The organism is Allobranchiibius huperziae, from assembly GCF_013410455.1.
Lineage (GTDB): Bacteria > Actinomycetota > Actinomycetes > Actinomycetales > Dermatophilaceae > Allobranchiibius > Allobranchiibius huperziae.
Map to the genome: position 1 here is coordinate 1,359,924 of NZ_JACCFW010000001.1, position 115,343 is coordinate 1,475,266.

At 69.6% G+C, this 115,343-nt stretch carries 104 protein-coding genes, 2 tRNA genes, 3 rRNA genes and 1 other RNA gene (2 of these 110 cut by a window edge); 78 read left to right on the forward strand and 32 right to left on the reverse strand.

Translation table 11 applies throughout. The annotated features are described in order from the left end of the window. Positions 1–869, forward strand: the 3' portion of a protein-coding gene (gene nagA / locus HNR15_RS06510) for an N-acetylglucosamine-6-phosphate deacetylase (RefSeq protein WP_179480130.1). It extends 301 nt beyond the left edge of the window; 869 of the gene's 1,170 nt are visible here — the last part of the coding sequence; the start codon falls outside the window, past its left edge; the stop codon is at positions 867–869. Here the strand turns inward: nagA and HNR15_RS06515 are convergent. Next, positions 866–1,624, reverse strand: a complete 759-nt coding sequence (locus tag HNR15_RS06515; protein WP_179480132.1) for a sigma-70 family RNA polymerase sigma factor — start codon at positions 1,622–1,624, stop codon at positions 866–868. The two genes, nagA and HNR15_RS06515, sit on opposite strands and share 4 nt — an antisense overlap. Positions 1,625–1,665: 41 nt before the next feature. After that, positions 1,666–1,995, reverse strand: a complete 330-nt coding sequence (locus HNR15_RS06520) for a hypothetical protein (RefSeq protein WP_179480134.1) — start codon at positions 1,993–1,995, stop codon at positions 1,666–1,668. Positions 1,996–2,394: 399 nt separating this feature from the next. On the opposite strand from HNR15_RS06520, the gene HNR15_RS06525 reads away from it, so the two are divergent. From HNR15_RS06525 to HNR15_RS06540, 4 genes are all read left to right on the forward strand, one after another. Continuing rightward, the gene (locus HNR15_RS06525; protein WP_484477005.1) at positions 2,395–3,117 is read left to right on the forward strand and encodes a GAF and ANTAR domain-containing protein; all 723 of its coding nucleotides are present in this window, start codon (positions 2,395–2,397) and stop codon (positions 3,115–3,117) included. Further along, on the forward strand, positions 3,114–3,884 hold the full coding sequence (locus tag HNR15_RS06530; RefSeq protein WP_218883581.1) for a GAF and ANTAR domain-containing protein: 771 nt from the start codon (positions 3,114–3,116) through the stop codon (positions 3,882–3,884). The genes HNR15_RS06525 and HNR15_RS06530 overlap by 4 nt, the downstream gene beginning before the upstream one ends. A gap of 79 nt (positions 3,885–3,963) precedes the next feature. After that, the gene (locus HNR15_RS06535; RefSeq protein ID WP_179480138.1) at positions 3,964–4,683 is read left to right on the forward strand and encodes a phosphatase PAP2 family protein; all 720 of its coding nucleotides are present in this window, start codon (positions 3,964–3,966) and stop codon (positions 4,681–4,683) included. Positions 4,684–4,685: 2 nt separating this feature from the next. Continuing rightward, positions 4,686–5,369, forward strand: a complete 684-nt coding sequence (locus tag HNR15_RS06540; protein ID WP_179480140.1) for a response regulator transcription factor — start codon at positions 4,686–4,688, stop codon at positions 5,367–5,369. On the opposite strand, the gene HNR15_RS18785 is transcribed toward HNR15_RS06540, so the two are convergent. Further along, positions 5,345–6,709: an ATP-binding protein gene (locus HNR15_RS18785; RefSeq protein WP_179480142.1), complete on the reverse strand. Its 1,365-nt coding sequence runs from the start codon at positions 6,707–6,709 to the stop codon at positions 5,345–5,347. The two genes, HNR15_RS06540 and HNR15_RS18785, sit on opposite strands and share 25 nt — an antisense overlap. Positions 6,710–6,756: 47 nt before the next feature. Here HNR15_RS18785 and HNR15_RS06550 point away from each other — a divergent pair, with 47 nt between their 5' ends. Then, on the forward strand, positions 6,757–7,560 hold the full coding sequence (locus HNR15_RS06550) for an ABC transporter permease (protein WP_179480144.1): 804 nt from the start codon (positions 6,757–6,759) through the stop codon (positions 7,558–7,560). Positions 7,561–7,606: 46 nt separating this feature from the next. Then, positions 7,607–8,458: a COG4705 family protein gene (locus tag HNR15_RS06555; protein WP_218883582.1), complete on the forward strand. Its 852-nt coding sequence runs from the start codon at positions 7,607–7,609 to the stop codon at positions 8,456–8,458. A gap of 127 nt (positions 8,459–8,585) precedes the next feature. Here the strand turns inward: HNR15_RS06555 and HNR15_RS06560 are convergent, their stop codons facing one another. Together HNR15_RS06560 and HNR15_RS06565 are read right to left on the reverse strand one after the other, a co-directional pair. Next, complete coding sequence (locus HNR15_RS06560; protein WP_179480146.1) at positions 8,586–10,046, reverse strand: HNH endonuclease signature motif containing protein; 1,461 nt, start codon at positions 10,044–10,046, stop codon at positions 8,586–8,588. A 281-nt stretch (positions 10,047–10,327) separates the two neighbouring features. Further along, positions 10,328–10,765, reverse strand: coding sequence for a MarR family winged helix-turn-helix transcriptional regulator (locus tag HNR15_RS06565; protein ID WP_179480148.1), 438 nt, complete (start codon positions 10,763–10,765; stop codon positions 10,328–10,330). 73 nt (positions 10,766–10,838) lie between these two features. On the opposite strand from HNR15_RS06565, the gene HNR15_RS06570 reads away from it, so the two are divergent. Next, the gene (locus tag HNR15_RS06570) at positions 10,839–11,900 is read left to right on the forward strand and encodes an ABC-2 transporter permease (RefSeq protein WP_343048446.1); all 1,062 of its coding nucleotides are present in this window, start codon (positions 10,839–10,841) and stop codon (positions 11,898–11,900) included. 53 nt (positions 11,901–11,953) lie between these two features. Here the strand turns inward: HNR15_RS06570 and HNR15_RS18790 are convergent, their stop codons facing one another. Next, complete coding sequence (locus HNR15_RS18790) at positions 11,954–12,847, reverse strand: D-alanyl-D-alanine carboxypeptidase family protein (RefSeq protein ID WP_179480150.1); 894 nt, start codon at positions 12,845–12,847, stop codon at positions 11,954–11,956. A gap of 309 nt (positions 12,848–13,156) precedes the next feature. Here HNR15_RS18790 and HNR15_RS06580 point away from each other — a divergent pair, with 309 nt between their 5' ends. After that, entirely contained in the window at positions 13,157–13,780 is a 624-nt protein-coding gene (locus HNR15_RS06580) for a hypothetical protein (protein WP_179480152.1), read from the forward strand. Positions 13,781–14,056: 276 nt separating this feature from the next. Then, positions 14,057–14,878, forward strand: a complete 822-nt coding sequence (locus HNR15_RS06585) for a trypsin-like serine peptidase (protein WP_179480154.1) — start codon at positions 14,057–14,059, stop codon at positions 14,876–14,878. Between the two features lie 44 nt (positions 14,879–14,922). On the opposite strand, the gene HNR15_RS06590 is transcribed toward HNR15_RS06585, so the two are convergent. Continuing rightward, positions 14,923–14,996: transfer RNA gene (locus HNR15_RS06590), tRNA-Ile, on the reverse strand. 306 nt (positions 14,997–15,302) lie between these two features. Here HNR15_RS06590 and HNR15_RS06595 point away from each other — a divergent pair. After that, on the forward strand, positions 15,303–16,778 hold the full coding sequence (locus tag HNR15_RS06595) for an LCP family protein (protein WP_179480156.1): 1,476 nt from the start codon (positions 15,303–15,305) through the stop codon (positions 16,776–16,778). A 154-nt stretch (positions 16,779–16,932) separates the two neighbouring features. Further along, positions 16,933–17,448, forward strand: a complete 516-nt coding sequence (locus HNR15_RS06600) for a DUF3145 domain-containing protein (protein WP_179480158.1) — start codon at positions 16,933–16,935, stop codon at positions 17,446–17,448. Between the two features lie 104 nt (positions 17,449–17,552). On the opposite strand, the gene HNR15_RS06605 is transcribed toward HNR15_RS06600, so the two are convergent. The 6 genes from HNR15_RS06605 to HNR15_RS06630 all read right to left on the reverse strand — a co-directional run bounded on the left by HNR15_RS06605 (position 17,553) and on the right by HNR15_RS06630 (position 24,145). Next, a complete protein-coding gene (locus HNR15_RS06605) occupies positions 17,553–18,977 on the reverse strand; it encodes an acyl-CoA carboxylase subunit beta (RefSeq protein ID WP_179480160.1) in 1,425 nt (474 codons plus the stop codon). Next, a complete protein-coding gene (fabF, locus tag HNR15_RS06610) occupies positions 18,977–20,221 on the reverse strand; it encodes a beta-ketoacyl-ACP synthase II (protein ID WP_179480162.1) in 1,245 nt (414 codons plus the stop codon). Before fabF ends, HNR15_RS06605 begins: the two co-directional genes overlap by 1 nt. 99 nt (positions 20,222–20,320) lie before the next feature. Beyond that, positions 20,321–20,569: an acyl carrier protein gene (locus tag HNR15_RS06615; protein WP_179480165.1), complete on the reverse strand. Its 249-nt coding sequence runs from the start codon at positions 20,567–20,569 to the stop codon at positions 20,321–20,323. A 97-nt stretch (positions 20,570–20,666) separates the two neighbouring features. Then, complete coding sequence (locus HNR15_RS06620; protein WP_179480167.1) at positions 20,667–21,749, reverse strand: beta-ketoacyl-ACP synthase III; 1,083 nt, start codon at positions 21,747–21,749, stop codon at positions 20,667–20,669. Further along, positions 21,746–22,930 (reverse strand): acyltransferase domain-containing protein, encoded by a 1,185-nt coding sequence (locus HNR15_RS06625; protein WP_179480169.1) that lies wholly within the window; start codon positions 22,928–22,930, stop codon positions 21,746–21,748. The genes HNR15_RS06620 and HNR15_RS06625 overlap by 4 nt, the downstream gene beginning before the upstream one ends. A gap of 78 nt (positions 22,931–23,008) precedes the next feature. Beyond that, positions 23,009–24,145, reverse strand: a complete 1,137-nt coding sequence (locus tag HNR15_RS06630) for a PucR family transcriptional regulator (protein ID WP_343048447.1) — start codon at positions 24,143–24,145, stop codon at positions 23,009–23,011. A 151-nt stretch (positions 24,146–24,296) separates the two neighbouring features. Between HNR15_RS06630 and HNR15_RS06635 the strand changes: the two genes are divergently transcribed. After that, entirely contained in the window at positions 24,297–25,346 is a 1,050-nt protein-coding gene (locus HNR15_RS06635; protein WP_179480171.1) for a glycerophosphodiester phosphodiesterase family protein, read from the forward strand. 107 nt (positions 25,347–25,453) lie between these two features. Here the strand turns inward: HNR15_RS06635 and aceE are convergent, their stop codons facing one another. Then, complete coding sequence (gene aceE, locus HNR15_RS06640; RefSeq protein ID WP_179480173.1) at positions 25,454–28,216, reverse strand: pyruvate dehydrogenase (acetyl-transferring), homodimeric type; 2,763 nt, start codon at positions 28,214–28,216, stop codon at positions 25,454–25,456. Between the two features lie 240 nt (positions 28,217–28,456). Here aceE and HNR15_RS06645 point away from each other — a divergent pair, with 240 nt between their 5' ends. The 8 genes from HNR15_RS06645 (at position 28,457) to HNR15_RS18795 (ending at position 34,569) form a co-directional block, all read left to right on the forward strand. After that, positions 28,457–28,876 (forward strand): DUF3052 domain-containing protein, encoded by a 420-nt coding sequence (locus HNR15_RS06645; RefSeq protein ID WP_179480175.1) that lies wholly within the window; start codon positions 28,457–28,459, stop codon positions 28,874–28,876. Continuing rightward, positions 28,873–29,331, forward strand: a complete 459-nt coding sequence (locus HNR15_RS06650) for a peroxiredoxin (protein WP_179480177.1) — start codon at positions 28,873–28,875, stop codon at positions 29,329–29,331. Before HNR15_RS06645 ends, HNR15_RS06650 begins: the two co-directional genes overlap by 4 nt. Positions 29,332–29,386: 55 nt before the next feature. Then, positions 29,387–29,959 carry a hypothetical protein gene (locus HNR15_RS06655; protein WP_179480179.1) on the forward strand — a complete coding sequence of 191 codons (573 nt, stop codon included), beginning with the start codon at positions 29,387–29,389 and terminating at the stop codon, positions 29,957–29,959. Positions 29,960–30,007: 48 nt separating this feature from the next. Further along, a tRNA-Val gene (locus HNR15_RS06660) sits at positions 30,008–30,080 on the forward strand. Positions 30,081–30,806: 726 nt separating this feature from the next. After that, positions 30,807–31,685 (forward strand): Nif3-like dinuclear metal center hexameric protein, encoded by an 879-nt coding sequence (locus HNR15_RS06670; protein ID WP_179480181.1) that lies wholly within the window; start codon positions 30,807–30,809, stop codon positions 31,683–31,685. Beyond that, complete coding sequence (locus HNR15_RS06675) at positions 31,675–32,415, forward strand: zinc ribbon domain-containing protein (RefSeq protein WP_179480182.1); 741 nt, start codon at positions 31,675–31,677, stop codon at positions 32,413–32,415. The genes HNR15_RS06670 and HNR15_RS06675 overlap by 11 nt, the downstream gene beginning before the upstream one ends. A gap of 4 nt (positions 32,416–32,419) precedes the next feature. Then, entirely contained in the window at positions 32,420–33,631 is a 1,212-nt protein-coding gene (locus tag HNR15_RS06680; protein WP_179480183.1) for a bifunctional RNase H/acid phosphatase, read from the forward strand. Positions 33,632–33,840: 209 nt separating this feature from the next. Further along, positions 33,841–34,569 (forward strand): GNAT family N-acetyltransferase, encoded by a 729-nt coding sequence (locus tag HNR15_RS18795; protein ID WP_179480184.1) that lies wholly within the window; start codon positions 33,841–33,843, stop codon positions 34,567–34,569. A gap of 6 nt (positions 34,570–34,575) precedes the next feature. Here HNR15_RS18795 and HNR15_RS06690 read toward each other — a convergent pair whose 3' ends face one another. Both HNR15_RS06690 and HNR15_RS06695 read right to left on the reverse strand, forming a co-directional pair. Further along, entirely contained in the window at positions 34,576–35,655 is a 1,080-nt protein-coding gene (locus HNR15_RS06690) for an SLC13 family permease (protein WP_343048448.1), read from the reverse strand. Between the two features lie 7 nt (positions 35,656–35,662). Next, complete coding sequence (locus HNR15_RS06695; protein WP_179480186.1) at positions 35,663–36,409, reverse strand: peroxide stress protein YaaA; 747 nt, start codon at positions 36,407–36,409, stop codon at positions 35,663–35,665. Positions 36,410–36,664: 255 nt separating this feature from the next. Here HNR15_RS06695 and HNR15_RS06700 point away from each other — a divergent pair, with 255 nt between their 5' ends. The 7 genes from HNR15_RS06700 to HNR15_RS06730 all read left to right on the forward strand — a co-directional run bounded on the left by HNR15_RS06700 (position 36,665) and on the right by HNR15_RS06730 (position 43,290). After that, positions 36,665–38,092: an HNH endonuclease signature motif containing protein gene (locus HNR15_RS06700; protein WP_179480188.1), complete on the forward strand. Its 1,428-nt coding sequence runs from the start codon at positions 36,665–36,667 to the stop codon at positions 38,090–38,092. A 120-nt stretch (positions 38,093–38,212) separates the two neighbouring features. Continuing rightward, positions 38,213–38,788 (forward strand): BatC protein, encoded by a 576-nt coding sequence (locus HNR15_RS06705; protein WP_179480190.1) that lies wholly within the window; start codon positions 38,213–38,215, stop codon positions 38,786–38,788. An 85-nt stretch (positions 38,789–38,873) separates the two neighbouring features. After that, positions 38,874–40,094 carry a JmjC domain-containing protein gene (locus tag HNR15_RS06710; protein ID WP_218883583.1) on the forward strand — a complete coding sequence of 407 codons (1,221 nt, stop codon included), beginning with the start codon at positions 38,874–38,876 and terminating at the stop codon, positions 40,092–40,094. A gap of 95 nt (positions 40,095–40,189) precedes the next feature. After that, the gene (locus tag HNR15_RS06715; RefSeq protein WP_179480192.1) at positions 40,190–41,050 is read left to right on the forward strand and encodes a sucrase ferredoxin; all 861 of its coding nucleotides are present in this window, start codon (positions 40,190–40,192) and stop codon (positions 41,048–41,050) included. A 57-nt stretch (positions 41,051–41,107) separates the two neighbouring features. Further along, positions 41,108–42,541 carry an RNB domain-containing ribonuclease gene (locus tag HNR15_RS06720; RefSeq protein WP_179480194.1) on the forward strand — a complete coding sequence of 478 codons (1,434 nt, stop codon included), beginning with the start codon at positions 41,108–41,110 and terminating at the stop codon, positions 42,539–42,541. 11 nt (positions 42,542–42,552) lie between these two features. After that, positions 42,553–42,961, forward strand: an RNA gene (gene rnpB, locus HNR15_RS06725) — RNase P RNA component class A. A 77-nt stretch (positions 42,962–43,038) separates the two neighbouring features. Further along, positions 43,039–43,290, forward strand: a complete 252-nt coding sequence (locus HNR15_RS06730; RefSeq protein WP_179480196.1) for a hypothetical protein — start codon at positions 43,039–43,041, stop codon at positions 43,288–43,290. Between the two features lie 9 nt (positions 43,291–43,299). On the opposite strand, the gene HNR15_RS06735 is transcribed toward HNR15_RS06730, so the two are convergent. Next, on the reverse strand, positions 43,300–44,760 hold the full coding sequence (locus HNR15_RS06735; RefSeq protein WP_179480198.1) for a GuaB1 family IMP dehydrogenase-related protein: 1,461 nt from the start codon (positions 44,758–44,760) through the stop codon (positions 43,300–43,302). Positions 44,761–44,809: 49 nt separating this feature from the next. Here HNR15_RS06735 and HNR15_RS06740 point away from each other — a divergent pair, with 49 nt between their 5' ends. The 3 genes from HNR15_RS06740 to HNR15_RS06750 all read left to right on the forward strand — a co-directional run bounded on the left by HNR15_RS06740 (position 44,810) and on the right by HNR15_RS06750 (position 47,835). After that, on the forward strand, positions 44,810–45,454 hold the full coding sequence (locus HNR15_RS06740) for an MBL fold metallo-hydrolase (protein ID WP_179480200.1): 645 nt from the start codon (positions 44,810–44,812) through the stop codon (positions 45,452–45,454). Between the two features lie 81 nt (positions 45,455–45,535). After that, positions 45,536–46,687: a lipid II:glycine glycyltransferase FemX gene (locus tag HNR15_RS06745; RefSeq protein ID WP_179480202.1), complete on the forward strand. Its 1,152-nt coding sequence runs from the start codon at positions 45,536–45,538 to the stop codon at positions 46,685–46,687. 56 nt (positions 46,688–46,743) lie between these two features. Beyond that, a complete protein-coding gene (locus tag HNR15_RS06750) occupies positions 46,744–47,835 on the forward strand; it encodes a DNA glycosylase AlkZ-like family protein (RefSeq protein WP_179480204.1) in 1,092 nt (363 codons plus the stop codon). A gap of 8 nt (positions 47,836–47,843) precedes the next feature. On the opposite strand, the gene ppgK is transcribed toward HNR15_RS06750, so the two are convergent. Both ppgK and map read right to left on the reverse strand, forming a co-directional pair. Beyond that, on the reverse strand, positions 47,844–48,623 hold the full coding sequence (gene ppgK, locus HNR15_RS06755; RefSeq protein WP_179480206.1) for a polyphosphate--glucose phosphotransferase: 780 nt from the start codon (positions 48,621–48,623) through the stop codon (positions 47,844–47,846). A 57-nt stretch (positions 48,624–48,680) separates the two neighbouring features. After that, positions 48,681–49,538, reverse strand: coding sequence for a type I methionyl aminopeptidase (gene map / locus HNR15_RS06760; protein WP_179480208.1), 858 nt, complete (start codon positions 49,536–49,538; stop codon positions 48,681–48,683). 59 nt (positions 49,539–49,597) lie between these two features. Between map and HNR15_RS06765 the strand changes: the two genes are divergently transcribed. Beyond that, positions 49,598–49,786, forward strand: coding sequence for a methionine aminopeptidase (locus HNR15_RS06765; protein WP_179480210.1), 189 nt, complete (start codon positions 49,598–49,600; stop codon positions 49,784–49,786). Positions 49,787–49,861: 75 nt separating this feature from the next. Continuing rightward, positions 49,862–51,160: an MFS transporter gene (locus HNR15_RS06770; RefSeq protein WP_179480212.1), complete on the forward strand. Its 1,299-nt coding sequence runs from the start codon at positions 49,862–49,864 to the stop codon at positions 51,158–51,160. Here the strand turns inward: HNR15_RS06770 and panB are convergent, their stop codons facing one another. Beyond that, complete coding sequence (gene panB, locus HNR15_RS06775) at positions 51,161–52,036, reverse strand: 3-methyl-2-oxobutanoate hydroxymethyltransferase (protein ID WP_179480214.1); 876 nt, start codon at positions 52,034–52,036, stop codon at positions 51,161–51,163. A 124-nt stretch (positions 52,037–52,160) separates the two neighbouring features. Between panB and HNR15_RS06780 the strand changes: the two genes are divergently transcribed. The 12 genes from HNR15_RS06780 (at position 52,161) to HNR15_RS06830 (ending at position 64,850) form a co-directional block, all read left to right on the forward strand. Next, a complete protein-coding gene (locus HNR15_RS06780) occupies positions 52,161–53,498 on the forward strand; it encodes a glutamine synthetase family protein (RefSeq protein WP_179480216.1) in 1,338 nt (445 codons plus the stop codon). After that, positions 53,495–56,482, forward strand: a complete 2,988-nt coding sequence (locus HNR15_RS06785; RefSeq protein WP_179480218.1) for a bifunctional [glutamine synthetase] adenylyltransferase/[glutamine synthetase]-adenylyl-L-tyrosine phosphorylase — start codon at positions 53,495–53,497, stop codon at positions 56,480–56,482. Before HNR15_RS06780 ends, HNR15_RS06785 begins: the two co-directional genes overlap by 4 nt. Before the next feature lie 46 nt (positions 56,483–56,528). Continuing rightward, entirely contained in the window at positions 56,529–56,885 is a 357-nt protein-coding gene (locus HNR15_RS06790) for a TraR/DksA family transcriptional regulator (protein ID WP_179480220.1), read from the forward strand. A 159-nt stretch (positions 56,886–57,044) separates the two neighbouring features. After that, positions 57,045–58,388: a histidinol dehydrogenase gene (hisD, locus tag HNR15_RS06795; protein ID WP_179480222.1), complete on the forward strand. Its 1,344-nt coding sequence runs from the start codon at positions 57,045–57,047 to the stop codon at positions 58,386–58,388. Positions 58,389–58,398: 10 nt separating this feature from the next. Continuing rightward, the gene (locus HNR15_RS06800; protein ID WP_179480224.1) at positions 58,399–59,517 is read left to right on the forward strand and encodes a histidinol-phosphate transaminase; all 1,119 of its coding nucleotides are present in this window, start codon (positions 58,399–58,401) and stop codon (positions 59,515–59,517) included. Next, on the forward strand, positions 59,514–60,149 hold the full coding sequence (hisB, locus tag HNR15_RS06805) for an imidazoleglycerol-phosphate dehydratase HisB (protein ID WP_179480226.1): 636 nt from the start codon (positions 59,514–59,516) through the stop codon (positions 60,147–60,149). The genes HNR15_RS06800 and hisB overlap by 4 nt, the downstream gene beginning before the upstream one ends. 6 nt (positions 60,150–60,155) lie before the next feature. After that, on the forward strand, positions 60,156–60,779 hold the full coding sequence (locus HNR15_RS06810) for a hypothetical protein (protein WP_179480227.1): 624 nt from the start codon (positions 60,156–60,158) through the stop codon (positions 60,777–60,779). Next, positions 60,776–61,411, forward strand: coding sequence for an imidazole glycerol phosphate synthase subunit HisH (gene hisH / locus HNR15_RS06815; RefSeq protein ID WP_179480228.1), 636 nt, complete (start codon positions 60,776–60,778; stop codon positions 61,409–61,411). The genes HNR15_RS06810 and hisH overlap by 4 nt, the downstream gene beginning before the upstream one ends. A 36-nt stretch (positions 61,412–61,447) precedes the next feature. Continuing rightward, on the forward strand, positions 61,448–62,197 hold the full coding sequence (gene priA, locus HNR15_RS06820; RefSeq protein WP_343048449.1) for a bifunctional 1-(5-phosphoribosyl)-5-((5-phosphoribosylamino)methylideneamino)imidazole-4-carboxamide isomerase/phosphoribosylanthranilate isomerase PriA: 750 nt from the start codon (positions 61,448–61,450) through the stop codon (positions 62,195–62,197). Then, positions 62,194–62,916, forward strand: a complete 723-nt coding sequence (locus HNR15_RS06825) for an SseB family protein (protein ID WP_343048450.1) — start codon at positions 62,194–62,196, stop codon at positions 62,914–62,916. The genes priA and HNR15_RS06825 overlap by 4 nt, the downstream gene beginning before the upstream one ends. A gap of 175 nt (positions 62,917–63,091) precedes the next feature. Beyond that, positions 63,092–63,220: a hypothetical protein gene (locus HNR15_RS18595; protein WP_281373859.1), complete on the forward strand. Its 129-nt coding sequence runs from the start codon at positions 63,092–63,094 to the stop codon at positions 63,218–63,220. Between the two features lie 184 nt (positions 63,221–63,404). Beyond that, positions 63,405–64,850, forward strand: coding sequence for an HNH endonuclease signature motif containing protein (locus HNR15_RS06830; RefSeq protein WP_179480230.1), 1,446 nt, complete (start codon positions 63,405–63,407; stop codon positions 64,848–64,850). 103 nt (positions 64,851–64,953) lie between these two features. On the opposite strand, the gene HNR15_RS06835 is transcribed toward HNR15_RS06830, so the two are convergent. From HNR15_RS06835 to HNR15_RS06865, 7 genes are all read right to left on the reverse strand, one after another. After that, on the reverse strand, positions 64,954–65,949 hold the full coding sequence (locus HNR15_RS06835) for a 1-acyl-sn-glycerol-3-phosphate acyltransferase (RefSeq protein ID WP_179480231.1): 996 nt from the start codon (positions 65,947–65,949) through the stop codon (positions 64,954–64,956). A 1-nt stretch (position 65,950) separates the two neighbouring features. Next, positions 65,951–66,841 carry a patatin-like phospholipase family protein gene (locus tag HNR15_RS06840; RefSeq protein ID WP_343048451.1) on the reverse strand — a complete coding sequence of 297 codons (891 nt, stop codon included), beginning with the start codon at positions 66,839–66,841 and terminating at the stop codon, positions 65,951–65,953. Positions 66,842–66,916: 75 nt separating this feature from the next. Next, positions 66,917–68,191, reverse strand: coding sequence for an iron uptake transporter deferrochelatase/peroxidase subunit (gene efeB, locus HNR15_RS06845; RefSeq protein WP_179480232.1), 1,275 nt, complete (start codon positions 68,189–68,191; stop codon positions 66,917–66,919). After that, positions 68,188–69,408, reverse strand: a complete 1,221-nt coding sequence (efeO, locus tag HNR15_RS06850) for an iron uptake system protein EfeO (RefSeq protein WP_343048452.1) — start codon at positions 69,406–69,408, stop codon at positions 68,188–68,190. The genes efeB and efeO overlap by 4 nt, the downstream gene beginning before the upstream one ends. 22 nt (positions 69,409–69,430) lie before the next feature. Further along, on the reverse strand, positions 69,431–71,005 hold the full coding sequence (efeU, locus tag HNR15_RS06855) for an iron uptake transporter permease EfeU (RefSeq protein ID WP_179480236.1): 1,575 nt from the start codon (positions 71,003–71,005) through the stop codon (positions 69,431–69,433). Between the two features lie 222 nt (positions 71,006–71,227). After that, positions 71,228–72,637, reverse strand: a complete 1,410-nt coding sequence (gene lpdA, locus HNR15_RS06860; RefSeq protein WP_179480238.1) for a dihydrolipoyl dehydrogenase — start codon at positions 72,635–72,637, stop codon at positions 71,228–71,230. Positions 72,638–72,648: 11 nt separating this feature from the next. Next, a complete protein-coding gene (locus HNR15_RS06865; protein ID WP_179480240.1) occupies positions 72,649–73,575 on the reverse strand; it encodes a sugar-binding domain-containing protein in 927 nt (308 codons plus the stop codon). Between the two features lie 181 nt (positions 73,576–73,756). On the opposite strand from HNR15_RS06865, the gene HNR15_RS06870 reads away from it, so the two are divergent. From HNR15_RS06870 to HNR15_RS06890, 5 genes are all read left to right on the forward strand, one after another. Then, on the forward strand, positions 73,757–75,124 hold the full coding sequence (locus tag HNR15_RS06870; protein ID WP_179480242.1) for an ABC transporter substrate-binding protein: 1,368 nt from the start codon (positions 73,757–73,759) through the stop codon (positions 75,122–75,124). Further along, entirely contained in the window at positions 75,124–76,095 is a 972-nt protein-coding gene (locus tag HNR15_RS06875) for a carbohydrate ABC transporter permease (RefSeq protein WP_179480244.1), read from the forward strand. The genes HNR15_RS06870 and HNR15_RS06875 overlap by 1 nt, the downstream gene beginning before the upstream one ends. Beyond that, positions 76,095–76,940, forward strand: a complete 846-nt coding sequence (locus tag HNR15_RS06880) for a carbohydrate ABC transporter permease (protein ID WP_179480246.1) — start codon at positions 76,095–76,097, stop codon at positions 76,938–76,940. The genes HNR15_RS06875 and HNR15_RS06880 overlap by 1 nt, the downstream gene beginning before the upstream one ends. A 2-nt stretch (positions 76,941–76,942) precedes the next feature. Continuing rightward, positions 76,943–78,424 carry a mannitol dehydrogenase family protein gene (locus tag HNR15_RS06885; RefSeq protein ID WP_179480248.1) on the forward strand — a complete coding sequence of 494 codons (1,482 nt, stop codon included), beginning with the start codon at positions 76,943–76,945 and terminating at the stop codon, positions 78,422–78,424. Between the two features lie 84 nt (positions 78,425–78,508). Then, a complete protein-coding gene (locus HNR15_RS06890) occupies positions 78,509–79,915 on the forward strand; it encodes a xylulokinase (protein ID WP_179480251.1) in 1,407 nt (468 codons plus the stop codon). A 3-nt stretch (positions 79,916–79,918) separates the two neighbouring features. On the opposite strand, the gene HNR15_RS06895 is transcribed toward HNR15_RS06890, so the two are convergent. The 3 genes from HNR15_RS06895 to HNR15_RS06905 all read right to left on the reverse strand — a co-directional run bounded on the left by HNR15_RS06895 (position 79,919) and on the right by HNR15_RS06905 (position 82,602). Then, positions 79,919–80,359, reverse strand: coding sequence for a VOC family protein (locus HNR15_RS06895; RefSeq protein ID WP_179480253.1), 441 nt, complete (start codon positions 80,357–80,359; stop codon positions 79,919–79,921). A gap of 123 nt (positions 80,360–80,482) precedes the next feature. Further along, complete coding sequence (locus tag HNR15_RS06900; protein WP_179480255.1) at positions 80,483–82,057, reverse strand: catalase; 1,575 nt, start codon at positions 82,055–82,057, stop codon at positions 80,483–80,485. A 53-nt stretch (positions 82,058–82,110) separates the two neighbouring features. Beyond that, positions 82,111–82,602, reverse strand: coding sequence for a Fur family transcriptional regulator (locus tag HNR15_RS06905; RefSeq protein ID WP_179480257.1), 492 nt, complete (start codon positions 82,600–82,602; stop codon positions 82,111–82,113). Positions 82,603–82,922: 320 nt separating this feature from the next. Between HNR15_RS06905 and HNR15_RS06910 the strand changes: the two genes are divergently transcribed. After that, the gene (locus HNR15_RS06910) at positions 82,923–84,119 is read left to right on the forward strand and encodes an MFS transporter (RefSeq protein ID WP_179480260.1); all 1,197 of its coding nucleotides are present in this window, start codon (positions 82,923–82,925) and stop codon (positions 84,117–84,119) included. 13 nt (positions 84,120–84,132) lie between these two features. Here HNR15_RS06910 and HNR15_RS06915 read toward each other — a convergent pair whose 3' ends face one another. After that, entirely contained in the window at positions 84,133–84,486 is a 354-nt protein-coding gene (locus HNR15_RS06915; RefSeq protein WP_179480262.1) for a TfoX/Sxy family protein, read from the reverse strand. A gap of 331 nt (positions 84,487–84,817) precedes the next feature. Here HNR15_RS06915 and infC point away from each other — a divergent pair, with 331 nt between their 5' ends. The 21 genes from infC (at position 84,818) to HNR15_RS07020 (ending at position 108,565) form a co-directional block, all read left to right on the forward strand. Next, a complete protein-coding gene (gene infC, locus HNR15_RS06920) occupies positions 84,818–85,477 on the forward strand; it encodes a translation initiation factor IF-3 (RefSeq protein ID WP_425484522.1) in 660 nt (219 codons plus the stop codon). Between the two features lie 95 nt (positions 85,478–85,572). Then, positions 85,573–85,767: a 50S ribosomal protein L35 gene (gene rpmI, locus HNR15_RS06925; protein ID WP_179480264.1), complete on the forward strand. Its 195-nt coding sequence runs from the start codon at positions 85,573–85,575 to the stop codon at positions 85,765–85,767. Between the two features lie 60 nt (positions 85,768–85,827). Continuing rightward, on the forward strand, positions 85,828–86,220 hold the full coding sequence (rplT, locus tag HNR15_RS06930) for a 50S ribosomal protein L20 (protein ID WP_179480266.1): 393 nt from the start codon (positions 85,828–85,830) through the stop codon (positions 86,218–86,220). Positions 86,221–86,257: 37 nt separating this feature from the next. Continuing rightward, the gene (locus tag HNR15_RS06935; protein WP_179480268.1) at positions 86,258–87,085 is read left to right on the forward strand and encodes a TrmH family RNA methyltransferase; all 828 of its coding nucleotides are present in this window, start codon (positions 86,258–86,260) and stop codon (positions 87,083–87,085) included. 38 nt (positions 87,086–87,123) lie between these two features. Further along, the gene (gene pheS / locus HNR15_RS06940) at positions 87,124–88,218 is read left to right on the forward strand and encodes a phenylalanine--tRNA ligase subunit alpha (protein WP_179480270.1); all 1,095 of its coding nucleotides are present in this window, start codon (positions 87,124–87,126) and stop codon (positions 88,216–88,218) included. Next, positions 88,218–90,749, forward strand: coding sequence for a phenylalanine--tRNA ligase subunit beta (gene pheT, locus HNR15_RS06945; RefSeq protein ID WP_179480272.1), 2,532 nt, complete (start codon positions 88,218–88,220; stop codon positions 90,747–90,749). Before pheS ends, pheT begins: the two co-directional genes overlap by 1 nt. Before the next feature lie 27 nt (positions 90,750–90,776). Further along, positions 90,777–91,817: an N-acetyl-gamma-glutamyl-phosphate reductase gene (gene argC / locus HNR15_RS06950; RefSeq protein WP_179480274.1), complete on the forward strand. Its 1,041-nt coding sequence runs from the start codon at positions 90,777–90,779 to the stop codon at positions 91,815–91,817. A 49-nt stretch (positions 91,818–91,866) separates the two neighbouring features. Further along, positions 91,867–93,018, forward strand: a complete 1,152-nt coding sequence (gene argJ, locus HNR15_RS06955) for a bifunctional glutamate N-acetyltransferase/amino-acid acetyltransferase ArgJ (protein WP_179480275.1) — start codon at positions 91,867–91,869, stop codon at positions 93,016–93,018. Next, the gene (gene argB / locus HNR15_RS06960) at positions 93,015–93,923 is read left to right on the forward strand and encodes an acetylglutamate kinase (RefSeq protein ID WP_179480276.1); all 909 of its coding nucleotides are present in this window, start codon (positions 93,015–93,017) and stop codon (positions 93,921–93,923) included. Before argJ ends, argB begins: the two co-directional genes overlap by 4 nt. Next, positions 93,920–95,107 (forward strand): acetylornithine transaminase, encoded by a 1,188-nt coding sequence (locus HNR15_RS06965; RefSeq protein ID WP_179480277.1) that lies wholly within the window; start codon positions 93,920–93,922, stop codon positions 95,105–95,107. The genes argB and HNR15_RS06965 overlap by 4 nt, the downstream gene beginning before the upstream one ends. Next, positions 95,104–96,036 (forward strand): ornithine carbamoyltransferase, encoded by a 933-nt coding sequence (argF, locus tag HNR15_RS06970; RefSeq protein WP_179480278.1) that lies wholly within the window; start codon positions 95,104–95,106, stop codon positions 96,034–96,036. The genes HNR15_RS06965 and argF overlap by 4 nt, the downstream gene beginning before the upstream one ends. After that, positions 96,033–96,560, forward strand: coding sequence for an arginine repressor (gene argR, locus HNR15_RS06975; RefSeq protein WP_179480279.1), 528 nt, complete (start codon positions 96,033–96,035; stop codon positions 96,558–96,560). Before argF ends, argR begins: the two co-directional genes overlap by 4 nt. Beyond that, positions 96,557–98,014 (forward strand): argininosuccinate lyase, encoded by a 1,458-nt coding sequence (gene argH, locus HNR15_RS06980; protein WP_179480281.1) that lies wholly within the window; start codon positions 96,557–96,559, stop codon positions 98,012–98,014. The genes argR and argH overlap by 4 nt, the downstream gene beginning before the upstream one ends. Beyond that, positions 98,011–98,655 carry a DNA-3-methyladenine glycosylase gene (locus HNR15_RS06985; protein WP_179480283.1) on the forward strand — a complete coding sequence of 215 codons (645 nt, stop codon included), beginning with the start codon at positions 98,011–98,013 and terminating at the stop codon, positions 98,653–98,655. The genes argH and HNR15_RS06985 overlap by 4 nt, the downstream gene beginning before the upstream one ends. Before the next feature lie 69 nt (positions 98,656–98,724). Then, complete coding sequence (gene tyrS / locus HNR15_RS06990; RefSeq protein ID WP_179480285.1) at positions 98,725–99,984, forward strand: tyrosine--tRNA ligase; 1,260 nt, start codon at positions 98,725–98,727, stop codon at positions 99,982–99,984. Positions 99,985–100,326: 342 nt separating this feature from the next. Then, a 16S ribosomal RNA gene (locus HNR15_RS06995) occupies positions 100,327–101,861 on the forward strand. A gap of 328 nt (positions 101,862–102,189) precedes the next feature. Beyond that, positions 102,190–105,331 (forward strand): 23S ribosomal RNA (locus HNR15_RS07000). Positions 105,332–105,454: 123 nt separating this feature from the next. Beyond that, a 5S ribosomal RNA gene (gene rrf / locus HNR15_RS07005) occupies positions 105,455–105,572 on the forward strand. The 16S, 23S and 5S rRNA genes sit together here, the layout of an rRNA operon. A 659-nt stretch (positions 105,573–106,231) precedes the next feature. After that, complete coding sequence (locus HNR15_RS07010) at positions 106,232–106,999, forward strand: tetratricopeptide repeat protein (protein ID WP_179480287.1); 768 nt, start codon at positions 106,232–106,234, stop codon at positions 106,997–106,999. Between the two features lie 138 nt (positions 107,000–107,137). Next, positions 107,138–107,518 carry a single-stranded DNA-binding protein gene (locus HNR15_RS07015; RefSeq protein WP_179480289.1) on the forward strand — a complete coding sequence of 127 codons (381 nt, stop codon included), beginning with the start codon at positions 107,138–107,140 and terminating at the stop codon, positions 107,516–107,518. 9 nt (positions 107,519–107,527) lie between these two features. Then, on the forward strand, positions 107,528–108,565 hold the full coding sequence (locus HNR15_RS07020; protein WP_179480291.1) for an HAD-IIA family hydrolase: 1,038 nt from the start codon (positions 107,528–107,530) through the stop codon (positions 108,563–108,565). A 371-nt stretch (positions 108,566–108,936) separates the two neighbouring features. Here HNR15_RS07020 and HNR15_RS07025 read toward each other — a convergent pair whose 3' ends face one another. Further along, entirely contained in the window at positions 108,937–109,914 is a 978-nt protein-coding gene (locus HNR15_RS07025; RefSeq protein WP_179480294.1) for a hypothetical protein, read from the reverse strand. A gap of 55 nt (positions 109,915–109,969) precedes the next feature. Here HNR15_RS07025 and HNR15_RS07030 point away from each other — a divergent pair, with 55 nt between their 5' ends. The 6 genes in view from HNR15_RS07030 to pyrG are tightly spaced (at most 6 nt apart) and all read left to right on the forward strand, a layout consistent with a single transcriptional unit that may run on beyond the window. Continuing rightward, positions 109,970–110,269: a hypothetical protein gene (locus HNR15_RS07030; protein WP_179480296.1), complete on the forward strand. Its 300-nt coding sequence runs from the start codon at positions 109,970–109,972 to the stop codon at positions 110,267–110,269. Beyond that, entirely contained in the window at positions 110,266–110,502 is a 237-nt protein-coding gene (locus tag HNR15_RS07035; protein WP_179480298.1) for a hypothetical protein, read from the forward strand. Before HNR15_RS07030 ends, HNR15_RS07035 begins: the two co-directional genes overlap by 4 nt. Next, on the forward strand, positions 110,486–111,307 hold the full coding sequence (locus tag HNR15_RS07040) for a TlyA family rRNA (cytidine-2'-O)-methyltransferase (RefSeq protein WP_179480300.1): 822 nt from the start codon (positions 110,486–110,488) through the stop codon (positions 111,305–111,307). The genes HNR15_RS07035 and HNR15_RS07040 overlap by 17 nt, the downstream gene beginning before the upstream one ends. Further along, entirely contained in the window at positions 111,304–112,221 is a 918-nt protein-coding gene (locus HNR15_RS07045) for an NAD kinase (RefSeq protein ID WP_179480302.1), read from the forward strand. Before HNR15_RS07040 ends, HNR15_RS07045 begins: the two co-directional genes overlap by 4 nt. Then, a complete protein-coding gene (gene recN / locus HNR15_RS07050; RefSeq protein WP_179480304.1) occupies positions 112,221–113,990 on the forward strand; it encodes a DNA repair protein RecN in 1,770 nt (589 codons plus the stop codon). The genes HNR15_RS07045 and recN overlap by 1 nt, the downstream gene beginning before the upstream one ends. A gap of 6 nt (positions 113,991–113,996) precedes the next feature. Continuing rightward, positions 113,997–115,343 carry the 5' portion of a CTP synthase gene (gene pyrG, locus HNR15_RS07055; protein WP_343048453.1) on the forward strand. It continues 339 nt past the right edge of the window, so only the first 1,347 of its 1,686 coding nucleotides appear in the window; the start codon lies at positions 113,997–113,999; its stop codon lies beyond the right edge, outside the window.

Consider the following 115,343-nt stretch of genomic DNA (forward strand, 5'->3'; position numbering starts at 1 on the left):
ACGACCTGTGCGCACAGCTGGAGGCCGTCGCGGACGTGGTCGAGGCGGGCGACACGGCCGTTCGCGGCGCCCACCTGGAGGGCCCGTTCCTCTCCCACGCGCGCTGCGGCGCGCAGAACCCTGCCCACCTGATCCTCCCCGACATGCCGGCGTTCGAGCGGCTGGTCGAGGCCGCGCGCGGGACGCTGCGGATGATCACGGTCGCGCCCGAACTCCCCGGGGCACTGGACCTCGTCCGCGCGGCGCTCCGTCGGGACGTGACCGTGGCGCTGGGGCACACCGACGCGACGTACGAGCAGTGCCTGCCGGCGATCGAGGCGGGCGCCACGGTCGCCACACACCTCTTCAACGGCATGCGACCGCTGCACCACCGAGAGCCAGGCCCCGTCGGGGCAGCGCTGGACCGGGGGCTGTGGTGCGAGGTGATCGCCGATGGCATCCACCTGCACCCCGCCGTCCTGCGGATGGCCGCACGCGCAGCGTCCGACCGGCTCGTGGCGGTCACCGACGCGATCAGCGCGGCCGGGCTGCCGGACGGCAGACACGAACTCGGCGGGCAGGCCGTCGTCGTGACCGACGGGACGGCCCGGCTCGCGCGCGATGCCTCGCTGGCGGGCAGCACTCTCACCATGCGGGCGGCCGTACGCCGGTGTGTCGAGGCAGGCATGTCCGTGCCGGTCGCGGTGCGGGCGGCGACCCGGAGTCCGTCGGTCGCCGCGGGACTGGACGCGCACGGCCGTATAGAGCCGGGTGCCGACGGCCGACTGCTGCACCTCGGATCCTTCAACGGCGCAACGCCGTTCGGCGATGGCGAAGCGGCCCGCTGGGTCGGGACACCCGTCGATGTCGATCCCGGCGGGCGTCGCTAGGCGGGCACCCGCTCCGCGTCCTCGTCCAGGCACACCCGCAGCCTCTCGATGATCGCGGCGAGCGTGCGCGAGACCTGCATCTGGCTGATGCCCAGACAATTCCCGATCTGCAACTGGGTCATCTCCTGCTCGAACCTCAGCTGCAGGATCAACCGGTCGCGGGGCGGCAGCTCGTGAATGCTCTGCCTGAGCACCAGCGCGGTGAGCAGGGCGTCGACAGTGCCGACGCTGCCCAGGTTGAGCTGGCCGCCGGGCTGGGAGTCCGGGTGCACACCGAGGAGTGCGTCGAGCGAGGTGGCGGTGTAGGACGATCCCACCCGTTGCGCGTCACGCACGACCTCAGGGCTGATGTGCAGATGCTCGGCGATGTCTCCCACCGTCGGTGTCGTGCCGAGGGACTGGGTCAGGTCCTGGGTCGCGCGCCGCACCTCGTGGTAGGTGTCGTGCAGGCTGCGGGGCGGGCGCACCGCCCAGCCGTGGTCGCGCAGATATCTCTTCAGCTCCCCGTCGATGGTGACCCGGGCGTACGGCGCGAACGGTGACCCTCGGGACGGCTCGAAACGTGCCACCGCCATGACCAGGGCCAGCGACGCGACCTGCTGCAGATCCTCCAGTTCGGCACCGAGCCCCGTGTAGCGGCGGGCGATCGCGTGCGCCAACGCGAGGTTCTCCTGGATCGCATCCGACCGCAGTCTCTCCGCTACGCGGGTGTTGGCCGTCCTGGACGCACGCTGGAGCAGCGCGACGGTGCGCACCTCGCGTTCACGTGAGGCATGAGCAGACGCCGGTGGGCACCTCATCGGGACGACGCCCGACGTCGCGCGGTGACGTTCTCGACGGTCACGTCGACGCGACCGGGAGCCAGCGCCTGCACCGCGGCTCGGATGGCCTCCACCGTGAGCAGCAGGTGGCAGTCCCGGGCCAGCACCACGTGCACGTCGTATCCGTACTCGACCTCGCGGATGCCCCGCACCTGGCGCGTCGGAAGATAGGTGACGACGTGTTCCTTGCCGGCGTGCAGCCCCTGCACGCCAGGGGTGGCGAGCACCGCCTGCGCGATGACCTCGACCCGCTGTGGTCCGTTCCTCGCACCAGGGGTGAGGACCTGCACGGACTGGCCGCTCATGGTGACGGGCGGGGTGGTGGAGCCGGTGTCGTGAGCCAGTGCTCTGTCATGGACTGTCCTTCGTCGAGAGGCGCCTTGCCGCGGCAGTCAGCGGATGGGTAGACGCGTCGAGGACACCGAGTTGATTGACGAATTCGGTCGAAGGATCGGCGATTCCCCGTCTGGCTTGCCGTGGAAAGAGGGCTGCCGGGTCCGGGGCAGTAAGGCCACGCGATATGTGACCTCGCTATCAAGTCTGCACCGCATCCAGGGTGTGTCAACCGTTGATCCAGGAAGGACCCACCCGAGCCAGGACAAAACACGGTGCGCGGACTAGTCTCCGGGGCACGTAGTGACGACCCCGGTCCTTGGCGTCGGTTCGACCGGAACAGATGACGCCGATAGAAAACTGGGGTGCAGATGGACAAGGTGCAGCGCATCCTGGCCGACCTGCAGTCCACCGCCAGCACCGTTGACGGTAGGGCGACCCTTCCGGAGGCCCTCTGCGCCACCTGCGCGACATCACTGCAGGTCACCGGCGTCGGACTGGCCCTCATGAGTGAGCGCGGTCCGGAGGGCCTGGTCGCGGCCACCGACGGGCTGGCGAAGACGATGGAGGACCTGCAGTTCGACCTTGGCGAGGGGCCCTGCGTCGACGCATCGGCCGCCATGCGACCGGTGCTGCAACCCGACCTGCGCAAGACCGCGTCCGCGAGGTGGCCGGCGTTCGGGCCCGCGGTGCTGGAGGCCGGTATCGAGGCGATCTTCGCGTTCCCGTTGCAGGTCGGTGCGATCCGCCTGGGTGTGCTCGATCTCTACCGCGACGTCCCCGGTCCGCTCAGCTCCGAGACCTTCCGGGACGCCCTCTCCTTCAGCGACGCCGCCACCAGGTTGCTGCTCTACCTGCAGGAGCAGATGAACAATCAGGGCGAACTGCACCCCGACCTGCTGCTGGCCCACCACAACCGTCCCGAGGTGCATCAGGCGACCGGCATGATCGCCGTCCAGGCCGCAGTGGGTCTGGCCGAGGCGCTGCTCGTTCTCCGCGCCCGGGCCTACAGCGACGGACGCAGCATCGTGGACGTCGCACGCGACGTCGTCTCCGGAAACCTTCGCTTCGAGCCGGATGGCAAGGACTCATGAGTGAGATCATTGAACCGCGTACCCCGCATGAAAGGCGGCCCCCCATGGTCACCCAGGAACGCCTCGTCGAGGCATTCGTCGATCTGGCCGATACCTTGGTGGCAGAGTTCGATGTCATCGACTTTCTGCACTCCCTGGCCAGCACGACCGTCGAACTCCTCCACGCGGACGCGGCCGGTCTGATGCTGGCCGACCAGCGGGGCGAATTGCACCTGCTCGCCGCCTCATCGGACGAGACGCGCACCCTGGAACTGTTCGAACTGCAGCACAATCAGGGCCCCTGTCTCGATGCCTATCGCGAGGGCAAGCCGATCACCAATATCGACCCCGCAACGGCCGAGGAGCGTTGGCCGGCATTCGGTGCCGCCGTACGAGCGGGCAACTTCACCTCGGTCCACGCCATTCCGATGCGATTGCGCGATGAGGTGATCGGCGCAATGAACCTCTTCCTGGCGAGACCCGGCGATCTGTCCAATGCGGACCTTGCACTGGGCCATGGTCTGGCGGACATCGCCACCATCGGACTGCTGCAGGAACGCGCCGTACAGCAGCAGCAGATCCTCGCCGAGCAGCTCCAGGGGGCGCTCAACAGCCGCGTCGTGATCGAGCAGGCCAAGGGCATGCTCGCCGCACGCCACGGCGTGTCCGTGCTCGACGCCTTCGCGGCCATGCGCACGTATGCCCGCCGCAACGGCCGGCCGCTATCGCATGTCGCCGTCGAGATCATCGACGGCAGCCTGGACGAGGCGCAGCTGCGGGTCACCTGACGTTCGCCCTTCCCGGTCGTCGGTCGTCACCCCGAGGATGCTCAGGTACCCCACAGGGGCACCGGGGCAATCTGACGGAGTGCTGCTCCTCGTCCCCGCTCGTCGACGCCCCGGCCCCGCGCCGGAGCGTATCGACCGCAGGCTCCTGGCCTGGGGCGCCTCGATGGTGGCTCTCGGTCTGCTGATCGGCGTCTGGGTGACCTCGACCGGTGCGCGGCACACCGGCGAATACGCTCTGGATGCAGACCTGTCCCGGCACCGCAACGTCGCCGGAGTCGCGCTCGCCCGACTGGTGGACGTCGTCGGTTCGCCCCTGGTGGGGCCCTTCCTACTGCTCGCACTCGCGGCCGTCCTGTGGTGGCTGATCGATCGCGGCACCGCCGCCTGGTTCCTGGGACTGGCGATCGTGGGCTGGTTCTCGGTCACGGTGTGCAAGGTGGCCTTCCACCGCCACCGGCCACCGACCGCCGCGATCCACGCGCTCGTCGTGGAGCACGGCGCCGACAGCTTCCCCAGCGGTCACACCGCTCTCGCCGCCGGGATCGTGATCGGCGCAGCGGTCGCCGTGCGCGGCAACCGCGCCGTTCGGTCGTGGGTGCTGCTGGTCGGCATCCCACTGATCGCGCTGGTCGGCCTGACCCGACTGCTGCTGGGTGCGCACTATCTCGGGGATGTGGTGGGGTCTCCGCTCATCGCCGGTGGCGCGGTCCTGCTCACGGCCGGTCTGCTGAGGCCGGTCGAAGATCGGGTCCGTGGTCGTTTCGACGGCGCCCGGTTGCCGCGTGGGTCCAGGATGTGACGGTGCCCCACCTCCACGTCCTGCTCGCCGAGGACGAACAGAGCCTCGCCACCGTCGTCACCAACGGACTTCGCGAACGCGGTTTCACCGTGGACACCGTGCACGACGGCAGGGACGCGGTCTGGCGAGCGCGCGAGACGGCGTACGACGTGATCGTCCTGGATATCATGATGCCCGGTCTCAACGGGTACGACGTGGTGCGCGCGATCCGCGAGCACGACGCGCAGACGCCGATCCTGATGCTGACGGCCAAGGACGGCGAGTGGGACCAGGCGGACGCGTTCGAGCTCGGGGCCGACGACTACCTGACCAAGCCGTTCAGCTTCGTGGTGCTGGTCGCCCGGCTCCGTGCCCTGGCCCGGCGCGGCGGAGCAGGGGTGGACGCGCCGCTGCGGGTCGGCGGACTGCGCCTGGACTCCGCGCAGCATCGGGTGCACCGCGCGGAGAGCGAGATCGACCTGACGCCGAGGGAGTTCGCGCTCCTGGAGTTCTTCATGCGGCACCCGGGGCAGCTGCTCACCAAGTCGCAGATCCTGGACGACGTGTGGGATCTGCCGCTGGCCGACCACGGCAACATCGTCGAGGTCTACATCGGCTACCTGCGTCGCAAGATCGACACACCCTTCGACCTGCACACCCTGGAGACGGTGCGCGGCGTCGGTTACCGCCTCGTCGCCGACGTATAGGGCAACCGCACGGTGAACTGCGCCCCGCCGCGCGCGCTGCGATCGACCTGCACGGTCCCGCCGTGCGCGCGCACGATCTCCCGGACGATCGCGAGTCCCAGCCCGGAGCCGCCGACCTCGCGGGTGCGGCTCTCGTCCAGGCGCACGAAGCGTTCGAAGACGCGTGCGCGATCCTCCTCAGCGATGCCCGTGCCGTCGTCGCCCACCGTGAGCAGCACGTGGTCGTCGCCGGCCACCGTCTGCACCTGCAACCAGGAGCGGGCGTGCCGGGCCGCGTTGTCCGTCAGGTTGCGCACGACCTGGTCGAGTCGCTCGGGATCGCCCTGCAGCCGCGCCGGAGAGAGCTGCGAATCCACCGTGAGATCGGTCGTCGACGCCAGCCGGGTGGCGTGGTGGAAGACGATGTCGTCCAGGTCGACGTCGCGATCGCGCAGCACGAGACCCCTGTTGTCGCTGCGGGTCAGCAGCAGCAACCCGTCGATCAGCTCCTGCAGACGGTCCGCCTCGCGGCGCATCAGACCGGCGTTCTCGGTCGAGACCCGGTGGCCGTCGGTGGCGGCGATCTCCAGTGCGGCCTGCAGCGTCGCGACGGGGGAGCGCAGCTCGTGACTGGCGTCCGCGACGAACCGCTGCTGCGACTCCTGCGCGGTGTAGAGCCGGTGCAGCATCTCGTTCATGGTCGTGGCCAGGGTCGCGACCTCGTCCTTCGCCGGTCCGACGGGCAGGCGCTCGTCCAGGTTGCGGGCCGTGATGCGCTCGGCCTGCCGCCGGATCGCCTCGACCGGCTGCAGCGTCCGGCTGGTGAGCACCCACGCCAGGGCGGCCGCCCCACCGACGAGGAACGGGATGCAGATGAGGACGAGCTTGGCCGCCTCGCTGACCGCCTCGTGCTGCGCTTCCTGCGACGCCTGGACCAGGACCGTGAACTGCTGCCCGCCGTACGTCGTGCGTGCCTGCACACTGAGCGGCTGATCGAGATCACCGGGCAGCCAGTAGCCCTTGTTGCCCCGGACGATGGTGCCGTCGCCCGGAACGACCTCGCCGGTCCAGCGACTCTCGCGGGGATACTCCGCCACCACGCGACCGTCGGAGCCGAAGACGTGCACGGTGGTGCCCGGGCTGACACTCGAGGTCGTTCCCGCCACACCGGACGGCCCCGACCGGGCGACGGCCGAGGTGACCGCGGCAGCCGTGTGCTGGGTCTCGTGCTGCAGGTTGGCGGTCAGGGACCGCTGCAGCAGGTTGGCGACCACCAGGACACCGATCAGCAGCGGCAGCGCGGTGACGACGGCCGCCAGGATCGTCAGGCGGCTGCGGATGCCACGCGGGAACCGGATCACCGGACCATCTTCGCGTGGTGCGCCTGCGCATCGGCTGAGATCGCCGCATGACCCTGCAGACCCTGCAGGGATTGCCACACCTCGTCCTGGGTACGCCGGGTTCGTACGTGGGGGAGTACGGGCGACTCGCGCTCGGCCTGATCCTGCTGCTGTCCATCGCGTGCGTCGTGCTGCGACAGGCCGCGATCCCACACGTCCGCGGCGTGGTGACCGCGTCCGCGCGGGCGGTCGTGCAGCTGGCCCTCATCGCACTGGCACTGCGTGGCGTCTTCGCGGCGCCGATCACCGTGATCGCTGTGATAGCAGTAATGTTCACGGTGGCGTGCTGGACGGCCGGACGTCGTCTGCGAGGCCAGCTGAACGCGATGCGGGCCGTCGTCGCCTCGATCGGCGCGGGGGTGTCCGTGGCGGTCGCCATCATCGTGGGTATGCCGACGCTGACCCGTGATGTGCGCACCCTGGTCGCCGTCTGTGGGATCGTCATCGGCGGCGCGATGACCGTGGCCACGCTGACCGGGCGCAGGTTCGCGCGCGGGCTGCACGATCGCCGCGACGAGGTGGAGGCGTGGCTGTCCATCGGCGCGACACCGCGACAGGCGGCGCGGGACGTCGCGCGCACCTCGGTCTACGAGGCGCTGGTGCCCGCCCTAGACCAGACCCGCACGGTCGGTCTGGTGACATTGCCCGGCGCCTTCGTCGGCGCGCTGCTCGGCGGAGCCAGCGCCGAGAGTGCCGCTCGCTTCCAGATCGTCGTCCTGGTGGGTCTGCTGTGTGCGCAGTCGATCACCGCGACGCTGCTCGCCTGGCTGATCGGCGCCCCGCAGGTGCTTCCGGCGGCTCCGCACGACTGAGAGATCACCCAGTGATCTCTCAGTCGGTGCCGCTTACCTTCTCCGCGTGCCGACACCGCAGCCCCGTACGCGACCGACCGTCTTCCGCAGGCCTGATCCGATCGCCGCCAAGGTCCCCGAGATCACCGCACTCTTCTGGGTCGTGAAGGTGCTCACTACCGGCATGGGGGAGGCCGCGTCCGACTGGTTCGGCGGCATCAGCCTCGTCCTCGCCGGTGTGCTGGGGGTCGGAGGATTCGCGCTGGGCATGACGTTGCAGCTGCGCAGCACCCGCTACCGCGCGTGGACGTACTGGTTCGCGGTCGCGATGGTCGCGTTGTTCGGCACGATGGTGGCCGACGGCCTGCACATCGTCCTGGCGCTGCCGTACACGGTGACCACGGCGATCTACGCGCTGGCGCTCGCGTTCGTCTTCCACCGGTGGCATCGCAGCGAGGGGACGCTGTCGATCCACAGCATCACCACCAAGCGCCGGGAGACCTATTACTGGGTGACCGTGCTGCTCACCTTCGCCCTCGGGACCGCCGCCGGTGACCTGACCGCGACCACGATGCACCTCGGGTTCTTCGCGTCCGGTGTGCTCTTCGGGGCGGCGATCCTCGTGGTGCTGCTGGCGTGGCTCCTCGGGCTGGGCGCCATCGCGGCGTTCTGGACCGCGTACGTCCTCACCCGCCCGCTGGGGGCGTCCTTCGCCGACTGGTTCGGCAAGCCGCACTCGTTCGGTGCAGGCCTGGGGTACGGCGACGGTGTCGTCACCGGAGTGCTCACCCTGCTCATCGTCGTGCTCGTCGCCTATCTCGCGGCGAGTCGGCGTGACGTGCAGGCCGGCCAGCTCGATGCGACCGCCGCCCAGGACCTGCCGGTCGCCCACGCCGTGGTGGAGGGCGACGCCGTCTGATCCCCGAGGCGGCCACCATGGACAGCGGCAGCGTGGTGATCGCTATGGCTGCTCCGCCCGACCACGATCGGCGGGCCGCTGGGTGTGAACCATGCCGCAGGTCGTTCGGTCCGGCGGCGCTGCCCGGTCATGCCGCCGGGTCCCGGCTGGGTCGGGTGGGCATCAGGCCGGGGGTGGGGTCCCAGGTGACTCCGGTGGTGGTGACGTGGGCGCTCAGTAGGTCGCGGTGCACGATGGTGTGGTGTCTGGCGCAGAGCAGTGCTGCGTTGGTAAGGGTTGTTTCTCCGCCGGCCCACCAGGGCGTCACATGGTGGGCGTCGCACCAGTCCGGTGGTCGGTCGCAGCCGGGGAAGGTGCAGTGCCGATCTCGATGGATGATCGCGGTGCGTAGTCCTCCGGTGAAGAGGCGTTTCGCGCGCCCGACGTCGAGGGGTTCGGAGTCGGTGCCGAGGACGGTCGGGATGAGATCGGCGTCGCAGGCGAGTCGTCGCAGGGTGCCGGCATCGAGGTACTCCCCGTCGGTGGTGTGTCCGATGCCGGGTAGGTATGTCGGTGGGGATTGGCGGTTGTTCGGATCGTGTTGGCCGATCCAACCAGCTTCCTGAAGCCCTTCGTACAACGTGTTGTAGTCCAGGGTGACCAGGATCTTCGCGGTCCCGCCGAACTCACCCACGGGCCGACCGGCGGTGCCGTCGAGGACGCCTGCGGCCGTCTCAACCAGCCGCACCAGCGCATCCGCGCGGCGTTTGGCGGGGGTGCGGGTGTCCCGCTCGGGCGCACCGGTCCCGGTTTCGAGCAGTGGACCTGCACCCGTCGCACGTCCAGGGTCGCCGGTGTCGGAGCAGCCCGCCTCGTCGGTGTCGGTGGGGCTGGTTTGCGATCTGGGCGCGGGTGCGGACAGCGCGCGGAGGGCGTGTTTGACGGCGGCGGCGTGCCCGCCGGACAGTTCGGCGACGAACCTCGTCAGTCCACCGGGTAGGTCGGCCCAGTGCACCGATTCGCAGTCCTGCTGGCGTTCTTCATCCCGCACGAGGTGTTCGGGGGCGTATTCGCCGCGGATCCGGGTGCTGAGCTCGCGTAGGGCGCGGGGTCCGAAGCTGCTTAGCGACAGGTACCGCCCGAGCAGGTCGTCGCGATCCGCGCAGGGCAGTTGCGGCAGGATCTGGGGGAGTTCCCGCAGTGCGGCCGCCGCCACCGGGACGGTCGCCGCCCCGCTCGCGAGGGCGTCGGCGACGACGGTGTTGCGGGGGTCGGCGCAGTCCATCCCGACAGCCCCGACCCGGCGCACGACGACGGGGTCGACACCACGGGCCTGCTGGGCGACCCAGGCCGGTGCCCCGGTCGCGGTGGAGTTGGCGACCGTGCCCCGACCGAGGGCGTCCGCCGTCGCTAGGGCGGCAACGTTCTCTCCCCGCGCTCCGATCTGCAGCATCGACCCGACGACGTCGCCCAGCTGGGTCTCATCCAGTTGGTGCAGTGCACCGGGCCACTCGTCCAACGTGGTCTTGAACTCACTCAGCAGGCCCATCAACCGGGCACCGGTCCCCGGTGCGGCGGGCGCCTGCGGGTCGCTTGTCGACTGCGCCATGGCCCCTCCTCGAGCTGCTGATCCTCACGTCATCGGTATACCATGGATCATACGCGTGTTCGAACCAGGATGTAAAGGGTAATCCGGCGAATACATCTGCGAACGTTGAGTATTCGAACTGAGGTTATCCACATCCCCTCCTCCGCGGTGTGGGTTTCATGGGTTGTCCACACCTCACCGATCGCCCCCACCCGCCAACTGCGCATGGTGCGATACGGATGTGATCGTGTGCCATCTGGGGCGCACGAAATGCGCAGTGGGCCGATCGCGGATGCCGACGCTCAGCTGGAGCGCGCGTTGAAGCGCCTCAGCAGGTCGGCGAACTGGGTCACCTCGGCGTCCGTCCAGTCACTCACACGGTCCCGGATCGCCTCGATCCGCACCGTGTCCGACTGCTGCAGGATGTGGCGGCCCTCGGGGGTGAGCCTCAGCCACTGCGCGCGGCGTTCACCGGGAGCGGCCTCCCGCTCGATGAGTCCGCGCTGCTCGAGGACGGCGATCTGCCGGCTCGCCGTGGACTTGTCGATCTGCAGATCGGCCGCCACGTCGACAGCGGTCGGGTGTGGTCGTGCGGTGACCGCGGACATCAACGTTGCCTCCGCGAATGTGATTTCCGGCACGTTGGTGCTCCACTCGCGCCGCAATCTCCTTGCGAAAAAACGTAGTTCGACGAGCACGACCCGTAATGGCTCGTCGCGCGATTTGCTCTCCGTCTTCATAGGCATACTATAGATACAGAAGTTGCATCTACCAACTTCAGACTCGGACGGTAGTAGGAGGAGAACGGTGAAGGTGAGCGGACCGCAGCAGGTGGTGCCGATGAAGACGGTGCTGTCCCATGTGCTGGTGCCGATCGTGATGGGCCTGGTGATGGCAGCGGCGTACCTCGGCGGCTTCCACAAGCCGGCACCTCACAACGTGCCGCTGGCCGTCGTGGGGACGACGCAGCAGGCGCAGCCGATCGCCGACGCGCTGCAGCATGCTGTCGGTGACGCGGCGACGGTGCGGGTCGTGCCGAACACGGCCGAAGCCACCCGCGAGATCCAGCAGCTCGACCTCTCCGGCGCGTACGTGCCCGGAGCTCACCAGGCAGTCCTCCTGACCGGGTCGGCCGCCTCAGACAGCACGAAGACCGTGGTGACACAGGTCTTCTCGCCGGTCGCTCTCAAACAGGGTGTGCCGCTGTCGGTCAAGGACGTGGCACCCGTGACCGCGGGCGACCCGATTGGTCAGAACGGCTTCTTCTTCCTCGTCGCGCTCACCGTCGGCGCCTACGCGACCTCGATCGCCATCGGTGCGGCAGCCGCCTCCCGGCGCTTCCGGGACCGCGTCGGCCTTGCCGCCGGTGCTGCCGTGGTGCTCTCGACGGCCGAGCTCGCCGTCGCCCACTTCGGCTACGACATGTTCGGCGGTCACGTCCCGGCCGTCTGGGGTCTGTCGATCCTCTACACGGCGGCCGTGATGTTCGTCGGCGTCGGACTGCACCCGCTGGTCGGACGGTTCAGCACGCTGCTCTACTCCGCCGTCTTCGTCGCACTGAACTTCACGAGCTCCGGGGGAGTCTTCTCACCCGTCCTGCAGCCGGCGTTCTTCGGCTGGCTGCACCACTTCTGGATCGGTGCCGGGTTCGTGGAGACGCTGCGCCGGATGTTCTACTTCCCGGCCGTCGGCCTCGGCGGACCGCTGGCGATCCTGTTCGGATGGCTCGTGCTCGGCATCGCCTGCCTGGGCCTCGGGTACGCCGTGGAGCAGCGCCGTGCGCGTCGTACGGCGACCGGCACGCACGTCGACCGCTCCACCGGTCGGCTGGACTCCGCCACCGAGGAGGAGCTGGAAGAGGACGTCGCCGTCTGAGCTTCGACCCCCACCATCCCCGATCCCGACGTGCCGATCCCGGCGCGTCGGGATCAGTACGTCGGGGCGGCCGGCAGTCCGAACAGGTCCTCCTCGGTCACGATCTGGCGTGCGTGCACGTAGGCGGTCAGGGAAGTGCCGAGGTATCGCACGTGCCACGGCTCGGACTGCCATCCGGTGATTGCGGTCTTCCCCACCGCGTTGCTGAGGATGAAGCCGTACCGCCACGCGTTGGCCGCGATCCACCGACCCGTGGCGGTAGTCGTGGTGCATGACGCATTCGTGCACGGGGCATTGGTGAGGTCGGCGGCCAGGCCCAGCTGGTGCTCGCTGAACCCCGGGCGCGCAACGAGGTTGTCGGCCACCTTCTGCCCGTACTGCTTCACGTCCTGGTCGTAGAGCGCGCTCTGCGATGCGTAGGAGCGGTACCCGCTGTTGACGCCCGTGGTCAGCCCCGCGGCCGCGGCGCCGGCGATGAGCTGCCTCACGGCGGTCGCCGCGCTGGCGGTGAGCTGGCGCGAGCCGACGGTCTGCAGCCCTGACGGCGCGTAGGTCGACGGCAACGCGTTGCGCTTGTTGGTCATTCGCCACAGCGCGCCCGCCAAGGACGTGGCCGACGTACTCGCCTCGACGGTCGACGTGGCGTAGCCCGGCGCGGTGACGACGTACGAGTTGCGCGACCCGCTCGGCTGCCAGAGGACGAGCAGGGCGTGGCCGGTCACCGAGGTGCTGGATCCGATCAGCGAGCCGCCCGCGTGCCGCACCGTCACGACCGTGCCGGACGGCACGCTCACCCAGAGAGCGGTCTTGGTCGGCAGGAGCGCGTAGGGGGCCACCGACATCGACGGGAGGGTGCTCGCGGCTCGGGCGCTCGGTGCCGACACGGCCAGGGTGGCGAGGACGGCGATGAGCGCCGCGAGGAGGGATGTGGTGAGTCGACGCTTCACGACTGCTGGACCTTTCGTGCGACCCGGTCAGGATGATGACCGGACATCAGGCCTCGGCAGGAGGCCGTCACCAACGACACGGTAGACCGACCGGACGTCTCCGCGTCATTACGGCACCGATCGACTCGGCGGGTCTAGCCCCGCGCTCGCAGCGGGTGCTCACCACGAGCGGACCGGTCTGTGCCCCCGGGCCCGGAACGCCACCGGCCGGCCGCGCCGTTCGCAGCTTTCGCTCAGGGGTGACTTCTAACGTCCGAAGCACCTACGCAAAGCGGATCGAACAAGTCCTGGCCGAACAGGGAGCTGATCATGCCTCTTTCTCGCGTCGTCGCCGTACCGGCCCTCCTCAGCCTCGCCCTGGTCGCCGGCTGCAACAACTCGAGCTCCGGGTCGTCGTCGTCCGGGGGAGCAGCCGACTCCTCCACCAGCTCCTCGGCCGCGTCGAGCACGAGCTCCAGCGGCTCGAGCACCGCCGCCAGTTCAGCGGCGAGCCCCACGAATGCGGCCGCGAGCTGTCCGAGTTCCAACACACGCTCGTTCGCCAAGACCCGCTTCGTCACCGATATCGGCCTGACCGTCGGCACGTTCCACCGCTGGATCTGGAAGCCGTACAAGGCTGGGACGTTCCACAAGGGCTCCCATGGCCGGATCCGGGCGGTCGTCAAGGGCGCCGCGGTGGCCGGGCTGGACCTGCATCTGATGAACAACGCCAAGAAGAACGTCGAGGCCAACCCGACCCTGTGCAAGGACCTGGCCGCGCCGATCCAAAGCGCGGTCACCAGTCTCACCAACCTCGAAGGCAAGATCACCAGCGGTGACTACGGATCGCTGACCACCCTGGAGAGCACGCTCTCGGGCATCCTGAGCACCGGCAACAAGCATGGCCTCGGCATCACCGAGTCCACCGACGAGAGCAAGGCCTCGCAGGGCTGAGAGCCCGCGCGAACCGCCGAGCAGCAGCCCGGAACCTGGGCTGGTCTGCCACCACATCGACGACTCGGTCGCGGCGTGCGTCACGGCGGACAAGCCGGCGTCGATAACTCTTCCTCGCGATTTCAGGCGCGATCGACCTGCCCATTTCCCACGCTTCGGCCGCAGTCTGCGGGAGACTCGCCTCGTCATGCCCACTGCTCGATGACGACGCCCGACTGCCCTCAGGGGCAGCCCGAGGCGGGGCGGCCGTCCGTGTACCTGAACAGGAGCACACCGATGAAGCGTGTGATCGCAACGATCGCGGCCGGGCTCGGCGCCGCGGGGACCGTGCTCGGTGCGGCGACCGCACCGGCGTCCGCCGCGTCCTCCGTGCCTTCCGCACGCGCCACGACGCCGACGGCGACCACCTCCCCGGGCGTACCCACCGTCGGAACGCTCTTCACGGACGGATTCCCCGGACGGCACAGCTGCACGGCGAGCGTCATCGCCAGCCCGACCCATGACCTGCTGCTGACGGCCGGCCACTGCGTATCGGGCACCGCGGCCGGGTGGCTGTTCGTGCCCGCCTACGACGGGACGTCCGCGCTCCGGCCGGCGCCGTACGGCGTGTGGAAGGTCGAGCGCGCCTACGTCGCACCGCGCTGGAAGAGCGTGCACGACACGCAGTACGACTACGCGATCCTGCAGGTCGCGGGGCAGCGCCATGGCTGGCGAACTGTGCAGGTGCAGGACCTCACCGGCGGCAACGTGCTCTCCACGGCTCCGCAACCCGGGACCGAGATCACCGATGTGGCCTACAACGGCGGTGCCAGCCGACCCGTCAGCTGCACCGTGCCGACCTATCTCACCGACGGCTATCCCGCTTTCAACTGTGACGGCTACGTCGGCGGCAGCAGTGGCAGCCCGTGGTTGTCCGCCATCCCCGGCTCACAGCTCAAGGCGGTCCGCGGCGTCATCGGCGGCCTGCACCAGGGTGGCTGCTACTCCTACACGTCCTACAGCTCGTCCTTCACGTCCGAGGTGTTCGCCGTGTACAACCGCGCCGTGTCCGGCTCGGCGCCCGACACGGTGACGCCAGCCGGCAGCGACGGCTGCTGACAGCCCGACGCGCAGGTGGGAACGCTTCTGCGCGCGCATCCGAGTGGGGCGGCTGGGGCTTGAACCCAGGACCGACGGATTATGAGTCCGCTGCTCTGACCAGCTGAGCTACCGCCCCCAGCGCACGCACCCTACCCGGCGAGGCACCGAACGCGGTCGCGGTGCTCAGGGTGCGCACGGCGGGCGTACAGGGGGTCGGGAGTGAGCCCTGTCACCCTCGCTCCTGCGTAGTCCCGCGGCATCGCGCACGAAGCGTTCGCGAACCGCCGCCAACCTGAGAGCCACGGAAAGGTTCGATGGTTATCGTGCCCAGGGCTCACGCCACTGCTCATCGACCTCTGCCAGGAAGCACCGCATTCATGATCTCCCGCCCGCGCCTACGCGGACATCTCGTTGACCCACTGCCGACGGCGGTGGGTCGCCGATGAGTGACGACGGACGCAAGGGACCGGACGCCCAGGGGCCGGGCGCGCGGCTGCCCCGCCCCCGCCCCCGCGGCGAGTCGGCGGGCGGGCCGAGCGGTGCACCGCGAGACGGTGCACCGCGAGAGGGCCGGCCCGCCGGCGCCACCGGCAATCGGTCCGCGGCGGCTGAGCGGGCCGCGCTGCGGCGTACCCATCTGAGGCGGCGCATCCTGCTCGGTCTGGCCGCGGTCATGGTCGTCATCGTCGCGGCCGGCGCGCTGGTCGTACATCACCTGAACGGCAACATCCGCACGGTCGCGATCCCCAAGGGCCTGGTGGGCACCGAGACGACAGACGCCAAGGGCCGCGCCCCGATCAACGTCCTCGTCATGGGGTCGGACACCAGAGGCAGCTCGGCCGACTGCGCTATCGGTGGGGGATGTCAGGCATCGACGAGCACGGCGTCGGGCAAGAGCGCCACGTCGCTGGCAGCGAACGCCGACGTCGAGATGCTCGTGCACATCTCCGCCGACCGCAGCAACGCCACCATCATGAGCATCCCGCGGGACACCGTGGTCGACATCCCCGAGTGCACGGACCCAGCGACCGGGCAGCCCGTCGCCGCACACCAGGAGCGCATCAACAGCTCCCTGCAGTACGGCCCGAGCTGCACGCTGCAGACGGTGCACAACCTGACGGGGGTGCCGATCGACCACTTCGCGGTCATCGACTTCTCCGGCGTCGTCACGATGTCGGACGCGGTCGGCGGAGTGAACGTGTGCGTCAACCACGACGTCTACGACACCTACTCCCACCTGAAGCTCAAGAAGGGTTCGCACACCCTCAAGGGCAAGTCGGCCCTGGAGTTCCTGCGGACGCGGCACGGTTTCGGTGACGGTAGCGACATCGGTCGCACCGTGGCCCAGCATCTCTTCCTGTCCGCGATGCTGCGTCAGATGGAGAGCGCGTCGACGCTGGCGAACCCGGTCCGTCTCTACGATCTCGCGAACGCGGCGACCAAGGCAGTCACGGTCGACAACGGTCTGGGCGACATCGGCAAGCTCACGGGGCTGGCCAAGGAGCTGAACAAGATCCCCAGTAAGCGCATCACGTTCACCACCATGCCGAACATCCCCGACCCGCAGAACCAGGCCGAGGTCGTGCCGGCGAGCAACGCGGCCGCACTCTTCGCCAAGATCAAGTCGGACACCTCGCTCACCGCCTCGCCGGAGAAGACCCCGACGGGTGGCAGCTCATCGACCTCGGGATCCTCATCGAGCGTGACCCCGTCGCCGAGCGGCGGCACGACGCCGGGGGAGGGCACGACGCCCACCACGGGCGCCACCAGCAGCGGCACCGACTACGCCACCACCGTCGACAAGGCGGTGGGCTGCGCCCAGGTCGCCCAGGTGGCGACCGTGCAGATCAACGGCATCGCGATGACCCCCATCCAGGCGTACGCCGCGTCACCGAACGTGCCCGATTCGGCGCCGTGACCGCTCGGAGAACGATCGGACGTTAAACCTGGTGCTCATGTGACGAATGGGGCACAATGAGCGGCAATTGAATCTGCAGTACGCCACGCATGCCGTCGGCTCGTTTCACCGTAGGTCGTTGGGGAAGACGTCCCTCATGGTGAAGGAGGCTCGGATGTCCGTGGCAGGTAGTCGCGCCGTCGCGCGCGGGGTCGTGTTCATCCACTCGGCCCCCACCGCGTTGTGCCCGCACATCGCCTGGGCGCTGGAGAGCGTGCTGGGCCAGTCCGTCGCGCTCGAATGGACCGCGCAGCCGGTCGCGTCCGGCATGGTGCGCACCGAGCTGTCCTGGATGGCCGATCCGGGCACCGGCGCCCGGCTGGCCAGCACGCTGCGGGGCTGGGACCACGTGCGATACGAGGTCACCGAGGAAGCCAGCCCCGGAGTCGACGGCTCACGCTGGGCGCACACCCCGAATCTCGGGATCCACCACACCTGGACCTCGACGTCGGGGGACGCGGTCATCCACGAGGACCGGCTCCGGTCGGCCCTCGCGGAGTGCGGGGGAGACCCTGAGGTGTTCCGTGCCGAGATGGCCGAGCTGCTCGGGACCGCGTGGGACAAGGAGCTGGAGCCCTTCCGGTACGCCGGAGACGGCGCCACGGTGCGCTGGCTGCACCGGGTGTCCTGACCTGGCGCCACCTGCTCATCGAGGGGTAGCGAAACGGTCGAGGGGTGGCGATATATCGCCACCCCTCGACCGTTTTCCGTACCCCTCGACGGAGGGGCGCGGGATCAGAGCGGGATGTTGCCGTGCTCCCCGCGTCGCTGCGGGGCTGCCGCGATGGCGGTGGCGAGAGCAGTGCGGGTGTTGGTCGGCTCGATGACCTCATCGACCACGCCGATCTCGACCGCGCGCGGCAGACCGCCCGCGAGGACCGCGTGCTCCTCGGCCAGCTCGTTCTCGACCGTCACGCGCTCGGCCGGGTCGACCTCCGCGAGGCGGCGCCGGTGCAGGATCCGCACGGCGGCGACGTGGCCCATGACCGCGACCTCCGCCGTCGGCCAGGCGAAGACCCGGGTCGCACCGAGCGAGCGGGAGTTCATCGCGATGTACGCGCCGCCGTACGTCTTGCGGGTCACCAGCGTCACCCGGGGCACCACGGCCTCGGCGAACGCGTGCAGCAGCTTGGCGCCGCGTCGTACGACGCCGTCCCACTCCTGGCTGACACCGGGCAGGTAGCCCGGCACGTCCACGAGCACCACGAGGGGGATGCCGAACGCGTCGCACATCCGCACGAAGCGGCTGGCCTTCTCCGCGGACGTCGCGTCGAGGCAGCCGCCGAGGCGCAGCGGGTTGTTGGCGATCACGCCGACGGTGCGGCCGCCGAGGCGACCGAGGGTGGTCACGATGGACGGGGCCCAGCGCGGGTGCAGCTCGACGCAGTCCTCGACGTCGTCGACCACGTCCGCGATGAGCGGGTGCACGTCGTACGCGCGCTTGGCCGACTCCGGGAAGGTCGCGGCGAGGTCGCGGTCCTGCACCGACGGCACATCCATCCTGCCCTGGTCGGACAGCAGGCTGACCATCTGCCGGCCGCGGTCGTAGGCCTCCTCGGTGGTCTCGGTGGCCACGTGCACCACGCCCGAACGGCGGCCGTGCGGTTCGGCGCCGCCGAGCCGGGCGGCGGTGACGTTCTCACCGGTCACCGAACGCACGACGTCCGGCCCGGTCACGAAGATCAGCCCGTCCGGGCCGAGGATGACGATGTCGGTGAGCGCCGGGCCGTACGCCGCGCCGCCGGCCGCGGCGCCCAGCACCACGGAGATCTGCGGGATCTTGCCCGATGCGCGGGTCATGATCGCGAACATCTCGCCCATGCCGTTGAGGGAGACCACACCGTCGGCCAGCCGCGCACCGCCTGAGTGCCATAGGCCCACGATCGGCGAATCATCAGCCAGCGCACGCTCGTACGCCGCGACGATCACGCCGCAGCCCTCGGCGCCGAGCGCTCCGCCCTGGATGCGCGGGTCCGCGGCGAAGACCACGGTCGGGACGCCGCGCACCGTGCCGGTGGCAGCGAGCATGCCGCTGCGGTCCTGTGGCGAGATGAGCTGGAGCGAGCCGTCGTCCAAGAAGGTCGTGAGCCGGGTCAGTGGGTCGCGCGGGTCCGCTTCCTCGACGGGGGCCGGAGCGGGTGCGTGGTCGGTGGACGTCATCAGATGCTCTTCACTGTCAGGGCCACGTTGTGGCCGCCGAATCCGAAGGAGTTGTTGAGGGCGGCGATGTCGCCGTCCGGCAGCTTGCGGTGCTCACCGCGTACGACGTCGAGCGAGATCTCGGGGTCGAGGTTGTCCACGTTCGTGGTGGCCGGGATGATCCGGTGGTAAAGGCTGAGCACGGTGATCAGCCCCTCCAACGCGCCCGCCGCACCGAGCAGGTGCCCGGTCATCGACTTGGTCGCCGTGATCGAGATGTCGTCGGTCGCGTCGCCGAACGCCCTTCGGATGGCATTGGATTCGGCGATGTCGCCCACCGGGGTGGAGGTGGCGTGCGCGTTGATGTGAATGATGTCGCGCGGCGACAGGTCGGCCCGTTCGACGGCCTCGAGCATCGCGCGGGAGGCCCCCGCGCCCTCCGGCTCGGGGGCGGTGATGTGGAAGGCGTCGGCCGACATGCCGATGCTCGCCAGCTCCGCGTAGATGCGGGCGCCGCGGGCCGTGGCGTGCTCGTAGGACTCCAGCACCAGGACGCCTGCACCCTCGCCGATGACGAAGCCGTCGCGGTCCACGTCGTAGGGACGCGAGGCGTGGGTCGGGTCGTCGTTGCGGGGTGAGAGCGCGCGCATCGCGGCGAAGCCGGCCATCGGCAGCGGGTGGATCGCGGCTTCGGTGCCGCCGGCGACGACGACGTCGGCGCGGCCGTCGCGGATCATCGCGGCGGCGTAGCCCATGGCCTCTGCACCGGAGGCGCACGCGGACACGGTGGTGTGGGCTCCGGCGCGACCGCCGAGCTCGAGGGACACGTTTCCGGATGCGGTGTTGGGCATCAGCATCGGGACGGTCAGGGGGTAGATCCGGCGCGGACCCTTCTCCTTTAGCACGTCGTACTGGTCGAGCAGGGTGTGCACACCGCCGATGCCGGTGCCGATCGCGACACCGAGACGCTCGGGATCGACCTCCGGTGTGCCGGCGTCGGCCCAGGCCTCACGGGAGGCGATCATCGCGTACTGCGCCGACGGGTCCATCCGACGGATCTCGACCTTCTTGAGCACCTCGGAGGGGTGCTGCTTGATGGTCGCGGCGAAGGTGACGGGGAGGTCGTAGCGGTCCAGCCATTCCTGCGGCAGCGGACGGGCTCCCGACTCGCCTGCGAGCAGCGCCTCCCAGGTCTGCGTCATGGTGCCACCCAGGGGAGTGGTCGCACCGAGTCCGGTGACGACGATGCGCCGGTCTGCGGTCATGGGATGAAACTCCTTGAAGGTCAGTGCTGCTCGAAAGCCGCTCGAAGGGTGCGACCGGTCCGGGTGGCCCGTGTCGACGGGCCACCCGGAAGGTCGTGGTCAGCCCTGTGCGGTCTGGATGTACTTGACGGCGTCGCCGACGGTCGTGAGGTTCTTGACCTCGTCGTCGGGGATGGTCACGCCGAACTTCTCCTCGGCGTTGACCACGATCGTCATCATCGACAGCGAGTCGATGTCGAGGTCCTCGGTGAAGGACTTGTCCGGCTGCACGTCGGCCGCGTCCACCCCGGTCTCCTCGTTGACGATCTCCGCGAGTCCGGACAGGACCTGCTGCTCGTCTTGCGCCATGCTGTTCTCCTTTGATTAGGCTGTGCTACAACGGTTTTCATCTGGGCTGACCCGGATTTCCCGCCGAGCCTCGGGTGTCTGTGTGGTGGTGCTGCGCCTAGGGCAGTCGGACGACCTGTGCGGCGTACGCGAGTCCGGCGCCGAAGCCGATCTGCAGGGCCAGTCCGCCGTGGGGCACTTCCCCCTCGCGCAGCATCCGCTCGGTCGCCAGCGGGATGGACGCCGCGGACGTGTTGCCCGTCTCGGCGATGTCCCGCGCCACGGGGATGTCCGCGGGCAGCTTCAGCTGCTTGATCATGGCGTCGGTGATGCGCATGTTGGCCTGGTGCGGGACGAACGCGTCCAGGTCGGAGGCGGTGATGCCGGCGGCCTCGATGGCTTGCTGCGCGACCGGCGCCATCGACCAGACCGCCCAGCGGAAGACCGTCTGACCGGCCATCTTGAGGGTGGAGGCCTCGGTGGCGTCCATCGCTCCGGCGGCGACCCAGTCGGCCGGCTCCCCGGTGGTCGCCTCCTGCAGCTGCAGGGCGACGATTCGGTCCCAGGGGACCCGCTGGGAGATGGCCTCCCACTTCTCGCCGTCCGAGCCCCACACGGTGGGGCCGATCCCCGGGGTGTCGGTCGGACCGATCACCGCAGCGCCGGCGCCGTCCGCGAAGATGAACGCCGATCCGCGGTCGCGTTTGTCGGTGATGTCGGACAGCTTCTCCACGCCGACCACCAGGACGTACTCGGCACTTCCGCCGCGGACCATGTCCGAGGCGAGCGAGACGCCGTGGCAGTAGCCGGCGCACGCGGCCGAGATGTCGAACGCCGCGGCGTCCTTCGCACCGATGCGAGTGGCGAGCATCGGTGCTGCGGCGGGCGTCTGCATGGTGTGGGTGACAGTGGCGACGATGACCGCACTCAGCTGGTCGGCGGTGATCCCCGCCATCTCCAGCGCCGGAGCGGCGGCCTCGGCGGCCATGTCGACGATCGTCTGCTCCTCGCTCGCCCAGCGGCGGGAGATGATCCCGGTCCGCTCACGGATCCAGGTGTCGGAGGAATCGATCCAGGTGCAGACCTCGTCGTTGGTGACGACCCGCTCGGGGCGGTAGCCGCCGATCCCGAGCATCCCGGCGTACCGCGCACCGACCGACGACTGCAGCATGCCGGTGCCCTTGGGGACGGGACCGCTCATCGTCCGGTGCCCGTCGGGTGCAGGCGCAGCAGAGGTTGGCCGGGCGCGACCGGGTCACCGTCCTCGGCCAGCCACTCGATGACCTGACCGCCGTGGGGTGAGAGGACGGGGTGACTGTCCCGCAGCGTCGTGACCTGCGCGATCGTGTCGCCGGGATGCACGGTCGTGCCCACGGCGCTGGTGTCGAGCGCCACCGTGCCCTTGCTCGGGGAGATGACCAGCCGCCAGGACGGCGCGATGCCGCCGTCGTGGGGTTCGCCGTGCTCGCCGACCATCCGGATCGCCTTGTCGATGTCGTCGGGCGTCTTGAGCGCCAGCGTCTCCACACCCGGCATGCCGCGCTTGGCGAGGCCCACCAGCGTGCCCGCCGGCGGGATCTCGATCAGTCCGGTGACGCCCATGGACGCCAGCGTCTCCATCGTCAGATCCCATCGGACGGGATTGCGGACCTGGGACACGATCCGGCTCAGCACCTCACGGCCCTGGTGCACGACCTGGCCGTCCTTGTTGCTCACCAACGGGATCCGCGAGTCGTGGGTGGAGATGGCGCCCGCGAAGTGGGCGAGGCGATCGACGGCCGACGCCATGTGCTCGGTGTGGAACGCCCCGGCGACCTGCAGGGGCATCACGCGCGCCTTGGCCGGGGGAGCGGCCTTCAACTCGGCCAACTGCTCGAGGGTGCCCGCAGCGACGACCTGCCCCGCGACGTTGATGTTCGCGGCGGTCAGTCCGTGTGCCGCCAGCGACGCCCGGACGTCGTCGGGGTCGCCGCCGACGACGGCGCTCATGCCCGTCGGTCGTACGGCGCTCGCCTGGGCCATCGCGGCGCCACGCTCGCGTACGAAGACCATGGCCTGTTCGGCGGAGAGCACTCCGGCCGCGGCGGCCGCGGTGATCTCACCGACCGAGTGGCCGGCGCCCGCGCCGACGAGGCGGAAGCCGTCGGCGGGATGGTCGAAGAGAGCCAGCAGGGTGAGCAGCCCCGAGCCCACGATGAGGGGCTGGGCGACGGCCGTGTCCTTGATGGTCTCGGCGTCGGAGGTGGTCCCGTGGGCCACCAGGTCCATCCCGGCCACCGCGGAGAGCCAGGCGAGTCGTTCGGGGAAGCCCGGCACCTCCAGCCACGGGGCGAGGAATCCTGGGGTCTGCGAGCCTTGTCCGGGGCACACGATCGCTAGCACTCGTTCATCGTGCCGCGACGGGGCGCGGGATCCTGGGTGCCCATTGGACCAAGTTGCCCCCCTGGTTTTGGAGGTTTGCTACAAGTCCGGCAGATGCGAGATGGCCAGGGCGAGCCGCACCGTGAAGGCTTCGCGCGGCCGGGTCAGATCGCAGTCGGTGAGGCCGTGGATCCGGCCGAGGCGGTAGCGCACCGTGTTGGGGTGTACGAAGAGCAGGCGCGCGGTGGCTTCGAGGCTGCCCTGGTCGAGGTAGGCGGTGGCGGTCTCGTGCAGTGCCGGGTGGTCGGCCAGGGTGTGCGCGACCTTGTCCACGAGCCGCCGCCGCGCCCGCGTGTCGCCGGCGAGGGCCCGCTCCGGCAGCAGCTCGTCGGCCAGACAGGGTCGCGGTGCCTCGGGCCATGCAGGTGCAGCGCTCTGCCCGGCCAGCGCGGCGCGCGCGCTGCGGCCGGCGGCGTACAGGTGCGGCACCTTCGGCCCGATGACGACCGGGCCTTCCGCCCACTGCGAGGTGATGGCGCTGACGGCGGCCAGGACGTCGTCCACCCCGCCGATGATCGCGATCAGCCGTCGTCGCTGGACCGCGGCGAGCAACGGCAGGTCGCGTCGTAGAGCTTCTCTTCGCAGCGAATCCACTGTCTCGGCACCGGGACCGGCAGGTGCTGTGCCCACGACGACCACGATGTCGTGCACCTCGTCCCACCCCAGGGCCGACACCCGCGAGGTGAGCGACTCATCGGCCTCGCCACGCAGGATCGCGTCGACCACGAGGGACTCCAGGCGCGCGTCCCAGGCGCCGCGGCTCTCGGCGGCAGCGGCGTACACCTGCGCCGCGCCGAAGGCGATCTCGCGGGAGTAGGTGAGCACTGCCTCGCGCAGCCGGGTCTCCTCGCCGGGTGCCGCGAGCATGCCGACGTGCTGCTCGACCACGTCGATGACCGTGCGGACCAGGTCGAGGGTCTGCCGCAGGGTGACGGTGCGCATCAGGTCGCGCGGGGCGCTGCCGAAGACATCGGTGGCCACCGAGGGCGCCTCCGACTGATCGCTGTGCCAGGAGATGAACGCCGCGATGCCCGCTTGCGCGACCAGGCCCACCCACGACCGGTCGGACGCCGACAGCTCCTGGTACCACTGGTAGGACGTCTCCATCTGGTGCACGGCGGCGGTCGACAGCTCACCCGCGTGCTGCTCCAGGCGACGGTGTGTGGGGGTACTCACGTGCCCAGGGTATTTGTATGACCTCGATAACCGAGGACAATCGCTCGCCGCGATGTGCCGCGGGGCCGGTTTGCCCGCCGTTCACGACCTCGACACGGGCCCGGCATGTCGCTTCCACCGGCACGTCGTACGCGGGTGATCGCGTGGGGGCATGAGCCTCGAGGCCGGCGGCGCCGGTGGACGTGAACCCCTCATCGTCGGTCACCGCGGAGCCTGCGGTTACCGCCCCGAACACACGGTGGAGTCGTATCGGCTCGCCGCCCGACTCGGCGCGGACTCCCTGGAGCCCGATCTGGTGATGACCTCCGATGGGCAGCTGATCTGCCGCCACGAGCCGGAGCTGTCCCGTACGACGGACGTGGCCAACCGCGCCGAGTTCGCCGACCGGCGTACGACGCGGAAGGTGGGGGAGGTCGAGGTCACCGGGTGGTTCGCCGACGACTTCACGCTGGCCGAGATCGGAACCCTGTGGGCGACCGAGCGGCTCGCGCAGCTGCGGCCGTCCAACACGATCTACCACGGGCGGTGCCGCGTGGCGTCGTTCGACGACCTGCTGCGGGTGCGCGCCCAGGTGTCGCGCGAGCTCGGTCGCAAGATCGGCCTGAGCGTGGAGCTCAAGCATCCCTCGCACTACCGCGCGATGGGCATGGACATGGAGCGGGCCGTGCTCGACGGGCTGCGGCGCGGCGGGGCGGTCGACGGCAGCGTGCCGGTCTACCTGCAGTCCTTCGAGTTGCACAGTCTGATCCGGCTGCGCGACGAGCTCGGGGTGACGTTGCCGCTGATCTTTCTGCTGGAGAACGGCGGCGTGCCCCCCGGCTTCGCTGACTGCGCGGATCACGGCACGTACGACGAGATGCTGACCGCCCGCGGGCTGCGCCTGCTATCGAGGTGGATCGACGGCATCGGACCGAGCAAGGCGCGGGTCTTCCCCCGCCGGCCCGACGGCACACTGGGCATGCCCAGCCGGCTGATCCGGGACGCGCACGCCGCCGGGTTGCGTGTGCACGTCTGGACCTTCCGCGCCGAGAACGCCTTCCTGGCCGAGGACATGCGGCGCGGCTGGCGCGAGGCGGACTGGGGCGACGTCCTCGGTGAGATGCGCAGGTTCCTGCGCGCCGGGGTCGACGCGCTCATCTGCGATCAGCCCGACATCGCCGTGCTCGCGCGCGACGAGGTGCTCAGCCGCCAGCCGTCCTGAGGCGGCGTACGCCGATGCGCACGGTGACGGTGGCGCAGTGAGCGCCGAGAGGCACAGGTCGGCCTGTGCCTCTCGGTCATATCGGAGTCACCGTCGCGGCTGCGCGATCAGGCCTCGCCGCCCGCGTTGCCCGAGGCACCCGCCGTCACGTCGAGCAGCTTGTACCTCTCGGCGGCCTCACGTGCCCTCGACGCATCGATCTCGCCGCGGTCGGCCAGGGCCTGCAGCGCCCGCACCGCCATCGACGGTCCGTCGATGTGGAAGAAGCGCCGAGCCGCCTGCCGGGTGTCGCTGAAGCCGAACCCGTCGGCGCCCAGCGTCACGTAGTCGCCCGGCACCCACTGGCGAATCTGATCCTGCACTGCACGCATCCAGTCCGAGACCGCGACGACGGGGCCGGGTGCGTCCTGCAGCCGCTTCGTCACGTAGGGGACGCGGCGTTCCTCGTCGGGATGCAGGAAGGCGTGCTCGTCGCAGTCCAGCCCGTCGCGGCGCAGCTCGTTCCACGAGGTCACCGACCACACGTCGGCCACGACGCCGAAGTCGTCCTTGAGCAACTGCTGCGCCTCGAGCGCCCACGGCACACCCACACCGGAGGCGAGAAGCTGCACCCGGGGAGCGTCGTCGCCGACGCCCTCGGTGCTGCCGTCGGCGATGCGGTGCATGCCGCGCAGGATCCCCTCGGCGTCGACGTCCTCCGGCTCGGCCGGCTGCTGCATCGGCTCGTTGTAGACCGTGAGGTAGTAGATGACGTTCTCGGGGTTGTCGCCGAACATCCGACGGATGCCGTCCTGCATGATGTGCGCCGTCTCGTAGGCGTACGCCGGGTCGTAAGCGACGACAGCGGGATTCGTCGACGCCAGCAGGTGCGAGTGGCCGTCTGCGTGCTGCAGGCCCTCACCGGTCAGCGTGGTGCGTCCGGCGGTGGCTCCGATGAGGAAGCCGCGCGCCATCTGGTCCGCAGCCGCCCAGATGAAGTCGGCTGTGCGCTGGAAGCCGAACATCGAGTAGAAGACGTAGATCGGCACCATCGGGATGCCGTGCGTCGCGTACGACGTGCCGACCGCGGTGAACGCCGCGACCGATCCGCCCTCGTTGATCCCCAGGTGCAGGATCTGCCCGTCGGTGGCCTCCTTGTAGGCCAGCATCAGCTCGGCGTCCACGGAGGTGTAGTTCTGCCCGTGCGGGTTGTAGATCTTCGCGGTCGGGAAGAAGCTGTCCATCCCGAAGGTGCGTGCCTCGTCCGGGATGATCGGCACGATGTGCTTGCCGAAGTCCTTGTCCCGCATGAGGTCTCGCAGCCCGCGGACGAACGCCATCGTCGTGGCGACCTGCTGCTTGCCCGACCCCTTCTTCGACGACGCGTAGGCGCTGTCGCCGGGCAGTTTGAGCGAGACGCCCTCGGTGCGCCGGCTCGGCACCCCGCCGCCGAGCTTGGTACGCCGCTCGCGCAGGTACTCGATCGCGGGGTCCTTCTCGCCGGGGTGGTAGTACGGCGGTAGGTAGGGGTCGTCCTCCAGCCGTTGGTCGGTCACCGGGATCTCGAGCGAGTCGCGGAAGTTCTTCAGATCATCCAGCGCCAGCTTTTTCATCTGGTGCGTGGCGTTGCGCCCGGCGAAGTGCGTGCCGAGCGAGTAGCCCTTGATGGTGTGCGCCAGGATCACGGTCGGCTGACCGTGGTGTTCCATGGCGGCCCGGTACGCGGCGTACACCTTGCGGTAGTCGTGCCCGCCGCGCTTGAGCTTCCACCAGATGTCGTCGTCGGACCAGTCCTTGACCATGTCGCGGGTGCGCGGGTCGCGACCGAAGAAGTGCTCGCGCACGTAGGCGCCGTCGTTGGCGCGGAAGGTCTGGTAGTCACCGTCCGGGGTGGTGTTCATCAGGTGTACGAGCGCGCCGTCGCGGTCGGCGCCGAGCAGGGTGTCCCAGCCGCGGCCCCAGATGCACTTGATGACGTTCCAGCCGGCGCCGCGGAAGAACGACTCCAGCTCCTGGATGATCTTGCCGTTGCCGCGGACCGGTCCGTCGAGGCGCTGCAGGTTGCAGTTGACGACGAAGGTCAGGTTGTCCAGCCCCTCGACCGCCGCGAGCTGCAGCAGCCCACGCGACTCCGGCTCGTCCATCTCGCCGTCGCCCAGGTAGGCCCAGACGTGCTGCTGGCTGGTGTCCTTCAGACCGCGACCGTGCAGGTAGCGGTTGAACTGCGCCTGGTGGATGGCGTTCATCGGGCCGATGCCCATCGACACCGTCGGGAACTCCCAGAAGCCCGGCATGTTGCGCGGGTGCGGGTAGGACGGCAGGCCCATCCGCCGACCGTCGATCCGGTGGGACTGCTCCTGCCGGAAGCCGTCGAGCTGGTCCTCGGTGAGGCGCCCCTCGAGGAACGCGCGGGCGTAGATGCCCGGGGAGGCGTGTCCCTGGATGAAGACCTGGTCGCCGCCGCCCGGGTGGTCCTTGCCGCGGAAGAAGTGGTTGAAGCCGACCTCGTAGAGCGTGGCGGCCGACGCGTACGTCGAGATGTGGCCGCCGACACCGACCTCCGGCCGCTGCGCGCGGTGCACCATGATCGCGGCGTTCCAGCGCATCCAGGCGCGGTAGCGGCGTTCGACCTCCTCGTCGCCGGGGAACCACGGCTCGGACTCGGCGGGGATGGTGTTGATGTAGTCGGTCGCCGTCAGCGACGGCACCCCGATCTGCCGTTCGCGGGCACGCTCCAGCATCTTGAGCATCACGTAGCGTGCCCGCGCCTGCCCGCCCTCATCGATCACGGCGTCCAGGGAGTCCAGCCATTCGGCGGTCTCCTCGGGGTCGATGTCCGGCAGCTGGCTGGGAATCCCGTTCAGGATCGGGCCTGCTTCTTCGCGTGCCACGAGTGGCTCCTCTCATGTGCGTAACCGACATCTTCTACCTGCGCACTCACCGGCTGCGACTCGCGGTCGGTTACTTTCGGGTACGAGCGGGTAGGGGCCATCAGGGCGGTTCGCGCCGTCCACGTATCGCGGATCGGTTGCAAATGCAGGCCGTTGCAGGTGGACTAAGCCGCGACATCCCCGAACCGTGCAGGACATCACCGACAGCAGGCCCCTTGGGCCGGCGCAGAAAGGACGGCTGTGGCCCGAGATGGAGAGGCGACGCTGGGCGGACGCCTCGGATTCACCGACGGACAGATCGTGCAGGAGATCGGCTGGGACGACGACGCCGACGAGGGCTTCCGCGAGGCGATCGAAGGCGTCATCGGCTCGCAGATCGAGGACGAGGACTTCGACGGTGTGGTCGATGCCGTGCTGCTGTGGTGGCGCGAGGGTGACGGTGACCTGATCGACGACTGCGTCGACGCACTGTCCGGGCTGGCCGACAAGGGATTCGTCGTGCTGCTCTCTCCCCGCAGCGGGCACCCGGACACCGTCGAGCCGGCGGACATCGAGGAAGCAGCGCAGACCGCCGGCCTCAAGGCGTCCGCGCCGGTGAAGGCGGGCGCCGACTGGATCGCGACCAAACTCGTCCAGGGCGGCACGGCGAAACAACGATGACTATCTCTGTCGGGTCGAAGGCTCCGGACTTCACCCTCAAGGACCAGTTCGGCCAGGACACCTCACTGGCGTCCCTGCACGCCGACCGGGCCGTGCTGCTGGTCTTCTACCCCTTCGCGTTCTCGGGTATCTGCACCGGTGAACTGTGCGAGATCCGCGACGACATCTCCCGCTTCGTCAACCCCGACGTGCAGGTCGCCGGGATCTCGTGCGACCCGATGTACACGCAGCGGGCCTGGGCCGACGACCAGGGATTCAGCTTCCCGCTGCTGTCGGACTTCTGGCCGCACGGCGAGGTCGCGCGCGCGTACGACGTCTTCCTGGAGCCGGCCGGTATGGCGGTGCGGGGCACCTTCCTGATCGACACCGACGGTGTCGTGCGCTGGACCCTGGTCAACGGGCCGGGCGAGGCACGCGACTTCAGCGGGTTCCACGAGGTGCTCGCAGCGCTCTGAGGCGCGCGGCCGGATATCCGCCGGATCCCGCTCGCGATCTGGGAGGCTTTCGGCCATGAGCGACGACGGGGGTCAGGGCCGCGACACCAGCGGATACGGCGCGATGCCGCAGGAGCACATCGGCTTGGGGAAACCGGTCACCTCGGTGCCGAAACCGCTCGATATGGCCGTGAAGCTCATGTACCTCGGCGCTGCCCTGACGTTGATCGGCCTGATCTACAGCGCCTTCAACACCGGCCGGGTCCACGACGCGCTCGTCAAGAGCAATGACAAGAAGACCGGGAACGCCCACCTGAGTGCCAGTGCGATCGATACGGCGGCGCACGTCATCGTCATCGTCTCCGTGGTCATCGGCGTTCTCACGATGCTCATCTGGATCGCGATGGCCGTCCTGAACCGCCAGGGGCGCAACTGGGCCCGCATCGTGGCCACCGTGCTCTTCGGCCTCTCGGCGGTGAGCTTCCTCTACACCGTGATCGCCGTCGCGTCGCAGGGCGGCGGGTCGCTGAGTGTGGTGGTGAGTGTCCTGAACTTCCTGATCGGCCTGGCAGCGGTGGTGCTCATGTGGCGCCCGGAGAGCTCGGCGTACTACCACCGGAACGACAACCGGCAGCAGCAGTACGCCTGAACCCGTCGAGCGGCGGGGTCGTCTAGGATCACCACGCTCCGTCGCTCGGGGCCTGTAGCTCAGTTGGTAGAGCACCGCGTTTACACCGCGGGTGTCGTCGGTTCGAGCCCGGCCGGGCCCACCCATCGTTCGTCCCAGGCGGGCTGCCACAGCTCGGTGCGGTGGCCCCTCGGGGTCGTTGACCCGCCCGAACCGGCGGGTCCTTCCACCTCCTGCAGCTCATCCGTGACGTCGGCTCCACGCTCGCGCAGCTGCGCGAGCATCGCGTCCAGGTCGCGGACCCGGAAGTCGATCATGCATCGCTGGTCGGAGGACCTGAGGTAACCGGTGCCGGAGTCGATTGTCGCGAAGGCGGTCGACCCGGCGTCCGGACGCCGCAGGCCGTGTCCGTCGGCGTTCAGGCCGAAGGCCTCGCGATACCGGGCGCCGAGAGCCGCCGGGCCGCCGCTCGCAGAAAGTAGCCGCCGATGCCGAGCACGCGTTCCACCCGAACAGCCAGTCAGGACGGCTGCGGTGTCTGCGCGGTCGCCCGGACGCGCGCCGGGTGCAGGAAAGTGAGCGCAGGGCCGAATTCCTTCGCGACGGGCCGGCCGTGGCGCGGGAACGTGACCGCGAGGCCGATCACCCACCCCAGTTCCGTCAGCCCGGGCGAGATCCCCAGCGCTCCTCTAGGCCGCCTGAGAACGCAACCCACCGGCCGAAGTGATCGCACGGGCCCACGTCCTACACCTACGGCGTCCAGCAGCGTTGGAAAGTGACCGCGCGGCCCGCATCCCACCCGTGGCGCGTACGGCGCATCCGCGACGGGCTAAGACGTGCGCGCCACCTGCTGGTACGAATGGTCGCCATGACGACGAGTGCGCACGACATGAGCCTGGCCCAGGTGGTGGCGGTGCTGGACGGGTTCTATCCGCCGGAGACGGCGGCGTCGTGGGACCAGGTCGGGCTGGTCACCGGCGATCCGGCGCAACCCGTACGCCGCGTGCACTTCGCCGTCGATCCGACCCGGGCGGTCGTCGACGAGGCCGTCGAGGCCGGGGCCGATCTGCTGGTCACCCACCATCCGCTGTTGCTGCGGGGGGTGCACTCGGTCGCCACCACCACCGCCAAGGGTGCCGTCGTCACCACGGCCGTCGTCGCCGACCTGGCTATCTACTGCGCGCACACGAACGCCGACATCGCCCGGCCCGGCGTCAACGACGCCCTGGCGGCTGCGGCCGGACTGTCCGACGACTGCGCGCCGTTGGGCATGGAGGACGGCCAGCCGATCGGGCGCGTCGGCCGTCTGCCCGAGGCGGTGACGCTGCGGGAGTTCGCGACCCGCCTGGCCGACGCGCTGCCTGCGACGCCGGTCGGCCTACGCGTCGCAGGGGATCCGAGCGCCCTGGTGCAGACCGTGGCGGTGATGGGCGGGGCGGGCGACGACCGCTTCGACGACGTACGCGCCCACGGCGCCGACGTCTACGTCACGGCCGACCTGCGCCACCACCCGGCGCTCGAAGCGCGGGAGGAGGCGGGCGACGGACCGCCGTACCTGATCGACGCCGGGCACTACGCGACGGAGCACCTGTGGCTCGCCGCGGCGGCGTCGCGTCTCGCGGAGGCGCTGCAGGCACGTATCGTCACGCACGTCTCCGATCTGCGGACCGACCCGTGGGACTTCACCGTGGGACGCCCGACCCCGGATCGCACACCTCAATACTCCAGGAGCTCCCATGAAAGCTGACACCAGTCGCCAGTGGCGGTTGCTCGACTTGCAGAAGCTCGACACCCGCCTGGACCAGATCGCGCACCGGGAGCGCACCCTCCCGCTCAACGCCGAGGTCGAGCAGGCCCAGCAGCAGGTCCGCACCGTCGAGGAGGAGGTCGTGCTCGCGCGCACGGCGTTGTCCGATGTCGACCGTGAGATCACCCGGGCAGACGTCGACGTGCAGCAGGTCCGCGACCGTGCGGCGCGCAACCAGTCCCGGCTCGACGCCGGTCAGGGCACTGCCAAGGACCTGCAGGCGCTGCAGCACGAGCTGGAGGCACTGGCGCGGCGGCAGGGGGACCTGGAGGAGATCGAGCTGGAGGTCATGGAGCGCGCCGAGGAGCTGCGCACCACGCTGGCCCGACGCGAGGAGGAGTTGGAGACGGGTCGCGCCCGCCTGGACAAGCTGGAGGGCGAGCGTGGGGGAGAGCTGCGCGAGCTCACCACCGAGCGGGAGCGGATCACCGCGGACCGCTCCAATGTCGCGGCCGGGGTCGGCCAGGACCTGCTCGACCTCTACACCCGGATCCGTGAGCAGCGGGGCGGTATCGGCGCGGCCGCGTTGAGTCAACGGCGTTGCGGTGGTTGCGGACTGGAGATCGATCAGTCCGAGCTGGCGCGCATCCGCGGGGCGGCCGACGACGAGGTGCTGCGGCACGACGAATGCGGACGCATCCTGGTGCGGACCGCGGAATCGGGGCTGTGAGCCGGTGGCGCGCGAACTCATCGTCGAGGCGGACGGCGGTTCCCGGGGCAATCCCGGTGTGGCCGGGTACGGCGCGCTGGTGCGGGATGCCGCGTCCGGGGAGCTGCTGGCCGAGCGGGCCGCACCCCTCGGCAAGGCCAGCAACAACGTCGCGGAGTATTCCGGTCTGATCGCCGGGCTCGAGGCCGCCGAGGCGATCGACCCCGGTGCGCGGGTCGCCGTGCGGATGGACTCCAAGCTGGTCGTCGAGCAGATGGCCGGCCGCTGGAAGATCAAGCACGAGGACATGAAGAGGCTTGCGCTGGAGGCGAACTCCTTCGTACGCCGGCGGCGCGCGCTGGGCGGCGACGTCACCTGGACGTGGATACCGCGCGAGATCAACAAGGACGCCGACAAGCTCAGCAACGACGGGATGGACGGGCGGCGCGTCGTACGGGACCTGTGGAGCCCCGACGGCATCGATACCGCACCCGCTGCCGAGGCAGGCACCCCTGCGGCCGCCGGGGACACGGTGGACCACACCGGGACGCTCTTCGACACCGAACCCGTCGCGCCGCAGGCGCCCACGACCGCACGCCGACCGGATGTCGCGACGGCGACCACCATCGTCCTGCTGCGGCACGGTGTCACGGACTTCACGGTCGGGCAGAAGCTGGACGGGCGGGGTGGGGCCGACCCGAGCCTGAACGCGCAGGGTCGCCGTCAGGCGGCCGCCGCGGCGGACGAGCTGGCCGCCCGACTCACCGGAGCGGTGCACGTGGTGTCCTCCTCGCTCACGCGGGCCAGAGAGACCGGGGAGTCGGCTGCCCGGGCGCTCGGTGTGGCGCTCCAGGTCGATGCCGACTGGGACGAGCAGGACGTCGGCACCTGGGACGGCCTGACTTTCGCCGAGATCGAGGCGGCACACCCGGGCGAGCTGTCCCAGATGCGGTCGGACGCGGACTTCCGCCCGGACGGCGGCGAGTCGCACACCGAGCTCGTCGCGCGCGTCGCCACAGCGTTCCGGCGGGCCGTGGACGCGGCGGGCCCCGGTGGCACGGTGGTCGTGGCCACCCACCGCAAGCCGCTGATGGTCGTCCTCGCCCTCATCCTCGGCATCTCGGGAGAGACCGCGTGGATGCTGCAGGCCGACCCCGCGTCCCTGACCACGCTGCAGGTCTGGGCCGACGGGCGTGCTGTCGTGCAGAACCTCAACGTGACCCATCACCTGCCGTGAGCGGGTCGGCGAGTCCTGGGCTCAGCCCTCTACGGCCGTTGCGCAGCGAGGAGTTCGCGTCATGGCGCGACGCGGAGGTGCGTCGCCGCGCGCAGTGGCAGTTCGCGGTGCGCGGTCACGATGCCGACAGCGCAAGAGCGGCTGCGGCCGATTTCGTCGACACGTCCTGGACGCTGGGAGGATCTGATCCGCTCGCGAACGAAGTTCTGGTGGCTGGTGATTTGATCTCGGGTGGCTGGCTCTGGCTGCGGCGCGATCCGCGCGACGGCGGCGTGCGGGTGGGGGATTGCACCCTGCCGACCGGTCGCCTGGCGGAGGCTGTCACGGCAGTGACCGCGTACGCGGATCGCGTGGGCACCCGGATGATCACCGCGGTGTGCTGGCCCGGGGACGTGCACGGCGGCGAGCTCGTCAGCGCTCTCGGCGCCGAGCGTTCCGCGTCGCAGATGGACCTGGCCTTCGGAGTGGACGACCCGCCGGTGAGTGGTGGCGTCGAGCTGCGGCCGATGACGGACGCCCAGTTCGAGGAATACCGGACGGAGGCCGTCGAGGGTTACGCGCAGGAACGCGCCGACGCGGGCGAGCCGCCGGACGTCGCGACCGCGAACGCCCGCGAGTCGTACGAGCGGCTGCTTCCCGACGGCCTCGACTCCGAGGGGCAGTGGCTCTGGACGGCGTACGACGGTGACGTGCCCGTCGGTCTGCTGTGGATCGGCGCGCACCTGCCGCACGCCTTCGTCTACGACGTGCAGGTCTCCGAGGACCACCGACGTCGCGGCCTGGGTCGCGCGATCATGCAGGCCGGAGCCGCACATTGCCGGGAAAGCGGACGGACGGGATTGGGCCTCAACGTGTTCGCGCCCAACACAGGGGCGCGCGCGCTGTACGACCAGCTCGGCTACCGACCCGTCGAGGACTTCTACCGACGCGCGCTCTGAGTCGGCTTAGCGAATGACCAGTGTGGTCGCCACCACGGTGACCAGGGCCACGGCGGCACTCTCGCCGATGAACCGGAGGGTGTTGATCTGCAGCCCCGCCCGCTTGCAGCGGTCCCGCCACAGCAGAGTGGCGAGCGACCCCCAGGGCAGCACGATCGAGCCGGTGTTGACGCCGACCAGGAGCGCGAGTGCGCGCTGTGGAGTGTCGGCGGCCGTGGGGCGCAGCGCGAGGTAGGCCGGAAGGTTGTTGACGACGTTCGCAGTCACCGCACCCACGCCCGCCAGACGCAAGTCGGCCGATACGCCGTGACCGGAGCCCACGAGGTCCGCCAGGGCCTTGTCCAGCCCGTGCTGGCGGGCGATCTCGACGACGACGAAGAGCGCGAGCACCCCGAGGGCGAGGGTCCAGGGCACCGTCAGGTCGCGCAACGCGGAGCGGTCCCGGACGGCCAGGGCGGCCACCAGCACGATGGCGGCGACGACGGCCGGGATCGCGGGGGTGATCCCGCTGACGAAGAGGGGTGCCAGCACCACGCAGGTGGCGCCGGTGAGGATCACGAGCGCCTTGTCGCGCGGAGCGGGAGCCTGCGGGATGTCGTACCCGCCTCGCAGCACCCTGGGGTGCAGCGCGGCGATCATCACGACGGTGGCGACGACGGCTGTCACGGCGGGTAACCAGGCAGTGCGGAAGTACGCCGACTGGCCACCGAGATGCGAGAACGTCTGCAACGAGAGCAGATTGGTCAGGTTGGAGACGGGGAGCAAGAGGGAGGCCGTGTTGGCCAGCCACACGGCGGTGAGCGCGAACGGCAGAGGCGGCAGTTTGCACTGGCGGGCAAGAGCCACGGCGACGGGGGAGAGGAGCACCGCCGTGGTGTCGAGACTGAGGACGGCGGTGCAGGCGACGCAGAGGGCGACGACCAGCAGCCACAGGCGCACGCTGCGGCCGCCACCGGCGCGGGCCGCCCAGAACGCGGCGACCTCGAACAGACCCGCGGTCTGACAGACCTCCGCGACGATGCTGATCGCGAGCAGGAAGATGAGCACGGGCCACACCGGCCCGAGCTCATGAATCAGATGCGTCACCGGCTGATCATCGCGCAGTGACCCGGAGTGACCAGGGTCTCGCCCCGGATGCGGGCTCGACGAGGTCCGCCTCGAAGCTCGGCTGCAAGGCCTCGCGCAGGGCATGCGGGGTGGTCGGCTCGTCGTCGAACTGGCAGAGCGCGCGGGTGACGAGCCCCCGGGTGTGCTTGGCGTTGTGGGTCGCACCCGGCACCTCGATGCGCACCCAGCGGCGCGCGACGGCTCCACGCGGGGTCCATGCGGCGGCGTACGTGCTCGACCTGCAGTCGACGACGAGCCGCCGCCCGGCCGCCGCGGTGAGCTCGGCCTCCAGCGGCTCGCGCCACAGACCGGCCAGCGGTCCGAGGCCCGGCAGGTTGACGCCCATCGAGAGCCGGTACGGCGGCACCTTGTCACCGAGCCGCAGAGCGCCGAAGGCGGCGGACTGCACCAGGATCCAGCGACGTGCGCGGCGCAGCGCGGCGGGATCGAGCGAGGCCAGATCGAGCGCGTCGTAGAGGACTCCGGTGTAGAGCTGCCCGACGGGCGTGGCGGGGGCGGTGCGCAGTCGGGCGTTGCGTGCGATGTCGTCGGTGAGGTTGGGGCTGACGCCGAGCACTGTGGCCGCGTCGGGTCGGCCCGAGACCTCGCCGAGAGCGTCGAGGACGGCATCGCGCGTAGCGCTCAGAGCGGGGAAGGAGAGGCGGGCGAGATCGAGGGCGGCGCCACGGCTACGACCGCGCTTGGACTCCGACGGGGGCAGCAGCACGAGCACGACCGCACCCTAGAGGGACTGCTCTTGAGCGCGACGTGCAGGGGATTGGGAGCGGTGCACGGGCTGTGGTCCAGCGCGTTCGGCGCGCCTGTGGACGGGCAGTCCAGAGCAAGGGGGATGTGGATAACTAGTGCTCGAATAATGTTGTCAAATATGAAGATTCATGCAATCAATCCTTGTGATGGGCATCGAACGCGCGTACGATGAGAGGCAGATCACAATCCGCTGGCCGAGTAGGAGAAGGGGTGGGTGCGGATGAGTGTCGAGGGGATCTCACGGGTGCCTGATGCGCCGCGTCCAGCCGCTCCGACGGTGATGCCCGCTGGCCCCGGTGCTGCGGCGGGGTTGCTCGCGGACCTGGACGTCCTCACTTCCCGCCTGAGGGACTGGCCCGGTGCGCTCTACCAGTTGAGCGAGGGGCAGCTGGGCGGGTTCGTGGCCACCATGGTCGGCCTGGTCTCCCGGGCGGAGTCGCTGGCGGCGGTCGCCACGACCGAGGCCGTCACCCGCGGGGTCGTCGCGAACTCCACCGCGACCGATGCCGGTGGCTGGGTCGGTGCGTGTGTCGCCGAGAGCGAGGGTGTCGCGGAGCCGGCGGTCTGCCGCCGGATCGGCTCGGTCGCCACCGGGTGTGCCGATCCGCGGAACCGGGTGGTGGCGGATGCGTTGGCCGCGGGGGTGGTCACGGTGCACTGTGCGCGGGTGGCGTTGCGGGAGGTTCCGAAGGTGTTGCCGGTGATCCCCGGTGCGGAGCGGGATGAGGTGCTGTGCTGGTACCTGGCGTTGTCGCACACCGGGACCCGCACGTTGCGGGACCTGTCGGCGCGGATCATCGGCCGGTTCGCCCCCGAGGTGTTGGTCGCGCAGGAGGAGCACCAGCAGGCCTGCGAGACGTTGACCTGGGCCGACCTGCCCAACGGGCTGACCCGGCTGACCGCGGACCTGTCCACCGGTCACGCCGCGGTCATCAAACACGCCATCCAGGCTCTTTCCGCACCCCGCTCTGACGGGAACACTGCTGATGCCGCGGCCGACCCGACGCCGAGCGCGGCCCCCAGTGCTCCTGGCGCAGTGACGGAGCGGGACACCCGCACCCCGAGCAAGCGGCGTGCGGACGCACTGACCGAGCTCGCCGAGGTGGCGGCCCGGTTGTTGGACGGGGACCGCTCGCACAGCAGCGGCACCGTTGGCGGGTCGGCCAAGATCGTGATCACCCTCGATCGTCAGACCCTGATCGACCAGCTCTCCGCCGCCGGTCACCTACCCGGGATCGGGCGGACGATCAACGGTGACCTGCTCGACGCCGGGACCCTGCGCCGGATGGCATGCGACGCCGACCTCATCCCCGCCGTCCTGGGTGGTGAGTCCGAACCATTGGACGTCGGCCGCACCAAACGCCTGTTCACCGGCGGCCTGCGCACCGCGATCATCCACCGCGACCGGCACTGCACGTTCCCCGGTTGCGACCGACCACCCGACTGGTGCGATGCCCACCACATCACCCCCTGGTGGGCCGGCGGACAGACAACCCTGAGCAACGCCGCACTGCTATGCGCCAGGCACCACACCATCGTCCACCGCGACCTGCTCACCGCCAACGTCACCACCACCGGCGTCACCTGGGACCTCACCCCCGGACTCATGCCGGGGCGGCCCGATGTTGCCGGGCGGGGCGCAGCATGAGACGCCGTCGTGAATGCCCCTGCTGTTCCTTCTCCGTTCACGGTTTGCAAGAGCGCGGATCTGGGAATATGAAAAGTGCGGTGTCGGATTCGGCATCCACGCTCGAGGAAAGGAATCGGCATGCTCGAGGACAGTGACATCACGAGTGGCGACAGTGGGACCGAGGGGCCGGCTGACGGCGGTGCATCCGGTACACCGGGTCAGCAGGACGGCGGCGCCGATGGTGGCGCGGGCGGCGGTGGCTCCGAAGGTCCCGCTGACGGTGGCGCGTCCGGTACACCGGGTCAGCAGGACGGCGGCGCCGATGGTGGCGCGGGCGGCGGTGGCTCCGAAGGTCCCGCTGACGGCGGTGCGTCCGGTACACCGGGTCAGCAGGATGGCGGCGCCGATGGTGGCGCAGGCGGCGACGGTGGCGCGGACGGCGGCGCCGATGGTGGCGCGGGCGGCGGTGGCTCCGAGGGTCCCGCTGACGGCGGTGCGTCCGGCACCCCGGGTCAGCAGGATGGCGGCGCCGATGGTGGCGCGGGCGGCGGTGGCTCCGAGGGTCCCGCTGACGGCGGTGCGTCCGGCACCCCGGGCCAGCAGGACGGCGGCGCCGATGGTGGCGCGGGCGGCGGTGGCTCCGAGGGCCCCGCTGACGGTGGCGCGTCCGGTACACCGGGCCAGCAGGACGGCGGCGCGGACGGCTCCGCCTGATCTGCCCGCTCATACTGGACGTCGGGCGGCGGGACGGACAGCGTCTCGTCGCCCGACGCACGTCCGCACGACAAGGAGGACAGCCGTGACGCTCGATCCGCTGCAACGCGCGACCGGCCTGTCGGCGCAGGAGTTCGCCGCGATGTACTGGGCGCGGCAGCCCCTTCTCCGTCGTGCGGCCGAGCTACCGGGTGACGGGTTCGCGGACCTGCTCGACCTCGACGCCGTCGACGAACTGGTCTCACGGCGGGGGCTGCGTACCCCGTTCCTCCGGATGGCCAAGAACGGTGACGTGATCCCTGCCGGTCGGTTCACGCGCGGGGGCGGTGCGGGCGCCGAGATCGCCGACCAGGTGGCCGATGACCGAGTGCTCACGGAGTTCGCCGACGGGGCGACCCTCGTGCTGCAGGGACTGCACCGGGTATGGCCGCCGGTCGTCGACTTCGGAGCCGCGCTCTCCGCGCAACTCGGTCACCCGATCCAGGTCAACGCCTACATCACCCCGGCACAGAACACCGGCTTCTCCCCCCACTACGACGTGCACGACGTGTTCGTGCTGCAGTTCGCCGGGCGCAAGCGCTGGCGGGTCCACCAGCCGGTCCTCGACGCGCCGCTGCGCGACCAGCCATGGGACCAGCGCCGCGCGGCGGTGCAGGCCCGCGCGAGCGAAGAGCCGCTGATCGACACGGTGCTCGAACCCGGCGATGCGCTCTACCTTCCGCGCGGCTATCTGCACTCGGCCACCGCTCTCGGCGGTGTCTCGGGTCATCTGACGGTGGGTGTCCACCCCGTCACGCGCGCCTTCCTCGCCGAGCAGGCGCTGGCGACCCTGGTCGACGACGTCGAGCTGCGCCGTTCGCTGCCGATGGGTGTCGACCTGTCCGACCCGGCAGCGTTGGACACCGAGTTGAAGGCGACCCAGGACGCATTGCACCGCGCGATCGACCGGTTGGACGTCGCGCGGGTGGCAGCCGCCGTCGGTCGCCATCTCGCCGACCGCACCCGCCCGCAGCCACTGTCCCCGCTCGCTCAGATCGAGGCGGCGCAGTCTCTCGGGCCCGGCGACGCCGTCGTCGTACGACACGGGCTGCGGTGGTCGCTGCGTCCGGCCGGCGACAAGATCACCCTCGTCCTCGGTGGCCGGTCCCTGACGCTGCCCGCGTCGGTGGAGGCCGGGCTGCGCGAACTGCTCTCCGGTCGCGTCGTCGCCATCGGACAGGTGCCGGACCTGGCGGGAGATGACGCGGTGACGCTGGTGCGCCGGTTGCTGCGCGAGGGACTCGTCGTGCCCGCCGGCGCTTCGTGACTGTGCCGCCGCTGACGCCCGTGCCGCCTGCGCTACCCGTGCCGCGCGAGACACCCGAGCGATGCGCCCTCCAGGCGGACCTGCGCGGTGACCCGATGATCGGTACGGCGCCGCCGTCCCCTCGGCTCCTGCTCGTGGAGCAGCCCGGCCCGTGGGGTCGTGAAGGCCTGCGGGAGAGTCACGCCGATCCTGCGGTGGCATTCCGTATCGATCACCTCGCTGCGGCGGCGGGCCTGCGGTTGCAGGCGATTCGCAGCCCCGGTCGCCACGCTGACGACGGTGGCGGTCACCGGGTGGCGGTGGCCGACGTACGGTCCGGGGTCGCGCGGACGACCTGGTGGTCGGTCGACTCTCTCGACACTCTCGTCGGTCAGTTGGAATCGGCCGACTCCCTCGATGACGGGTGGCTCCCCGACGACGCGGTCGTCGACACCGATCCGCTGCTCCTTGTCTGCACCCACGGACGGCATGACGCCTGCTGCGCTCTGCGGGGTCGCCCACTTGCCGTCATGCTGCACCGGCTGCTGCCGGGGCGGGTGTGGGAGACCACGCATGTCGGAGGTGACCGGTTCGCCGCCAACCTGCTGGCGCTGCCGACCGGTGCGCTCTACGGGCGAGTGACGCCGGACGCAGCTCCCGGGCTCGTCGACCGGATCCTGCGCGGAGAGGTCTCGCTGGAGCTGTTGCGCGGATGGTTCGGCATGTCGCCGATCGCCCAGACCGCGCTCGCGCACGCCCACCGCGAACTGTCACTCCCGACCAGCGGCGCGTTGGTCGTACGGCGCGTCAGCCGGGTCGTCGACGATCGCGCGGACGTGACCGTCAGCGGCCCGGACGGCGACGTCACGGTCGGAGTGGTCATGTCCTGGTCGGCACCGGATCGGCTCACCTGCATGGGGCCGGCCAGCGCCCGGGCGCGGGTCTACCGCGCCGTCTCGCTGTCGTCGGCCGGGTGACCGGAAGGCGTCTGCGGATCCGGACTTGAGGGGCATGCGCTGCGTACAGTGACCGGCATGCTGCCCCGTGTCGTCCGCGCACCCCAGGCCGATCCGACGAGTGCCGACCCCGGGCCGCTGGAGCAGGCGTTCACCGCGATCCGGGCCGAGCACAAGCTGAGTCCGGACTACCCGCAGCCGGCTCTCGCCGAGGCCGAGAAAGCCGCCACGGCAACGACATTGCCCGAGAGGGACGAGACGGCGGTGCCCTTCTTCACCATCGACCCGCCCGGGTCCACCGATCTGGACCAGGCCATGTATCTCGAGCGTACCGACGACGGCTACCGGGTGCGCTACGCGATCGCCGACGTCGCGGCCTACGTCGTCCCCGGCGGGGCGCTCGACCAGGAGACGCGCGCCCGCGGAGAGACCGTCTACCTACCCGACATGCGGGTGCCCCTGCACCCGACCGTGCTGAGTGAGGACGCCGCCAGCCTGCTGCCCGACCAGGTGCGCGGGGCGTACGTCTGGGACATCGAGCTGGACGCGTCGGGGGACGTACGGGCTGCGCAGGTTTACCTGGCGCGGGTCCGCAGCATCGCGCGCCTGGACTACGACGGTGTCCAGCAGCAGATCGGCGCCGACGCACCCGACGGGCTGCGACTGCTGAAGGAGATCGGCGAGCTGCGGATCGCGTTGCAGCGCAAACGCGGTGGCGCCGACCTGCCGATGCCGGAGCAGGAAGTGCAACAGGACGAGGACGGCACGTACCGCCTGCAGTTCCGGCCGCCGGTGCCGAGCGAGGACTGGAACGCGCAGATCTCCCTGCTCGCCGGGATGTGCGCCGCCACCATGATGCTCGAGGCCAAGGTGGGGATCCTGCGCACGATGCCCGCGCCGCCGCAGGACGCGATCGACACGTTCCGTCGGCGCGCGGAGGCACTCGGGATCACCTGGCCGCGGGGTCAGGCGTACGGCGAGTTCATCGCCGGCCTCGATCGCACCGACCCCAAGCACCTCGCTCTCATCCACGACGCGACCTCGCTGTTCCGCGGCGCCGGGTACACCCCGTTCGACGGTCAGGTGCCGGCCGAGACCGAGCAGGCTGCCGTCGCCGCGCCGTACGCGCATGTGACGGCTCCGCTACGCCGGCTCGTGGACCGCTTCGGGCTGGCCATCTGCGAGGCGGTCAGCAGCGGTCAGGCTCCGCCGGACTGGGCGCGCCAGGCGTTGCCCACGCTTCCGGACATCATGCGGTCGCGCGACCAGGTCGCCTCCGCGGTCGGTCACGCGTGCGACGACGCGGTGGAGGCGGCCGTGCTGAGTGCGCGCGTCGGCGAGACCTTCGAGGCGGTCGTGGTCGCCAGGAACGACAAGGCGATCCAGGTGCAGCTGCGCGATATCGCGGTGCTGGCCAGCTGCCCCGGGGACGCGGCTCCGGGTGACGTCGTACGGGTGGTGCTGGTGGCCACGGACGTCGGCGCGCACACCGTCACCTTCCGGCTAGGGTGACCCCTCGTGGACGAGCTGGCCAGGCGGCCGCGTCGAGCACCCGCAAGGACTGCTCGCCGAGGAACGTCCGGACTCCACAGGGCAGGGTGATGGCTAACGGCCACCCGGGGTGACCCGCGGGAAAGTGCCACAGAAAACAGACCGCCGTCTGCGGCGCGGCAGGGCTTCGGCCCGGCCGCGGCGTGGCGGTAAGGGTGAAACGGTGGTGTAAGAGACCACCAGCGTGCCGGGTGACCGGTGCGGCTCGGTAAACCCCACCCGGAGCAAGACCAGACAGCATGCGTTCGAGGGCGGCCCGCCCGAGCATGCGGGTAGGTCGCTCGAGGCCGTCGGCAACGACGGCCCTAGATGGATGGTCGCCACGGCGCCGCCGGTAACAGCGGCGCCGGACAGAATCCGGCGTACCGGCCAGCTCGTCCACCTCTTCGCCGATACCGCGCCCTCGGGCCGCGGCCGCCGCTAAAGTCGCTGCATCAGACGCTCGCTCGCGAGGGGACATGATGAGCAGGTCGAACGCCGTGGGATCCGCGATCAGCTTCCTGATCCCCGTGTACGCGGTGCTGATCGGGCTGGCGGGCGCACCGTGGTGGGGGATCGTGGTCGTGGTGATGCTGTCGTCGGCCTACTGGTCCTTCGGGCGGCGCATCTTCTTCCCCGACGAGTTCGAGGCGTCCTCGAAAGACCCCATGGATCCGCGCTCGGCTCGTCGCGCCGCGCGCGCCGAGCGCCGTTCCGGCCGCTGGGGCTGACCGCCGGATCTACCATGACGTCTCGCGGGGGCGACCCTCGTCGTACCCGCTCGCGCTCTGTACGCCGACCACGGCGCGGTCGCGGAACTCGCCGATGGTGCGCGCGCCGGCGTAGGTGAAGCTGGAGCGGACCCCCGCAGCGATCCCGTCGATCAGGTCCTCCACCCCCGGACGCTGCGGGTCCAGATACATCTTCGAGGAGGAGATGCCCTCCTCGAACATGCCGAGCCGGGCCCGGTCGAAGGCGCTGCGGCCCGCGCTGCGGTTGCCGACCGCCCGCGCGGACGCCATACCGAAGGACTCCTTGTAGAGCCGTCCGTCGGCGTCGCGGTTGAGGTCTCCCGGGCTCTCCCAGGTGCCCGCGAACCACGAACCGATCATCACCGAGGACGCACCGGCGGCGAGCGCGAGGGCCACGTCCCGCGGATACTTCACGCCGCCGTCGGCCCAGACGTAGGCGCCGAGTTCATCTGCGGCAGCTGCACATTCCAGCACGGCCGAGAACTGCGGCCGGCCGACGCCGGTCATCATCCGCGTGGTGCACATGGCGCCGGGGCCGACGCCGACCTTGACGATGTCGGCGCCCGCGGCGACCAGGTCGCGCGCACCCTGCGCGGACACGACGTTGCCGGCCGCGACCGGGATCCGTACGCCGGTCGCGTCCTCGTGAGCGTCCCGGGCGGCCCGGACCAGTCCGAGCGCGTCGATCATCTTGTCCTGGTGCCCGTGGGCGGTGTCGACCACGAGCACGTCGGCGCCCGCGGCGAGCATGGTCTTGGCCTTGTCGCCGACGTCGCCGTTGATGCCGATGGCCACGCCGAGCGCCAAGCGACCGTCGCCGTCGAGGGCGGGGGAGTAGATGGTCGAGCGCAGGATGCCCTTGCGGGTGATCACCCCGGCCAGCACGCCGTCCGCGCCGAGCACGGGCGCGAATTCCAGGTGCGCCTTCACGAGCACGTCGAAGGTCTCGCGCAGGTCGGCGTCGGCGGGGACCGTCACCAGGTCCTCGCTCATCACCTGCCCGACCGTGGTGAAGCGATCCACCCGCAGGCACTGCGACTCCTTGACGATGCCGACAGGTCGCCCGGCCCCGTCGACGGCGACGGCCGCCCGGTGCGCGCGCTTGCCCATCAGCGCCAGGACCGCGCCGACCGGTTCGTCGGGCCCGATGGTCACGGGCGACTCGAAGACGGTGTGGCTCGCCTTGACCGCGTCGATCGTCTCCTGCACGGCGTGCACCGGGATGTCCTGCGGCAGCACCGCGATCCCGCCGCGGCGGGCGACCGTCTCCGACATCCTGCGCCCGGACACAGCGGTCATGTTGGCCACGACCAGCGGCAGCGTCGTCCCGACACCGTCCGGCGTCCGCAGGTCGACCTCCAGCCGACTGGTGACCGAGGACCGCGAGGGCACCATGAAGACATCGTTGTAGGTCAGGTCGTGGGCAGGGGATTCGCCGATGAAACGCACCCCGAGATCTTACGGGCGGCAGCTTGCGCCGCGGCGTACCGTGCGGAACATGCAGATCACACACCTGGGACACGCCTGCCTGCTGGTCGAATACCCCTCCGCCCGAGTGCTGATCGACCCGGGAAGCTTCTCGAGGTACGACGGTCTGACCGGGCTCGACGCAATCCTGGTCACCCACCAGCACGCCGACCACGTACAGCCGGACAAGCTGGCCGCGCTGGTGGCCGCCAACCCGGGCGTGGCCGTGCACACCGACCCCGGCACGGCTGCGGAACTGGACGACGTCGAGGTGTCCGTGACCCGGCAGGGCGAGCCGTTCACGATCGGCGAGGTCACCGTCGAGCCGTTCGGCGTGCAACACGCCGTCATCTACGAGCAGCTGCCGCGCATCGAGAACGTGGGCGTCAAGCTCACCTCCGAGGGCGAGCCCAGCCTCTTCCACCCCGGCGACGCGCTCGACGCCGAGCCGGGAGCGGTCGACGTCCTGGCCGTGCCCATCTGCGCACCGTGGTCGGCCCTCAAGGAGGTCATCGCATTCGTCCGCCGGGTGGCGCCCAGCTCGATCGTCCCGATCCACGACGCGCTGTTGACCGAGGTCGGGCGAGGCATGTACGTCGGGCACGTGCAGCGGTTCGGGGCCGACGGTGGCGTCCAGCTGCGCGATCTCGCCGACGGGAACCCCGCACAGTTCTGACCCACCGGCCACATCCGCGACAGCGACCCGCGCTGTCGACGGATGGCGGCGATCGGTACGGCGCCGGATAGCCTGCCGTCCATGACGCTCACGGTGACCCCCTGCCGCGATCAGACCGAGTGGGACGCGCTCGTCGACGAGGCCGGCGGTCACCCGCTGCAGCTGTGGGGGTGGGGCGAGCTCAAGTCGCGGTACGAGTGGAGCGCCGACCGTCTGGTCGTGCGCGACGGCGACCGCACGATCGGAAGCGCCCAGGTGCTGCTGCGCACGCTGCCCCGCCCGTTCCGCAGCCTCGCCTACATCCCGCGCGGACCCCAGGCCGCCGAGGAGGACCGCGGGCCGGTGCTGGCCGCGCTGACCGAGTACGTCCGCACCACCCACCGCCCGATCGCGCTGAGCATCGAGCCGGACTGGGAGCAGCCGGGCGCGCCGCTGGAGAAGGGTGCCGACGAGAACCAGATCGCCGTGCTGCAGGAGCGGGCACCGGTGGGCTGGCTCGCCGAAGTGGAGGCCGCGGGCTTCCGGCGCAGCACCAACACGGGCCTGATCCCGCGCACGCTCATCGTCGACGTGCGCGCCGACGACGAGACCCTGATGAAGGGGCTGACCTCCTCCACCCGGCAGAACGTGCGTAAGTCCTTCCGCGCGGAGGGCGTCCGCTTCGGCGAGGTCACCACGGACGCCGACCTCGACGCCGTGCTGGCCATCAACCGGGCCACGGCGGAGCGCGCCGACTTCGCGGTGCACGACGACGCCTACCACCGCGGCATCCGCGACCTGCTGGGCGATCGGTCCCGGCTGCTCGCGGCGTGGGAGGGCGAGGAGCTGGTCGCCTTCGTGTGGCTGGTCGTCTCCGGCACGACGGCGTTCGAGCTCTATGGCGGGGTGAGTCCGCGCGGCATGAAGCTGCGCCTCAACTACGGGCTGAAGTTCCACGCGATGACGCAGATGCGCGAGGCAGGGGTTTCGCGCTACGACTTCAACGGGCTGCTGAACGACGGGATCTCCGACTTCAAACGGCAGTTCGCCACGCACGAGGACCTGCTGCTCGGCACCTGGGACGTGCCGCTGTCGCCGCTCTACTCGACCTTCGAGCGTGCCCTACCCGTCGTACGCCGCGGGCTCAAGCGGGGCGTGCCGGCCGTCCGGGGCGCCCTGCGCGACCCTCGCGGAGCGGTCGAGGCCGCCGTTCGTGCGGCGCGGTCGGGCAAACCGCAGAGCACCACCGCCTGACGCCCGCCTGAGCGGGATCGCCACCGGGTGTCACTCCCTCGCCCTACGGTGAGGCGATGGTGCACCGCCTGACGCGACGCGATGCCCGCCGGATCGCGGTGCGGGCGCAGCTGCTCGACGCCTCCCGGCCCACCGACCTGCTGTCGGTCATCCGGCATCTGTGCCTGATCCAGGTCGACCTGACGGCCGCGGTGGCGCCCAACGTGGACCTCGTCTGCTGGAGCCGGCTCGGCGCGGCGTACGAGCCGGCCGAACTCGACGACCTGCTCGACTCCGGGCGGGTCGTGGAGTACACCGGGCTGCTGCGGCCGGGCGAGGACATCGCGCTCTTCCGGGCGCAGATGACGGCCTGGCCGGGCGAGGAGGTCACGTGGCGCACCGGGCTCGCCCGGTGGCTGACGGCCAGTCAGGCCTGTCACGACGACATCCTGGCCATCCTGCGGTCGGACGGCCCGACCGTGGCTCGTGATCTGCCCGACACCTGCGTGGTGCCGTGGCGGTCGTCGGGGTGGAACAACAACCGCAACGTGCCGCGCATGCTCGACCTGATGGAGGCCCGCGGCGAGATCGCGGTGGCCTCGCGGGAGGGTCGGGAGCGGTTGTGGGACCTGGCGGAGCGGGTCTACCCCACCACCGACGTGGTCGATGCCGAGTCCGCCGACCCTGAGCGTGACCGTCGGCGGCTGACCTCCCTCGGGATCGCGCGGGCGTCGATGACCAAGCCCCCCGGCGAACCCTGGGACGTGGGCGATGCCGGCGAGGAGGCGGTCATCGAGGGGGTGCGGGGCACCTGGCGCGTCGACCCGGCGCAGCTCGGCCTGCCGTTCCGCGGCCGGGCCGCGCTGTTGTCACCGCTGGACCGGTTGGTGGTGGACCGCAAACGGCTCACCGAGATCTTCCAGTTCGACTACCAGCTGGAGATGTACAAGCCGGTCGCCAAGCGACGGTGGGGCTACTTCGCGCTGCCGATCCTCTACGGCGACAGCTTCGTGGGGAAGCTCGACGCCGCCTCGGATCTGGACGCGGGACTGTTGCGCGTGAACGCGGTGCACGAGGACGTCGACTTCACCGCGGCCATGACGCGCGCGGTCGACCGCGAGATCGAGAGCCTCGCGCAGTTCCTCGGCCTGCGCGTCTCGCGTAGCTGACCGGAGGGCTACTCGCGGTGGGTGCCCTCGGCCTTCGCGGACTCCACGGCCTCGTACGCCGCTCCGACGATGCCGGCGGCGTTGCGCAGCTGGGCGGCCACGATCGGCGCGCGCAGGTGCAGCAGCGGCAGGAACTTGTCGGCCTTCTTGGAGACCCCTCCGCCGACCACGATCAGGTCCGGCCAGAGCAGGTCCTCGACGTGGCTGTAGTAGCGCTGCAGCCGCGCCGCCCAGTCCTCCCACGACAGCTCCTCGCGATCCTTCGCGGCGCTGGACGCCTTGCTCTCGGCGTCGTGCCCGTCGATCTCCAGGTGGCCCAGCTCGGAGTTGGGCACCAGCTGCCCCTTGTTCAGCAGCGCGGACCCGATGCCGGTGCCGAGCGTCGAGACCAGCACCAGTCCCTCGGTGTTGCGCGCGGCGCCGAAGCGCAGCTCGCCGACACCCGCGGCGTCGGCATCGTTGAGCACCGTTGCCGGTCGGCCGAGGCGGCCCTGCAGCAGCTCCTCGACGTTCGTGCCGATCCACGACTGGTCGATGTTGGCGGCGCTGCGTACGACGCCGTGGGTGACGACCGACGGGAGCGTGACGCCGATGGGCTGCTCGCCGACCAGGTCCTTGAAGTGGTCGACGATCTTCTCGATCACGTCGGCGACGGCGTCCGGCGTCGACTCCTTCGGGGTGTCGATCCGCAGGCGGTCCGCCGCGAACTCACCGGTGCGCAGGTCGACCGGCGCGCCCTTGATGCCGGTGCCGCCGACGTCGATACCGAGGGGGTGAGTGGTCGACATGGACTCTCCTTCGAAGGGCGGCCGGCGGGTGCCGGAAGCGGGGGATGCGCAGGATGTTCAGACGGTGGTGAGTATCTCGGGTCCGGTGGGCGTGATGAGGATGGTCTGCTCGAACTGCGCCGAGCGCGACCGGTCCGCGGTGACGACGGTCCAGCCGTCGTCCCACAGCTGCGTCGCCGACCCGCCCAGGTTGATCATCGGCTCGACGGTGAACGTCATGCCCGCCTCGATCACGTCGTCGTACGCCGGTGCCGCGTCGTAGTGCGGGATGACCAGGCCGGAGTGGAAGGTCTGGCCGACGCCGTGACCGGTGTACTCGTGCACCACCCCGTAGCCGAATCGGGCGGCGTACTTCTCGATCACCCGACCGATGACGTTGACCTGGCGACCGGGGAGCGCCGCCCGGATGCCGCGCATCATCGCCTCCCGGGTGCGCTCGACCAGCAGTCGCGACTCCTCGTCGGCGTCGCCGACCAGGAACGAGGCGCAGTTGTCGCCGTGGACGCCGTCGATGTACGCCGTGACGTCGATCTTGACCAGGTCGCCGTCGTCCAGCGGACGGTCGTCGGGGATCCCGTGACAGACGACCTCGTTGACGCTGGTGCACAGCGACTTGGGGAAGCCGCGGTAGCCGAGCGTCGAGGGGTAGGCACCGTGGTCGAGGACGTACTCGTGACCGATGCGGTCCAGTTCGTCGGTGGTGACGCCCGGCGCGGCCGCGGCGCCGGCCGCCTGCAGCGCGCCCGCGGCGATCCGGCCCGCCACCCGCATGGCCTCGATGGTGGCGGCGTCCTTGACCTCCGAACCCGTGAACGGAGCGGGTGCCGGGCGGTCGACATACTCCGGCCGGGCGATGCCCGCGGGCACGGCGCGACGCGGGCCGACCCGGCCTGCGGTGACAGTCGACGAGGGCATAGGTGTGCCAGTGTAGGGGCGGCGAACAGGCACATTCCTCCCGTGGACAGGAGCACGCGATGACCTACTGGTACAACGTCGACAGCGGTCAGGTCGAGGACGACGAGCACAAGAGCGCGGCCGACCACCTGATGGGTCCGTACCAGAGCCGGGACGATGCCGCGAACGCTCTGGCGAAGGCTCGGGAGAACACCGAGAAATGGGATGCCGAGGACCGCGACTGGAACTCCAAGGGCTCCTCCGACTGAGTCCCGGCTGACCGATCTCGTCTCGACCGGGGTGGGCAGCGGCTTCCATAGGCAGGCTCTAATCTTGACGTCGAGATGACTTCCACCGACGACGGCTTCGGCTTCGGAGCCCTGGCGATCCCGGCGTACGGACCATCCCTGCTGTTCGGGCTCGGCGAGGGCGCGATGCTCCCGGTACTGCCCCTGTCCGCGCGCGACGTCGGCGCCAGCGTCGCGATCGCCGCGACCATGGTCATGCTCATCAACGTCGGCTCGTTGATCTTCAACGTGCCGTCCTCGATCATCACCGACCGCTACGGCGAGCGGCACGCGATCATCGGGGCGTCGGTCGTCGGCGTGCTCGCCTCGCTGCTCTTCCTCGTCGGCCACGAGGTCTGGATCTATGCCACGGGCGCCGTCCTCTACGGCATCAGCGCCTCGGTCTTCATGCTCGCCCGGCAGAGCTATCTGACCGAGGCCGTGCCCGCGACCCACCGCGCCCGCGCGCTGTCCACGCTCGGCGGCGTCATGCGGATCGGGGTCTTCGTCGGGCCGTTCATCGGGGCCGCGGCGATGAGCCTGTGGCACCTCGCCGGCGCGTACGTCGTCAGCACCGCCGCGCTCGCGCTCGCCGGTGTGCTCGGGGCGACCTTGAAAGAGCTGCCGCACGAGGCCGACTCACGACGCAAGGCTGCCGGTGAGCTGGCCGACGTGACCGTGCGGAGCACGCTGCACGACTACCGCCGGGTGTTCCTGACCGTCGGTATGGGCGTCCTGCTGGTGTCGGCGATCCGCGCGACCCGGCAGGCGGTGATCCCGCTCTGGGCAGAGCACCTGTCGCTCTCGCCGACGACGGCATCGCTGATCTACGGCATCAGCGGGGGCATCGACATGCTGGTCTTCTATCCGGCCGGCAAGGTGATGGACGTCTACGGGCGACGCTGGGTGACCGTGCCGTCGATGCTGGTGATGGCCGTGTCGATGATGGCGATCCCGCTCACCCACGGCGCCGTGACGCTGTGCCTGGTCACGTGCGTGCTCGGTTTCGGCAACGGGATCGGCGCCGGGATGGTGATGACCCTGGGCGCGGACTTCTCACCCGAGCGCGGCCGCGCGCCGTTCCTCGGGATCTGGCGCGAACTGTCCGATGCCGGCTCGACGATCGGCCCCGGTGTCCTCGCCGGGGTGACCGCGGTGCTCAGCCTCGGCGCGGGGGTGATCGTGTCGGGCGCGACCGGCCTGGGCGCCGCCGCGGTGATGTGGCGCTCGGTGCCCACCCGCGCGAAGGCCCCCGAGCGCTCGGACGACCTCACCGAGCGGAGCGGTACGCCGCCGACCGGAGGAGACGTGACCCCTCCGCTCGAGGAGGAACCCCTCCGCCCGGTGAAGAGGTAGCTACTTCTCGAAGCTGTGCTCGGGCCCGGGGAAGGTGCCCGACACCACGTCCGAGCGATAGTCGCGCGCGGCCTCCAGCAGGGTGCTGCGCAGGTCGGCGTACTGCTTGACGAAGCGCGCCATCTTCCCGCCGCGCAGGCCGGCGAAGTCCTGCCAGACCAGCACCTGCGCGTCGCAGTCCGGCCCGGCGCCGATGCCGACCGTGGGGATCTGCAGCGCCTGCGTCGCCCGGGCCGCGACCGGCGCGGGCACCATCTCCATCACGATCGCGAAGGCTCCCGCGTCCTGCAGCGCCTTCGCCGCAGCCACCAGCTCGTCGCCGGCGTCGGTGCGGCCCTGCACGCGGTAACCGCCGAGCGCGTGCTCGCTCTGCGGGGTGAAGCCGATGTGTGCCATCACGGGGATGCCGGCCGCCGTCAGGTGCGCGATGGTCGGCGCCATCGCGGCGCCGCCCTCCAGCTTCACGCCGTGGGCGCGGCCCTCCTTCATGAAGCGCACCGCGGTGTCGAACGCCTGGCCCGGGTCGCGCTGGTAGCTGCCGAACGGCAGGTCCGCGATCACCAGGGAGCGTCGAGCGGCACCGGAGACCGCGCGTACGAGGGGGAGAAGCTCATCGACGGTGACCGGAAGGGTCGTCTCGTAGCCGAGGACGTTGTTGGCGGCCGAGTCGCCGATGAGCAGCACCTCGATGCCGGCCTCGTCGAAGATGGCGGCGGTGTACTGGTCGTACGTCGTGAGCATCGACCACCGGGTGCCCTCCTCTTTGAGGGCGAGCAGGTGGTGGGTGCGCACGCGGCGTACCGGCGCGGCGGCCGAGCCGTCGGAGGGGGCGGCGGGCGCGTTGCCGGTGCCGTAGGGCGGAGCTTCCTCGGTCATGCGCCCGACCCTAGCGAGCGGTTCGCTCCGCCCGGTTGTCAGCCGATCCGTGGCGTCGGCGTCACAGATCCGCTGACAACCGGTGCGGCCCGCCCCGGCGGCGGCCTACACCTAGGATCACGGCATGGATCGTCAGCAGGAATTCGTGCTCCGGACCATCGAGGAGCGCGACATCCGTTTCGTGCGACTGTGGTTCACCGACGTGCTCGGCATGCTCAAGTCGGTGGCCGTGGCCCCGGCCGAGCTGGAGGGGGCGTTCGCCGAGGGCATCGGCTTCGACGGCAGCTCGATCGAGGGGCTGGCGCGCGTCTTCGAGGCGGACATGCTCGTGCTGCCCGACGCCTCGACGTTCCAGATCCTGCCCTGGCGCGGTGAGAGCCCGGGCACGGCACGGCTCTTCGCCGACATCCGGCTGCCCGACAACACCGCCAGCGCCGCCGATCCCCGCTTCGTCCTGCAACGGGCGCTCACCAAGGCCGCGGACAAGGGCCTGACGTTCTACACGCACCCGGAGATCGAGTTCTACCTCTTCGAGCAGCGCACGAGCACCGACACCCCGCCGGTGCCGGTCGACAACGCCGGCTTCTTCGACCACGTGCCGCACGGCACGGCCCACGACTTCCGCCGCGCGGCCATCACGATGCTCGAGAGCATGGGCATCTCGGTGGAGTTCAGCCACCACGAGGCGGGCCCGGGCCAGAACGAGATCGACCTGAGGTACGCCGACGCGCTGTCGACAGCGGACAACATCATGACCTTCCGCACGGTCATCAAGGAGGTCGCGCTGGAGCAGGGCATCTTCGCCTCCTTCATGCCCAAGCCCCTCGCGAACCACCCGGGCAGCGGCATGCACACCCACGTCTCGCTCTTCGAGGGCGACCGCAACGCCTTCCACGAGGCGGGCGCGCCCTACCAGCTGTCGCGCACCGGCAAGCACTTCATCGCGGGCATCCTGCGGCACGCCTGCGAGATCTCGGCCGTTACCAATCAGTGGGTCAACTCCTACAAGCGGATGTGGGGCGGGGCCGAGGCCCCGGCGCACGTCTGCTGGGGCCACAACAACCGCAGCGCCATGGTGCGCGTGCCGATGCACAAGCCGGGCAAGGACCAGAGCACGCGCATCGAGGTCCGGTCGCTGGACGCCGCCGCGAACCCCTACCTCGCGTACGCCGTGATGCTCGCGGCGGGGATGAAGGGCATCGAGGAGGAGTACGAGCTGCCGCCGGAGGCCGAGGACGACGTCTGGAACCTCACCGACCGTGAACGCCGCAGCCTCGGCATCGACCCCCTGCCCGCCTCGCTGGACCACGCCATCCACCTGATGGAGAACAGCGAGCTGGTGGCCGAGACGCTGGGGGAGCACGTCTTCGACTTCTTCCTGCGCAACAAGAAGGCCGAGTGGGCCGCCTACCGCGACCAGGTCACCCAGTTCGAGCTCGACCAGTACCTGCACCGCCCGTGACGGCTCCGACCCGCGGTGCGCTGGTCCGCGCTGGGTTCCTGGACGCCGACCGCTCCGGTCGGTGTCTGGAGGACCTCGCCGACTGGGCGTCCGACGAGGTCGTCGCGCTGCTCGCTGCCTCGCCCGACCCCGACCAGGCCGTGCTGGGCCTGGTCCGGCTGAGCGAGGCGGCCGATGGTGAGGACCGGGAGCAGCTCGGGGCGCTCCTCGCCGACGCCGGCGCCGGCCGACGACGCCTGATTCAGCTGCTCGGCAGTTCCAGCGGCCTGACGGACCACCTGGTGCGTCATCCCGCGCACTGGCGGGAAGTCGCCGACGCGCAGCTGCGGGACGCCGCGACGGTCTACGAGGACGTGGCGCGCGATGTCGGGGACGCCACCGGCACCCCCGCGTACGACGCACTGCGGGTCGCCTACCGCCGGCAACTGGTGCGCATCGCGGCGTACGACGTCACCAGCGATCCGATCGAGGCGTTGCCGATCGTGGGGGAGTCGCTGGCCGACCTCGCCGGTGCCTGTCTCGAGGCCGCGCTCGGCATCGCGCGCCGTGAGGTCGACGGCGCCGAGCGGGCCCGCCTCGCCGTGATCGGGATGGGCAAGTGCGGCGGCCGGGAGCTCAACTACGTCAGCGACGTCGACGTGATCTTCGTGGCCGAGCCCGCCGAGGGGGACGACGACGAGACCGGCGCGCGCGAGATCGCCGGCAAGCTCGCGGTGGCCACCATCCAGGCGTGTTCGGCGCACACCGCCGAGGGCACCCTCTGGGAGGTCGACACCGCCCTGCGTCCGGAAGGCAAGCAAGGACCGCTCGTGCGCACCGTCGCCGGGCATGCGGCGTACTACGAGCGGTGGGCCAAGACCTGGGAGTTCCAGGCCCTGCTCAAGGCGCGGCATGTGGCGGGCGACGCCGAGGTCGGCGCGGCGTACCTCGACGCGATGCTGCCGATGGTGTGGCAGGCCTCGACCCGTGAGAACTTCGTCCAGGACGTGCAGGCGATGCGCGCCCGGGTCGAGCAGTACGTGCCGGCGAGCGAGTCCGAGCGGCAGCTCAAACTCGGGCCGGGCGGGCTGCGCGACGTGGAGTTCAGCGTGCAGCTGCTGCAGCTGGTGCACGGGCGCAGCGACGAGCACCTGCGCAACCGCGCCACCCTCGTCGGCATCGAGTCTCTGATGCGCGGCGGGTACGTCGGGCGCACGGACGCGCACGAGCTCGACCGCTGCTACCGCATCCTGCGGGTGCTGGAGCACCGCATCCAGCTGACGCGGATGCGCCGCACCCACCTGATGCCGACCGACCCGGAGCAGCTGCGGCCGCTCGGACGCGCGCTCGGCATCACCCGCGACCCGGCCGAGGGGGTGGTGAAGTTGTGGCGCGACACCGCCCGCGACGTACGCCGCCTCTACGAGCGCCTCTTCTTCCGGCCCCTGCTGTCCGCGGTGGCGCGGCTGAGCGACGACGACGCGTGCCTCTCTCTCGACAGTGCCCAGGACCGGTTCGCCGCGCTCGGGTACGCCGACCCCAAGGGCGCCATCGGGCACATCCAGGCGCTCACCGGCGGGGTCAGCCGCCGGGCCGCGATCCAGCGGACGCTGCTGCCGGTGATGCTGCACTGGTTCGCCCAGGAGGCCGACCCCGACCTCGGGCTGCTCGCCTTCCGCCGGATCAGCGACCGACTCGGCGGCACCCACTGGTATCTGAAGATGCTGCGCGACGAGGGCGGCGCCGCGCAGCTGATGGCGCGGGTCCTCGCCAGCAGCCGGTACGCCGGTCAGCTGATCGAGGGCGCACCCTCCTCGGTCGCCGTCTTCGGGTCGGCGGGCGCACGGATCCCGTTGCGGCGCAACCAGATCCTTGACGTTCTGCGAGCTGCCATCGACCGCCACGACGACCCCGACAACGCCGTGCGGGCCATTCGGGAGACCCGGCGCACCGAGCTGATCCGGGTGGCGGTCGCAGACATCGCCGGCACGCTCGACCTGGACACGCTCGAGCAGGCCCTCACCGACATCGCCGCGGCCACCATCCAGTCGGCGCTGGACGTCGCGATCCGGCAGGTGGAGCGCACGACCGGCGGGCCGTTGGCGACCCGGATCGCGGTGATCGGCATGGGGCGCCTGGGCGGGCGCGAGACGGGTTACTCCAGCGACGCCGACGTGCTCTTCGTGCACGACCCGCACGAGGGCGCGGAGTCCGGTCCAGCGCAGACCCAGGCGACCCAGGTGGTCAACCGGCTGCGCGACTCGCTCGGCGCGAGCGGCCCCGACCCCTCGCTCACCGTCGACGCGGACCTGCGCCCGGAGGGCAAGTCCGGTCCGATCGTGCGGACGCTCGCGTCGTACGCCGCGTACTACGAGCGCTGGTCGGCCGGCTGGGAGGCGCAGGCACTGCTGCGCGCGGCACCGATCGCCGGCGACGTCGACCTGGGAGAGCGGTTCGTGCGGCTCATCGACCCGCTGCGGTATCCCGAGGGCGGCATCGACGACGCCGCCGTGCGCCAGATCCGCCGGCTGAAGGCCCGGATGGAGGCCGAGCGGATCCCCCGCGGCGGCGACCGGCGTACCCATTTCAAACTCGGCCGCGGCGGGATGTCCGACGTGGAGTGGACCGTGCAGCTCGCCCAGCTCGAGCACGCACACGAGATCCCGGCGTTGCGGCACACCGGCACCTATTCGCTGCTCGCCGTGATGGCGCGGCACGACCTCCTGACCGAGGACGAGGCCGAGACGCTGGGCGCGACGTGGTCGCTCGCGACGCGGATGCGCAACGCGGGTGTGCTGTGGCGCGGGCGGGCGATGGAGTCGCTGCCGAGCAGTCTGGCCGACGTACGCGGCATCGCCAGCCTGCTCGGGTGGCCCCTGACACGCAGCTACGGGCTGCAGGAGGACTACCTCAGGCAGACGCGGCTCGCCCGAGCGATCATCGAGCACCGCTTCTACGAGAGCGACCTCACCGAGGGCCGCGACGCGTTCCCCACGCCCCGCTGAGGCTCGCGCGTCCGCGCGGGGCGCCCTGGCGAGGGATGCTGGTCGGATGAGCGACACGTCCGGTGCGGAGGCCGCGCTGGCGGCGGATCGTGCGGAGTCGCTGCAGCGTCGGGAGGACCTGCGGCGCCAGTTCGCGCGCACCGTCGAGGCGTCGCGCGACACCAACGCCGACGACGAGCACGACCCCGAGGGCGCGACGATCGCGTACGAGCGCTCGCAGCTGTCGGCGCTCATCGACCAGGTCGGGCGCCGGCTCGTGGCGTTGGATGCCGCGCTGGACCGGGTGCGCGAGGGGACCTACGTCGTGTGCGAGGTCTGTGGCGGTCCGATCGCACCGGAACGGCTGGAGGCCCGGCCGTTCGCGCGAACCTGCATCGCCTGTGCCGTCTCGCACCCCGGCTGACGGCGGCACAGCCAGGACCGAGAGCCACAGGCCGGCCTGTGGCTCTCGGACCGACCTGTGTCAGGGTCGCGGGCCGCCTCCGACGAAGCGCGGTGTACGACGGCGCCCGGGTCGTGGACGAGCGCGGAGCGCCCCGGGACCGGCTACTAAACTGGTCTCGTGATATCCCGTCTGGACCTGCGCGGTACCGCTCTGTCGTCGTTGGACGCCCGCGGCCTGCGTGACGCGCTGCCGCGTGCCGAGTTCGACGTCGACGCGGCACTCGACGTCGTACGTCCCCTCTGCGCCGACGTGCAGGCGCGTGGCGTGCAGGCGCTGCTCGAGCTGGGGGAGCGCTTCGACGGGGCGCGGCCGACCTCGCTGCGGGTGCCTCGCGAGGTGCTGCGGGCCGCGGTCGAGCAGCTCGACCCCGCGATCCGCGGCGCTCTGCTGGAGTCGATCCGGCGCGCCCGCCTGGTGCACGCCGACCAGCGCCGCACCGACACCTCGACCACGGTCACCGACGGCGGTGTGGTGACCGAGCGCTGGGTGCCCGTGGATCGAGTGGGTCTCTACGTGCCCGGCGGCATCGCGGTCTACCCCAGCAGCGTCGTGATGAACGTCGTGCCCGCGCAGGCTGCCGAGGTGCCGTCGCTGGCGGTGGCCAGCCCGCCGCAGTCCACCAACACCGGTGTCTTCCACGGGTACCCGCACCCGACGATCCTGGCGGCGTGCGAGTTGCTCGGCGTCGACGAGGTCTATGCGGTCGGTGGGGCCCAGGCCGTGGCGATGTTCGCGTACGGCGCGTCGGACGAGGACGGCACCACGGTGTGCGAGCCGGTCACGCTGGTCACCGGCCCGGGCAACATCTACGTGGCAGCCGCCAAACGCCTGCTCAAGGGTCTGATCGGGATCGACGCCGAGGCCGGTCCCACCGAGATCGCGATCCTCGCCGACGACGCCGCCGACGCCGACCTGGTCGCCGCCGACATGATCAGCCAGGCCGAGCACGACGAGCTGGCGGCCGCCGTGCTCGTCACCGACAGCCCGGAACTGGCCGAGCAGGTGGAGCGCGCGCTCGACACCCGTGCGGGCGCGACTCGGCACGCCGTGCGCGTCAAGACCGCCCTCGGCGGGCGGCAGTCCGGGATCGTGCTGGTCGACTCGCTCGACGACGGCATCCGGGTCGTCGACGCCTACGCGGCCGAGCACCTGGAGATCCAGACCCGTGACGCCGCGGCGGTGGCCGCGCGGATCCGCAACGCGGGCGCCATCTTCGTGGGCGCGTACGCCCCGGTCAGCCTGGGCGACTACTGCGCCGGCTCCAACCACGTCCTGCCGACCGGTGGCTGCGCCTGCCACAGCAGCGGGTTGTCGGTGCAGTCGTTCCTGCGCGGCATCCACGTCGTTGACTACTCCCGGGAGGCACTGCAGGAGGTCGCGGCGCAGGTGGTGACGCTGGCGAACGCCGAGGACCTGCCCGCGCACGGTGAGGCCGTCACCGCGCGCTTCCCGGACGCGTGAGCGCCTCGTCGTGACCGATTTCCAGGCGATGCTGCGCGCGGACCTGCGCGGCGGCAGCCCGTACGGCGCGCCGCAGCTCGACGTACCGGTCGCCGTCAACACCAACGAGTCCTCCCACCCGGTGCCGCACGACGTGGTGGAGGCGATCGCGGCCGCCGTCACTCGCGTCGCCCCCGGTCTCAACAGGTATCCGGATCGCGAATTTGTCGAGCTGCGAACGGCATTGGCCGGCTACCTGTCGGTGACCACCGGCTGCGAGATCGACCGTGAGCAGGTCTGGGCGGGCAACGGCTCGAACGAGGTGCTGCAGCATCTGGTGCAGGCGTTCGGCGGGCCGGGCCGTATTGCGCTGGGCTTCACCCCGTCGTACTCCATGCACCCGATCATCAGCCGCGGTGTCGGCACGACCTGGGTCGACGGACTGCGCGACGCCTCTCCGGACCGCTTCGACATCGACACCGACCTCGCGGTCGCCCAGGTGCGCGAGCACGACCCGCACGTGGTATTCCTGTGCTCGCCCAACAACCCGACGGGCACCGCGCTGCGGCTTGAGACGGTGACCGCGGTGTACGACGCCGCACCACGGGCCATCGTGGTGGTGGACGAGGCGTACGCCGAATTCGCCCGCCCGGGCACCCCCAGCGCGCTCACGTTGCTGCCCGGCCGCGATCGGCTGGTGGTCACCCGCACCATGTCCAAGGCGTTCGCCTTCGCCGGCGTGCGGCTCGGCTACCTGGCGGCCGACCCCCAGCTGACCGAGCTGCTGCGGCTGGTCCGCCTGCCCTACCACCTGTCGTCGGTGACGCAGGCGGTCGCGCTGGCGGCGCTGACGCACGCGCGCACGATGCTGTCGATGGTCGAGCAGATCAAGGCCTCGCGGGACGCGCTGGTGCAGGGCTGCACCCGGCTCGGCCTCGATCCCGTGCCCAGCGACGCCAATTTCGTCCTCGTGGGAGGATTCGCCGACGCGCGAGCCTCCTGGCAGCACCTGCTCGACCGTGGTGTGCTCGTGCGCGACGTCGGTCTGCCGCACCATCTGCGGATCACCGCGGGCACGATGCAGGAGACGCAGTCGGTGCTCGACGCGCTGGCACTCACGCTCGATCAGGACGGGAAGGGCACCGCATGACGGCGTACGACGAAGGCACGGTTGCGCGCGCGGGACACCGCACGGCTCATGTCCAGCGCGCCACCAAGGAGAGCGGCGTCGACCTCTTCCTCGACCTCGACGGCACCGGCGAGGCGCAGGTCAGCACGGGCGTGCGGTTCTACGACCACATGCTCGAGAGCTTCGCCAAGCACAGCCTGATCGACCTGACCGTCGCCGCGACCGGTGACATCGACGTGGACGCGCACCACACGGTCGAGGACACCGCGATCGTGCTCGGTGACGCTCTGCGTGAGGCGCTGGGCGACAAGTCGGGCATCTCCCGCTTCGGCGACGCGATGGTGCCGCTGGACGAGGCGCTCGCGCAGGCCGTCGTCGACGTCGCGGGCCGCCCGTACGTCGTGCACGAGGGAGAGCCGGAGGGTCAGGTCTACGCGATCATCGGCGGCACGTACACCGGCGCGCTCACCCGCCACGTGCTGGAGTCCTTCGCCTTCCACGCCGGCATCGCCCTGCACGTGCGCGTGCTGTCCGGCCGCGACCCGCACCACATCGTCGAGGCCCAGTTCAAGGCGGTGGCGCGAGCGCTGCGAGCCGCGGTCGCGCGCGACCCGCGGGTGGTCGGCATCCCGAGCGCCAAGGGTGCGCTCTAACCCGCCATGACGGTCACGCGACCCGCGACCGGGGTGCTCTACCTGCACGGTGACCGCCAGCGTGTCGACACCTGGGTGCGCCGCGGGCAGGCCCCCTGTTTCGTCGTGCCGCTCTCGGGGTGGATCGCGGTCGTGCCCGCCGGCGCCGCACCCGCTCCCGCGCCGTACGACGCCGGGCACCTCGTCCTCGCCTCCCGCGGTGTGCCGTCCAACCTTCGCAGCGCGCTCGGGCTCTTCGACATCGACGGCCGCGCCGTGGTGACCGTGCATCCCGCGGGCTGGCGAGCCGTGCCCCGGTGGCTCGTCTGGGAGTCCGGTCGAGGCACCGCGCGGGTGCCGTCGCTGCCTGCCGCGTCGCCCATGGACCTCGTACGAGCCGCCGGTGTGGCGCCCGAGGTCGAGCGGGAGGTGCGCGCCGTCCTGGCCGAACGATCGGCCGCCGTGACCGACGTACTCGGCGACCTCGTCGAGCTGCTCGCGCTGCCGGGCGAACGGCTGGTGTTCGGCCGAGGGGTCAAGAGCGCGGAGGGCTCGACGCTTGTCGAACCCGAGGAGCGGTCGGTTCGCCAGTATGAGCGGCTAGTGCTGGAACGCACGGAGATTCGCGACACGGTCACCGGGTCGTCGTGAAGCAGGTCGTCGTCCTCGACTACGGCAGCGGCAATATCCGCTCGGTCGTGCGGATGCTCGAGCGGGTGGGTGCACAGGTGGAACTCACCGCCGATCCGGAGTCGGTACGCCGTGCGGACGGTCTCTACGTGCCGGGCGTGGGCAATTTCCACGCGTGCGTCGCGGGATTACGTCAGGTGGGCGGCCCGGATCTGATCGCGGAGCGGCTCGCCGCGCGTCTCCCGGTGCTGGGGGTGTGCGTCGGTTTCCAGGTGCTCTTCGAGGGGTCGACCGAGCACTACGCCACCGACGGTCTCGACGGCATCGGTGTGTGGCCCGGCACGATCACCCGCCTGGAGGCTCCCGTCGTACCGCACATGGGATGGTCCCAGGTGCGGACAGCGTCGGGTTCGGCGCTGTTCCGCGGCATCGAGGACGAATGGTTCTACTTCGTGCACTCCTACGCCGCGTCGCAGCCTCTCGGCTCCGGCATCTCGGGTGCGGGTCATGCGCCCCTTGTAAGCACCGCTGAGCACGGAGAGGTCTTCGTGGCAGCCGTGGAGGACGGCGCACTCTGGGGCACCCAGTTCCACCCCGAGAAGTCCGGAGACGCCGGAGCGGCACTCATTGAGAACTGGCTCGCGTCGTTCTGACCGAGCCCGTGCAAGAACGAATCGAAAGGAATGACAGTGGTTTCCGAGCAAGGCACCAGTCCGCGGCTGGAGTTGTTGCCTGCGGTCGACGTGGTCGACGGCAGGGCCGTGCAGCTCGTGCAGGGAGTGGCCGGCTCGGGAGGGGAGTTCGGCGATCCGTGGCAGGCGGCGCTGGCGTGGCAGGAGCAGGGCGCCGAATGGTTGCACCTGGTCGACCTCGATGCCGCGTTCGGACGGGGTGACAACCGTGAGTTGCTGGCCTCGATCGTCGGTCGCCTCGACATGAAGGTCGAGCTGTCTGGCGGAATTCGTGACAAGGCGACACTCGCTGCCGCACTGTCCAGTGGGTGCCGTCGGGTTAATCTCGGCACAGCTGCGCTGGAGAATCCGGAATGGACTGCGAAAGCCATTGCCGAGCATGGCGATCGGATCGCGGTCGGGCTCGACGTTCGCGGCACGACGCTGGCGGCTCGCGGGTGGACCCGCGAGGGTGGTGACCTCTGGGAGACGCTGGCGAGACTCGACTCCGAGGGGTGCGCTCGGTATGTCGTGACCGATGTCGCCAAGGACGGGATGCTGCAGGGGCCGAACGTGCCGCTGCTGCGCGACGTCTGTGCGCGGACCGACCGCCCGATCGTCGCGTCCGGCGGGGTGTCGACCGTCGCCGACATCGAGGCTCTGCGGGCCCTGGTGCCCGACGGTGTCGAGGGCGCGATCGTCGGATCCGCGCTCTATCGAGGGGCTTTCACACTCGGTCAGGCGCTCGACGCGGCGGGGCGGCCGTGAGCGACCACCACGACTCCGCCGATCAGCCGTGGGAGGGCAGGCAGCTTCCTGCGACCGGCTTCGAGCAGGACACCGGCGAGGCGGACACGGCGCTGATGGCCGCCATCGATGCCGACGACACGACGTTCATGTCGGCACTGTCGGCAGTCCGGCTGCTGGTGCCGATCGTCGCGACGGCGGACGACACGGAGGACACCGACGACGGGCTCACCGTCGAGAAATCGACGCAGATGGCCGTCGTGACGCTGACGGCCCCGGACGGCGAACGGGCCCTGCCGGTGTTCTCCGGGGTGCAGGCACTGCACGCCTGGAATGCTGACGCACGGCCCCGTCCGGTCCCGTCCGCACAGGCCGCTCAGGCGGCGGTGGCCGAAGGGTGCGATGTCCTGGTGCTCGACCTCGGCTCGGAGCACCTGCGCATCGTGCGCCCCAGCATGGTGTGGGCATTGGCCACTCAGCGTGCGTGGCTCCCGGCGTACGCCGACCCGTTCGTCCGCGATGCCATCGCCCGCGCCGTCCGGGACGAGCCGGCGGTGGTGTCGGCCGACTGCGAGAGCGATGACGACGGTCAGCTGCGGGTGGTGCTGAGGCTGATTCCCGGGCTCGCTTCCGGCGAGGTGCAGGGGCTGTGCGCGCGGATGGGCGAGCAGATCGCGACCGATGGCGAGACCCGCGCGCGCATCGACGCGCTCTCGTTCCGGGTGCTCACCGCGCGCTGACAAGCAGGTCCCAGGGAGGGGCGATGTTGGGCGCACCGCATCGGACGTGCCTCGGATGCGGTGCGGGCTTTGGTGCGCTTCAGCGACCTGCGGGCGTGCGACGCGAGACTGCCGGCGCTACCGACAGTCGGATCGCCCGTGCCCGATCGCGGGCTGGCGAGCGAACGATCCGCACGTGCGGACTGCCGTCCGGGGATCGATCCGATTCGGCGAGGTGCAGGGGCTGTGCGCGCAGATCGCGACTGATGGCGAGACCCGCGCGCGCATCGACGCACTCTCCCTCCGGATGCTCACCGCGAGTTGACAAGCAGACCCACCCCGGTGTGGACAACACCGGCATTCGGCGGGGAATGTGGATCACGTACAGGCGAATCACATTGAGAAGTATGAAGATTCGCCTCGATAACCCTTGCGTCTAACTTCGAACGCGCGTACGATGAGGGGTAGATCGCAGACCCGCCAGACAACCAGGGAGGGGGTGGGTGCGGATGGGTGTCGAGGGGATCTCCCGGGTGCCTGATGCACAGCTTCCGCCCGCTTCAGGGCTGGTGTCAGCCGGGCCGGGTGCTGCGGCTGGGTTGCTGGATCGGCTGGCCGAGTTGGTGACGGATCTGCAGGACTGGCACGGTGCGTTGTACCAACTCGGTGAGGCGGAGTTGGGTGGGTTCGTCGCGACGATGGTGGGGTTGGTCTCCCGGGCGGAGTCCTTGGCGGCGGTCGCCACGACCGAGGCGGTCACCCGCGGAGTGGTCGCGAGCTCCACGGCGACCGATGCGGGCGGATGGGTCGGTGCGTGTATCACCCAAGCCAACGCCGCCGGTATGGCGGGTGCGCCCGTGACAGCCGAGCCGGCTGTCTTCCGCCGGATCGGCTCGGTCGCCACCGGGTGCGCCGACCCGCGCAACCGGGTGGTGGCGGATGCGCTGGCCGCTGGGGTGGTGAGCGTGAGCTGTGCGCGGGTGGCGTTGCGGGAGGTCCCGAAGGTGTTGCCGGTGATTCCCGGTGCGGATCGGGATGAGGTGCTGTCCTGGTACCTGGCGTTGTCGCACACCGGGACCCGCACGTTGCGGGACCTGTCGGCGCGGATCATCGGCCGGTTCGCCCCCGAGGTGCTGGTCGCGCAGGAGGAGCACCAGCAGGCGTGCGAGACGTTGACCTGGGCCGACCTGCCCAACGGGCTGACCCGGTTGACCGCAGACCTCTCGGCCGGTCACGCCGCGGTCATCAGACACGCCATTCAGGCTCTTTCCGCACCCCGCTCTGACGGGAACACTGCTGATGCCGCGGCCGACCCGACGCCGAGCGCGGCCCCCAGTGCTCCTGGCGCAGTGACGGAGCGGGACACCCGCACCCCGAGCAAGCGGCGTGCGGACGCACTGACCGAGCTCGCCGAGGTGGCGGCCCGGCTGTTGGACGGGGACCGCTCGCACAGCAGCGGCACCGTCGGCGGGTCGGCGAAGATCGTGATCACCCTCGATCATCAGACCCTGATCGACCAGCTCACCACTGCCGGCCACCTACCCGGGATCGGGCGGACGATCAACGGCGACCTGCTCGACGCCGGGACCCTACGGCGATTGGCCTGTGACGCCAACGTGATCCCGATGGTGTTGGGCGGCGAGTCAGAAGCCCTCGATGTCGGCCGCACCAGACGCCTGTTCACCGGCGGCCTGCGCACCGCGATCATCCACCGCGACCGGCACTGCACGTTCCCCGGCTGCGACCGACCACCCGACTGGTGCGACGCCCACCACATCACCCCCTGGTGGGCCGGCGGACAGACAACCCTGAGCAACGCAGCCCTGCTGTGCGCACGCCACCACACCATCGTGCACCGCGACCTGCTCACCGCCACCGTCACCACCACCGGCGTCACCTGGGACCTCACCCCCGGACTCATGCCCCAGCGACCCGGCACCGGACACGCGGCATGACGCTGACGGCGTTCACGTTCGTTGACGGCGTTCAAAGACCGTCAACGAACGCGAACGCCGTCCGGGCGGGTTCCGACGCGAGCGGAGAGGAAGAACGACGGCCTCAGCCGACCGTCTCGTTCTCGGGCGGTGTCCAGTCGTCGATCGCGGCCCACTCATCGCGCAACCATCCGACCAGATCGTCCGGTCTCACCCTCGTGCGTCGCAGGGAGACGTCGACGCGGTGGGTGAGAGGCACGGCAGCCCAGATCGCGGCGATCGAGGACAGTCGCTCGACGCCGCGGTGGGCGCCGACCAGCACCTGCGGGTCCGGCACCGCGGCCAGGATGGTGCGCATCGCGCCGGTGTGCGGGTCCAGCACGGTCGGGTGCGACTCCATCCAATCGAGCGCGACCAGGTCACCGTCATCCCGCGCCTGCTCGACCTCGGCCTCCCATCGGCCCGGCGTCCAGTTGCGCCCTTCCGGGAAGAGCAGAATCACCTCGCCGGGTCCCGCAGACTTCGCGAAAGCGGCCAGTTGGGAGTCTCTTTCATCGTCCGGCACGCGCGGTGGCGGCAGGAAGAACGCACCAAGGCGGCGCAACGCGAGATCCATCGCCGGATCCCACAGCAGCATCCGCTTCAGCACGACGCGCGGCACGCACCCCAGATGCCGGGTCATCACCCAGACCATCATCAGCGAGTCACCGATGCCGGCGTGTCGAGCCAGGAGCACCGTGGGAAGACCGTGGTCCAGGTCCGTCCCACCGGTGATGTGCACCTCGAAACCGACCACGCGACGGGCCCGGCCTACGAAGACGTCCAAAGCGTGCGCCACGACCTCGATGTGATCGGTCTTCCAATCCTCCGGCCGCCGACGCCCGGCGCGGTGGGCCACCCACAGGCTGGTGCAGCGCGCGAAGATCGAGAAGTCCAGCACCACCGCGGCCATCCCGATCACGATCAACCGCAACGGCCTTCGTCGACGCGCGACCAGCCCCAGCAACCATGCGGGTACTGCGAGGATCGCCAGCACGACCAGCAGTACAGGCACGGCGACGACGTAGATCGGGTCGCGCACCACCCGGCGCAGCGGTAGAGGCAGGACCGGAAGCTCCACCTCAGCCCGCGTCCACGGACGCCAGGTACGCGCTGGACGAGGTGTACGCCGCCGCGATCCGGCCGGTGATGTAGGCCGGGTTCCGGTGCAGCAGCGAGACCATCGGCGCGTCCTCCGCGCCGCTCGGGAGCTCGTGCACCTCGATGCCCGGCGGGATGTTGGCCATCTCCTCCACGTACCGGTGGCGGCGGGCGATCTCGAACGTCACCGACGCCACCTCCCACGGCCAGCGAGGCAGCCGCAGCTGCTGCTCCACGCGCCCGACGTGCATCACGTAGATCCGGGTGGCGCCGAGGGCGATCGCCCGGGAGACGGGGATCGAGTGGACCAGGCCGCCGTCCCAGTAGTGCTTCCCGTCGATCTCGATGGGCGGGAAGAGTCCGGGCACGGCGCAGGACGCCATGATCGCCGGCGCCGCTGGGCCCTCGCTGAACCAATGAGCCACCGAACGCTCGAGATTCGCCGCCACGCACTGGAACGGCACCTGCATGTCCTCGATGTTCGCGACCGGCAGGTTGTCCCGGATCAGCCGCAGGAACGGCCCGGCGGGTGACAGATGCGTGCGCGGCACGCGGCGGCGCGACCTGGACTCCGAGGAGTCGGAGTCGGCCCGACGGCCCGGCACCCGCAGTCGCGGGCGGGGCAGCGCGTCCTGCAGGCTCGGCAGCACCGACATCGACGACCAGAGCTCCGTCAGCCGCTCCAGGGCCGCTTCTCCGGGGTCGGCGGCGATCGCCGCGCCATTGACCGCGCCGATGCTCGTGCCGACCACGAGGTCGGGCCGGATGTCGCGCTCCAGGAGGGCGCGCAGCATGCCGATCTGCGTGGCGCCGAGCACGCCGCCGCCGCCGAGCACGAAGGCGCAGGTGGGCGACGTACCAGAGGGATTCACGTGCCGACACTACCTACGTGTCGCGTCGCGTCAGGGGAGTACGACGGTCACCAGCGTGGCGCAGCCACCGCGGCGTCAGGCGAAGAGCTGCTCACCGATGTAGTGCCCCGACTTCGGTGCGGGCGGCACCGCGAAGAGGCCGGACCCGATGTGGGAGATGTATTCGTTCAACCGGTCCGACGCGCCGAGCTTCGACTGCAGCGTGACGAAGTGCTGCGGGGTGCTCATGTACGCGATGAACAGCAGCCCGGCATCCAACTGGCCGAAACCATTGATGCCCTCGGTGTAGTTGTAGCCGCGGCGCATGATCTTCACTCCGCCGTTGTTCTCGTGCGCGGCGAGTGCCACGTGGGAGTCGGCGGGTATGACGGTCTTGCCGGTCGCGTTCCTGCTGTGGAAGTTCGGGGTGTCGAACTCTCCGTGGCCCGTCAGCGGGGCCCCGACGTTCTTGGTGCGCCCGAAGATCGACTGCTGGTCGTTGATCGGATCGGCGTCCCACACCTCGATGTTCATCGAGATCTTGCGCACGACCTGGTAGGTGCCACCGCGCAGCCAGGCCTGCTCGGACGCGTCGTCGACCCACACGAACTCGTCGTAGTCGGCGTCGGAGCGTAGGTTGCGGGTGCCGTCCTTGAAGCCCAGCAGGTTGCGCGGGGTCTCCTGCCCCTTCCCGGCGGACGCGCGTCCGAAGCCGAGGACGGCCCAGCGGGTCGTGGCGGTCCCGCGCACCATCCGGGCGAGGTTGCGCACCGCGTGGTAGGCGACCTGGGGATCGTCGGCGCAGGCCTGCAGTGACAGGTCGCCTCCGGAGGACGCGGCGACCAGGTTGTCGCTCGGGAGAGCGGGCAGGTCCGCGAGCAGTGCAGGCTTCTTCGAAGAGAGGCCGAACCGCTCGTCGAACAGGCCGGGCCCCAGACCGACCGTGACGGTGAGACTGGCGGCATCGAGACCGGCCGCCTCACCGGTGTCCTGGCCGATGGCGCCGGGGCGCACGGAGTCGACCTGGCCGATGGGTGCGCCCTTCATCAGCTGCGCGATCGCCGCGGTCCAGCGGGCGAGCAGTACCTGCAGGTCTGAACGCAGGGCACCCTGAGCGAGATCGAAGGTCATGTAGACCGCGTACCGCTGCTGGGGGGTCTTGATCCCCGCGGGCCGCGCTTCGTCGTAGAACGGGTGCTGGGTGCTGAGGTCGACGGTGTCGTGGTCGTCGGGCGCCCCCGCGGCGGACGCCGAACCGGCACCCCACCCGGCCCCCAGCCCGATGGCGGCACCCGCGGCCAGCCCGCCGGCGGCACCCTGGACGAGACGCCGGCGGCCGACGTGGTGACGTGGCTGATCTGCGTCGGTCATCCCTGGGTGGCGACCTTCTCCGCGATGCGGGACAGCGGGTCCTGCAGGCCCTGCACGGTCTGGCTCAGGTTGGCCGCGCTCTTGGTGCGCTGCGCCGGTGTCCACGGCACGAACCCGCCGAGGTCCTTGGAGCTGCGGAAGGTGTTCAGCTGGCCGCTCACCTTCGAGAACTCGGCGCTGATCTGCGCGGTCAGGGCCGGGTCGAGCACGGTCAGGCCGGGCTTGAGGTAGGCGAACGCCTGCTGCGCACCCTCGAGGTTGCCGTTGAAGTCCATCAGGTCCAGGTGGCTGTAGTACTCCTCCTCGCCCTTGATCTTGTTGGACTGCACCTCCTCCAGCAGTCCCGCGGCGCCGTTCGCCAGGTCCTCCGGCTTGTACTTCAGCGTCTTGGCCAGCGTCACGAGTTTGCCGACGTTGCTGTCCAGCTCCGCGGCCAGCTTCTTGGTGTTGGCGGTGATCTTGCCGCTCTGCCATAGGTCGCGCTCGACCGCGTGGAAGCCGTGCCACCCGACCTTCGGATCGAGGTTGGAGGCGCGCATGTCGATCAGGTAGTCCAGGTTGCCCGCGTTGTCGGTGGCCGAGTGTCCGGGCAGCACGAACCCGTCGACGTCGGACTCGATCTTCTCGTAGTAGGGGCGGGCGGCGGCGTACTTCGCCTTCGCCTGCGCCACGTTCCCGGAGTCCACCGCCGTGCGCAGCTGGCCGGTGGCCGTCTTCATCGCGGACAGCTGGGTGTCGACGAAGGTGGCGTAGCCGGCGGTGCCGCTCGCCAGCAGGGCCGACGCGCTGCCGCCGGTCGAGGTCGCCGCCTTGCCGGTGACGGTGAAGTTCTGCATCTCCTTCGTCGCGCCCGGGCAGTAGATCTGGTAGCTGCCGCCGCCGAGGGTCGTGGTGAACTTCACGGCGCCGAGGCCGGGCGCGAGGTTCTCCTTCTCGCCGATGATGCGCTGGTTGCTCTGCAGCTCCAGCTCGGTGATCGCGGTGGCGCTGGTGTTCACGACGGTGAAGGTGACCGGGCCGGCCTTCGCCTGCGGGTGGTCGATCGTGCACGAGTCGCCGGAGGGGCTGTTCGCCAGGGTGATGTGCACCTGCGCGGCGCCGTTGCTCACGGGAGCGGCGTTCGCCGACCCGGTGCCACCGGCGCCGGTGCCCGAGGAGCCGGTGCCCCCACCGTTGGTGCCGCATGCGGCCAACGCGAGCGTTGCGACGCCGGCCACGGCGCTGAGGATTGCAGGGTGCCTAACGGACATCGACGGAGCTCCTGGATCGGGGTGCGGTGGTGGTCGGGGTCTGGTCGGAGGATTCGAGGGGGTGCGGGCGTCGGCGCCACCAGGTGAGCAACACCAGCGCGGCGGCGACGACCAGGGCGACGGGGAGGGTGCGCGACCAGAAGCGGGCTTCGGTGCTGCGAGCGTCGAGCGCGCGGATCGAGGAGGCGACCTTCGACGCGTACGCCGGTCGCACCGACCAGCTCTCGGAAGCGGTACCCGGGTCGTTCAGGGTCAGGGTGCGGCTGCCGGCGAGCCCGCCTCCGCGCAGGCTCAGCACCGTGCGCACGCTCTGCGTCGCATCGACCAGCACCCCGTTGCTGACCCACACGTCGCGCTCGCCGACCCGGGTCCATTGCGCGGTGTACGGGCCGGGGCTCTGTGAGGCGTTGACGCCGACCGGCATCCGGCCGCCGTTCAGGCTGAGCAACTGTGTCGACGTGAGGGAGGACGGTCGACCGGGAAGCGGCCCGGTGAGGGAGGACGTGTGCTGGGCGGTCGAGATGCCCTGGTGCTCGGCCGGCCGGGACGCGCCGAGCGAGTACGTCGATCGTGTGCCCGCGGTGGTCCGGACGAGCGTGTCGCCCGCCAGCCGCGCGGTGCCTGCCGAGCTGCCGTCGCTGGTCAGGGGCGCGCTACGCGGCGCGTCGACACCGGCTGTGGGGTAGGCCGTGGCGAGGACGGCGGCCGCCAGCACCAGCGCCGCGGCGGCACCGAGCCGGATACGGCCGCCTGCGACGGCACCGGCGCGGTGCTTCACAGGCCAGTAGACGAGCAGGGCCATCGGCACCAGGTAGGCGCACCACCCGAGGACCTCGATCAGGCGTGGCCCGGTCGGGATGCCCAGCACACCGGTGAGCAGCGCACCACGCACCGATCCCGCCGGAGCCAGCCAGGTGAGGTCGAGCGTGCGCTGCTGGCCGGCGTTCAGCCAACCTGCCTCGTGGGCGGTGCGCAGCGCGGTCACGACCAGGCCGGCGGCCACCAGGAGCAGGAACGCGCCGGTGAACTTGAAGAACTTCGCGAGGTTGAGCCGGACGCCGCCGCGGTAGATGCCGATGCCGACCGCGACCGCAGCCAGGACGCCCAGCACGGCCCCCGTCGCCGCCAGCGCGGGGTTCGTGGACGCCTGGAACGTCGCGAGCAGGAAGACGGAGGTCTCGAAGCCCTCCTTGAGCACCGCGAGGAAGGCCATCACGGCCAGCGCGCGGCTGGAGCCCGCCCCCAGGGCCTCGCGCGCCGAGCTCTCCAGCTCCTTCTTCAGACCGCGGGCGTGGGTCATCATCCACAGCACCATCCCCGTCACGAAGACCACGGCGACGGCGCCGATGACGGTCTCCATGCCCTCCTGGGCGGCCTGCGGCAGGCTGGACTCGACGACCTTGAGGGCTATGCCGACCGCCGCGCTGAGCAGGAGGGCCAGGGTCACGCCGATCCACAGGGGGCGGAGCGATCGACCGTTCTGCCGCAGGAAGGCCGCGATGATGCCGACGATCAACGCCGCTTCGAGGCCCTCACGCAGGCCGATCACGAATGTCGCGAGCACGTGGATGAACTTCCTTGAGGGGGCCGTCGAGAGAAGGTGAGGCTTACCTTAGCTTGCCTGCACCGGGTATCTCGAATCGCCGCCCTATGAGGTGGCTCACGCAGCCGGTTGCGTTGTGCGGCCTGTGTTTCCAGCAAGCCCCTTCGATGGGCGTCCGCACACCGACGTACGTCGAACGGGTAGGTGACCGAGACGGTCACCTACCCGTTCAGGCGTCCCGTGTCAGAGGTTGATCATGTGGCCGGCGAGGCCTTCGACGGCCTCCTTGACGGCCTCGCCCAGCGTCGGGTGGGCGAACACGTTCCGTGCGACCTCGTCGGCCGTCAGGTCCCACTTCTGGGCCAGCGTCAGCACGGGCAGCAGCTCGGTGACATCGGGGCCGATCAGGTGGGCGCCGATGATCTCGTTGTGCTCGGAGTCGGCGACGACCTTCACGAAGCCGACGGCCTCGCCGAGGCCCTGGGCCTTGCCGTTGGCGGAGTAGGGGAACTGGGCGACCTTGACGTCGTAGCCCTTGTCCTTCGCCTGCTCCTCGGTGTAGCCGAAGGAGGCGATCTGCGGCTGGCAGAACGTCGCCCGCGGGATCATGTCGTAGTCGATCTCGACCGTCTCGGCGCCGGCGATCGTCTCCGCGGCCACGACGCCCATGGCCTCGGCGGTATGGGCGAGCATCAGCTTGCCGGTGACGTCGCCGATCGCGTAGACGCCGTCGAGGTTGGTGCGCCCGCGGCCGTCGATCGCGATGGCGCCGCGCTCGGTGAGCTCGACGCCGATCTCCTCCAGGCCGTAGCCCTGGGTGCGCGGTGCGAAGCCGATGGCCTGCAGCACCTTGTCGGTCTCGATGACCTGCGAGTCGCCGCCGGCGGCGGGGGAGACGGTGACCTTGACCTTCTGGTTCGGGTCGTCGGGGTCCTCGATGCTCTCGACCTTCGTCGACAGCATGACCTTCACGCCGAGCTTCTTGTACTGCTTCAGCAGCTCCTTGGACACCGCCGCGTCCTCGGTGGGCACCATCCGGTCCAGGAACTCAACGATCGTCACGTCGACGCCGAAGTTGCTCATCACGTAGGCGAACTCGACACCGATGGCGCCGGACCCGGCGATCACGATCGAGTCGGGCAGCTCGGGGTCGAGGATCTGCTCCTCGTAGGTCACGACGCGCTTCGACAGTGTCGTGCCGGGGACGAGTCGGGTCGTCGCGCCCGTCGCGATGATGAGGTTGTCGCAGGTGACCTCCTGCGTGCCTCCGTCGTTCAGCTCCACCGACAGCGTCGTGCCGTCCTTGAGGGTGCCCCAGCCGTCGATCTCGGTGATCTTGTTCTTCTTCATCAGGAAGTGCACGCCCTTGACGATGCCCTCGGACACCTTGCGGCTACGGGCGTGCGTCACGTCGTACGCCATGGTCGCGTCACCGGTGATACCGAAGACGGACTTCTCCTTGGTGATCACGTGGGCGAGCTCGGCGTTGCGCAGCAACGCCTTGGACGGGATGCACCCGACGTTGAGGCAGACACCGCCCCAGTACTTCTTCTCCACCACCGCGGTCTTCAGGCCCAGCTGGCTGGCGCGGATCGCCGCGACGTACCCACCGGGACCGGCACCGAGAACAACGACGTCAAAGTGATCAGCCACGACGGGGAACTTTAGTCCCCCCGCAGCAGGGCCTGTGCGAGCGGGACGTCCACCACCAGGGAGTTCAGCAGACCGCCCCGGCACGCCGCCGCGACGGCCCCGGCACGCTCGTCGCCCATGCAGACGCCGATCACATCCGGTATGCCGCGCAGCTGCTGCGCGCTCACCGTGATCAGTCGGCGCGCGAAGGACCCCGACAGCGGGTATCCGTCGACGTCGATGAACACCCCGCTCACCTCCCCGACGGCGCCGGCGACGCGCAGTTCGTCGATCTCGGCGGCCGTCGCAGCCGTGTACAGCGTCGAGAACTCGGGGTCGAAGGCGCCGACCCCGACCACGGCGACCGTGATGGCCGGCACGCGAGCCTGTGCTGCCAGGAACGCGGGGTCGCGCCGCAGCGAGACGGCCGCGGCGGCGTCGGAGGCCACGAACGGTGCGTGGAACCGGTAGGGCCGCCCCCTGCCGAGGGACGCGGCATCGCGCACCACATCGGCCGGCGCCGAGCTGTGGTCCGGTTCCCATCGCGCACCACTCAGCTGGACCACGTCCACCGGAGGCAGGCCGGAGAGGGCCGTCACGGTCGCCGACACCGACCGTGACCAGGGCAGGCCGAGGACGTCGTCGGGGGAGAGCAACGACTGCAACTGCTGCGCGGCCAATGCTCCGAGGCTGCCCCGCCGCTGGTCGACCGTCTCCTCCGGAGCGCTGTCCAGGACCGCGGTCATCTGCAGGTTGAAGGCCCGGGAAAGGTCCTGCGCCAGGTCGTCGCGGGTGGCGTACACCTCGTCGATGTGGATCCGAACGACGCCGGACGCGCGCGCGGACTGCAGGAGTCGCGCCACCTGGAAACGGGAGATGCCGAGTTCACGGCCGATCTCGATCTTGCTGGCGTCCTCGAGATAGAACCGCCGGGCGGCCTCGATCTGCAGGGCACGCACCGCTGAAGGGTGGGGCCTGACCGGCGCATGACCCTCGTCGTTGCCATCGCTCATCGATCCTCTTCCCCGTCGTTACCAAAACGCGACCTGGAGTGCTCGCCATCAAGAATGTGATCTGCGACACTACATGCATATGAGCGGGGAGCGCTCATATGAGCGCTCTCGAGGAGAATGAGTTCATATGCGATCCACACAACGAGTCGCCATCAGCGTTGCGGTCGTCGGGCTGGTCACGGCCGGACTGTCCTCCTGTTCCGCGAGTAGTGGAGGGTCGAGCGGAGGTAGCAAGACCCTCAACGTCCTGATGGTCAACAACCCCCAGATGGAAGCGTTGAAGAAGGTCACGCCGGAGTTCACGAAGGCGACCGGCATCAAGGTGAACTTCAAGGACCTGCCGGAGAACGACCTGCGGTCCACGGCAGCGACCGAGTTCGCTCAGCAGGCCGGTCAGTACGACCTGGCCACCCTGTCCAACTTCGAGATCCCCATCTACGCCAAGAAGGGGTGGGTCGCGGACCTGACGAAGGACACCACCGACGCCAAGTCGACCTGGAACGGCCAGAGCTTCGACCAGAGCGACATCCTGAAGCCGATGGCGGAGTCGCTGACGGTCAACAACAAGATCTACGGCGAACCGTTCTACGGCGAGTCCTCCTTCCTCATGTACCGCAAGGACCTCTTCAAGGCCGCCGGGCTGACCATGCCGGCCAATCCGACCTGGCAGCAGGTCGCCGGGTTCGCGGCGAAGCTGAAGAAGGGCAGCACCGCCGGCATCTGCCTGCGCGGGGCGGTCGGCTGGGGTGAGGTCATGGCCCCGCTCACCACGGTGGTGAACACCTTCGGAGGCACCTGGTTCGACAAGGACTGGAACGCCCAGGTGAACACCGGCGGATTCGCCAAGGCCACGAACTTCTACGTCGACCTGGTGAAGAAGTACGGCGAGCCGGGCGCGGCCCAGGCCGGCTTCACCGAGTGCGACAACGCGATGATCCAGGGCCAGGCCGCCATGTGGTACGACGCGACGTCGGCCGCCGGCACGCTCGTCAGCTCCAAGTACGGCTCGGACATCGGGTACGCGCCCGCGCCCGTCGACCAGACGAAGAGCTCCGGATGGCTCTACACCTGGGCCTGGGGCGTGGAGTCGGCGTCCAAGAAGAAGGACGCGGCGTGGAAGTTCATCTCGTGGGCCAGTGGCAAGGACTACCTCAGCACCGTCGGTGGCCGCACCGGTACCGGGATGGGCTGGGCCAACGTTCCTGCCGGCGCTCGGACCTCGCTCTACAGCAACCCGAACTACCTGAAGGTCGCGAGCAGCTTCGCGCAGCCCACCCTGGCGGCCATCAACTCCGCCGACCCGAACAACACGGGCCGCACCAACCACCCGCCGGTTCCGGGGATCCAGTTCGTCGACGTGGCCGAGTTCACCGATTTCGGACAGAAGGTGAGCCAGGAGATCTCGAATGCGATCGCCGGTAGCACGTCCGTCTCCAGCGCGCTGAACGCGAGCCAGTCGATCGCGCAGGACGGCGTGAAGGCGTACAAGAAGTAATGACTACCGCCAGTCTTGACCCCAGCGGCGCCGTGGCGGCCCCCACGGCGCCGCCGGGAGCGGACCCCGAGACCAAGCGTCGGGCACGCCGGGAGGGATGGAAGCGCCGTCTGCCGCTGATGCCGGCGTTCATCTTCGTCGTCATCATGACGCAGCTGCCGTTCCTCGCGACCATCTTCATCTCCTTCAGCAACTGGACCGCCTTCAGCGGTAACAAGGGGTTCGCGGGACTGGACAACTTCAAGACGGTCTTCCAGGACTCCGACGCCCGCTCGGCGGTGATCACCACCATCGAGCTGACCGTGCTCGTGGTGCTGATCAGCCTCGTGTTCGGCATCGGGATCGCGCTGCTGCTCGACCGGACGTTCAGGGGGCGCGGCATCGTCCGGACGATGATGATCGCGCCGTTCCTGATCGTCCCGGAGGCGGCCGCACTGGTCTGGAAGCACGCGCTGTTCAACGTGCAGTCCGGCTTGTTCAACGGCCTGATCACGCAGTTCTACAACTGGTTCGGCCTGAAGAACCCGCCGCAACCGGACTGGATCACCAGCCACCCGTTGGGCACCATCGTCACGGCCCTGGTCTGGCAGTGGACGCCGTTCATGATGCTGATCATGCTCGCCGGGCTGCAGGGCCGACCGATGGACATCATCGAGGCGGCGCAGGTGGACGGCGCGAACACCTGGCAGATCTTCACCAAGATGACGTTGCCGCACATGCGGCGCTACATCGAGCTGGCCGGACTGCTCGGGGCGATCTACATCGTGCAGAACTTCGAGTACGTCTACACGATCACCTCGGGCGGTCAGAACACCGCCAACCTGCCCTACTACATCCAGCAGACCTTCTTCGCCGGGACGGGTGAGTACGGCGTCGCGTCGGCCGCCGGTGTCGTCGTGGTCATCGGCACCATCATCATCGCGACATTCGCGCTACGCACCGTGCTCTCGGTGCTCAAGGAGGAGAGCTGATGGCAGCTGCAGTCGTCAACCGGTCGGCGGGCCAGAACAAGCGAGCCGGCGGTCTGCTGAGCGCGGCCGCGTGGGTGATCGCGGTGCTGTTCATCATCCCGATCCTCTGGATGGTGCTCACCGCCTTCCACCAGGAGAACGACGCGGCGAAGAACCCCCCGGCCTTCTTCGCGCCCCTGTCGACCTCCGGGTTCAGCGACTTCTGGGCTGCCAAGCCCATCCCGCCCATGCTGAACTCGTTGACGGCCTCCCTGGTGTCGACGCTGTTCGTGCTGTGTCTGGCGCTTCCGGCGGCGTACGCGCTGTCCATCAAACCGGTGCGTAAGTGGACCGATGTCATGTTCTTCTTCCTCTCCACGAAGTTCATGCCGATCGTGGCGGGGCTGCTGCCGCTCTACCTGGTGGCGAAGAACACCGGACTCCTCGGAAACGTATGGTCGCTCGTTCTCATCTACACCTCGATGAACCTGCCGATCGCCGTCTGGATGCTGCGTTCGTTCCTCGCGGAGATGCCGATCGAGATCCTCGAGGCCTCCCAGGTGGACGGTGCGGGGTTCTTCACGCAGATGTACAAGATCGTCATCCCCTTGGTGATGCCGGGTCTGGCGTCGGCGGCGTTGATCTGCTTCATCTTCAGCTGGAACGAGCTCCTGCTCGCCAACACGCTCGGCGGCAACACGGCTCAGACGGCTCCGGTCTTCCTCACGGGCTTCGTGACCAGTCAGGGTCTGTTCCTGGCGAAGGTGTGCGCCGCGGCAGTCGCCATCTCCCTGCCTGTGCTGGCCGCAGGGTTCGCGGCCCAGGACAAGCTGGTCCAGGGATTGTCGCTCGGCGCAGTCAAGTGACGATGACCGTCACTCTGTCGCAGTCCACGCTGGCTCAACTGAGTACGGAGGTCGCACGCCCGTCGTACGACCGGTCGAAGGTCACCCCGGGGATGGTCCATCTGGGGGTCGGCGGATTCCACCGGGCCCACCAGGCGATGTACACGGACGCGCTGATGAACGACGGCGCTGCCATGGATTTCGGCATCGTCGGGGTGGGCGTGCTGCCGCAGGACGAGCGCATCGTCGAGATCCTCAACGGGCAGGACGGGCTCTACACCCTGGTGCAGAAGCATCCGGACGGCAGTCTGGAGCCGCGGGTGATCGGCTCGCTCCTGCGGATGCTGCACGCACCGAGCGACCCCGACGGCGTGCTGTCGGCGATGACCGATCCGAGCACCCGGATCGTCTCCCTCACCATCACCGAGGGCGGCTATCTGGTCGACCAGGTGACGGGGGAGTTCGAGGCCGACCACCCCTCGATCCAGGGTGACCTGAAGGAGGGAGCCACTCCCTCGACGGCGTTCGGTTTCATCGTCGAGGCACTGCGTCGTCGCCGCGCGGCCGGCACAGCGCCGTTCACCGTCATGTCCTGCGACAACCTGCCAGGGAACGGCGACACCGCGCACCACTCGATCGGTGCCTTCGCCCGGCTGAAGGACGCCGAGCTGGCCGACTGGATGGAAGAGCACGTCCCCTTCCCCAACTGCATGGTCGACCGGATCACCCCGGTCACCGCCCCTGAGGACATCGCGGCGCTGCAGGAGCGTTTCGGAGTGCGGGACGGCTGGCCGGTGGTCTGCGAACCCTTCACCCAGTGGGTGCTGGAGGACCGCTTCACCGACGGTCGACCCGCGTGGGAGAAAGTCGGCGTGCAGGTCGTGGACGACGTCGTCCCGTACGAGCTGATGAAGCTGCGGCTGCTCAACGCCAGCCACCAGGCGTTGTGCTACCTCGGTTACCTGTCCGGGTACCGCTACGCCCACGAGGTCGCCTCCGACCCGCTCTTCGCCGAGTTCCTGCTCGGGTACATGGAGTTCGAAGGGACGCCGACGCTGCCCGAGGTGCCCGGCGTGGATCTCGCGGCCTATCGCGAGGAGCTGGTGTCCCGCTTCGCCAACCCGGAGGTGCGCGACACGCTGGCGCGGTTGTGCGCCGAGAGCTCGGACCGGATCCCGAAGTGGCTGGTGCCGGTGATCAAGGCCGACCTGGAGGCGGGCCGCCCCGTCGACCGCTCCGCACTGGTCGTCGCCGCGTGGGCCCGCTACGCCGAGGGCACCGACGAGGAGGGCGAGCCGATCGACATCGTCGACCACCGCAAGGAGGCCGTGATGCGCGCCGCCGCCGACACCTCCGATCCGCTGGCGTTCGTCCGCGACAAAGCGCTCTTCGGCGACCTGGCCGAGCAGAAGGGATTCACCGAGCCCTACCTCGCGTCGCTGAAGTCGTTGCACGACAAGGGTGCCCGCCAGACTCTGCAAGAGCTTGTCGATCGGGTCCGGTAGGCGTAGACAGGTGCAGCCTGCCGTCGACTCCGGTCCGGCACCTATCTGACGCCCGCCCTTCGCCCCACCGACCCAAGGACACCGATGCCCCGCACCCTCGTCGCCGGAGTCGACTCCTCGACCCAGTCCTGCAAGATCGTCGTCTGTGACGCCGACACCGGAGAGGTGGTCCGGGAGTCACGGGCAGCCCACCCCGACGGGACCGAGGTGTCCGCCGACCACTGGTGGACCGCATATGAGCAGGCTGCCTCCGACGGGATGCTCGAGGGCGTATCCGCCCTGGCGGTCGGCGGTCAGCAGCACGGGATGGTCACGCTCGACGGTGACGACAAGCTGGTGCGGGATGCGTTGCTGTGGAACGACGTACGCTCCGCCGAGGCGGCTGCCGACCTCGTACGGGAGCTCGGAGGACCGCAGGCGTGGGTCGACCGTGTCGACGTCGTCCCGCTCGCGGCGTTCACCGTGGCCAAGGTGCGCTGGCTGGCCGAGCACGAACCGGAGCATGCTGCGCGCACCGAGCGGGTCGTCCTGCCGCACGACTGGTTGACCGGCCGGATCCTGCAGTCCGGCAACGGTTTCGAGCGCTGGACCACCGATCGCGGTGACGCGTCCGGCACCGGGTACTGGTCGCCGGTCACCGGGACCTACCAGGACGAGCTCGTGCGGTTGGCCGCCGGGAAGGCGCTCGACCTGCCACAGGTGCTCGCGCCCGACGCCGCCGCGGGTCGCACGGACTCCGGCATCCTCGTCGCGCCGGGAACCGGCGACAACATGGCCGCCGCTCTGTCCCTGGGATTGGAGGCGGGCGATGCCGTGGTGTCGCTCGGGACCAGTGGGACGGTCTACGCCGCCCATGAGCGGCCCTCCGGCGATCCCACCGGGGCGGTCGCCGGATTCGCCGACGCGACAGGTGGGCACCTGCCGCTCATGTGCACGCTCAATGCCGCGCGGGTGCTCAGCGCCGCGGCGGCCATGCTCGGGACCGACCTTGCCGGTCTGGACCGGTTGGCCCTCGCCGCGTCGCCGGGCGCGGAGGGACTGGTCCTGTTGCCCTACCTCGACGGCGAACGCACGCCCAACCTCCCGGAGGCGACCGGCAGCCTCGGCGGTCTCACTCGCTCCAACGCGACCCCGGAGAATCTCGCGCGGGCCTGCGTGGAGGGGATGCTCGCCAATCTGGCGGCCGGCATCACCGACCTGCGCGCGGTCGGCGTGCCCGTCGAGCGCGCACTGCTCATCGGTGGTGCGGCGGCGTCGGCAGCGGTCCGGGCGATCGCGCCGATGGTGCTCGGCGTGCCGGTGAGCGTGCCCGACAGCGCGGAGTACGTCGCGCTCGGCGCAGCCCGGCAGGCCGCCTGGGTGCTGTCCGGGGGCGGAGACCTGCCGCCGTGGTCGGTGGACGCGCATACGACGATCGACCTGCCGAGCGGGGACGACGGTGCGCGGATCCGGGACAGGTACGACGCGTTCCGGCACACCGTGCACGGCTGAGCCTCAATCGAGGCAGAACTCGTTGCCCTCCGGGTCGCCCATGGTGATGAAGCCCGTCTCCATGGTGGCCGGGTCCGGCTCCACCCGGTAGAGCCGGACGGCGCCCAGAGCCTGCACCCGGGTCGCCTCGGCCTCCAGGGCGGTCATCCGGGCGTCGCCCTCCGCGCCCGGCGCGGCGCGCACGTCCAGGTGCACCCGGTTCTTCACCGCTTTGCTCTCTGGCACCCGTTGGAAGAAGATCCGCGGTCCGGACCCCTCCAGCGGCAGGATGGCCGACCGGGCATTGCGCTCCTGGGGTGGCACGCCGAACGCCTCCAGGGCCGCGTCCCAGGAGTCGAATCCCTGCGGCGGTGGCTGCAGCTGGTATCCGAGTACGGCCGCCCAGAACCGTGCGAGCCGGTCCGGGTCGGTGCAGTCGAACGTGATCTGGATGTCCGCCGTCATCCCGCCACGGTGACACCGCCCACCGACAGCCGCTCGCCGACGGCGCGGGCCCGCCAACGCGAAGGGCGTACGCCGACCGAAGCGGTCGGCGTACGCCCTCAGCGATGCGTCAGGTCACCCAGGTCAGTGAGCAGCCTGGGTGCGCTTCTCCACGATCAGGTCGACGTTCGCCTTGGCGTCGTCGTCCTCACCGCCGGGGTTCTCCCCGCCGACCTCGGCACGGACCTGCTCCTCGATCTTGGCGCCGGTCGTCGGGTCGACGTTCTTCCAGTACTGGAAGGCGCGCTCGAGGACCTCACCCTTGACGCCGCCGAGCAGGTGGCCCGCCACGGTGTCGACGAACCGGTCACGCTGGTCCTGGGTCCACACGTTGCGGACCAGGTCACCGGCCTGGCTGAAGTCGTCGTCGTCGGCGCGCAGGGTGTGGGCCTGGCGCACCATCTCGCCGTCGGACTCCCAGCTCTCCTCGACCTCGCCGACGTTGTCGGCGTAGCCGCGACCGAAGCTGTTCGGCGCGTAGACCGGGTCGTCACCGGTGTGCTCGAAGGCCATCGGGCCGTCGAACGCATAGGTGTTGTGGTCCTGCACCCGCGGCCGGTTGACCGGCAGCTGCAGGTAATTCGGGCCGATCCGGTAGCGGTGCGTGTCGCTGTAGGCGAAGGTGCGCCCCAGCAGCATCTTGTCGGGGGAGAAGCCGATGCCCGGCACGGTCGCGGACGGCTCGAACGCCGCCTGCTCGATCTGGGCGAAGAAGTTCTCCGGGTTGCGGTTCAGGGTCATCGTGCCGACCTTGACCAGCGGGTAGTCGCTGTGCGGCCACACCTTCGTGAGGTCGAAGGGGTTGAGGTGGTAGGTCTTGGCGTCCTCGTACGGCATGAGCTGCACCGACAGATCCCAGCTCGGGAAGTCGCCGCCCTCGATGGCCTCGTGCAGGTCGCGGCGGTGGAAGTCCGCGTCCTCGCCGGCGATCCGGGTCGCGGCCTCGCCGGTCAGACCCTCGACACCCTGGTTGCTGTGGAAGTGGTACTTCACCCAGTGCTTCTCACCGGCTTCGTTGATCCACATGAAGGTGTGGCTGCCGTAGCCGTTCATGTGCCGCCAGGTGTGCGGGATCCCGCGGTCGCCCATCAGGTAGGTCACCTGGTGCGCCGACTCGGGGTTGAGGCTCCAGAAGTCCCACTGCATGTTGTTGTCGCGCAGGCCGGTGCCGCCGCGACGCTTCTGGCTGCGGATGAAGTGCGGGAACTTCATCGTGTCGCGGATGAAGAACACCGGGGTGTTGTTGCCGACCAGGTCGTAGTTGCCCTCGGTCGTGTAGAACTTCAGCGAGAAACCGCGCGGGTCGCGCCACGTGTCGGGCGAGCCCTGCTCACCGGCGACGGTGGAGAAACGCGCCAGCATGTCGGTCGTGGTGCCCTTCTGGAAGAGGGCCGCCTTGGTGTACGCCGAGACGTCCTCGGTCGCCTCGAACACACCGAACGCACCCGACCCCTTGGCGTGCACGTTGCGCTCCGGCACGCGCTCGCGGTTGAAGTGCGCCATCTGCTCGATGAAGTGGGTGTCGTGCAGGAAGATCGGACCGTCCGGCCCGTTGGTGAGGGAGTTGCGGTCGCTCGGCGCGGGGGCGCCGGTCGAGGTACGCGAACCCAGGTGCGCCTCCTTGGACGGAGCGGTCTGGATCGATTCGTTGCCGGTCATCTGGCTCTCACTTTCCTTCTTCGGTGGTCGGTCTTCGATGGGGGTCTGGGGGATCAGGGGACCTGCGAGCCCGGGGTGCCGGGGTGCCGCGATGATCGAGGGTCACTCGATTCGTCATTACCCGGAACGTCGTCGCGGCACTCGGAGCAGTGGCCCCAGTAGATGACCTCGGCCTCGTCGATCGTGAACCCGTCGGGGTTGCTCGCTTCCAGGCACGGTGCGGGCCCGACGGCGCAGTCGACGTCGCCGACGGCACCGCACGAGCGGCATACGACGTGGTGATGGTTGTCGCCGGTGCGCGTCTCGTAGCGGGCCGGGTGACCGGCGGGCTCGATGCGACGTACGAGACCGGCGGCGGTCAGCGCGCGCAGCACGTCGTAGACCGCCTGCACCGAGACCGACCCCAGGCGCTCGCGGACGGCCATGACCAGGTCGTCGGCGTCGGCGTGCGGCCGAGAGGAGAGCTCCTCCAGGACCGCGACGCGAGGCGCGGTGACCCGCAGCTGCGCCGCGCGCAGCTTCATGGGGGTCTCTGACGGGTGCATCGTGACCTACACCACCACACCAGTCTGGAACCGTTCAAGACAGGGTCGGCTTACCTCGTGGTCCTCTCGGGTAGGTCGGCTGGGCGGCTTCCGCTTCACAGGGCCCGATCTCAGGCAGCCTCGATGCGCAGCGTTGCCCTCGGCGTGCGCTGCTGGACGTCTCTTGCGTGGGTTGCACGCGTTGCGATCACGTTCCTGCGCGTGGTGCACCTGCCGGGGTGGGTTGTCGGCGCAGCGGTCGGTTGCCGACTCGGGAGGTGGCGAGCAACGTCACACGAAAACGACTGGAGTCAAGAATTTCGATATGGAAGTATTGACGCATGTCCATCACGCCGTACCGACGCGTGCTCGCCGTCCGCGACGCACGTCGCGTACTGCTGCTCGGATTCCTGCTGCGCCTGCCGATCTTCTCGGCCGGAGTCATCCTCACGCTGCACGTCGTCAGCCACCTGCACCGCACCTACACCGAGGCCGGCCTGGTGGCCGCCGCCGGCACCATCGCCATCGCCGTCTCAGGGCCCTGGCGGGGGCGGTTGCTGGACCGTCTCGGCCTACGGCGCGTGGTCGCCCCCTCGATCGTGGTGAACGGTGTCTGCTGGTCGATCGCGCCGTTCGTCGGCTACTGGGCGCTGCTCGTTCTCTCGGTCGTCGCCGGACTGTTCGTGGTGCCGACCTTCTCGGTGATCCGCCAGGGCGTCATCGCCGCCGTGACCGAGGTCGACCGGCGCACCGCGCTCTCGCTGGACGGGATCGTCGTCGAGCTGGCGTTCATGACCGGGCCGCTGCTGGTGGTCTGGCTCGCGACCGTCGTCTCGACCACGTGGGTGCTCTTCGGCATCGAGATGGTCGGTGTCGTCGTGGGCGTGCTGCTCTGGTGGGCCGACCCGCCGCTGCGCGATGCCTCGACCACGGGTTCGACGGCCGCGCCGGTGCAGCGCGCCGAGTGGTTCCGGCTGAAGTTCGTCCTGTTCTGCGCGGCTGCCACCGCGTCGACCATCGTGCTCACCGGCAGCGACGTCGCGTTCGTCGCAGCCATGAGGCAGTGGTCCGCCACGGCCTCCCTCGGGCTGGTCCTGGTCGTGTGGAGCGTGGGTTCGATCGTCGGCGGTCTCGTGTACGGCGCCATCTCGCGCCCGCTCCCGCCGTCGCTGTTGCTGCTCGGGCTCGCTGTCACGACCGCCCCCATGGCGCTCGCGACCTCTCCGTGGATGCTGGCGGCGTTCTCCCTGTTGGCCGGGATCTTCTGCGCTCCCACCATCACCGCGACGGTCGACGCGATCTCCCGTGTCGTCCCGCCGTCCGCGCGCGGCGAGGCCATGGGGTGGCACGGTTCGTTCATGACGACCGGCTCGGCGCTCGGTGCGCCGATCGGCGGGGTGGCGATCGATCACTTCGGATTCGGCGGAGGTTTCGTCTCCGTGTCGATCCTCGGTGCGCTCATCGCTCTGCTGGCTGCCGCAGGCGCGCGACCCCGCACCGGCCGTCCGGTCGAGGTCGAGCACCGGCTCGCTGCCTGAGCCGGCGGTCGGCTCAGCCGCCGGGCTCGGTGCCTTCGCGCCGCGGCAGGCTCGCGGCGTACGTCATTCCCTCATCGACCCACCGGTGCAACGCCTCGTCGTCGGCGACCGCTTCGGGGGACACGTCGAGCCAGCCGTCCAGCGCCCGGCCCCGCATCACGAAGCGCTCGACCCGCGGCGGGTCGAGCAGCTGCGCCGTCTGCTCGGGTGCCACCCGGACCATCAGGGCGCCCCGGCTGCCCGCGGCGACCGCGAGGTGGCCGTTGATCAGGAACGCGAGCCCACCGAACATGGCCTTCTCGGACAGTCCGTAGCTGCCTTCCACCAGGACGCGGATGCGCTGCGCGAGTTCCCTGTCGTACGGCATGAGGTGATTATCGAGCCGTGGTCCGGTCCTCGCACCGCGTTCGATGGAGCCGATGGCGCCGAATTGGTGGGAATGGCAGGGCGGCTGTTACCGTTGTGCTTACCGATCGGCGTTATGTCCGGGCAGCTGCCCGGGTCATCATCGCCGGTGTGCAAGAGAAGCAACCGCTTCCACCCTGTGCGGCAGGCATGCCGCGGGGTTCCGGTCCAGGTACGACGATCCTCTCGGTCGTCCGTCGGTGCATCGTCACCGGCGACGAATCGATGGGGCGTCGGCGTCGGTCATCGACCGATCCGCCTGAACTGCAGCGTGGGCTCCTCGTGCACCGTGGGTGACGAGGAGCCTTTCTTTGTCTCCACGCAGCTTCGAAGGAGCAGCGGAAGAAGGAGCAGACATCAGCGCTGAACCACGTATCAACGACCGAATCCGGGTACCTGAGGTCCGGTTGGTCGGACCCAACGGCGAACAGGTCGGCATCGTGCGCGTCGAGGACGCGCTGCGACTGGCCGGCGAAGCAGACCTCGACCTCGTCGAGGTCGCGCCGATGGCCAAGCCGCCGGTCGCCAAGCTCATGGACTACGGCAAGTTCAAGTACGAGGCTGCCGTCAAGGCCCGTGAGGCCCGCAAGAACCAGGTCAACACGGTCATCAAGGAGATCAAACTCCGCCTGAAGATCGACCCGCACGACTACGGCACCAAGAAGGGCCACGTCGAGCGCTTCCTGAACGCGGGCGACAAGGTCAAGGTCACGATCATGTTCCGCGGTCGCGAGCAGTCCCGCCCCGAGATGGGCTTCAAACTGTTGCAGCGACTCGCCGAGGACGTGTCCGAGATCGGGTTCGTCGAGAGTTCGCCGAAGCAGGACGGTCGCAACATGGTCATGGTGATCGGGCCGGTCAAGAAGAAGGCCGAGGCCCGCGCCGAGGGACGTCGTAAGCGGGAGGCCGAAGCGGCCGACCAGCCCGAGACGGAGCTCGCGACCACCGAGTGACCGGCCCGCCTCGCAGCGGGCCCAGAGATTTTGCACGCCACACCGGGACCTCCCGCGCGTTCTGCGCGGCCCGGCGACACGAAGGAGACCGGCAGATGCCGAAGATGAAGACCCACAGCGGGGCCAAGAAGCGCTTCCGCACCACCGGGACCGGCAAGGTGATGCGCCAGCGCGCGCGTCACGTGCACAAGTTCCAGGAGCGCAGCTCCAGCAACGCCCGCCGACTGGTGAACGACGTCGTCGTCGCACCCGCCGACACCCGCAGGATCAAGCGCCTGCTCGGTAAGTAAGCACTGCCCATCTCGCATCACCGGTGCATGCGCCGGTAGCACTAATCGAAGGAGATTCACGTGGCACGCGTGAAGCGGGCAGTCAACGCCCACAAGAAGCGTCGCGTCGTCCTGGAACAGGCGAGCGGCTACCGCGGTCAGCGTTCGCGCCTGTACCGCAAGGCCAAGGAGCAGGTAACCCACAGCATGGGTTACTCCTACCGGGACCGCCGGGCCCGCAAGGGTGACTTCCGTCGCCTGTGGATCCAGCGCATCAACGCCGGCGCCCGCGCCAACGGGATGACCTACAACCGGTTCATCCAGGGCCTGAAGGCCGCCGAGATCGAGGTCGACCGTCGCATGCTGGCCGAGCTGGCCGTCAACGACGCCCCGGCTTTCGCGGCCCTCGTCGAGATCGCCAAGGCCAACGTGCCGGCGACCGAGGAGAAGTCCGACGCCACCAGCGCCGCCTGAACGACATCACCACCCTCGAACGCCGGCCGAGCCTGCCGTGCTGACCAACCCCCGCGCGACGCGGGTGAAGGCAGTGCGAGCGCTCGGTCGGCGTTCGGTGCGTGAGCGGGCCCACCGGTTCGTCGCGGATGGGCCGCAGTCCGTCCGCGAGGTGCTGCGGTTCTCTCCCGCCACCGCCGTGGAGGTGTACGTCGACGCCGAGACGGCGCAGCGTCACGCCGACCTGCTCGAGCAGGCACGCGCCGCCGACGTACCCGTGCACGACTGCACCGCGCAGGTGCTGGCCGAACTGGCCGACACCCAGCACCCGCAAGGCATCCTGGCCGTCTGTCGGCCGGTCGACGTACCGCTGGACGACGCGCTGGACGCGGTCGTGGAGCCGACCGCAGGCTTCGTGGTCGTGCTCGCCCAGGTGCGCGATCCGGGCAACGCCGGCACCGTGCTGCGAGGCGCGGACGCCGCCGGTGCCCGCGCGGTGATCGTCACCGACTCCAGCGTCGACCTCTACAACCCGAAGGTCGTGCGCTCGACCGCCGGATCCCTCTGGCACCTGCCGGTGGTCGTCGGCGCGCCCCTGGAGTCGGTCATCGACGGCTGCCGGCGGCGCGGGATCGCCGTACTCGCGGCGGACGGTGCCGGTGAAGTGCTGCTACCGGACGCCGACCTGCACGGACCGCACGCCTGGGTGATGGGCAACGAGGCGTGGGGGTTGCCGCACGAGTTACGCGATCGATGCGACGAGGTCGTCCGGGTGCCGATCCACGGTCACGCCGAATCCCTCAATCTCGCGATGGCCGCGACCATCTGCCTCTACGCCAGCGCCGCGGCGCAAACACCCGTGAAGAGCACCGCTTCCCGTCGATAGACTCCGCCAGTCCTCCGAACGTTCAACGAAGGCAGTCGATGTCAGGCCCCAACACGCAGTACGACCCGGTCGAGGTGGCTGCTCTGGACCCCGCTCAGATCGATGCGGCGGTGCAGTCCGCGATCGAGGGGATCGCGGCCGCCGACTCCCTCGAGGCGTTGAAGATCGCACGCACCGAGCACCAGGGGGACAAGAGCCCGCTCGCCCTCGCCAACCGCGAGATCGGGGCGCTGCCGCCGACCGCGAAGGCCGAGGCGGGCAAGCGCGTGGGCCAGGCCCGCGGTCGCGTCGCCCAGGAGCTCAAGGCACGCCAGCAGGTGCTCGAGGCCGAGCGCGACGAGCGCATCCTCGCCGACGAGCGCGTCGACATGACCCTGGTGCCCGACCGGCGCCCGCTCGGCCGCCGCCACCCCGTGGAGTTGATGGGGCAGCAGATGGCCGACGTGATGGTCGGGATGGGCTGGGAGATCGCCGAGGGGCCCGAGGTCGAGGCCGAGTGGTTCACCTTCGACGCCCTGAACTTCGACCAGGACCACCCGGCCCGGCAGATGCAGGACACGTTCTACGTCGAGCCCCCGGACGCCGGTCTCGTTCTGCGTACGCACACCTCGCCGGTGCAGGCCCGCGCCATGCTCGAACGCGGCGTGCCGCTCTACATCGCGGTGCCGGGGCGGGTGTTCCGCACCGACGAGCTGGATGCCACCCACATGCCGGCCTTCCACCAGCTGGAGGGCCTGGCCGTCGACGAGGGCCTCACGATGGCCCACCTCAAGGGCACCCTCGACCGGCTGGCCGCCGAGTTGTTCGGCCCGGACATCACCACCCGGCTGCGCCCGTCGTACTTCCCGTTCACCGAGCCGTCCGCGGAGATGGACCTGCGCTGCTTCGTGTGCCACGGCAACGACCCGGACTGCCGCACGTGCGGCGGCACCGGCTGGATCGAGTGGGGCGGCTGCGGGATGGTCAACGAGAACGTGCTCCGCGCGTGCGGCGTCGACCCGGCGAGGTACTCCGGCTTCGCCTTCGGCATGGGCATCGACCGGGCGCTGATGTTCCGCACCGGTGTCGCCGACATGCGGGAGATGATCGAGGGCGACGTGCGCTTCAACAGCCAGTTCGGGATGGAGATCTGATGCGGGTGCCCGTCGAGTGGCTGCGCGAGTACGTCGAGATCGCACCGGGGACCACCGGCGCGGACATCGCGGCCGCCCTGGTGCGCGTCGGTCTGGAGGAGGAGGGCCTGCACGGCGCCGACATCACCGGACCGCTGGTGGTCGGCCGGGTGATCTCCGCCGACCCCGAGCCGCAGAAGAACGGCAAGACGATCAACTGGTGCCAGGTCGACGTGGGCGATGCCAACGGCACCGGTGAGCCGCAGGGCATCGTCTGCGGAGCGCACAACTTCGCCGCGGGCGACTGGGTCGTCTGCGTCCTGCCAGGCGGCGTGCTGCCCGGCGATTTCCACATCGCCGCGCGCAAGACCTACGGGCACGTCAGCGCCGGGATGATCTGCGCCGCGGACGAACTCGGCCTGCCCGACGACGGCTCCGGCGGGATCATCCGGCTGGCCGAGCTGCTGCCGGGCGCGGAGCTGGTGCCCGGCCAGGACGCGGTCGCGCTTCTCGGTCTGGATCGCGAGACGGTCGAGATCAATGTGACCCCCGACCGCGGCTACTGCTTCAGCCTGCGGGGCGTCGCCCGTGAGTACTCCCACGCGACCGGCGCAGTCTTCACCGATCCGGTGCCCGCCCTCGCGCAGCGCGCCCCGCACGACGCAGACACCGGCTTCGCGGTGCGCCTGGACGACCGCTCGCCGCTGCGCGGACAGGCCGGCTGCCGCCGCTATGTCACCCGCACGGTGCGGGGCATCGACCAGGGCGCACCCACCCCGGCATGGATGGCCACCCGGCTCACCGAGGCCGGCATGCGGCCCATCTCGCTGACCGTCGACATCAGCAACTACGTGATGCTGGCGCTCGGCCAGCCCACCCACACCTTCGACCTCGCGACGATCTCCGGTCCGATCGTCGTACGCCGGGCAGCCGCCGGCGAGACCTTGAAGACCCTCGACGATCAGGAGCGTTCGCTCTTCGGCGAGGATCTGCTGATCACCGACGGTGGTGACCGCGTGCTCGGCATCGCCGGGGTGATGGGCGGCGCCGACACGGAGATCTCGGGGACCACTACCGACGTGCTGATCGAGGCGGCGAACTTCGACCCCGTCTCGATCGCCCGCTCGGCCCGCCGGCACAAGCTGCCGTCGGAGGCCGCGCGCAGGTTCGAGCGCGGGGTGGACATCGACCTGGCCCCCGCGGCCGCACAACTGATCGTCGACCTGCTCGTCGAGTACGCCGGGGGAGTCGCCGACGATGGCGCGACCGACGTCGGTGACGGGCTCCCTCCCGTCACCATCGACTTCGACCTCACCCTGCCGACGCGGCTGGTCGGTGTGGCGTACGACGAGGAGCAGGTCGTCGACGTCCTGCGCCAGATCGGTTGCGCCGTCGAAGTGTCCGGCACTCGCGCCAGCGTCGTGCCGCCCACGTGGCGCCCCGACCTGACCACCGGCCCCGACCTCGTGGAGGAGGTGGCGCGCATCCACGGGTACGACGCCATCCCCTCGGTGGTGCCCCGCCCGCCCGGCGGCCGAGGTCTGACGCGCAGTCAGCAGACCCGGCGCACGATCGCGGACCTGCTGGCCGGTCGCGGCCTGCAGGAGACCTGGAGCGCGCCGTTCGTCAACCCGCAGGTGCTGCAGCGGCTCGGGATCGACGACGCCGATCCCCGCAGCCGGGCCGTCAAGATCGCGAACCCGCTGTCCCAGGAAGCCGACCTCTTCCGCACGACGCTGCTGCCGGGACTGCTCGACACCCTGCGGCGCAACGTGTCCCGCGGTGCCCGCGACCTGGCGCTGTTCGAGGTCGGGCTCGTCGCCCTGCCGGACGGTCAGCGCCGCAAGGCGCCCACGGAACCACCGGGCGTGCGTCCGGACGATGCGACGCTGGCGCAGATCCGTGCCGCCGTACCGCCGCAGCCGCGACAGCTCGCTTTCGCCCTGACCGGTGAGCGCGACCGCACCGCCTGGTGGGGTCCCGGACGTGGCGCGGACTGGACCGACGCCCTGGAGATCGTGCGCGACCTGGGCCAGGCCCTCGGCCTCACGCTCACCACAGCCGCCGACGAGCGGGCACCGTTCCACCCCGGCCGGTGCGCCGTGGTCACGGTCCCGGGCGGCGGGATCGCCGGCTGGGTCGGAGAGGTGCACCCGAAGGTCTGCGAGGCCCTGGAACTGCCCGCACGCACGGTCGCCGGTGAACTCGACCTGGACGTGCTGCTCGCCGCGAGCGAGGGCGACACGGTCTCGGCACCCGTCTCGACGTACCCGATGGCCAGCAGCGACGTGGCTCTGGTCGTCGACGAGACCGTCCCGGCAGCGCGGGTCGAAGCCGCCCTGCGCGCGGGTGCCGGTGACGACCTCGAGGCGGCAGCCCTCTTCGACCTCTACTCCGGCGAGCAGGTCGGTGCGGGCAAGAAGTCTCTGGCCTACCGGCTGCAGTTCCGGGCGCCGGACCGCACGCTCACCACGACCGAGGTGAACGCGGCCCGCGACCGTGCGGTGGCTCGCGCGGAGCAGGAGACGGGGGCGTCCCAGCGCGGCGCATGAGTATGCGCAGGCATGTATGATCATGCAATGCTGAAGATCGCGGTCGCCGGAGCGAGCGGGTACGCCGGTGGAGAGATCCTGCGCCTGCTGCTGGGCCGTCCCGACGTGCAGATCGGGCACGTCACGGCGGCGAGCAGTGCCGGTAGGACGCTCGGCGAGGTGGCGCCGCACCTCAGCCCGCTGGCCGACCGCGTGCTCCTGGACTCCACCGCCGAGCACCTGCGCGATCACGACGTGGTGTTCCTGGCGCTGCCGCACGGCGCGTCCGCCTCGGTCGTCGAGCAGCTCGCGCCCGACACCGTGGTCATCGACTGCGGCGCGGACTTCCGGCTGCAGGACGCCGACGCCTGGACCACCTTCTACGACACCCCGCACGCCGGCACCTGGCCCTACGGCCTGCCCGAGCTGCTCACGGCCGGCGGTCGGCAGCGCGACGCCTTGCGTGGTGCCCGTCGTATCGCGGTCCCCGGCTGCTATCCCACCGCGTGCACGCTGGCACTTGCTCCTGCGTTCGCCGCCGGACTGGTGCAGCCGCGCGACGTGGTCATCGTCGCTGCCAGCGGCACCTCCGGTGCCGGGCGCAGCCTCAAACCGCACCTGCTGGGGGCCGAGGTGATGGGCGCGATGTCGCCGTACGGCGTCGGGGGCACCCACCGGCACACCCCCGAGATCGAGCAGAATCTCGCCGTGGCCGGTGGCGCTCCGGTGCGGGTGTCGTTCACCCCCACCCTCGCCCCGATGCCGCGGGGGATCCTCGCCACCTGCACGGCACCCCTGGCCGACGGCGTCCGACCGGGGCAGGTCCGGGAGGCGTATGCCGCGGCGTACACCGACGAGCCGTTCGTCGAGCTCCTCCCGTCCGGGTCGTGGCCGTCGACCGGGAGCGTGCTCGGGTCCAACATGGTCCATCTGCAGGTCGAGGTCGACGAGCGGGTCGGCCGGGTGGTCGCCGTCGCAGCCGTGGACAACCTCACCAAGGGCACGGCGGGCGCTGCGCTGCAGTGCATGAATCTGGCGCTCGGGCTCCCCGAGACGACCGGCCTGCCGACAGCGGGGATCGCACCGTGACGACGACCGGCACCAGCAGGACCGACAACGCAGAGACAGGGAGTAGGCCGTGAGTGTCACCACACCGCAGGGGTTCCGGGCAGCCGGTGTGACCGCGGGTCTGAAGGCCAGCGGCGATTCCGACGTCGCGCTCGTGGTGAACGACGGGCCCGACCATCACGCGGCCGCCGTCTTCACCAGCAATCGCATCGAGGCAGCGCCGGTCACCTGGAGCAGGCAGGTCGTCTCCGACGGCCGAGCGGATGCCGTGATCCTCAACTCCGGTGGTGCGAACGCGCTGACGGGTGCGCAGGGATTCGCCGACACCCACCGCACGGCCGAGGCGACCGCGGACGCGATCGGCGTCTCCGCGGGTGACGTCGTGGTGTGCTCGACAGGTCTGATCGGCGAGCTGCTGCCGATGGACAGACTGCTGTCGGGTGTCACCCGGAGCGTCGAGGCCCTCGACGCACAGGGCGGTACGGCGGCTGCCACCGCGATCATGACCACCGACACCCACCCCAAACAGGCGACGGTCGCGCGGTCCGGGTGGTCGGTCGGCGGGATGGCCAAAGGCGCCGGGATGCTGGCGCCGGCCCTGGCGACGATGCTCGTGGTCATCACGACCGACGCTGTGGTCGACCCCACCGACCTCGAGCCGGCGCTGCACGCGGCGACGGAGATCACCTTCGACCGGATCGACTCCGACGGGTGCCAGTCCACCAACGACACCGTCCTGGTGCTCGCCTCCGGTGCCTCCGGCATCACTGTCGATCGCGCGGAGCTGACGGATGCTCTGACCGACTGCTGCGCCGACCTGGCCCGCCAGCTCATCGGTGACGCCGAGGGCGCGCATCACGACATCAGCATCGAGGTCCGTTCCGCCCTCTCCACGACCGAGGCGCTCGAGGTCGGCCGGGCGATCGCGCGTAACAACCTCTTCAAGTGCGCGGTCTTCGGCAACGACCCGAACTGGGGTCGGGTGCTGGCGGCCGTCGGCACGACGTACGCGAGCTTCGACCCGGCCGAGCTGGACGTCTGGATGAACGGCGTGCAGGTGTGCCGGTCCGGTGGCGTGGGCGAGGACCGGGCGGGCGTCGATCTGAGCGGTCGGGAGGTGCAGGTCGTCGTGGCCCTCCACGCGGGGGAGGCGGCGGCGACGATCTGGACCAACGATCTCACCCACGAGTACGTGCACGAGAACTCGGCCTACAGCACATGACCCTTCGCCCGCGCACCGATCTGATCGCCGCCGCCGACAAGGCCGTCACACTGGTCGAGGCGCTCCCGTGGCTGGAGCGGTTCCGCGACGCGCTCGTCGTGATCAAGTACGGCGGGAACGCGATGACCGACGACGCGCTCAAGCTCGCGTTCGCCCAGGACGTCGCCTTCCTGCGGTACGCCGGGCTCCGCCCGGTCGTGGTGCACGGCGGCGGCCCGCAGATCCAGATCATGCTCGACCGGCTGGGCCTGCAATCGGAGTTCAAGGCCGGTCTGCGCGTCACCACCCCGGAGGTGATGGAGGTCGTGCGCATGGTGCTGACCGGCCAGGTCTCTCGTGAGCTCATCGGCCTGATCAACCAGCACGGATCGCTGGCCGTGGGGTTGTCCGGCGAGGACGGCTCGCTCTTCGGCGCACGTCGCCGCGGCGCGCTGATCGACGGCGAGGAGGTCGACATAGGGCTCGTCGGCGACGTCGTCACCGTCAACCCGGCCGCCGTCCGCGACCTGCTCGACGCCGGCAGGGTGCCCGTGGTGTCCTCCGTTGCGCCGGACCTGGCCGAGCGGGGGCAGGTGCTCAACGTCAACGCCGACACCGCGGCGTCGGCGCTGGCCGTCGCGCTGGGTGCGCACAAGCTGGTCATGCTCACCGACGTGGAGGGCATCTACGCCGACTGGCCCGACCGCGACAGCCTGCTCAGCTCCCTGTCCCTGCAGCGCGCCGAAGAGCTGCTGCTGGAGGTGGACTCGGGGATGGTGCCCAAGCTGGAGGGGTGCATCCGCGCGATCCGCGGCGGAGTGCCTCAGGCGCACGTGATCGACGGCCGCCGGGCGCACTCGCTGCTGCTCGAGGTCTTCACCGACGAAGGGATCGGCACCATGGTGCTTCCGCAGGACGACGCATGACCGCCCAGCAGGACCTGCTGCGGCGCTACGAGGGCAGCCTGCTGGGCGTGTTCGGCACGCCCCCGCTCGTGCTGACGCACGGCGACGGCTGCTACGTGTGGGACGCCGACGGCCGGCGCTACCTCGACCTGCTCGGCGGCATCGCCGTCAACGTGCTCGGCCACGGGCACCCGGCCCTCGTGGCGGCGGTGTCCAAGCAGGCGGCCGAGGCCATCCACGTCTCCAACCTCTTCACGTCCCGCCCGCAGATCGAGCTCGCCGAGCAGCTCTTGCGGATCGCCGACGCGCCGGACGGCTCGCGGGTCTTCTTCGCCAACTCCGGCGCCGAGGCGATCGAAGCGGCCATCAAGCTGGCGCGGCGTACCGGCCGCCCGGGCATCGTGGCCGCGGAGGGCGCCTTCCACGGGCGCACCACCGGCGCGCTCGCACTGACCCACAAACCGGCCTACCGCGCGCCGTTCGAACCGCTGATGCCCGGCGTCAGTCACGTCCCGTACGGCGACGTCGACGCGTTGGCGTCGCAGGTCACCTCCGAGACCGGGGCGGTCGTGCTGGAACCGGTGCAGGGTGAGGCGGGCGTCATCGTGCCCGACCCGGCCTACCTGCGGGCGGCCCGTGAGATCACCACAGCCGCAGGGGCATTGCTGATCCTGGACGAGATCCAGACCGGCATGGGACGCACCGGCCGCTGGTTCGCTCACCAGCACACCGACGTGGTGCCGGACGCCATCACGGTGGCCAAGGGGCTCGGTGGGGGAGTGCCTGTCGGCGCCCTGGTGACGTTCGGCGATCAGGTGTCACAGCTGCTGCAGCCGGGTCAGCACGGGTCCACCTTCGGGGGCAATCCGCTGGCCGCGGCAGCGGGCCTGGCCGTGATTCAGACCATCGAGGAGCAGGGACTGCTCGCGAACGCCGAGCACCTCGGCCGTCTGCTGGCCGAACGCGTCCGCGACGAGGCCCCGGATGGAGTCACCGGCGTGCGGGGGATGGGCCTGTTGCAGGCCATCACCCTCGCCGAGCCGATTGCGCCCGCAGTCGCGGTCGCCGCCCGCGACGCCGGCTTCATCGTCAATCCCGTCGCGCCGCAGGCACTTCGGCTTGCACCGCCGTTGATCCTGAGCACGACCCAACTCGACCAGTTCCTGGATGCGCTCCCGGGCATCCTGCAGGAGGCAACCTCATGACCCGGCACTTCCTACGCGACGACGACGTCACTCCGGTGGAGCAGGCCAGGATCCTGGACGAGGCAGCGCGCCTGAAGGGGGAGCGCTTCGCTGCCCGCCCGCTGGAGGGCCCGCGGTCCGTCGCGCTCGTCTTCGACAAGCCCACGCTGCGCACCCAGCTGTCCTTCTCCGCAGGGGTGTCCGAGCTCGGCGGTTACCCCGTGGTCGTCGACGGGTCGATGGCCCAGATCGGGGTGCGCGAGTCGATCCCCGACTGCGCCCGGGTCCTCGGTCGGCAGGTAGCCGCGATCGTGTGGCGCACGTTCGACCAGTCCCGGATCGAGGAGATGGCGCGGTACGCGGGGGTGCCGGTGGTCAATGCGCTCACCGACCAGTTCCACCCGTGCCAGATCCTGGCCGATCTGCTGACCATCACCGAGCACCGCGGCAGGCTCGCCGGTCTCACCGCGGCATACGTCGGCGACGCCGCGAACAACATGGCCCACTCCTACCTGCTCGGCTTCGCGACCGCGGGCATGCACCTGAGGGTCGGCGGCCCGAACGTGGCGCAGGCGGACCCCGAGGTCGTCCGCCGTGCGCACGAGATCGCCGCCACGACAGGGGGATCGATCACCCTCACGGACGACCCGCGCGCCGCGGTCGACGCCGCGCAGGTCGTCATCACCGACACCTGGGTGTCGATGGGTCAGGAGGGCGAGTCCGCGACCCGCAAGGGCAGCGACTCCCCGTTCGCCCCGTACGCCGTCGACGCCGACCTGCTGAGCTACGCCGCCGACGATGCGATCGTCCTGCACTGCCTCCCGGCCTACCGCGGGTTCGAGATCAGCGCCGAGGTGATCGACGGGCCGGCGTCGGTGGTCTTCGACGAGGCCGAGAACAGGTTGCACGCCCAGAAGGCGCTGCTGGCCTTCCTGCTGGAGCAGTCGTGATCCCGGCGACGCGGACGGCGCGCCAGCGGCTCATCGTGGAGGTGATCACGTCCGAGCGGATCCGCTCACAGTCCGAGCTGGCCGACCACCTGGCCCGCAGCGGGGTGGAGGTCACCCAGGCGACGCTCTCGCGGGACCTCGTGCAGCTGCGCGCCGCCAAGGTGCGCGACGGCTCGCAGCTCGTGTACGCCGTGCCCGCCGAGGGCGGCGACGACCGGCCCCGGCTGCCCGCCGACGGCGGCGAGGTGGACGAGCGGCTGCGCCGCGTGTGCGCCGAGCTGCTGGTCACCGCGACGGTCACGGAGAACCTGGTCATCCTGCGCACCCCACCGGGAGCCGCGAACTACCTGGCGTCCGCGATCGACCACTCCCTCGCCGCCGACGTGGTGGGCACCCTCGCCGGGGACGACACCGTCATGGTGGTGGCAAGCTCGTCCGCCACCGCACCTGCGGTGGCACGAGCGCTGCTCGATGCAGCGGAGCACACCGATGCCGCACGCGATCAAGGAGACTCACCGCAATGACCGACGAGACCCGAGCGACCCCAGCGCCCACCGTCAGCCTGTGGGGCGGCCGGTTCAGCGACGGGCCGGCGGACGCCCTGGCGGCGCTGTCGAAGTCGACGCACTTCGACTGGCGGCTCGCGTCGTACGACATCCGCGGCTCCCGGGCGCACGCCAGGGTGCTGCACGGAGCGGGACTGCTGTCGCCGGAGGATCTCGCCGCGATGCTGGACGCCTTGGACCGACTGGCGGACGACGTCGCGAGCGGCGCGTTCGGTCCCGCACCGGACGACGAGGACGTGCACACCGCGCTCGAACGGGGACTGATCGACCGGGCCGGTCCGGAGGTGGGCGGCCGGTTGCGCGCCGGCCGGTCGCGCAACGACCAGATCGCCACGCTCTTCCGGGTCTACCTGCGCGAGCACGCCCGTGAGGTCGGGGGACTGCTGCTCGACGTGGTCGACGCCCTGGTCCTGCACGCCCGCGCGCACCTCGGTGTCGCGATGCCGGGCCGCACCCACCTACAGCATGCGCAGCCGGTGCTGTTGTCCCATCACCTGCTCGCCCACGCCTGGGCGTTGCTGCGGGACGTCGACCGGCTGCGTGACTGGGACGTGCGCGCGGACGAGTCGCCCTACGGATCCGGGGCACTGGCGGGTACGGCGCTCGGTCTCGACCCGCTCGCCGTGGCCCATGAGCTGGGCTTCAGCACCTCGTCGTCGAACTCCATCGACGGCACCGCGAGTCGGGACGTCGTCGCCGAGTTCGCGTTCGTCGCGGCGATGGCCGCGGTGGACATCTCCCGCATCGCCGAGGAGGTCATCCTCTGGGCCACCCGCGAGTTCTCCTTCGTGACGCTGGACGACGCGTTCTCCACCGGGTCGAGCATCATGCCGCAGAAGAAGAACCCCGACGTCGCCGAGCTGGCGCGGGGCAAGGCGGGTCGCCTCGTCGGTGATCTCGCGGGACTGATGACGACGCTCAAGGGCCTCCCGCTCGCCTACAACCGTGATCTGCAGGAGGACAAGGAGCCGATCTTCGACGCCGTCGACTCGCTCGAGGTGCTGCTCCCGGCGTTCTCCGGGATGGTCGCCACCCTCACCTTCGACACCGAGCGCCTCGAGTCGCTCGCGCCGCAGGGTTTCGCCCTCGCCACCGACATCGCCGACTGGCTGGTGCGTCAGGGGGTCGCGTTCCGGATCGCGCACGAGGTGGCCGGCGCATGCGTGCGGGTGTGCGAGTCGCGCGGCATCGAGCTGTGGGAGCTGACCGACGAGGACCTGCAGGAGATCGATCCGGCCCTGCAGCCCGGGGTGCGCGAGGTGCTGAGCGTGCCGGGCTCTCTGGCCTCGCGCAGCTCCCGGGGCGGCACGGCGCCGGAGCGGGTGCGCGACCAGCTCCAGGAGGTCGATGCGCGCAACGACGAGCTGCGCACCTGGACCCGGCGAGTGCCCGGGGACCACGCCGCGGAATGACCGGTCCTGCCTCGCTGCCGTTCCCGCTCGACGGTTCGGTGGACGTGCTCGACGTGGCGCCGAGGATGCTCGGGGCGTACGTCGAGCACGCCGGCGTGGGAGTGCGGATCTGCGAGGTCGAGGCGTACGACGGTGCGAACGACCCGGGAGCGCACGGCTTCCGGGGGCAGACGCCGCGCAACTCGGTGATGTTCGGGCCTCCGGGGCACCTGTACGTCTACTTCACGTACGGGATGCACTACTGCATCAACGTCGTCTGCGGTCCGGTCGGGCATGCGGCCGGCCTCCTGCTCCGGGCCGGCGAGGTCGTGCAGGGCGTCGGCCTCGCTCGGGAGCGTCGTGGCCTTCGAGGCCGACAAGGCACGGTCCCCGACCGAGACCTGGCCCGTGGGCCCGCGCGGCTGGCCCTGGCCCTGGGTTTCACCGACCTGGGCCGCAACGGCACCGATCTGAGGGACCCGGAGTCGCCCGTGCACGTACGGGCGGGCGAGCCGGTGCCGCTGACCGCGGTCCGGACCGGCCCGCGGGTAGGGGTCAGCGGTGCCGGCGGGGACGGTGCGACGTACCCCTGGCGGTTCTGGATCGACGGCGACCCGCACGTCTCGACGTACCGCCCGTCGAAACCCCGTCGACGTACCTGAGACTTGTACGGCAGCCTGCACCCACGACACGGCGCCCCGGACGGCGCGCCACGGAAGGAACCGAGACCAGTGACTGACATCTTCGAGGAGCTGCAGTGGCGCGGCATGGTGGCCCAGACCACCGACGAGACCGCCCTGCGCGAGGCACTCGCGAGCGGCCCCTTGACGGTCTACTGCGGTTTCGACCCGACCGCGCCGTCGCTGCACTTCGGCAACCTGGTGCAGCTCGTGCTACTACGCCGACTGCAGCGTGCCGGGCACCACGTGCTGTGCCTGGTGGGCGGCTCGACGGGCCTGATCGGCGACCCGCGACCGTCGGCCGAACGGGCGCTGAAGACGCCTGAGCAGACCGCTGAGTGGGTGAGCCGCATCGAGGAGCAGGTGCAGCCGTTCCTGGACTTCGACGGGTCCAACCCCGCCCGTATGGTCAACAACCTGGACTGGACGCGGGGCATCACCGCCCTGGACTTCCTGCGCGACATCGGCAAGCACTTCCGGGTCAACACGATGATCAAGAAGGACGCCGTCGCCGCGCGGCTGAACAGCGAGCACGGCATCAGCTACACCGAGTTCAGCTACCAGGTGCTGCAGGGACTGGACTACCTGCACCTGTTCCGGGAGTTCGGGTGCACGCTGCAGACCGGCGCGGTCGACCAGTGGGGCAACATCCTGGCCGGCGCCGACCTGATCCGGTCCACCGAGGGCGCGGCGGTGCACGTGCTCACGACCCCGTTGCTGACCGACTCCAGCGGCCGCAAGTACGGCAAGTCCGAGGGCAACGCCGTCTGGCTGGACGCCAAGATGTTCAGCCCGTGGGCCTTCTACCAGTTCTGGATCAACGTCGACGACGCCGAGGTGGTGACTCTGCTCAAGGTGCTGACCGACCTGGACCGGGAGCAGATCGCGGTCCTGGAGCAGCAGGTGCGTGACGAGCCCTTCCGTCGTACGGCGCAGCGCACGCTGGCGGAGCTGGTGACCACCCTCGTGCACGGCGCCGACGCCACCAGGTCCGCGCAGGCCGCCGCTGAGGCGCTGTTCGCCAAGGGGGATGTGAGCGCGCTCGACGAACGCACGCTGCAGGACGCGACGGCGGAGCTTCCGGGCGGCGTTGTGGACACCGGGTCCACGATCGTCGACGCCCTGGTGCAGACGGGCGTGGCCGACAGCCGCAACGCTGCACGACGGCTGATCGACGAGGGCGGCATCTCGCTCAACAACGTCAAGGTGACGACCGCGGAGGCCACCTTGACCGAGGCTGATTACCTGCACGGACGGGTGGCTCTGATCAAGCGCGGACGCAAGCATCTGGTGGCCGCACGGAGGTCCTGAGGGCCGATTTGGTCGCACCCGACCCGGTGTCGTACGCTCTTGCCCACTGCCTGACGGAGGCACGGACGGCGAGCAGCCGGCTGGTCCGCAGGTCGGTGAAAACCCAGCACCACGAACGAAATACCCCGCTTCGCTCGATTTGGAAGCAGCCGGGAAGTGGTGCTAAGTTAGAGAAGTTGCCCCGGAGAAATGCAGACAAGATCTGCGTGTAACGGTCGCGATCGTTTCTTGATAACTCAACAGCGTGTCGAGTGATTGATGCCAGATTTTTTGTTTGGTTGATGTTGACGAAGTTTGATCTTCTGTTGATTTCAGCTGGGATTGGATTTTGCAGAATAGTTTTTTTTGGAGAGTTTGATCCTGGCTCAGGACGAACGCTGGCGGCGTGCTTAACACATGCAAGTCGAACGATGATGCTCGCAGCTTGCTGTGGGTGGATTAGTGGCGAACGGGTGAGTAACACGTGAGTAACCTGCCTTTCACTCTGGGATAAGCCTTGGAAACGAGGTCTAATACTGGATATGACTCTTGGCCGCATGGTTGGGGGTGGAAAGCCTTTTTGGTGGTGGATGATGGACTCGCGGACTATCAGCTTGTTGGTGGGGTTGTGGCCTACCAAGGCGATGACGGTTAGCCGGCCTGAGAGGGTGACCGGCCACATTGGGACTGAGACACGGCCCAGACTCCTACGGGAGGCAGCAGTGGGGAATATTGCACAATGGGCGAAAGCCTGATGCAGCGACGCCGCGTGGGGGATGACGGCCTTCGGGTTGTAAACTCCTTTCGCTCGTGACGAAGCCTTTCGGGGTGACGGTAGCGGGAGAAGAAGCACCGGCTAACTACGTGCCAGCAGCCGCGGTAATACGTAGGGTGCGAGCGTTGTCCGGAATTATTGGGCGTAAAGAGCTTGTAGGCGGTTTGTCGCGTCTGCTGTGAAAGCCCGGGGCTTAACTCCGGGTCTGCAGTGGGTACGGGCAGGCTAGAGTGTGGTAGGGGAGACTGGAATTCCTGGTGTAGCGGTGAAATGCGCAGATATCAGGAGGAACACCGATGGCGAAGGCAGGTCTCTGGGCCATTACTGACGCTGAGAAGCGAAAGCATGGGGAGCAAACAGGATTAGATACCCTGGTAGTCCATGCCGTAAACGTTGGGCGCTAGGTGTGGGCCTCATTCCACGAGGTCTGTGCCGTAGCTAACGCATTAAGCGCCCCGCCTGGGGAGTACGGCCGCAAGGCTAAAACTCAAAGGAATTGACGGGGGCCCGCACAAGCGGCGGAGCATGCGGATTAATTCGATGCAACGCGAAGAACCTTACCAAGGCTTGACATACACCAGATCGCAGCAGAGATGTTGTTTCCTTTTGGTTGGTGTACAGGTGGTGCATGGTTGTCGTCAGCTCGTGTCGTGAGATGTTGGGTTAAGTCCCGCAACGAGCGCAACCCTCGTTCCATGTTGCCAGCACGTAATGGTGGGGACTCATGGGAGACTGCCGGGGTCAACTCGGAGGAAGGTGGGGATGAGGTCAAATCATCATGCCCCTTATGTCTTGGGCTTCACGCATGCTACAATGGCTAGTACAGAGGGTTGCGATGCCGCGAGGCGGAGCGAATCCCTTAAAGCTGGTCTCAGTTCGGATTGGGGTCTGCAACTCGACCCCATGAAGTCGGAGTCGCTAGTAATCGCAGATCAGCAACGCTGCGGTGAATACGTTCCCGGGCCTTGTACACACCGCCCGTCAAGTCACGAAAGTTGGTAACACCCGAAGCCCACGGCCTAACCACCTTGTGTGGAGGGAGTGGTCGAAGGTGGGATTGGCGATTGGGACTAAGTCGTAACAAGGTAGCCGTACCGGAAGGTGCGGCTGGATCACCTCCTTTCTAAGGAGCGATACACCTGCGGTCGCCGAATGTGTGGCCGGGTGTGCTCATGGGTGGAATCATCAATCATGGTGCTGTTGTTCTGGTGCTGTTTGTGTCGTAGTACTACCGGGTTGGTTCCTTTGCGGGGCTGGCCGTGGTGTGGAGGCGTGCGGGTGGTGGCAGGCGGGAGTGTCGACACGCTGTTGGGGTTATGAGGAAACGATCGTTGTTTTCTCTTGTTGGGTGGCACCTTCAGGTCCTGGTCCCGCGTGTGTGGGGTTGGTGATCGGTTGGGTGTGTGTTGTTTGAGAATTACACAGTGGACGCGAGCATCTTTGTTTTTGTGGCTCAAGTTTTTAAGGGCGCACGGTGGATGCCTTGGCACCAGGAACCGATGAAGGACGTAGGAATCTGCGATAAGCCTCGGGGAGCCGATAACCAGGCTGTGATCCGAGGGTTTCCGAATGGGGGAACCCACCACGAGATATGTCGTGGTACCCACATCTGAACTCATAGGGTGTGTGGAGGGAACGTGGGGAAGTGAAACATCTCAGTACCCACAGGAAGAGAAAACAACATGTGATTCCGTGAGTAGTGGCGAGCGAAAGCGGAAGAGGCTAAACCGTAGTTGTGTGATACCTGTCAGGGGTTGCAGCTGCGGTGTTGTGGGGCCGGTCTTTTTCATCTCTGACAGGATGGAGGACAGTAAAAAATCGCGCGTGTAGGTGAAGCATCTTGAATGGTGCGGCGTAGAGGGTGTGACTCCCGTAACCGAAACATGTGTGACTGTCTGGACTGGTACCCGAGTAGCACGGGGCCCGTGAAATCTCGTGTGAATCTGGCAGGACCACCTGCTAAGCCTAAATATTCCCTGGTGACCGATAGCGGACAAGTACCGTGAGGGAAAGGTGAAAAGTACCCCGGGAGGGGAGTGAAATAGTACCTGAAACCGTGTGCTTACAATCCGTCAAAGCCGACATGTGCGGTGATGGCGTGCCTTTTGAAGAATGAGCCTGCGAGTTAGTGCTCAGTGGCGAGGTTAACCCGTGTGGGGTAGCCGTAGCGAAAGCGAGTCCGAAGAGGGCGTATGAGTCGCTGGGTCTAGACCCGAAGCGGAGTGATCTACCCATGGCCAGGTTGAAGCGCCGGTAAGACGGCGTGGAGGACCGAACCCACTTAGGTTGAAAACTGAGGGGATGAGCTGTGGGTAGGGGTGAAAGGCCAATCAAACTCCGTGATAGCTGGTTCTCCCCGAAATGCATTTAGGTGCAGCGTCACGTGTTTCTTACCGGAGGTAGAGCTACTGGATGGCTGATGGGCCTCACCAGGTTACTGGCGTCAACCAAACTCCGAATGCCGGTAAGTCAGAGCGTGGCAGTGAGACGGCGGGGGATAAGCTTCGTCGTCGAGAGGGAAACAGCCCAGATCACCAGCTAAGGTCCCTAAGCGTGTGCTAAGTGGAAAAGGATGTGGAGTTGCTGTGACAACCAGGAGGTTGGCTTAGAAGCAGCCACCCTTTAAAGAGTGCGTAATAGCTCACTGGTCAAGTGATTCCGCGCCGACAATGTAGCGGGGCTCAAGCACACCACCGAAGCTGTGGCATTCACACAGTCCCCTAGGTACCAGGCTTGTCCTGGTGGTTCAGGGGTGTGGATGGGTAGGGGAGCGTCGTGTGGGCAGTGAAGCGCCGGGGTGACCCAGGCGTGGAGGCCACACGAGTGAGAATGCAGGCATGAGTAGCGCATGACGGGTGAGAAACCCGTCCGCCGAATAACCAAGGGTTCCAGGGTCAAGCTAATCTGCCCTGGGTAAGTCGGGACCTAAGGCGAGGCCGACAGGCGTAGTCGATGGACATCCGGTTGATATTCCGGAACCGGCGAAGAACCGCCCATATCGAATCAGGGGATGCTAACCATCCGAACCCACCGTTTCGCGTGCGTCACCTTTCGGGGTGGTGTACGTGTTGTGTGGGGGAGCGTGGGACCCGATCTTGTAGTAGGTAAGCGATGGAGTGACGCAGGAAGGTAGCCTCCGCGTGGCGATGGTTGTCCACGTCTAAAACTGTAGGGAGTGGTGTAGGCAAATCCGCACCACACATATCCTGAGAGTTGATAGTGACCACGAATGTGGGAAGTAGGGTGATCCTATGCTGCCAAGAAAAACTTCTAGCGAGGTTCGAGCCGCCCGTACCCTAAACCGACTCAGGTGGTTAGGTAGAGAATACCAAGGCGATCGAGTGAATCGTGGTTAAGGAATTCGGCAAAATACCCCCGTAACTTCGGGAGAAGGGGGGCCCAATCCTTGAAACCCCATGCGGGTTAGGGGTGAGGGTCGCAGAGACCAGGGAGAAGCGACTGTTTACTAAAAACACAGGTCCGTGCGAAGAAGTAATTCGATGTATACGGACTGACGCCTGCCCGGTGCTGGAACGTTAAGGGGACCGGTCAGTCACTTCGGTGGCGAAGCTGAGAACTTAAGCGCCAGTAAACGGCGGTGGTAACTATAACCATCCTAAGGTAGCGAAATTCCTTGTCGGGTAAGTTCCGACCTGCACGAATGGCGTAACGACTTCTCCACTGTCTCAACCACGAACTCGGCGAAATTGCAGTACGAGTAAAGATGCTCGTTACGCGCAGCAGGACGGAAAGACCCCGGGACCTTTACTATAGCTTGGTATTGGTGTTTGGTACGGTTTGTGCAGGATAGGTGGGAGACTATGAAGCGGGCACGCCAGTGTTCGTGGAGTCATCGTTGAAATACCACTCTGGTCGTTCTGAGCACCTAACTTCGGTCCGTGATCCGGATCAGGGACAGTGCCTGGTGGGTAGTTTAACTGGGGCGGTTGCCTCCTAAAGAGTAACGGAGGCGCCCAAAGGTTCCCTCAGCCTGGTTGGCAATCAGGTTTCGAGTGTAAGTGCACAAGGGAGCTTGACTGTGAGACAGACACGTCGAGCAGAGACGAAAGTCGGGACTAGTGACCCGACGGTGGCTTGTGGAAGCGCCGTCGCTCAACGGATAAAAGGTACCCCGGGGATAACAGGCTGATCTTGCCCAAGAGCTCATATCGACGGCATGGTTTGGCACCTCGATGTCGGCTCGTCGCATCCTGGGGCTGGAGTAGGTCCCAAGGGTTGGGCTGTTCGCCCATTAAAGCGGTACGCGAGCTGGGTTTAGAACGTCGTGAGACAGTTCGGTCCCTATCCGCTGCGCGCGCAGGAAACTTGAGAAGACCTGTCCCTAGTACGAGAGGACCGGGATGGACGAACCTCTGGTATGTCAGTTGTCACGCCAGTGGCACGGCTGATTCGCTACGTTCGGAAGTGATAACCGCTGAAAGCATCTAAGCGGGAAGCACGCTTCAAGATGAGGTTTCCATCACCCCTTGGGGTGTGAAGGCACCCAGCTAGACTACTGGGTTGATAGGCCGGATGTGGACACACCGTAAGGTGCGTAGCTGACCGGTACTAATCTGCCGACAACTTGACACCACAACCAAAACTTTAAGAGCTTGCTCGCGTCCACTGTGTGATTCTGGAACAACACACCCACCCCACCACCACCCCGAACACGGGGTTGCGTGGTGGCCGGCAGGTCGAATAGTTCCATAGTGTTACGGCGGTCATAGCGAAGCGGGAAACGCCCGGTCCCATACCGAACCCGGAAGCTAAGCCCTTCAGCGCCGATGGTACTGCACACGGGAGTGTGTGGGAGAGTAGGACACCGCCGAACTACCTTTATGAATGCGGGGGTGCGAGATAACCGAATGGTTGTCTTGCACCCCCGCATTCTTTTTGTCTATCCCGTTCCCGGTGGGAACGTGGGTGTCGGCCCACGCGCGGGGCGACCGGCGGGCTCACGCGATCTCGCTGTCGCACTAGGGTGCAGACGAGCGATCTATCAGAAGGCAGGTGTCGGCGATGCCCGACGAGGACCAGAACCCCGGAGCAGAATCGGAGTCGACGCAGCACTCCTCACGATGGAGTGCGGCCCGCGGTCGCGAAGCGGGCTCCGCCGACCGTTCGGGCGGCGACGACGCGACGTCGCGCAGCCGCGGTGAGCGCCCGGACCAGCGTCGCACCGGTGACGGGCAGCGTCCGGATCGGACCCGTTCGGGTGGTGGCCGCTCTGGCGGTGCGCCGGAGCGAGGTCGTTCTGGTGGTGGCCGCGCTGGTGGAGCGCCGGATCGGTCGCGTGGTGAGCGTGGGGCAGCGGGTGGCCGGGACGCACGCCAAGGCGGCGGGCCGCCCGGGGCCGGTGGCTCCCGGGAGGGGCGCGCATCTGGTCATGCACCGCGTGCCGGTCGCGGCGATGATCGTCCCGAGCGCCGTGACCGAGGTCCGCGTAGCTGGGAGCTCAACTCGCCCGGGCGTGCCTCGGATCGGCCACGCGTGCGTGAGCCGGAGCTGCCCGAGGAGATCACCGGCAAGGAGCTGGACCGCCAGGTCTGGACCCAGCTGCGGACCCTCAGCAAGGAGAACGCTCAAGGCGTCGCACGGCACCTCGTGGCCGCGGCACAGTTCCTGGACGACGATCCGGATCTGGCACTGGAGCACGCGGAACACGCTGCCAAGCGCGCCGGTCGTGTCCCCGCTGTGCGTGAGGCCCTCGGCCTGGTGCGTTACCGGCGCGCGGAATTCGCCGATGCGTTGCGCGAGTTCCGGACGGCTCGCCGGTTGTCCGGCTCGAACCACCTGATAGCCTACATGGTCGACTGCGAGCGTGGCCTCGGCCGTGCCGACCGTGCGTTGGAGCTCGCCTCGTCCGCGGACGCCAGGAATCTGGCCGAGGCCGACAACATCGAGTTGGCGATCGTGGTGTCCGGGGTGCGGCGCGACCTGGGTCAGGCGGACGCCGCGGTCATGGGGCTGCGAATTCCGGCTCTGGACCGCGCCACCAACCAACCGTGGGCGGCGCGGTTGTTCTACGCGTACGCCGACGCGCTGCTGGCGACCGGGGACGAAGAAGGGGCCCGCACCTGGTTCACCAAGGCGATGGAGGCCGACACCGACGACGAGACGGACGCTGCGGAGCGCCTCGGAATCGGATCCGACGTCGAGATGACCGACCTGCTCGACGAGTCCGACGCGTCCGATGACGAGTACGACGCCGTCGAGCGGGAGCGATTCGACGAGGAGTCCCCGCAGCAGCATCCGTGACGTCAGCGGCTGGGGGCGGTTGCTTTGTACACATCCCCCGACCGCGGCGCCGGCTGTGCACACCCGCGTTCTGATCGCTGTGCCTTCGTCTCTGCTGCGTTCACTCTGTGAGCACAGCAGAGGGACGAGGAGCGGGACATGGCACAAGCAGCGAATGAGGGACCGGGCGCCGGATCGGTGCTCAACGACGTACAGCTGATCGGTCGGATCAGCGCGCCGGCGGAACGCCGGGTGATGCCGAGCGACGATGAGCTGGTCAGTTTCCGACTGGTCGTGGATCGCGCCCGGCTTGGCAAGCCCGTGACGGATCGCAAGAGACCGACCGTCGACGTCATCGACGTCGCGTGCTGGACGGCCAGGACCCGCAAGGTGGCGCTCGCGTTGCAGCCCGGAGACGTCGTTCGGGTGCAGGGAGCCCTTCGGCGGCGCTTCTGGAAGGCTGGCGGCGGCGCCGTAAGCCGCCATGAGGTGGAAGCCGCGTCGGTGGCCAGGGTGCGCGGGGTCGGCGCGCGGCGGTGACAATGAGATATGCCCCGTGCCCTGCGTGATCTCTACCCCGGCCTCGTCTGCGACCTCGACGGGGTGGTGTACCGAGGCGCCGACGCGGTGCCGTACGCCGTCGAGGGTCTCTCGGAAGTGGCGTCGACGTCACCCGGGGGAGTCGTGTACGCCACCAACAACGCTTCCCGGCCTCCCGAGCAGGTCGCCGAGCAGCTCCGTTCACTGGGGCTGGCCGTTTCCGGCGACCACGTCGTCAACAGCTCGGTGGCCGGCGCGCAGGTGCTGGCGGGGCGTCTGGCCGCCGGATCGCCGGTACTGGCGGTCGGTGGAGGAGGCGTCGCGGATGCGCTGCGCGGCGCGGGGTTGAGTCCGGTTCTCCCTTCGGAGGTCGCGGAGACGATCAGGCCGGTCAAAGCGGTGCTGCAGGGATATGGTCCCGACGTGCGTGCCAGCGACCTGGCCGAGGTCGCGTACGCCGTCCAGTCCGGAGCGGACTGGGTCGTCACCAACGCCGACCGCACCCTTCCGACCGATCGGGGGATCGCGCCGGGCAACGGATCGCTGGTCAACGCGGTACGGAGCGCGGTCGACGTCGACCCCGAGATCGTCGGCAAGCCCGGCCCGTTGATGTATCAGTTGGCCGCGCAACGGCTCGGCACCGATCCTGAGCACACCCTCGGCATCGGTGACCGCCTCGAGACGGACATCGCCGGCGCGCATGCGGCAGGAATGGATTCACTGCTGGTGTTCACCGGGGTGCACGGTGTGGCTGATGTCGTCGCAGCCGACCGGCACCTGCGTCCGCGGTACGTCGCGGGGGATCTTCGATCCCTCGGCGAGGTGTACGACGAACCGGTGGCCGACGGTCCCGGCTGGCGGGTGGGCGGTCTGGTCGGTGCGCTGGAGACCTCCGCGCAGCCGAACGTGCGCTTCGAAGGCAGCGATGACGGTGCTGCGCAGGGACAGGACGGGCTACGCATCGCGTTACGCGTGCTGTGGGCCGCACTGGACGATGGCCGGATCTCCCTCAAGGCGGCAGTGTCGGCCACCCAGCGCTGGCAGTAGCGTGGTCGCCCATACGGGCGCGTGCCGCACGTGCCGGACCTACCGCGAAGGAAGCCCGACATGGCATTAGACGGTCTGCGCTCGGCGCTGGCAATGATCACCGGGGTCAGCGAGGCCACCCGCGCGCGTGCGACGGAGGCCGCCGAGGGCCTGCTGGGCCTTCCCGGGATCGGCCCGACGACCGCAAGGGCCGCGCAGGTGACCGGTCAGGTCAGCGCGTTGGCCGACGAACTGGTCGCGGCCGCTGCAGCCAATCGCGCGATGATCTCCGACACCGTCCGGGCCGAGGTCGATCTGCAGTTGCAGCGAGTCGGTCTCACCACGTCCGGCGGACTCACCTCCGCGCGCGACGAGATCGACCGTTTGAAGGCTCAGGTCGCCGATCTCCGGCGGGCGCTGGCCAACCGCGCTCCCGCGACGCCGGTGGACGACGCGACGATCCCTCGCGCCGGCCGCCCGTCGCGTGAGGCGGTCGCCCGCCGTGCCGGCACGACCACCTCCGCGACGAACCGACCATCGAAGGCGGCGACGAAGTCCGCGGCACGTTCGGCGAGCAAGAAGGCGACGCCGGCCGCCGCCACGAAGGCGACGGCATCTGCAACGGCTGCGACGAAGAAGGCGACCCCGTCCGCCGCTACCCCCTCCGTCACCGCGAAGAAGTCTGCAGCGAAGAGAGCCACGAAGGCATCCGCAGCGAAGAAGACCGCCACGGCTTCGGGGACGGCATCGGCCGCGCGTTCGGCGAGCAAGAAGGCGACGCCGTCGGTCGCCACGAGGACCACGAAGACGGCCGCTGCCACGTCGGGGACGGCGAAGAAGTCCGCAGCGAAGACGGCCTCGACGGCGAGCAGGAGGGCGACGCCGTCGGCAGCGACGACGACCAAGACCGCGGCGAAGAAGACGACGAAGGCCGCCGATTCCCGGACGGCGTCGGCGGCGACCCCGTCGGCCGCACGTTCGGCGAGTAAGAAGGCGACGCCGTCGACCGCGAAGAAGTCCTCCACTGCCAAGAGCGCGGCAACGAAGAGCTCGGCAACGAGGAGCTCGGCAACGAAGAGCACCGCGGCCAAGAAGACGTCGACGTCCAGCGCGTCCCCTGCGAAGGCGGTCGCACAGAAGTCGACCGCACAGAAGTCGACCGCACAGAAGTCGACGCCGTCGACTGCGAAGAAGTCCTCCGCAGCCAAGACGTCGGCTGCCAGGAACACGGCGGCCAGGAGCACCGCAGCCAAGAAGTCTGCGACGACGTCGGCACCCAGGAAGGCAGCCACGACGAGCGCGACCAAGAAGGCAGCGACGACCAAGGCAGCCACCACCACGCCGACCCCGTCCGCCGACGCCACGAGCACCTCGAGCTCGCCCGCGACGCCGGGCAGCGGAATCCACACGCCGACCGACCCGATCGTGGAGCAGGGCAACACCCGCCATCTCGACGCGGACACGACCGCCACCGCTCCCGCGTACGGCACCGGTGCGCAGGCCCCGATGAGTCACTCGACTGATGCCGTCGTCGAGCAGGGCAACACCCGACACCTCGACGGTGGTTCGGCCGCCGGCGATTCGGCGGGAGCTACCGGAACGGCCTCCGCCGCAGACGCGCCGCGTGTCGCCGCGCCTGCTCCCTCGACCGAGCCCGGCGACGCCGCCGAGTTCGACGTCGCCCCCGCACGCACGACCGGCACGGGATCGGGTGACGACGCGTGAGCCTCGTACCGCCGAGCCCGGCCTCGATGGGCCGGCGCCCCGATGCCGCGCCAGGCGCCGGTGTGGCGGCCGATTCGCAGGGCGTCGCGTCACCCGTGGCGGACCAGCCCGAGGCGGTTCGAGCAGCGCTCGATCTGCAGATCGCTCCGGACATCGACCTCGCCGTGGCCACCGAGACACTCGTGGCGGCTCACGATGCGCTGCAGCGCCGGTTGAGTGACCTGTCCAGCTGACGACGGGCCGACGACGCGCCTGGACCAGGCGCTCGTCGCCCGTGGCCTGGCCCGCTCGCGCGCCGTGGCCGCCGACCTGGTGCAGGACGGGCGGGTGCGGGTCGACGGCACGGTCGCCCAGAAGGCCTCGATGCGGGTGTGCGAGGACACCGCCGTCGCCGTCGAGGGAGAACCGGAGCGCTGGGTGGGGCGCGCGGCCTACAAGCTGGTGGCCGCCCTGCAGGCCTTCCCCGTCGACCCGTCGGAGGCTCGCTGCATCGACGTGGGCGCCTCGACCGGAGGATTCACCCAGGTGCTGCTCGATGCGGGCGCGCGCCAGGTGGTCGCTCTCGACGTCGGGCACGACCAGCTCGCCGCGGTCGTCGCGGACGACCCGCGCGTGATCGAGATGTCCGGGGTGAATGTGCGCGATCTCGATCCCGAACGGGTCGGTGGTCCCGCCGACGTCGTGGTGGCCGACCTCAGCTTCATCTCCCTGCGCCTGGTGCTCGGCACCCTGGCCCGGTTCACCGCACCCACGGGCGACCTCGTCACGCTCGTCAAACCGCAGTTCGAGGTCGGCCGCGAACGCCTCGGACGCACGGGGGTGGTGATCTCGGCGCAGCAGCACGCGGAGGTGCTGCGCAAGGTGGTCGAGCACGCGCAGGCCGCCGCGCTGCACGTGCATGGACTGCTGCGCAGTCCGGTCGTCGGCGGATCCGGCAACACGGAGTACCTGATGTGGGCGCGACCCGCGTCGGAAGGCAAGATGACCGACGTGGCCATCGAGGAGTTCGTGAGCGGCGTGGCAGGTGAGCAGCGATGAGCCGCCGCATCGTCCTGATCGGCCACCCGCGACGGGCCGAGGCACTCGACATCGCCATCAAGCTCGTACGTGACCTGGCCGCGGCCGACGTCGAGGTCACCGGTCCGGCCGACGAGCTCGAGGCGTTCGGGGTGCTGCACGAGCCCAACGTCTCGATCGCCGATTGCCGTGAATCGATGGACGGCGCCGAACTGGCCGTGGTGCTGGGCGGGGACGGCACGATCCTGCGAGCAGCCGAGCTGGTGCGCGACATCGGAGTGCCGCTCCTCGGGATCAACCTCGGCCACGTCGGCTTCTTGGCCGAGGCCGACCGCGACGACGTGCACGCCACGGTCAAGAAGATCGTCGAGCGGTCCTGGAGCGTCGAGGAGCGGATGACCCTCGAGGTCGAGGTCAGCATCGACGGTCGGGTCGTCTGGAAGAGCTGGGCTCTCAACGAGGCCTCGGTGGAGAAGCGCGCCCGCGAGCGGATGCTCGAGCTGGTGCTCGAGATCGACGACCGCCCGCTGTCCACCTGGGGAGCCGACGGCATCGTGATGGCCACCCCGACGGGCTCGACGGCGTACGCCTTCTCCGCCGGCGGACCCGTCGTCTGGCCGGGTGTCGACGCGCTGCTGCTCGTGCCCATCTCCGCCCACGCCCTCTTCGCGCGGCCCCTGGTGCTGGACCACAACTCCCACGTCGGCATCGAGCTGCTGGAGCGCACCGGCGCCCACGCCGTCGTCTGGTGCGACGGGCGCCGCTCGTTCGACATCCCGCCGTCGGCCCGCATCGACGTACGACGCAGCGGGCGTCCGGTGCGGCTGGCCCGGCTCTCCACAGCGCCGTTCACCGACCGACTCGTCGCGAAGTTCGACCTGTCGGTGTCCGGATGGCGTGGGATGGGTCCCGCGCCCGGACCCAGCGAGGCCTGATGCTCCAGGAGATCCACCTGCGGGGCCTCGGGGTCATCGAGGATGCGCTGCTGGAGCTGTCCGACGGCCTGAACGTGGTCACCGGCGAGACCGGCGCCGGCAAGACGATGGTCGTGCAGGGTCTCGGGCTGCTGCTCGGCGGCCGGGCGGACCCGGGCCTGGTGCGCGCCGGGAGCGGGCAGGCCGTCGTCGAGGGCGTGGTGCAGGTGGCCGACGGGGATCCGGCGCTGGCCAGGGCTCTCGAGGCGGGCGCCGACGGCGAGGACGCTGTCCGGGACGGGCTCGTCCTGGTGCGCAGCGTGTCCACGGCGGGCCGCTCCCGTGCCCACATCGGTGGCCGCACGGCCCCCATCGGAGTGCTCGCCGAGATCGGGGAGCACCTGGTCGCCGTGCACGGCCAAGCGGACCAGTGGCGTCTGCAACGCCCCGACCAGCACCGCGCGGTGCTCGATGAGTTCGGCGGGACGCCGCTCGCCCGGACGCGCGCCGAGTACGTGGCCCTCTACGAGGAATGGACCGCTGTACGGGCGGAAGTCACCACTCTGCGCGAGGAGTCCCGGGAGCGGGCCCAACGCCTGGAGCTGCTCACCGCGGGCCTGGAGGAGATCGCCGCCGTCGATCCGCAGCCGGGTGAGGACGAGGACCTCGCCGCGCAGAGCGAGCGGATGCTGCACGTCGACGCGCTGCGGGAGGCTGCCGCCCTGGCCCACGCAGCGCTGGTGGGCGACGACGACGATCCCGAGCGGGCGCCGTACGTCGTCGACCTGGTCTCGCACGCCCGCCAGTCGCTGGCAGGGGAGGGGGAGCACGACGTCGAGCTCGCAGGCCTCGCCGACCGACTGCGCGAGATCGGCATCCTCGCCGGTGAGCTGGGTGCCGACCTGGGTGGCTACCTGGCCGGCCTCGACATCGAACCGGGCCGTCTCGAAGCCGTGCAGCAGCGGCGTGCGGCGCTCGGCAGGCTGACCCGCAAGTACGGCGCGGACGTGGCCGAGGTGCTCGCCTGGGCCAAGGACGCGGCAGCGTCCGTCGACGCGCTCGCCGGCAGCGACGACCGCATCGCCCACCTGGACACGCGGCTCGAGCAGTTGGCGACCCAGCTGGTGGACGCGGCCGACGCGTTGACCACCGCGCGTCGTACGGCGGCCACGACGTTGCAGGAGCAGGTGGCGCAGGAGTTGACCCATCTGGCGATGGGCTCGGCGCGCATCGAGGTGGTGGTGACCCCGACACCGGGGGAGTACACCGGCCACGGCGTCGACCGGGTCGAGATCATGCTGGCGGCCAACAAGGGCGCCGCGCTGCGCAACCTCGCGAAGGCCGCCTCCGGGGGTGAACTGTCCCGGGTGATGCTGGCACTGGAGGTGGTCACCGGCTCCGGAGCGGTGCCGACGTTCGTCTTCGACGAGGTGGACGCCGGTGTCGGCGGAGCCGCGGCGCTCGACGTCGGCGCCCGGCTGCAGCGACTCGCCGAGCACGCGCAGGTCATCGTGGTCACCCACCTGGCCCAGGTCGCCGCGTACGCCGACCGGCACCTGGTCGTCCGTAAGGAGAGCGACGGACAGGTCACCCAGAGCGATGTCGCCGTCGTCGAGGGCGAGGACCGGCTCGCCGAGCTCGCGCGGATGCTGGGCGGAGTGAGCGACAGCCAGGTCGCCCAGGACCACGCCCGCGAGCTGCTCGACGCGGCACAGGGCCCGAGGTCGCGCGGAACGGGCGTGTCGGCCACGCCCGTAGGACGGCGACGGCCCGTGGATAACGTAGGCTGAGAGCCCGTGGTGGACATTACGAAACACATATTCGTCACCGGAGGCGTCGCCTCTTCACTCGGCAAGGGCCTGACCGCCTCCAGCCTCGGACATCTGCTTCGGGCGCGCGGACTGCGGGTCACCATGCAGAAGCTGGATCCGTATCTGAACGTCGATCCCGGCACCATGAACCCGTTCCAGCACGGTGAGGTCTTCGTCACCGAGGACGGCGCCGAGACCGACCTGGACGTCGGGCACTACGAGCGCTTCCTCGACGTGAATCTCGCGGGTGACGCCAACGTCACCACCGGCAAGGTCTACAGCCGGGTGCTCGCCCGGGAGCGGCGCGGTGAGTACCTCGGCGACACGGTGCAGGTCATCCCGCACGTCACCAACGAGATCAAGACGCAGATGCGCGCGCAGGCCGCCGACGACGTCGACCTGATCATCACCGAGATCGGCGGGACCGTCGGCGACATCGAGTCGCTGCCCTTCCTGGAGGCCGCCCGTCAGGTGCGCCAGGACGTGGGCCGCGACAACGTCTTCTTCCTGCACGTGTCCCTCGTGCCCTACCTCGCGCCGAGCGGCGAGCTCAAGACCAAGCCGACCCAGCACTCCGTCGCCGCGCTGCGGCAGGTCGGTATCCAGCCCGATGGTCTTGTGCTGCGTGCCGATCGGGAGATCCCGGAGAGCATCAAGGCGAAGATCTCGTTGATGTGCGATGTGGACACCGAGGCGTGCGCGGCCGCGATCGACGCGCCGAGCATCTACGACATCCCCAAGGTGCTGCACACGCAGGGGCTGGACGCCTACGTCGTACGCCGCCTCGGGCTGTCCTTCCGGGACGTGGACTGGCATGACTGGGACGAGCTGCTGCAGCGGGTGCACCGCCCGCAGCACGAGGTCGAGGTCGCGCTGGTCGGCAAGTACGTCGACCTGCCCGACGCCTACCTGTCGGTCACCGAGGCCCTGCGCGCCGGCGGATTCCACCACGACGCCAAGGCGCGCATCCGCTGGGTCGCCAGCGACGAGTGCAAGACCCCCGGCGGTGCCCAAAGGGCGCTCGGGGGAGTCGACGCGGTCCTGGTGCCGGGCGGTTTCGGCGTACGCGGCATCGAGGGCAAGCTCGGCGCGCTGCGCTGGGCGCGCGAGAACAAGGTGCCCACGCTCGGCATCTGCCTGGGGCTGCAGTGCATGGTCATCGAGTACGCGCGCGACGTCGCGAAGATCGAGGGGGCATCGTCCTCGGAGTTCGACCCCGAGACGCCGGCGCCGGTCATCGCCACCATGGAGGAGCAGAAGGCCTTCGTCGAGGGCGCGGGCGACCTGGGCGGCACCATGCGCCTCGGCGCGTATCCCGCTCTGCTGGAAGAG

Excerpts from the sequence above, each read along its gene's own strand:
- HNR15_RS06605 (WP_179480160.1), bottom strand. The coding sequence starts at position 18,977 with ATGACGTCCACCGACCACGCACCCGCTCCGGCCCCCGTCGAGGAAGCG.
- panB (WP_179480214.1), bottom strand. The coding sequence starts at position 52,036 with ATGACCGAGGAAGCTCCGCCCTACGGCACCGGCAACGCGCCCGCCGCC.
- HNR15_RS06875 (WP_179480244.1), top strand. The coding sequence starts at position 75,124 with ATGACTACCGCCAGTCTTGACCCCAGCGGCGCCGTGGCGGCCCCCACG.
- HNR15_RS06615 (WP_179480165.1), bottom strand. The coding sequence starts at position 20,569 with ATGGCGCAAGACGAGCAGCAGGTCCTGTCCGGACTCGCGGAGATCGTC.
- hisB (WP_179480226.1), top strand. The coding sequence starts at position 59,514 with ATGACGGCGTACGACGAAGGCACGGTTGCGCGCGCGGGACACCGCACG.
- HNR15_RS06910 (WP_179480260.1), top strand. The coding sequence starts at position 82,923 with ATGTCCATCACGCCGTACCGACGCGTGCTCGCCGTCCGCGACGCACGT.
- HNR15_RS06965 (WP_179480277.1), top strand. The coding sequence starts at position 93,920 with ATGACCGCCCAGCAGGACCTGCTGCGGCGCTACGAGGGCAGCCTGCTG.
- HNR15_RS06560 (WP_179480146.1), bottom strand. The coding sequence starts at position 10,046 with ATGGCGCAGTCGACAAGCGACCCGCAGGCGCCCGCCGCACCGGGGACC.
- HNR15_RS06675 (WP_179480182.1), top strand. The coding sequence starts at position 31,675 with ATGAAAGCTGACACCAGTCGCCAGTGGCGGTTGCTCGACTTGCAGAAG.
- HNR15_RS06770 (WP_179480212.1), top strand. The coding sequence starts at position 49,862 with ATGACTTCCACCGACGACGGCTTCGGCTTCGGAGCCCTGGCGATCCCG.
- HNR15_RS06985 (WP_179480283.1), top strand. The coding sequence starts at position 98,011 with ATGACCGGTCCTGCCTCGCTGCCGTTCCCGCTCGACGGTTCGGTGGAC.
- argB (WP_179480276.1), top strand. The coding sequence starts at position 93,015 with ATGACCCTTCGCCCGCGCACCGATCTGATCGCCGCCGCCGACAAGGCC.
- HNR15_RS06700 (WP_179480188.1), top strand. The coding sequence starts at position 36,665 with ATGAGTGTCGAGGGGATCTCACGGGTGCCTGATGCGCCGCGTCCAGCC.
- HNR15_RS06790 (WP_179480220.1), top strand. The coding sequence starts at position 56,529 with ATGAGCGACACGTCCGGTGCGGAGGCCGCGCTGGCGGCGGATCGTGCG.
- HNR15_RS07015 (WP_179480289.1), top strand. The coding sequence starts at position 107,138 with ATGGCACAAGCAGCGAATGAGGGACCGGGCGCCGGATCGGTGCTCAAC.
- HNR15_RS06525 (WP_484477005.1), top strand. The coding sequence starts at position 2,395 with ATGGACAAGGTGCAGCGCATCCTGGCCGACCTGCAGTCCACCGCCAGC.
- HNR15_RS06900 (WP_179480255.1), bottom strand. The coding sequence starts at position 82,057 with ATGACCGGCAACGAATCGATCCAGACCGCTCCGTCCAAGGAGGCGCAC.
- HNR15_RS06740 (WP_179480200.1), top strand. The coding sequence starts at position 44,810 with ATGCAGATCACACACCTGGGACACGCCTGCCTGCTGGTCGAATACCCC.
- recN (WP_179480304.1), top strand. The coding sequence starts at position 112,221 with ATGCTCCAGGAGATCCACCTGCGGGGCCTCGGGGTCATCGAGGATGCG.
- HNR15_RS06765 (WP_179480210.1), top strand. The coding sequence starts at position 49,598 with ATGACCTACTGGTACAACGTCGACAGCGGTCAGGTCGAGGACGACGAG.
- HNR15_RS06745 (WP_179480202.1), top strand. The coding sequence starts at position 45,536 with ATGACGCTCACGGTGACCCCCTGCCGCGATCAGACCGAGTGGGACGCG.
- HNR15_RS06810 (WP_179480227.1), top strand. The coding sequence starts at position 60,156 with ATGACGGTCACGCGACCCGCGACCGGGGTGCTCTACCTGCACGGTGAC.
- HNR15_RS06885 (WP_179480248.1), top strand. The coding sequence starts at position 76,943 with ATGACCGTCACTCTGTCGCAGTCCACGCTGGCTCAACTGAGTACGGAG.
- HNR15_RS07045 (WP_179480302.1), top strand. The coding sequence starts at position 111,304 with ATGAGCCGCCGCATCGTCCTGATCGGCCACCCGCGACGGGCCGAGGCA.
- argH (WP_179480281.1), top strand. The coding sequence starts at position 96,557 with ATGACCGACGAGACCCGAGCGACCCCAGCGCCCACCGTCAGCCTGTGG.
- HNR15_RS06585 (WP_179480154.1), top strand. The coding sequence starts at position 14,057 with ATGAAGCGTGTGATCGCAACGATCGCGGCCGGGCTCGGCGCCGCGGGG.
- HNR15_RS06915 (WP_179480262.1), bottom strand. The coding sequence starts at position 84,486 with ATGCCGTACGACAGGGAACTCGCGCAGCGCATCCGCGTCCTGGTGGAA.
- HNR15_RS06895 (WP_179480253.1), bottom strand. The coding sequence starts at position 80,359 with ATGACGGCGGACATCCAGATCACGTTCGACTGCACCGACCCGGACCGG.
- HNR15_RS06530 (WP_218883581.1), top strand. The coding sequence starts at position 3,114 with ATGAGTGAGATCATTGAACCGCGTACCCCGCATGAAAGGCGGCCCCCC.
- HNR15_RS07020 (WP_179480291.1), top strand. The coding sequence starts at position 107,528 with ATGCCCCGTGCCCTGCGTGATCTCTACCCCGGCCTCGTCTGCGACCTC.
- pheS (WP_179480270.1), top strand. The coding sequence starts at position 87,124 with ATGTCAGGCCCCAACACGCAGTACGACCCGGTCGAGGTGGCTGCTCTG.
- HNR15_RS06830 (WP_179480230.1), top strand. The coding sequence starts at position 63,405 with ATGGGTGTCGAGGGGATCTCCCGGGTGCCTGATGCACAGCTTCCGCCC.
- HNR15_RS06705 (WP_179480190.1), top strand. The coding sequence starts at position 38,213 with ATGCTCGAGGACAGTGACATCACGAGTGGCGACAGTGGGACCGAGGGG.
- HNR15_RS06565 (WP_179480148.1), bottom strand. The coding sequence starts at position 10,765 with ATGAAGACGGAGAGCAAATCGCGCGACGAGCCATTACGGGTCGTGCTC.
- HNR15_RS06550 (WP_179480144.1), top strand. The coding sequence starts at position 6,757 with ATGACCCTGCAGACCCTGCAGGGATTGCCACACCTCGTCCTGGGTACG.
- HNR15_RS06635 (WP_179480171.1), top strand. The coding sequence starts at position 24,297 with ATGAGCCTCGAGGCCGGCGGCGCCGGTGGACGTGAACCCCTCATCGTC.
- HNR15_RS06595 (WP_179480156.1), top strand. The coding sequence starts at position 15,303 with ATGAGTGACGACGGACGCAAGGGACCGGACGCCCAGGGGCCGGGCGCG.
- efeB (WP_179480232.1), bottom strand. The coding sequence starts at position 68,191 with ATGACCGACGCAGATCAGCCACGTCACCACGTCGGCCGCCGGCGTCTC.
- HNR15_RS06650 (WP_179480177.1), top strand. The coding sequence starts at position 28,873 with ATGACTATCTCTGTCGGGTCGAAGGCTCCGGACTTCACCCTCAAGGAC.
- HNR15_RS06670 (WP_179480181.1), top strand. The coding sequence starts at position 30,807 with ATGACGACGAGTGCGCACGACATGAGCCTGGCCCAGGTGGTGGCGGTG.
- HNR15_RS06890 (WP_179480251.1), top strand. The coding sequence starts at position 78,509 with ATGCCCCGCACCCTCGTCGCCGGAGTCGACTCCTCGACCCAGTCCTGC.
- HNR15_RS06580 (WP_179480152.1), top strand. The coding sequence starts at position 13,157 with ATGCCTCTTTCTCGCGTCGTCGCCGTACCGGCCCTCCTCAGCCTCGCC.
- HNR15_RS06870 (WP_179480242.1), top strand. The coding sequence starts at position 73,757 with ATGCGATCCACACAACGAGTCGCCATCAGCGTTGCGGTCGTCGGGCTG.
- HNR15_RS06655 (WP_179480179.1), top strand. The coding sequence starts at position 29,387 with ATGAGCGACGACGGGGGTCAGGGCCGCGACACCAGCGGATACGGCGCG.
- HNR15_RS06750 (WP_179480204.1), top strand. The coding sequence starts at position 46,744 with ATGGTGCACCGCCTGACGCGACGCGATGCCCGCCGGATCGCGGTGCGG.
- HNR15_RS06780 (WP_179480216.1), top strand. The coding sequence starts at position 52,161 with ATGGATCGTCAGCAGGAATTCGTGCTCCGGACCATCGAGGAGCGCGAC.
- HNR15_RS06730 (WP_179480196.1), top strand. The coding sequence starts at position 43,039 with ATGATGAGCAGGTCGAACGCCGTGGGATCCGCGATCAGCTTCCTGATC.
- argC (WP_179480274.1), top strand. The coding sequence starts at position 90,777 with ATGCTGAAGATCGCGGTCGCCGGAGCGAGCGGGTACGCCGGTGGAGAG.
- map (WP_179480208.1), bottom strand. The coding sequence starts at position 49,538 with ATGCCCTCGTCGACTGTCACCGCAGGCCGGGTCGGCCCGCGTCGCGCC.
- HNR15_RS06880 (WP_179480246.1), top strand. The coding sequence starts at position 76,095 with ATGGCAGCTGCAGTCGTCAACCGGTCGGCGGGCCAGAACAAGCGAGCC.
- HNR15_RS06720 (WP_179480194.1), top strand. The coding sequence starts at position 41,108 with ATGCTGCCCCGTGTCGTCCGCGCACCCCAGGCCGATCCGACGAGTGCC.
- argF (WP_179480278.1), top strand. The coding sequence starts at position 95,104 with ATGACCCGGCACTTCCTACGCGACGACGACGTCACTCCGGTGGAGCAG.
- HNR15_RS06600 (WP_179480158.1), top strand. The coding sequence starts at position 16,933 with ATGTCCGTGGCAGGTAGTCGCGCCGTCGCGCGCGGGGTCGTGTTCATC.
- pheT (WP_179480272.1), top strand. The coding sequence starts at position 88,218 with ATGCGGGTGCCCGTCGAGTGGCTGCGCGAGTACGTCGAGATCGCACCG.
- fabF (WP_179480162.1), bottom strand. The coding sequence starts at position 20,221 with ATGACCGCAGACCGGCGCATCGTCGTCACCGGACTCGGTGCGACCACT.
- ppgK (WP_179480206.1), bottom strand. The coding sequence starts at position 48,623 with ATGTCGACCACTCACCCCCTCGGTATCGACGTCGGCGGCACCGGCATC.
- HNR15_RS06520 (WP_179480134.1), bottom strand. The coding sequence starts at position 1,995 with ATGAGCGGCCAGTCCGTGCAGGTCCTCACCCCTGGTGCGAGGAACGGA.
- rpmI (WP_179480264.1), top strand. The coding sequence starts at position 85,573 with ATGCCGAAGATGAAGACCCACAGCGGGGCCAAGAAGCGCTTCCGCACC.
- HNR15_RS06620 (WP_179480167.1), bottom strand. The coding sequence starts at position 21,749 with ATGAGCGGTCCCGTCCCCAAGGGCACCGGCATGCTGCAGTCGTCGGTC.
- HNR15_RS06905 (WP_179480257.1), bottom strand. The coding sequence starts at position 82,602 with ATGCACCCGTCAGAGACCCCCATGAAGCTGCGCGCGGCGCAGCTGCGG.
- HNR15_RS06715 (WP_179480192.1), top strand. The coding sequence starts at position 40,190 with ATGATCGGTACGGCGCCGCCGTCCCCTCGGCTCCTGCTCGTGGAGCAG.